This window comes from Streptomyces sp. NPDC026246 (assembly GCF_055567995.1).
Map to the genome: position 1 here is coordinate 114101 of NZ_JBVHPJ010000010.1, position 113357 is coordinate 227457.

The window sequence follows — 113357 nt, forward strand, 5'->3', positions numbered from 1 at the left end:
CGTCGTCACCGACATCGCCAAGGACGGCACGCTCCAGGGCCCCAACCTGGAGCTGCTGAAGAACGTGTGCGCGGCCACCGACCGGCCGGTCGTCGCCTCCGGCGGCGTGTCCTCCCTGGACGACCTGCGCGCGATCGCCGGGCTGGTTCCGGCCGGTGTCGAGGGCGCGATCGTAGGGAAGGCGCTGTACGCGAAGGCGTTCACCCTGGAAGAAGCCTTGGAGGCTGTGTCGTCATGACGTCCGAAGCCGTACGGCGTGTGCAGAGCGGAAGTCCCTGGGAAGATTCCTTCGGTTTTGCACGGGCCGTGGCGGCGGGTGACCGTGTGCTCGTCGCGGGCACGACCGCCTTCAAGGGCGACGTGCTCTACGGCGAGGGCGACCCCTACGAACAGGCCAAGGTGGCCTTCACCAGCGCCCTGGAGGCGATCGCCGAGTTCGGCCTCACCGCCGACTCGGTGATCCGCACCCGGGTGCACCTGGCCCACGCGCGTGACGTGGACGCGGTCGGACGGGCCCACAAGGAGATGTTCGACGCCGTGCGTCCGGCCGCGACCCTGCTGGTCGTGCAGGGGTTCATCGACTCCCGGGTCCTGGTGTCGGTGGAAGTCGAAGCATTCAGAGGCACTCCCTCAGCGGAACACTAGAGGAGCACGATTCATGACCCTGGCGGTCCGAGTCATCCCCTGCCTGGACGTGGACAACGGCCGGGTCGTCAAGGGCGTCAACTTCCAGAACCTGCGCGACGCGGGCGACCCCGTCGAGATGGCGAAGGTGTACGACGCCGAGGGCGCCGACGAGCTGACGTTCCTGGACATCACCGCCTCGTCCGGCGACCGGGAGACCACCTACGACGTGGTGCGCCGCACGGCCGAGCAGGTGTTCATCCCGCTCACGGTCGGCGGCGGCGTGCGCACGGCCGAGGACGTGGACCGGCTGCTGCGGGCCGGTGCGGACAAGGTCGGCGTCAACACGGCGGCCATCGCGCGCCCCGAGCTGATCCGCGAGATCGCCGAGCGCTTCGGCCGCCAGGTCCTCGTCCTGTCGGTCGACGCGCGCCGCACCGAGTCCGGCTCCTTCGAGGTGACCACCCACGGCGGCCGCCGCGGCACCGGCATCGACGCCGTCGAATGGGCCCACCGGGCGGCCGAGTTGGGCGCGGGGGAGATCCTGCTCAACTCGATGGACGCGGACGGCACGAAGGACGGCTACGACCTGGAGATGATCCGGGCCGTCCGCAAGCACGTCACGGTCCCGGTCATCGCCTCGGGCGGCGCGGGCGCGCTGGCCGACTTCCCGCCGGCCGTCGAGGCGGGCGCGGACGCGGTCCTGGCCGCGTCGGTCTTCCACTTCGGCGACCTGCGCATCGGCCAGGTCAAGCAGACCTTGCGGGAAGCGGGCCACCCGGTGCGGTGAGCTCCCGCCGAGTTCCAGGGCCCCGGCCGCGCCCAGCGGCCGGGGTCTTCTCGTGCCGGATGGGAAAAGAATATTGCGCAAAGGGAGTTGTGCAATGTTCCTTTCCCTTCTACGGTCATGGGCATGGCAGGCAAGGAGAGAGACCGCCGCATCACCGACGTGGGCACCCTCAAGGCGCTGGCCCATCCGCTCCGCATCCAGCTGATGCGCCACCTCAGGATCGCCCGGGTCGCCACCGCCTCGCACCTGGCCGAACAGGTCGACGAGGCCGTCTCGCTGGTCAGTTACCACCTGCGCAAGCTCGCCGAACACGGCCTGATCGAGGAGGCCGAACCGCAGAGCGCCGACGGGCGGGAACGCTGGTGGCAGCCGGCGTCGGACGGCGTCAGCATCCATGGCGAGGACTTCCGCGACGGCCCCGAGCGGGCCGCCGCGCACACCGCGGCCAGCCGTCTCTTCTTCGACCAGCAGGCCGACATGTACCGGCGGTACCTCGACGAACGCCCGCACTGGCCCCGGAAGTGGAGCACCGCGGCGGAGTCCTCGGAGTCGGTCCTGCGGCTCACGGCTCGCGAACTCGCCCAACTCGCCGGCGAATTGCGTGAGGTGACGCGGAAGTACCAGGAGCGGGGACGGGCGGCCGACGCGGCCGGGGACACCGAGGGGCGCGAGAACGTCGCGCTGCACACCCATGCCTTCCCCTTCCGCCTCTGAGACGGCCGCCCACCGCGACCCCAACGTGCTGCGCTGGCTCGGCGCGTACACGTCGTCGGCGGTCGGGGACACCGTCTACTACGTCGCCCTGTCCTGGGCGGCCGTACGGGCCGGCACCCCGGCCGAGGCCGGACTGGTGACGGCGGTGAGCGCGGCGCCGCGTGCCCTGCTGATGCCGGGCGGGGGAGTGATCGCCGACCGCTACGGCCCACACCGGGTGGTCCTGTCCAGCAGCGCGCTGCGCTTCGTGCTGGTGGTCGTGGCGGCCGGGATGCTCCTCGTGACCGACCCGGGGCTGTGGGCGCTCGGCGCGGTGGCGCTGCTGTTCGGGGCCGTCGACGCCGTCTTCCTGCCCGCCGCGGGTGCGCTGCCCGCGCGCATCACCGGCCGCGGCCAGCTGGCCCGCGTCCACGGCATGCGCGGCCTGGCCACCCGCCTCGCCATCGTCCTGGGCGGCCCGCTGGGAGGACTCGGCGTCGCGCTGGGCGGCACGGCCGGGGCCTTCGCACTGGCGGCGCTGCTCATCGGCGGGTCGCTGCCGTTCATGCGGGCCGTGCGGGCCGCTCGAGACGCGGAGCCCCCGTCGAACGCGGCACGCACACCCCAGACCCCACGGCCCGGCCCGGCGCCCTCACCGGGTGCGGCCCCCTCCGGCACCGGAGGGTCACCGTGCCGCGTCCCGGCGGATTCGGCGGTCGCGCCGTGTGGCGGTCCGGATGATGCGGAGGCTGCTGTTCCCACGGACCAGGCCCGTTCGCCGGGTGCCGCCGCGCCCGGCCCGGCGCCCTCACCGGGTGCGGCCCCCTCCGGCACCGGTGGGGCGGCCGAGGGCGGCTCGGTGCGGGCCGGTCACGCTGCGGGTGTCGTCCCGGGTGCTGCCGCAGACCCGTCCGAGGGCGCAGGGGGCGATGCCCCGGGTGGTCTGCGGGACGGGCTGCGGCACATCGCCCGGCACCCGGTCCTGCGGCCGCTGGTGATCGCCACGGCCCTGGGCGACCTCGGCTTCGTCGGGCCGATGAACCTCGGGTTGATCCTGCTGGCCGAGGAGAAGGGGTGGGGCTCGGCCGGCATGGGCTGGGTGCTCGCCGGGTTCGGCGCCGGGGCCGGGGCCGCCTCGCTGCTGCTCACCCTGCGCGGCCGCGTCCCCCGTGCCGGGCTCGTCATCGCCGGGGGAGAGATCGCCGGCTCCCTGGCCATCGCCGGGCTCGCGCACACCCCGTCGGCCCTCGCCGCGACCGCCGTGGCCCTCGTCGTCGGCCTGGCGGCGGGACTCGGCGGCGCCCTGCGCGGGGCCCTGCTCCAGGTCACGGCGAGCCCGGCCCACCTCGGCCGGGTCACCTCCGTCGCCGCCCTCACCGGGTTCGGCATCGCCCCGCTGACCTTCCCGGTGGTCGGCGCCGCCGTCGAGCGGTGGTCGACGGGCCCGGTCTTCGCGGTGTGCGCGGCGATCTGCGGCCTGGGTGCCCTCGTCACCCTGTGCTCGGCCCCGCTGCGCCGCGCCGAACTCCCGCACTGACCGGGCCCGGCCGCCGGAAGAGGACCGCTCAGATCCCGAGCTGCTTCGACTGCTGGAGTTTGGTGATGGCGTTCTCGTCGCCGGCCAGGTCGACCTTGGCCGCGCTCTGGCGGCCGTAGGAGAACAGGACGAGTTCGGACGGCTCGCCGGTGACCGTGACGACCGGTGTGCCGCGGTGGGCGACCGCCGTCTGGCCGTCCGGGCGGCGCAGCACCAGGCCCGTCGGGACGCCCCGGCCCATCAGCCGGGCGGTGCGCTCCAGGCGGGACCACAGCGCGTCCTGGAAGACCGGGTCGAGCTCCCGCGGGGACCAGTCCGGCTGGGCGCGTCGCACGTCCTCGGTGTGGACGTAGAACTCGACGATGTTCGACGCCTCGTCGACGGGCTTGAGGGAGAAGGGGGAGAAGCGCGGCGGGCCCGTGCGGATGAGCTGGATCAGCTCCTCGTACGGCTTGTCCGTGTACTCGGCCATCACCCGGTCGAGCCGGGACGCGAGCTGCTTGATCAGCATGCCCCCGGCGGCGTCCGGGCGGCGCTCGCGCACCACCACGTGGGCGGCGAGGTCCCGGGTCAGCCAGCCCTCGCACAGGGTGGGCGCGTCCGGGCCCGCGGTCTCCAACAGGTCGGCGAGGAGAAGTCGTTCACGCTTGGCATGGGTCGACATGCGGCCAGCCTACGACCGGCCCCCCGGTCCGCCCAGCAGACGTGCCGGTCGGGGCCGCCGCGCCGGTCCGCCCAGTGGACACCGGAACGGGTCCGGTGGCCGGGCGCGGCACAATGGTCGGCATGACCAGCACGCCCGACCGGCCCGGCCGCCTCGACCCGGAGATCGCCGCCCGCCTCAAGCACAGCGCCGACGGCCTCCTGCCCGCCATCGCCCAGCAGTACGACACCAAAGAGGTGCTCATGCTCGGCTGGATGGACGACGAGGCCCTGCACCGCACCCTGACCACGGGCCGGTGCACGTACTGGTCGCGCAGCCGCCGGGAGTACTGGGTCAAGGGCGACACCTCCGGCCACGTCCAGTGGGTGAAGTCCGTCGCGCTGGACTGCGACGCCGACACGATCCTGGTCCAGGTCGACCAGGTCGGCGCCGCCTGCCACACCGGCGCGCGCACCTGCTTCGACGAGGACGTGCTGCTGACGGACGGCGGCACCGGCGCGCCCGGCACGGATCAGTAAGGTCACTGGCCATGGACCTCGAGACGTTCCGCAAGCTCGCCACCGACCGGCGGGTCATCCCCGTCACCCGCAAGCTCCTCGCCGACGGCGACACCCCGGTGGCGCTCTACCGCAAGCTCGCCGCGGAGCGCCCCGGCACCTTCCTGCTGGAGTCGGCGGAGAACGGCCGCTCCTGGTCCCGGTACTCCTTCGTCGGCGTCCGCAGCGCCGCCACCCTGACCGAGCGCGACGGCGAGGCCCACTGGGTCGGCGCCCCGCCCGTCGGCGTCCCCACCGGCGGCGACCCGCTCGCCGCGCTGCGCGCGACCATCGAGGCCCTGCACACCCCCCACCAGGAGGGCCTGCCGCCCTTCACCGGCGGCATGGTCGGCTACCTCGGCTACGACATCGTCCGCCGCCTGGAGAAGATCGGCCCCGGCGAGCGCGACGACCTCCGGCTCCCCGAACTGACCATGCTCCTGACCAGCGACCTCGCCGTCATGGACCACTGGGAGGGGTCGGTGCTGCTGATCGCCAACGCGATCAACCACAACGACCTGGAGACGGGCGTCGACGAGGCCCACGCGGACGCGGTGGCCCGCCTCGACGCCATGCAGGCCGACCTGACCCGCCCGGTCGCCCAGCCCCCGGCCGTGCTCCCGCCCTCCGAACTGCCCGAGTACACCGCGCTGTGGGGCGGCCCCGACTACCAGGAGGCCGTCGAGGACATCAAGGAGCGCATCCGGGCCGGCGAGGCCTTCCAGGTCGTGCCCTCCCAGCGCTTCGAGACGCCCTGCACCGCGAGCGCCCTGGACGTCTACCGGGTGCTGCGGGCCACCAACCCCTCGCCGTACATGTACCTCTTCCGCTTCGACGGGTTCGACGTCGTCGGCTCCTCGCCCGAGGCCCTGGTCAAGGTCGAGGACGGCCGGGCCATGGTGCACCCCATCGCGGGCACCCGCCGGCGCGGTGCCACCCCGCAGGAGGACCAGTCCCTCGCCGAGGAACTGCTGGCCGACCCCAAGGAGCGCGCCGAGCACCTCATGCTCGTCGACCTGGGCCGCAACGACCTGGGCCGGGTCTGCGAGCCCGGCTCGGTCGAGGTCGTCGACTTCATGTCCGTCGAGCGCTACTCGCACGTGATGCACATCGTCTCCACGGTCACCGGCCGGGTGGCGCCCGGCCGCAGCGCCTTCGACGTCCTCACCGCCTGCTTCCCGGCCGGCACCCTCTCCGGCGCCCCGAAGCCCCGCGCGATGCAGATCATCGACGAACTCGAACCGTCCCGGCGCGGGCTGTACGGCGGCTGCGTCGGCTACCTCGACTTCGCCGGCGACTCCGACACCGCCATCGCCATCCGCACCGCCCTCCTGCGCGACGGCACCGCGTACGTGCAGGCCGGAGCGGGTGTCGTCGCCGACTCGGACCCCGTCGCCGAGGACACCGAGTGCCGCAACAAGGCGGCCGCGGTGCTGCGCGCCGTGCACACGGCCAACCGGCTGGGCGGGGCCTGAGACGAACCCCGGGTGACGTATCGCCCCGGGTTCAGGCGATAGTGGAGTACGTGACTGCCGTACCTCACCCCCGTTCCGAAGCCGCCGGACCCGCCCGGGCCGGCCGCCTGAGCCTCGCCGTCGCCCTGCTGGGCGGCGCGCTCGGCGCGGCCGTGGCCCTGCTCGCCACCCGGCAGCAGTGGTCGGAGGGCACCGCGACGGTGGCCGGCGGCGCGCTCCCCCTCACCGCCACGGGCAGCGACGTCACGGGCGTCCCCGCGGCGCTCGCCATAGTCGGCCTCGCCGCGCTCGTCGCCGTCTTCGCCGTGCGCCGCGCCGGCCGTCTCGTCGTGGCCGCGCTGCTCGCCCTGTCCGGAGCGGGCATCGTCGTCGCCGCCCTGTTCGGCGCCTCCGACTCCTCCGCGCTCGACGAGCAGGCCGCCCAGGCCACCGGCGACACCTCCGCCTCCGTCGGCGCCCTCAGCCACACCGCATGGCCGTACGTCGCGGCCGTCGGCGGCGTCCTCATCCTGCTCGCCGGGCTGCTCGCCCTGCGCTACGGCCGCCTGTGGCCGGGGATGTCCGGCCGCTACGAGCGCGGCGGCAGCAGGCCCCAGCCGCGCCGCGCGGCCCCGGCCGGCGACCCCGACCGGCCCGAGGACCTGTGGAAGGCACTGGACCGGGGCGAGGACCCGACCGGCGCCTGAGCCGCACGGGTGAGCGCGGGGCACACCCCCGGTGACCCGGCGGGCGCGCGTGCGGGACAATGTCCCCGAGCGTCCTGCTCAGACACGCACACAGCAACGAGGAGCAAGCAATGGCGGGCAGCAGCCACGGTCACACCCCGGCCGCCTGGACCGGTGTCATCATCGCCTTCATCGGTTTCTGCGTCGCGGGCGCCTTCATGGTGATGGACCAGCCGGCGGGCTTCTGGGCGGGCATCGCGGTCACCCTCCTCGGCGGTGTGGTCGGCGGCATCATGCGGATGATGGGCCTGGGCCAGCCGAAGGAGCACAACCAGCCGCACCAGATGACCGGCGACCGCGAGCCGGCGGGCGCCCAGGGCTGAGCCCGGCGCCCTCGGGCGTCCTCGCACGAGGGGCGGCCGGCACGCACGTGCCGCAGCCGCCCCTCGCGCGTGCGCGGGGCACAATGCCTGGTGTGAACACCGACCGCCGCCGGGTGACGACCGGCCTCCCGGGCCGCCTCGCGGTCCCCGCCGGGGTGCTCGCGGCCATCGCGGCCGCCTTCGCCTACGTCGGCGCGGTGGACCCCAACGAGCCCGGCCACTACCCGGCCTGCCCGCTGCTGCGCTACACGGGCCTGTACTGCCCCGGCTGCGGCGGTCTGCGCAGCGCCCACGCCTTCGTCCACGGCGACCTCCCCGCCGCCCTCCAGGACAACGCCCTGGCGGTCGCCGGCTACCTCGCCTGCGCGGTGCTCTGGACCGTCTGGGTGGTCCACGCCGTCCGCGGGCGCCCGCTGCGGATCGACCCTCCCGCCGGGCTGCTGTGGAGCCTCGGGGCATTGCTGCTGGTCTTCACGGTTGTCCGGAACCTGCCCTTCGGTGGCTGGCTCCATCCTTGATCAACTCCGGTATGTCCAGGTAGTGGGACCGGCGTCAACCGGATGTGAGGCCTACGCCCCGCTGCGGATACCATCGCAGTGACCATCGGTTTTCGATCGGTCGCTGGAACTGTCAAGAGTCTGGAAGGGGGCCGCTCGCGTGAGTGTGCTCGACGAGATCATCGACGGAGTCCGAGCCGACCTCGATGAGCGGCAGGCGCGCGTCAGCCTCGACGAGCTCAAGGAGCGCGCGGCGAAGGCTCCCGCCGCCAAGGACGGGGCGGCCGCACTGCGCGGCGACGGCGTCAAGGTCATCTGCGAGGTCAAGCGCTCCAGCCCCTCCAAGGGCGCCCTGGCCGCCATCGCCGACCCGGCGGGCCTCGCCGCGGACTACGAGGCGGGCGGCGCCGCCGTCATCTCCGTCCTCACCGAACAGCGCCGCTTCGGCGGGTCGCTGGCCGACCTGGAGGCCGTGCGCGCCCGGGTGGACATCCCGGTGCTGCGCAAGGACTTCATCGTCACCTCGTACCAGCTGTGGGAGGCCCGCGCCTACGGCGCCGACGTCGCCCTGCTGATCGTCGCCGCCCTCGACCAGCCGGCCCTGGAGTCCCTCATCGAGCGCGCCGAGTCCATCGGGCTCACCCCGCTCGTCGAGGTGCACGACGAGGACGAGGTGGACCGCGCCGTCGACGCGGGCGCCCGGGTGATCGGCGTCAACGCCCGCAACCTGAAGACCCTCGAGGTCGACCGCGGCACCTTCGAGCGCGTGGCCCCCGAGATCCCGGACCACATCGTCAAGATCGCCGAGTCCGGCGTGCGCGGCCCGCACGACCTCATCGCCTACGCCAACGCCGGCGCCGACGCGGTCCTGGTGGGCGAGTCCCTCGTCACCGGCAAGGACCCGAGGACGGCGGTGTCCGACCTGGTGGCCGCCGGTGAACACCCCGCTCTCCGGCACGGCCGGAGCTGACCTGCCGCTAGGCTTGCCCCGATGACGACCACCCTGACGACCGTGGACCGGTACGCCCGCCTCGCGCGCGGCTGCCGCCCCCGCGGCTGCCGTGCGCCCGCCCGCCGGGTCCACGGCCGCCGCGTCCGGTACGTCATCGGTGACGAGCCGGGCCAGGTCAACGGCATGCGATGGCAGCGCGCCCGTTAGGGGCGCGGGGAACCGCGCGATCAGCCACATACGGCCCGCGGTCAACGAAACAGCCCTGCCCCCACGGCGATCAGTGATCCACCCACACTCACCGTGAGGTATCCGCATGCCCAGCCAGTTCTTCATCCCCGACCCCGAGGGTCAATCGCCCGACCCCGAAGGCTACTTCGGGGCCTTCGGCGGCAAGTTCATCCCCGAGGCCCTCGTCGCCGCCGTCGACGAGGTGGCCGTCGAGTACGACAAGGCCAAGCACGACCCGGAGTTCGCCAAGGAGCTCGACGGCCTCCTGGCCGACTACACCGGCCGCCCTTCCGCCCTCACGGAGGTGCCCCGCTTCGCCGAGCACGCCGGCGGCGCCCGCGTCTTCCTCAAGCGCGAGGACCTGAACCACACCGGCTCGCACAAGATCAACAACGTGCTCGGCCAGGCCCTGCTCACCAAGCGCATGGGCAAGACCCGGGTCATCGCCGAGACCGGCGCCGGCCAGCACGGTGTCGCGACCGCCACCGCCTGCGCCCTGTTCGGCCTCGACTGCACGATCTACATGGGCGAGATCGACACGCAGCGCCAGGCCCTCAACGTCGCCCGCATGCGCATGCTCGGCGCCGAGGTCATCGCCGTGAAGTCCGGCAGCCGCACCCTCAAGGACGCCATCAACGAGGCCTTCCGGGACTGGGTCGCCAACGTCGACCGCACCCACTACCTCTTCGGCACGGTCGCCGGACCGCACCCCTTCCCGGCCATGGTCCGCGACTTCCACCGCGTCATCGGCGTCGAGGCCCGCCGCCAGCTCCTGGAGCGCGCCGGGCGCCTGCCCGACGCCGCGATCGCCTGCGTCGGCGGCGGCTCCAACGCCATCGGCCTGTTCCACGCCTTCATCCCCGACGAGAGCGTCCGCCTGATCGGCTGCGAACCGGCCGGGCACGGGGTCGAGACCGGCGAGCACGCGGCGACCCTCACCGCGGGCGAGCCGGGCATCCTGCACGGCTCCCGGTCCTACGTCCTGCAGGACGAGGAGGGCCAGATCACCGAGCCCTACTCGATCTCGGCCGGCCTGGACTACCCGGGCATCGGCCCCGAGCACTCCCACCTGAAGGACTCCGGCCGCGGCGAGTACCGCGCGGTCACCGACGACGCGGCCATGCAGGCCCTGCGCCTGCTGTCCCGCACCGAGGGCATCATCCCCGCCATCGAGAGCGCCCACGCCCTGGCCGGCGCCCTCGACGTCGGCCGGGAACTCGGCGAGGACGGGCTGATCGTGGTCAACCTCTCCGGGCGCGGCGACAAGGACATGGACACCGCCGCGCGCTACTTCGGCCTGTACGACACCGACGCCCAGGTCGCCGAGGACGCCTCCGGCACCGCCGAGATCGAGGGGGACGCCAAGTGAGCGGGAACATCCGGCTGTTGAGCGACACCCTGGCCGCGGCCCGGTCCGAGGGGCGCTCGGCGCTCATCGCCTACCTCCCGGCCGGCTTCCCGACCGTGGACGGCGGCATCGACGCGATCAAGGCCGTCATCGACGGCGGCGCCGACGTCGTCGAGGTGGGCCTGCCGCACAGCGACCCCGTCCTCGACGGCCCCGTCATCCAGACCGCCGACGACATCGCCCTGCGCGGCGGCGTCCGGATCGCCGACGTGATGCGCACCGTCCGCGAGGCCCACGCGGCCACCGGCAAGCCCATCCTCGTCATGACGTACTGGAACCCCATCGACCGCTACGGCGTGGAGCGGTTCACGGCCGAGCTGGCCGAGGCGGGCGGCGCCGGGTGCATCCTGCCCGACCTGCCCGTGCAGGAGTCGGCGCTGTGGAGGGAGCACGCGGAGAAGCACGGCCTCGCCACCGTCTTCGTCGTCGCCCCCAGCAGCAAGGACGAGCGGCTCGCGCAGATCACCGCGGCGGGCAGCGGCTTCGTCTACGCCGCCTCCCTCATGGGCGTCACCGGCACCCGCGCCAGCGTCAGCAACCAGGCCCACGACCTGGTGGAGCGCACCCGGGCCACCGGGACGGACCTGCCGGTCTGCGTCGGCCTGGGCGTGTCCACCCCCGCCCAGGCCGCCGAGGTCGCGGGCTTCGCCGACGGCGTGATCGTCGGCTCGGCCTTCGTCAAGGCCATGCTCGACGCGCCCGACGAGGCAGCCGGGGTCGAGGCCGTGCGCGCGCTCGCCGGTGACCTCGCCCAGGGCGTGCGCGGACAGGCGTAACCACGCCGGAAGTCATACAGGTCCCTCGTACGGGTGGACCTGGGGCCGGGGAGGCGCGGTGCGTCTCCCCGGTTCGTTTCCGGGGTGTGAGCGAGAAGAACCCTGAGGGAAAGCGCACCGCCCGTGAGCGGCTGGCGGTCGAGCGCGAGAAGCAGAAGTCCGCGGACAAGCGCAGGCGCGCGCTGATCGTGGGCGGTGCCGTCGTCGGCGTCCTGGCACTCGCGGCGGTGATCGGCGTCGTCGCCGCCAACGCCGGGAAGGACGAGGGCGACGAGGCCTCGGGCCCGGTCGTTGCGCCCTCGGGAGCGCAGGGCAAGGACAGCCTGGCCATCCCGGTCGGCAAGGACGGCGCCAAGTCCACGCTCACGGTGTGGGAGGACTTCCGCTGCCCCGCCTGCAAGTCCTTCGAGACGGTCTACCGGCCGGTGATCCACGAGCTGACCGAGGCCGGCCAGCTCAAGGTCGAGTACCACCTGGTCACCCTCATCGACGGCAACATGCGCGGCAGCGGCTCGCGCAACGCGGCCAACGCGGCGGCCTGCGCCCAGGACGCCGGGAAGTTCCCGGCGTACCACGACGTGCTCTTCGACAACCAGCCGCAGGAGGTCGACGACGCCTACGCGGACAACGGCAGGCTGATCGAGCTGGCCGGCAAGGTGGACGGCCTCGACACGCCCGCCTTCCGCAAGTGTGTCGAGGACGGCACGCACAACACCTGGGTCGCCAAGTCCCACCAGGCGTTCGACAAGGGCGGCTTCTCCGGCACGCCGACCGTGCTGTTCGACGGCAAGAACATCTACCAGGACCGGACGATGACCCCGGCCAAGCTCAAGCAGATGGTGCAGAAGGCGAACCAGGGATAACGGCAGGTTCACCCGCCCCTGTTATGGACCCGTAGCCGGGCCGCCCGCCCCGGGCCCGGTCCGGCACGGTAGCGTCGACCTTGCCATGGAACTTGCCTTCATTCCCAGCCCGTCGCGCGGGGTGCTGTACCTCGGCCCCGTTCCGCTGCGCGGCTACGCGTTCTGCATCATCATCGGCGTCTTCATCGCCGTCTGGCTCGGCAACAGGCGGTGGATCGCCCGGGGCGGGCGGGCCGGCACGGTGGCCGACATCGCTGTCTGGGCCGTGCCCTTCGGCCTGGTCGGCGGCCGCCTCTACCACGTGATCACGGACTACGAGCTGTACTTCAGCGAGGGCCGTGACTGGGTGGACGCCTTCAAGATCTGGGAGGGCGGCCTCGGCATCTGGGGCGCGATCGCGCTGGGCGCGCTCGGTGCCTGGATCGGCTGCCGCCGTCGTGGCATCCCCATGCCTGCCTACGCCGACGCCGTCGCGCCCGGGATCGCCCTCGCGCAGGCCGTCGGCCGCTGGGGCAACTGGTTCAACCAGGAGCTGTACGGCAAGCCCACCGATCTGCCGTGGGCCCTGGAGATCACCTCCTCCTCCGACGGGCGGGTGCCGGGCACCTACCATCCGACGTTCCTGTACGAGTCGCTGTGGTGCGTCGGCGTGGCCGTGCTGGTCATCTGGGCCGACCGCCGCTTCCGGCTGGGCCACGGCCGGGCGTTCGCCCTGTACGTCGCCGCGTACTGCTCGGGCCGCGCCTGGATCGAGTACATGCGGGTCGACGACGCGCACCACATCCTGGGCCTGCGGCTCAACGTGTGGACCGCGATCCTCGTGTTCCTGCTCGCGGTGACGTACTTCGTGGTGTCGGCGAAGAAGCGGCCCGGCCGGGAGGACGTCGTGGAGCCGGGGGCGACAGCCCCGGCGGACGAGGCCGGCGCCGACGCCGGAGCCGACGGTGAGGGGAAGACCGAGGCCGCGGACGAGGGCGGCGAGCCCGCCCGGAAGACCACCGGCGAGCCGGCCGACGCGGCGGACAAGGACGAGGCCCGGGACGAGGCGGGGTCGGGCAAGAAGACCTGACCGACTTCTCCGTAGACGGCATCGAGGGCGCCCCGGGACGAACCGGGGCGCCCTCGATGCGTCTCACCGGCGACACGCGGCGAGTCGCAGGCGGCGGTGGCGGACGAGGGGCTCATGGGCGGCGGGCCCGGGGCTCTCGCCGGAGCCGGCCGGAGGCGGTGGGCGGCGGTGCGGCGGGGTTCTTGCTCGCGGCGCGGCCGGTGGTCTCTCGGGGTGGCTGGTCGGAGGCCGGGGGCGGGGGAGCGACGGGGTCTCGCGGGTGGTGAGGGCGGTGGGTCTCGCCCGGGTCCTTACCCGTGGCGCGTGCGGGGGTGGGTGCCGTGGCGGTGGGTCAGGGAGAGGGTTCGCCGGGCTGCCGTCACCATCGCCGCGTCGATGAAGCGGCCGTCGGGGAGCGCCTGGGCGCCCGGTTCGGACGCCGCCGCCTTCAGGACCGACTCGGCCCGTTCGATCTCCTCCTCGGTGGGCAGGTAGGCGCGCTCGATCACCGGGAGCTGGCGGGGGTGGATCGCGGCCCGGCCGAGGAAGCCCAGGGCGCGGCCGTGGGCACAGGAGGCGGCCAGTCCCGGCAGGTCGCGGATGTCGGGGTGGACCGACTGGGCCGGTGGCGGCAGCCCCGCGGCACGGGCGGCCACGACCACCCGTGAACGCGACCAGTCCAGGCCCCGGTCGTCGCGCACGCCGAGGTCGGCCCGCAGGTCGGCCTCCCCGAGGGAGATGCCGCGCAGCCCCGGGTGGGCGGTGGCGATGACGTACGCCCGTTCCACGGCGAGGGCCGACTCCACCAGGGCGTGCAGACCGGTCGTGACCCGGTTCGCGACCCGGACGATCTCCGCGGGCGAGGTCACCTTCGGCAGGCGCAGCCCGGACAGGCCGGGCGCCCGCCCGAGGGTGGTGACGTCCTCCTCGCCCCAGACGCTGGCCAGGGCGTTGACGCGGACGTGGACCGGCACCGGCGGCGCCTCGGCGAGGAACTCGGCGGTGGCGGCCCGCGCGTACGCCTTGCGGTCGGGGGCGACCGCGTCCTCCAGGTCGATCACCACCGCGTCGGCGCCGTGGGTGAGGGCCTTCGCCACCACGTGCGGCCGGTCGCCCGGGGCGTAGAGCCAGGTGAGGGGGTGCCCCGTCACAGGGCGCCCTCGGTACGCAGCGCGGTGAGGTCGGCCGGGGTCAGGCCCAGTTCGGTGAGGACCTCGTCCGTGTCGGCGCCGTGCGGCCGGCCGGCCCAGCGGATCGCGCCGGGCGTGGCGGACAGGCGGAAGAGGACGTTCTGCATGCGCAGCGGACCCAGCTCCGGGTCGTCGACGGTGGTGACGGTGTCCAGGGCCTGGTACTGCGGGTCCGCCAGCACGTCCCGGATGTCGTAGATCGGGGCCGCCGCCGCCTCGGCCTTCTCGAAGGCGGCCAGCACGTCGGTGCGGGTGCGCCCGGCGATCCAGGAGCCGACGGCCTCGTCCAGGACGTCGGCGTGCCGGGCCCGCTCGGCGCCGGTCGCGAACCAGGGCTCGTCGATCAGTTCCGGGCGGCCGACCAGGTGCATCACGCGCTCGGCGACCGACTGCGCCGAGGTGGAGACCGCGACCCAGGAGCCGTCCGCCGTGCGGTACACACCGCGTGGCGCGTTGTTGGGGGAGCGGTTGCCGGTGCGCGGCTGGACGTGGCCGAGCTGGTCGAACCAGAGGGGCTGCGGGCCGAGGGCGGCCAGGATCGGCTCGATCAGGGCCATGTCCACGACCTGGCCCTCGCCGGTCCGCTCGCGCGCCGCGAGGGCCGTCATCACGGCGTACGCCGTCGTCAGCCCCGCGATGGCGTCGGCCAGGCCGAACGGGGGCAGGGTCGGGGGCGCGTCCGGTTCGCCGGTGATCGCGGCGAAGCCGCTCATGGCCTCGGCGAGGGTGCCGAAGCCGGGCCGGTGCGCGTAGGGGCCGAACTGGCCGAAGCCGGTGACGCGGGCCAGGACCAGCCGGGGATTGGCGGCCGACAGCTCCGGCCAGCCCAGGTCCCACTTCTCCAGGGTGCCGGGGCGGAAGTTCTCGACGATCACGTCGGCGGTGGCGGCCAGGCGCAGCAGCGTCGCGCGTCCGCCGGGCTTGGACAGGTCCAGGGTGATGGTGCGCTTGTTACGGCCGAGCGTCTTCCACCACAGGCCGACGCCGTCCTTGGACGGGCCGTGGCCGCGTGAGGGGTCCGGCTTCGAGGGGTGCTCGACCTTGACGACGTCCGCGCCGAAGTCGCCGAGCAGGGTGGCGGCCATCGGGCCGGCGAAGAGGGTGGCGAGGTCGAGGACGCGCAGACCGGACAGGGGAGTGGGCTGGGGCACGGTCATGGGCGGTGCATCTCCCGGTGCGTGAGGCGGGCGAGCGTGTCGAAGCCGATGCCGTCGAAGTCGCCCACCGACGTGGCCAGTCGGTTCTTCAGGGGGGCCGTCCAGTGGTCCGGCAGCGCCGCGGGGTGCCCGGCCAGCAGTCCCGCGAGGCTCCCGGCCGTGGCGCCGTTGGAGTCGGTGTCCCAGCCGCCGCCGACCGCGCGGCTGATGGAGCCGCCGAAGTCGCCGTCGGCGTGGGTGAGGGCGGCGGCGATCAGGGCGGTGTTGGGAACGGCGTGCACCCAGTGGTGACGGGCGGCGTGGACGGCGTGGAGTTCGTCGACGACCGTGTCGAAGTCCTCGTGCCGGCCGGCCAGTTGCACGGCGTGCCGGACGGCCGCGGCGAGGCGGGAGCGCGGGGGGACGACGGTGAGGCCGGCGTGCAGGCAGGCGTGCACGTCGTGGTCGCCGGTCGCGGCCGCCGCGATCGCGGCGGCGGTGAACATCGCCGCGTAGACACCGTTGCCGGTGTGGGTCAACGCGGCGTCCCGGTAGGCCTGTTCGGCGGCGGCGGCCGGGTCGCCGGGGTGGGTCCAGCCGTGGACGTCCGCCCGGATCAGGGCGCCGATCCACTCGCGGAACGGGTTGCGGTGGCGGGCGGTGTGCGGGGGTTCCAGGCCGCAGAGGAGATTGCGGTAGGCGACGCGCTCGGCGGTGAAGGTGCGGCCCGCGGGGAGTTCGTCGAGCCAGGTGCGGGCCACGTCGGCGGTGGTGAAGTCCGTGCCGTGGCGCCGGAGGAGGATCAGGTTCAGCAGCGGGTAGTTGAGGTCGTCGTCCTCGGGTGTGCCGTCGATGTTCTCGGCGAGGGAGGTGGCGGCCGAGCGGCGGTTCCAGGGGTGTTCCCGCAGCAGGCCGGCCGGGACGCCGCGGGCGGTGAAGTAGCCGGCGAGGGGCCAGTTTCCGGTGGTGCGGGCGAGCCGGCGGACGGCGTCCAGGGGCAGCTTCTCGACCGGTTTGCCCAGCACGCAGCCGGCGGCCCGGCCGAGCCAGGCGGCCTCCAGACGGTCGGGCGTGGTGGTGAGGAGGCCTGCCGGAGCGGGCCAGTCGGGGCAGGCGGCCCTGATCGCCTCCAGGCCGGCCGGCTCGTCGTCCGCCGACGCGCTGGGCAGGTCGGCCAGTTCGTCCAGGAGGTCCTCCGCCAGGCCGCGCAGGTAGCGGGAGACCGGGGTGGGGGACGCCCCGGCCGTGAGGGGGGCCTCGGGGCCGCCCGCCGCCCGCCAGCGGGCCGCGATCCGCGACGGCTCGCGTCCGTCCTGTGCCGCCTGGCGCAGCTCGTGGCCGATCAGATCCTCCGGCTGGACCCAGGTCAGTCGGAGCATTCCCGGCCTCCGAGCACGGCGAAGTCCCGCTCGTGGGCGCGGCGGCGGGCCACGTCCTTGGCGAAGATCTCGCGGGTCACGGCCGCGAGCGTCGCCGCGGGTTCCCACAGGTCCAGACGGCTGGCCTCCGCCACGGTCTTCGCCCATTCCTCGGGCACCGGCGACCCGAGGGCGCCGGCCAGGGCGCCCGCCATGGTGGCGATCGAGTCGCAGTCGCGCCCGTAGTTCACGGCGCCCAGGACCGCGTGGCGGTAGTCGCCGCGCGCCACGAGCAACATGCCCAGGGCCACCGGGAGTTCCTCGATGGCGTGCAGCCGGGACGGGCGGCGGGCGCCGAGGGAGGGAGCCCGGTAGTCGGGGCCCACGGTGTCGTACGGGGTGACCGCCTCGCGCAGCGGGGTGAGGGCCGACTCGAAGTCGGTGTGGCGCGCGGCCTCCTCGCAGACCCGCTCGATCGCCGCTCGGGTCCCGTCCTTCGCCAGGGCCAGGCACGCCGAGACGACCGAGTCCGCGCTCGCCCCGGGAGCACAGGCCGCCGCCACCGCCGCCGCCAGCACGCCCGCCGCCTCACGGCCGTACGACGACTGGTGCGCGCCCGCGATGTCCAGGGCCTCGGCGTACGCCGCCCGCGGGTCGGCCGCGTTGACCAGGCCCACCGGGGCGGCGTACATGGCCGCGCCGCAGTTGACGATGTTGCCGGTGCCGGCCTCGCGCGGGTCGGCGTGGCCGTAGTGGATGCGGGTGACCAGCCACTTCTCGGCGAGGAAGAGGCGCTGCAGGGGGAGCGCCTCGGTCTCCAGCTCGGGGATCCAGCGGGGTTCGGTCATCAGGTCGGGGACCAGGTGGTCGGCGATCGCGTAGGCGTCGAGGTGGTCGCGGACCCGGGCGTAGACGCGGATCAGGGCGTGCGTCATCAAGGTGTCGTCGGTGACGTGGCCGTCGCCCTTGTGGTACGGCGCCAGGGGGCGGGCGGTGCGCCAGTCGTCGCCGTGCCAGGGGCCGACGACGCCGTGGACGCGGCCGCCGTGGCGTTCCAGGATCTGCTCGGGGCTGTAGCCCTCGACGGGGCCGCCGAGGGCGTCGCCGACGGCCGCGCCGACGAGGGCGCCGGTGATCCGCTCGTCCAGTGAGGCGTTTTGGTGTGATTCGGGCTGCATGGGCGCATCATCCTCCCGGTCGGGCCGGTTGCGCGGCTTCCAGCAGCCCGGCGAGTTCCACGAGGTCGGTGCCGGTGAGGCGGGGCAGGACGCAGCCGGAGAGGGTGCGGCAGGTCTCCCGCCAGGGCGCCGGGATCGACGCGCCGCCGCCCAGGGCCCCGGTGAGGGCTCCGGCCAGGGCCGGGGCGGAGTCCGCGACGCGGGACAGGCACGCCGCGGCCGGGACGGCCTCGGCGATGCGGCCGCGGGCGGCGGTGGCGAGGGCGAGGGCCACGGGTACGGTCTCGGCGGCGGCGATGCCGTAGCTGTAGACGTGGTCGACGATCTGGTGCTCCAGGGACGGGACCAGGGCGAAGGTGCTCTCCGCCGCGGCGACCAGGTGCAGGGCGTGCCGGGCGTTGCGGCCGATCTCCGTGGATCCGGGCAGTTCGTCCAGGGCCGCCGCGACACAGGCGCCGACGTCCGCGCCGGCCAGGGCGAGGGAGAGGGCCGCCGCCATCGCGCGGGCGCCGTGCACCCCGTCGCCGTCCTGGGTGTAGCGGGCGTCGAACTCGGCCAGGGCGGCGGCGCTCGCGGGGTCGCCGGGGTGGGCCGCGGCCAGCACGCAGGCGCGCACGCAGGCGGCGTCGTCGAAGTAGTGCGGGTTGTCGTGGCCGGTGGCGGGCGGGCGCAGGCCGGTGGCGAGGTTGCCGAGGCCGGCGCGGACGGAGATGCGGGCCCGCAGGGGCAGGACGGCGGACTCGATCTCCGGGGCGCGGTCCGCCGCGGCGGCGACCTCCCCGGCGACGGCGTTCCAGGTGAGGTCGATCGCGGCGCGGATACGGCGGTCCCGGCCGAGGTCGTCCAGGACGGTGTCCTCGCCGGCGCTCAGCAGGGCCTCGGCGGCGAAGGCCGCCCACTCGGCGTCGTCGGAGGGGCCGAGGCACAACGGCTCCGGGGGCTGGTTCAGGGCGATGGGGACGGGCAGGGTGGTCGTGGCGTTCTGCTCGGCGAAGGTGTCCAGTTCGCGGGTCAGGCGGCGGGTCCAGTCGGGCATGCGGGCGGCTCGGTGCCGGGCCGCGGGCCAGCCGGCGGCGTCGCCGGCGGCGAGACCCAGCAGGAGCCCTTCGGTCCGGCTCCCGGCCCCGGCTCCGCCGTCGGCCCCTTCCTCTCCCACCCACGCACTGCCCGTGACGGTCACCCGGGGGGTCCTGGTCTCCCGCGGTGCGTGCGCGCCGTCGGCGGGCGGCGGGTCGGGTGGCGTGGCGGCTGCCTGCCGGGCACCACCGCGCTGGGTCAGCTGGTCCGCGGTCATACGGAGCCCTCCGTTTCGGTCCCCGCCGGGACGACGTCCGCCGGAACCGGCTCGGGAACCGGTGGGGAGGGTTCCGGGGACGCGGACGGTGACGTCAGAAGATCCGCCACGTCCAGGACGTGGTAGCCGGCCATCGCCGGGAGGCATCGGCCGCGCACCGGGCCGATGGGCGCCGCCCACGCGGCCGGGATCGCCGACACGCCCTGCGTCGCCCCGGCCAGTGCGCCCGCCACCGCCGCCGTCGTGTCCGCGTCGCGGCCCATGTTGACCGCGGTCAGGACGGACTGCTGGAAGTCGCCGTCGGCCGCCGCGTACGCGCCGAAGGCGAGCGCGACCGCCTCGGGGGCGAGATCGGTCCAGGGATAGCCGCCGATGACGACCGCGGAGCGCACGGCGCGTTCGCCGCGGTGGGCGGCCGTGACGGCCCGGCGCAGGCAGCGCGCGGTCCACGAGTCGTCGGGGACGACCGCGAGGGCCGCGGCCACCACCGCGATCACCTGTGCGCCCGCCATGGCCGCCGCGACGCCCGCCGCCACCGCCCGGCCCCCGTAGATGCCCTCGCCGTCGTGGCTCACCGAGCCGTCGATCGCGACCAGCCGGGCCGCCTCGGCCGGGCGGCCCGCGGCGAAGACGCCGAAGGGGGCCGCACGCATGGCCAGGCCGTCGCTCCAGGCGTGCCGGTGCTGGGCGGAGATGGGTGCGGCCAGGCCCCGGCGCAGGTTCTCCAGCGTGCCGCGTTCGCTGAAGCCGGCGCCCCGGAACGGGCCCTCGTCGCGGTCGGCGATCAGTTCGTGCCAGGCCGTCTCCACATGGGCCGGGGTGAGCGCGGAGCCGTGCCGGGCCAGCAGGAGGCCGGAGAAGATCGCGTACTCGGTGTCGTCCGTGCCCGCCGGGTTCTCGGTCACGTACCCGGTGACGCGGCCCCAGCGCGCCCGGATCTCGGAGGGCTTCATGTTCTCCGCGGGCGCCCCGAGCGCGTCGCCGACGGCCAGGCCCAGCAGGGCGCCCCGGGCCCGGGCGCGCAGCCCGGTGGCGTCCTGGGGGTCCGGGGCGGAGGGTGTGCCGGCGGTCGATGCCATGGGGCATGTGTCCCACCGGCGCGCGTGACGCGAGCACCGGGGGCCCCAGCATCACCCGGTCGATGCCGGGAAGGAGAATGGGCGCAGGGCTCGACGAAGGGTAAAACCGCAGGTTAGCCCAGCCTTTCCTTGCTGGCGGGGGCGGAATTCCAGGCGTACTTTAGGGGTTGTACAAATCTGGAACCAGTCCAGACAGGGGAGCGGATCTTTCATGGCGATCATCGAGACCGAGGCGGCGCTGCACGAGGCGCACCGGGACAACCACACGCACCGGGACGTCAACGGCGGCTGGCTGCGTCCCGCGGTGTTCGGCGCCATGGACGGCCTCGTCTCCAACCTGGCCCTGATGACCGGTGTCGCCGGCGGGGCGGCCGGTCAGCACACCGTCGTCCTCAGCGGACTCGCGGGCCTGGCGGCCGGCGCCTTCTCCATGGCTGCCGGCGAGTACACCTCCGTGGCCTCCCAGCGCGAGCTGGTCGAGGCCGAGCTGGACGTGGAGCGGCGCGAGCTGAAGAAGCACCCGAAGGACGAGGAGGCCGAGCTGGCCGCCCTCTACGAGGCCCGGGGCGTCGAGCCGGAGCTGGCCAGGGAAGTCGCCCGGCAGTTGTCGAAGGACCCCGAGCAGGCACTGGAGATCCACGCCCGGGAGGAGCTGGGCATCGACCCCGGCGACCTGCCCTCGCCCACCGTGGCCGCGGTGTCGAGCTTCGGCTCCTTCGCGCTGGGCGCCCTCGTCCCGGTGCTGCCGTATCTGCTGGGCGCGAGCACGCTCTGGCCGGCCGTGCTGCTCGCGCTGCTCGGGCTCTTCCTGTGCGGCGCGGTCGTGGCCAAGGTGACGACGCGGACCTGGTGGTACAGCGGCCTGCGGCAGTTGCTGCTGGGCGGTGCCGCGGCCGGTGTGACGTACGCCCTGGGCACCCTGTTCGGAACGGCCGTAGGATAGCGCGGCTCGGACTTATGCAAAGGGCCGCATAGATTTTCGTTACTCGCTGGTTTCGGGGGCGTGGCGGCCGGGCATGAGCCGTAAGCGCTGCGGGCAATGACGCCCGTCGCGCACTCGACGGGGTGGGCGACGGCGCCCGCTCCGCCCCCGGGCCGAGGCAGGCCGATCCGACCGATCGTTGCCTTTGGTCTCCCACAGCCTCCACCACCGGTTCGGTGACCCGTCCGCATGACCGTGGTGTCCGCATGATGGAACGGATTATCCCGCTTCCCGAGAACCGATCCATCATGTAACCTGCACGAAATTTTGCGATCACGCGAGGGCCAACGTCGTCCCTCGGCACCTGCACATGCCACCTGACGACGACGGGAGAGCCGATGCGTACGCCGCGCCAGCCGTCCCAGCACTCCACGAACGGCCGGAACTGGTCGTTCATGGATGCTCGCCCTGCTGCGCAGGGTATGTACGACCCCCGCAACGAGCACGACGCCTGCGGCGTCGGCTTCGTCGCCACCCTCACCGGCGAGGCGTCCCACACCCTGGTGGAACAGGCTCTGACCGTCCTGCGCAACCTCGAACACCGAGGCGCCACCGGCTCCGAGCCCGACTCCGGCGACGGCGCGGGCATCCTCTCGCAGGTCCCGGACGCCTTCTTCCGTGACGTGGCCGAATTCGAACTGCCCGCGGCGGGCTCCTACGCCGTCGGCATCGCCTTCCTGCCGGAGGACTCCACCGCGGACGCCGTCTCGCAGATCGAGACGATCGCCGCCGACGAGGGCCTCACCGTCCTCGGCTGGCGCGAGGTGCCGGTCGCGCCCCAGCTGCTGGGCGCCACCGCCCGGTCCACCATGCCGGTCTTCCGCCAGCTGTTCGTCGCCGACGGCTCCGCGGCGCCCGCCGCGGGTATCGCCCTGGACCGCAAGGCGTTCGTGCTGCGCAAGCGCGCCGAGCGCGAGGCCGGCGTGTACTTCCCGTCGCTGTCGGCGCGGACCATCGTCTACAAGGGCATGCTGACCACCGGCCAGCTGGAGCCCTTCTTCCCGGACCTGTCCGACCGCCGCTTCGCCTCCGCGATCGCGCTCGTGCACTCCCGGTTCTCGACGAACACCTTCCCGTCCTGGCCGCTGGCCCACCCCTACCGCTTCGTCGCGCACAACGGTGAGATCAACACCGTCAAGGGCAACCGCAACTGGATGGTGGCCCGCGAGTCGCAGCTCGTCTCCGACCTGTTCGGCTCCGACGAGAAGACCATCGACCGGATCTTCCCGGTCTGCACGCCCGACGCCTCCGACTCCGCCTCCTTCGACGAGGTCCTGGAGCTGCTGCACCTGGGCGGCCGGTCGCTGCCGCACTCCGTGCTGATGATGATCCCGGAGGCGTGGGAGAACCACGACTCCATGGACCCGGCCCGGCGCGCGTTCTACCAGTACCACTCCACGATGATGGAGCCCTGGGACGGCCCGGCCTGCGTCACCTTCACCGACGGCACCCAGGTCGGCGCGGTCCTCGACCGCAACGGCCTGCGTCCCGGCCGCTACTGGGTCACCGACGACGGCCTCGTCGTCCTCGGCTCCGAGGTCGGCGTCCTGGACATCGACCCGGCCAAGGTCGTCCGCAAGGGCCGCCTCCAGCCCGGCCGCATGTTCCTGGTGGACACCGCCGAGCACCGCATCATCGAGGACGACGAGATCAAGGCCCAGCTCGCCGCCGAGAACCCCTACCAGGAGTGGGTGGAGGCCGGCGAGATCGAGCTGTCCGACCTGCCCGAGCGCGAGCACATCGTGCACACCCACGCCTCGGTCACCCGCCGTCAGCAGACCTTCGGCTACACCGAGGAAGAGCTGCGCGTCATCCTCGCGCCGATGGCCAAGGCCGGCGCCGAGCCGATCGGCTCGATGGGCACCGACTCGCCGATCGCCGCCCTCTCGGACCGGCCGCGGCTGCTGTTCGACTACTTCACCCAGCTGTTCGCGCAGGTCACCAACCCGCCGCTGGACGCCATCCGCGAGGAGCTGGTCACCTCCCTGCGCAGCTCCCTCGGCCCGCAGGGCAACCTGCTGGAGCCGAACGCGGCCTCCTGCCGCAGCGTCCTGCTGCCCTTCCCGGTGATCGACAACGACGAGCTCGCCAAGCTCATCCACATCAACGCCGACGGCGACATGCCCGGCTTCAAGGCCGCGACCCTCTCCGGTCTCTACCGGGTGCACGGCGGCGGCGACTCGCTCGCCGCGCGCATAGAGGAGATCTGCGCCGAGGCCGACGCCGCCATCGAGAACGGCGCGCGCCTGATCGTCCTGTCGGACCGCCACTCCGACGCCGAGCACGCGCCCATCCCGTCGCTGCTGCTCACCGCCGCCGTGCACCACCACCTCATCCGCACCAAGCAGCGCACCCAGGTGGGCCTGCTGGTCGAGGCCGGGGACGTCCGCGAGGTGCACCACGTCGCGCTGCTCATCGGCTACGGCGCCGCCGCGGTCAACCCGTACCTGGCGATGGAGTCCGTCGAGGACCTGGTCCGCGCCGGCACCTTCCTGCCCGGCATCGAGCCCGAGCAGGCCATCCGCAACCTCATCTACGCCCTCGGCAAGGGCGTGCTGAAGGTCATGTCCAAGATGGGCATCTCGACCGTCGCCTCCTACCGCGGCGCCCAGGTCTTCGAGGCCGTCGGTCTCGACGAGGCCTTCGTCGCGAAGTACTTCAACGGCACGGCCACCAAGATCGGCGGTGTCGGCATCGACGTCGTCGCCAAGGAGGTCGCCGCCCGGCACGCCAAGGCCTACCCGGCCTCCGGCATCGCCCCGGCGCACCGCGCGCTGGACATAGGCGGCGAGTACCAGTGGCGCCGCGAGGGCGAGCCGCACCTGTTCGACCCCGAGACGGTCTTCCGCCTCCAGCACTCCACGCGCTCCGGCCGCTACGACATCTTCAAGAAGTACACCGAGCGCGTGAACGAGCAGTCCGAGCGGCTGATGACGCTGCGCGGCCTGTTCGGCTTCAAGTCCGGCCGCGAGCCGATCTCCGTCGACGAGGTCGAGCCGGTCTCCGAGATCGTCAAGCGCTTCTCCACCGGCGCCATGTCGTACGGCTCCATCTCGCAGGAGGCGCACGAGACGCTCGCCATCGCCATGAACCAGCTGGGCGGCAAGTCCAACACCGGCGAGGGCGGCGAGGACCCCGAGCGCCTGTACGACCCGGCACGCCGGTCGTCCATCAAGCAGGTCGCCTCCGGCCGCTTCGGTGTGACCTCCGAGTACCTGGTCAACTCCGACGACATCCAGATCAAGATGGCCCAGGGCGCCAAGCCCGGCGAGGGCGGCCAGCTGCCCGGCCACAAGGTCTACCCGTGGGTCGCCAAGACGCGGCACTCCACGCCCGGCGTGGGCCTGATCTCCCCGCCGCCGCACCACGACATCTACTCCATCGAGGACCTCGCCCAGCTGATCCACGACCTGAAGAACGCCAACCCCCAGGCGCGCATTCACGTCAAGCTGGTCTCCGAGGTCGGCGTGGGCACGGTCGCGGCCGGTGTGTCCAAGGCGCACGCGGACGTGGTGCTCATCTCCGGCCACGACGGCGGCACCGGCGCCTCGCCGCTCACCTCGCTGAAGCACGCCGGCGGTCCCTGGGAGCTCGGCCTCGCCGAGACCCAGCAGACCCTGCTGCTCAACGGCCTGCGCGACCGGATCGTCGTGCAGACCGACGGCCAGCTGAAGACCGGCCGCGACGTGGTCATCGCCGCGCTGCTCGGCGCCGAGGAGTTCGGTTTCGCGACCGCGCCGCTCGTCGTCTCCGGCTGCGTCATGATGCGCGTCTGCCACCTGGACACCTGCCCGGTCGGCATCGCCACCCAGAACCCGGTGCTGCGCGAGCGCTACACCGGCAAGGCCGAGCACGTCGTGAACTTCTTCCGGTACATCGCCGAAGAGGTTCGCGAGATCCTGGCCGAGCTGGGCTTCCGCTCCATCGAGGAGGCCGTCGGCCACGCCGAGGCCCTCGACGTCACCCGCGCGGTCGACCACTGGAAGGCGCAGGGCCTGAACCTGGAGCCGCTGTTCCACGTGCCCGAACTGCCCGAGGGCGCCGCCCGCCACCGGGTCGTCCCCCAGGACCACGGGCTGGAGAAGGCGCTCGACAACGAGCTGATCAGGCTCGCCGCCGACGCGCTCGCCGCACCCGGCGCCAACGAGGCCCAGCCGGTGCGCGCCCAGGTCGCGATCCGCAACATCAACCGCACGGTCGGCACCATGCTCGGCCACGAGGTGACGAAGAAGTTCGGTGGCGCGGGCCTGCCCGACGACACCATCGACATCACCTTCACCGGCTCCGCGGGCCAGTCCTTCGGCGCGTTCGTGCCGCGCGGCGTCACGCTGCGCCTGGAGGGCGACGCCAACGACTACGTCGGCAAGGGCCTGTCCGGCGGGCGGATCGTCGTCCGCCCGGACCGCGCGGCCGACCACCTCGCCGAGTACAGCGTCATCGCCGGCAACACCATCGGCTACGGCGCCACCGGCGGCGAGATGTTCCTGCGGGGCAAGACCGGTGAGCGGTTCTGCGTGCGCAACTCCGGCGCGACGGTGGTCTCCGAGGGCGTGGGCGACCACGGCTGCGAGTACATGACCGGCGGGCACGCGGTGGTGCTCGGCGAGACGGGCCGCAACTTCGCGGCCGGCATGTCCGGCGGCGTCGCCTACGTCATCGACCTCGACCGGGACAACGTCAACGCCGGCAACCTGGACGCCGTCCAGCTACTGGACGACGCCGACAAGCAGTGGCTGCACGACGTGGTCCGCCGCCACCAGGAGGAGACGGGCTCCACCGTCGCCGAGAAGCTCCTGGCCGAGTGGGACACCGCAGTGGAGCGCTTCAGCAAGATCATCCCCAGCACGTACCAGGCAGTGCTCGCCGCCAAGGACGCCGCCGAGCGAGCCGGTCTCTCCGAGACCGAGACCCACGAGAAGATGATGGAGGCGGCGATCAATGGCTGACCCGAAGGGCTTTTTGAACCACGGGCGCGAGCTCGCCACGTCCCGCCCCGTCGAGGAGCGCGTCCGGGACTGGAACGAGGTCTACGTCCCCGGCTCCCTGCTGCCGATCATCAGCAAGCAGGCCAGCCGGTGCATGGACTGCGGCATCCCGTTCTGCCACAACGGCTGTCCGCTCGGGAACCTCATCCCCGAGTGGAACGACTACGCCTACCGCGAGGACTGGGCCGCCGCCTCCGAGCGCCTGCACGCGACGAACAACTTCCCGGAGTTCACCGGCCGTCTGTGCCCGGCTCCGTGCGAGTCGGCGTGTGTGCTGGGCATCAACCAGGCGCCGGTCACCATCAAGAACGTCGAGGTCTCGATCATCGACAAGGCGTGGGAGACCGGGGACGTCGCCCCGCAGATCCCCGAGCGGCTGTCCGGCAAGACCGTCGCGGTCGTCGGCTCGGGCCCGGCGGGTCTGGCCGCCGCCCAGCAGCTGACCCGCGCCGGCCACACCGTCGCCGTCTACGAGCGCGCGGACCGCGTCGGGGGCCTCCTGCGGTACGGCATCCCCGAGTTCAAGATGGAGAAGCGGCACATCAACCGGCGTATCGAGCAGATGCGCGCGGAGGGCACCCGCTTCCGCACCGGCGTCGAGATCGGCCGCGACCTGAAGGCCACGGACCTGAAGAAGCGCTACGACGCGGTCGTCCTGGCCGTCGGCGCGACCACGGCCCGCGACCTGCCGGTGCCCGGCCGCGAGCTCAAGGGCATCTACCAGGCCATGGAGTACCTGCCGCTGGCCAACAAGGTGCAGGAGGGCGACTACGTCACCACTCCGATCTCGGCCGAGGGCAAGCACGTCGTGGTCATCGGCGGCGGCGACACCGGCGCGGACTGCGTGGGCACCGCCCACCGTCAGGGCGCGGCCTCCGTCACGCAGCTGGAGATCATGCCCCGCCCGGGCGGGGAGCGGCACCCCACCAACCAGCCCTGGCCGACCTTCCCGATGCTGTACAAGGTCACCTCGGCGCACGAGGAGGGCGGCGAGCGGGTCTACTCCGTCTCGACGACCCACTTCGAGGGCGACGAGGACGGCAACGTGCAGTGGCTGCACCTCACCGAGGTGGAGTTCATCGACGGCAAGCTGACCCCGAAGCCGGGCTCCGAGCGCAAGATCCCGGCCCAGCTGGTGACCCTCGCCATGGGCTTCACCGGCACCGACCGGGAGAACGGCCTGGTCGAGCAGTTCGGCCTGGAGCTCGACGAGCGCGGCAACATCGCCCGCGACGGCGACTACCAGACCAATGTGCCGGGCGTGTTCGTCGCCGGTGACGCCGGCCGCGGCCAGTCGCTCATCGTCTGGGCGATCGCCGAGGGCCGTTCGGCGGCGCGCGGGGTGGACCGCCACCTCACCGGCGCCAGCGACCTGCCGGCCCCGATCCGTCCGACGGACCGTGCGCTGATGGTCTGAGCGCACCCCCCTGACGTCCCGCACAAAGGCGTGCGGAACACCGACGGCGCCTGCCCACTGTCCCCGACCGGACGACCGGGCAGGCGCCGTCGAACCTTCCCGGGCCGTCCCCGCCGCGGGCCCGCGCTTCTCCGCCCGGGGCCTCAGCCGTCGCGGTCCTGGTCCGGCCACACCTGGATGTGGTCCTCCTCCAGCTCCAGCAGCACCCGGTCCCGCATGTCCAGGGCCGCCGTGTACTCGGACGGCAGCTGCAGCCGGCCGGCCCGGTCGAGCATGGCGTACTCACGGGCGACCAGGGACTCCTGGCCCGCCGCGTCCACCTCGGTGCGGCGCAGCACCTCCGTGGAGGTCCGGCCGTCGCGGATCGCCACCGTGCGGCGGACCTCGCCGGCGACCGCCTGGTCGTGCGTGACGACCACGACCGTGGTGCCCAGTTCCTCGTTGGCCCGGCGGAACGCCGCGAAGACCTGCTGCCCCGTCGCCGAGTCCAGCTCGCCCGTCGGCTCGTCGGCGAGCAGCACGGCCGGCTCGTTGGCCAGGGCGACCGCGATCGCCACCCGCTGCTGCTGGCCCCCCGACATCTGCGGCGGCCGCCGGTCCCGGCAGTCGGCGACCCCGAGCAGGGACAGCAACTCCTCGGCGCGTCCCGCCCGTTGCCTGCGCGGACGCCCCGCCAGCTGCATCGGCAGCACGACGTTCTGCGCCGCCGTCATGTACGGCAGCAGGTTGCGGGCCGTCTGCTGCCACACGAAGCCGACCACCTCGCGGCGGTAGCGCAGGCGCGCCTTCGCGTCCATCGCCAGCAGGTCGCGCCCCGCGACCCGCGCCGTCCCGGCCGTGGGCACGTCCAGGCCCGCCAGGATGTTCATCAGCGTCGACTTGCCGCTGCCGGACGCCCCGACCAGGGCCATCAACTCGCCCTCGCGCACCAGCAGATCGAGGCCCTGCAGCGCCTGCACCTCCACGGCGTCCCCGCCGCCGCGCGGGCTGAAGATCCGCACCAGCCGGTCGCAGGCGATCAGGGCGTCGTGGCCGTAGGCCGGCCGGTCGCGGTGGTGTGCCGCCCGCTGCTCCAGCTCTGCGAGCGACCGTGTCGTAGCGCTCAACGCAAGTCTCCTGCCCTGAGGTGGATGATCGGTGTGCGGCGCCCCGCCCACCAGGCCTGTGCCACGGCCACCGCCCCGGCCAGCAGCAGCGCGCCCGCCGCCGGCAGGGCCAGCGACCACACGTCGGCCCGCAGCACCGCACCGCCCGGGACGGTGACCCCGTACGCGTCGGCCAGGGCGAGGCGGTCCAGGTCGATGCCCGGCGCGAGCAGCCGGACCGCCGCCCAGCCCACGGCCACGCCCCCGCCCGCCGCGAGCAGCGCCAGGGGAAGTGCCTCCAGGCCCAGCAGCCGCCTCCCCTGACGGCTCGTCAGGCCCAGGGTGCGCAGCCGGGCCAGCAGGGCCGCACGCTCCGGTGCGGTCCGTGCCATGCCGAGCACCAGGGACAGCAGGGCGTAGCCGGTGCTCGCGGCGACGGCCCACCGGTAGATCCGTTCGGCGCCGGACTGCAGCGGCGAGCCGGACAGCGCGGCGCGCTCCTCGCTGCGCAGGGTGACCGACAGCCCGGCCCCCGTGCCGCGTACCGCCGCCCGCAGCGCGGCCCCGTCCAGCCCGGGACCGGCCGCCAGCAGGGCCGTGGCACCGCCGGAGCGGGGCAGACCGGCCGCGTCGACCAGCAGGAAGTCACCCTCCGGGACCGCCGGTGTGCCCGGCCGCACGGCGGTGATCCGCACCGTGACGGGCCCGCCGTCCGTCCCGATCCGGTGCGGGGCGCGGCCGAGCCGCTCGGCGACCCCGGGGGAGGCGACGGCACCGAGCACCCCGCCTCCCGTCGCCAGCCGGTCGGCGGTGAAGTCCCCGAGGCCCGTGCGCCGGGCCAGTGCCGCGTAGGCGTCCGGATCGACGGCGACCACCGTCAGGGACCGCTTGTCCTCGGACACGCGCTCCGCGGCGTAGGAGACACCCACGGCCGCCACCTCCCGTACGCCCGGCACCTCCCGCACCGCCCGCTCCAGGCCCGCCGGGAGCGCCGAGCCGTCGGACGTGTCCACCCGTGCGTCCGCGCCGGTCCGCAGCAGCGCTGCCCGGTCCCGGGCGTCCGCCACCCCGCTCAGCACCGACCCGCCGAACGCGGCCGTCGTCAGGGCCGTCAGCAGAGCCAGCAGCGGCAGCGTGGCGACCGCCGCCGGTGAGCGGCCAGCCCGGGCCAGCGCCAGGAACCCGACCGCCCCGCGCAGCCGCCCGGCCGGGCCGGAGGCCCACCGCAGGGGCAGCGGGTACAGCCGCACCAGGACCAGCGCCGCGACCAGCCCGACGAGCACCGGGGCGGCGCTCACCAGCACGTCCGCCGAGTCTCCGGCGCCCCGGCGGCGCAGGGCCGCCACCGAGCCCACGGCCAGCACCAGCAGGGTCAGCTCGGCGACCGTCCGCCGCCCCCCGGGCCCGGCGTGCGTGAGGTCGCCGCGCTCCGGGTGCGTACGCGGTCTGCGGTGCGCCACCACCGCCCGCACCGGCAGCGCGGCGCAGGCGAACACGGCCACGGCGCCCGCCCCGAGCACGGACGGCAGCAGCCGGGCCCCGTCCACGGCGAGCACCGCCAGCAGCAGACCGCAGACGGCGGCCGGCAGCGCCGGCACGGCGCTCTCCGCCAGCAGCCGCCCGCCGATCCCGGCCAGGGAACCGCCCCGGGCCCGCAGCAGGGCCAGTTCGGTGTCCCGGCGGGCCGCCGCCAGACCGCCGCTCATCACCAGGACGACCACGGCGACCGCGCCGATCCCGACGGCCCCGACGGCGACCACGGGCGTGATCGCGTCACGGGTCCGGGCGTACCCGCCCACGACCTCCTCCAGGCCCGTGAACACCTGCGCCGTCGGACCGGCGGCACCGCGCATGCGCACCAGTCCCGGGCCGTCCTCCAGGGACGCCACCCGGTCGAGCAGCGCCGGGGCGTCCGCCGCGGTCAGCCGCTGCGTGGCGGGCGCGAACCGCCAGTACCGCTCCGGCTCGCCCAGCCCGTCGAGCAGCGCCGGAGCTGCCTCCGGCGCCAGCAGGACGCCCGCCTCCCAGTAGAACTGCGGCGGACGGCCCCCGTCGCTCGCCAGTGCCGGTGAGCGCAGGAGGGGCTCCGCCGACCAGTAGCTGCGTCCCGGGTGCCGGGGTTCCAGGACGCCGGTGACCCGGACGGTCAGCGGGCGGCCCGGGAAGCCGTCCAGGGTGAGCGTGGAGCCGGCCCGCAGCCGCAGCGTCCGGGCCGTCTCGGCGGTCACGGCGCCCTCCACCGTCCTGGTGTCCACGCCCACCGGGCCGCCGGCGGCGGGCACCCTGCCCTCCCGCACCGTGGCGTGAGCGGCCGCGCCCGACTGCGCGAGCAGGGTGAACCGGGGCGGCAGCCCGTCCGGACGGGGCAGCCCCGCGTCCAGGGCCTGCAGGCTCTTGCCGGTCCGCACGCCGTGCGCCGACTGGGCCGGGTCCACCCGCAGCGGCCGGGGCAGCAGCGACCGCGCCCGGGCGTCCACCTCGGCGAGCGCCTCCGGCCGGACCTCGTCCTCCCGCGCCCGCTCCGGCCGCTCCAGGCCGGGCTGGGCCGTCTTCAGCTCCAGCACGGTCGACTCGGGAGCGGCCGAGGCCACGGCCTCGCGCAGCCCGTGCGTCTCGTAGGCCTCCACGGCCCGGGGCAGCACCGCCGCGAGGAAGGCCGTGACCAGCACCAGCACCCCGAAGGCGACGGCGGCCCAGGGCGCGGTCCGCAGCCGGGTGCGCACCCAGGAGGCGTCCGCTACGTGCCTGTCCGACGGCATGTCAGTCCTCCCCCTGGTGACGCAGCGCGACCGCCGGCTCGGCGCGTGGCAGCGCCGACGCGGCCGTGATCAGCACCAGCGGTGCGGCCACCCCGGCGACGAGCAGGGCCACCTGCCCCACCGGCAGTTCCACGAGGACGGGCGGCACCGGCCGCGCCGCCCCCGACGTCAGCACGATCAGCGGCACCACGGCCCGGGTCAGCACCGTGCCCAGCACGAGCCCGGCCAGCAGACCGACCCCGACGAGCAGGCTCTGCTCCGTGGCGACGAGCCGGGCCAGGTCCCGGCGGGGCGTGCCCAGGGCGCGCAGCACCGCGAACTCCGCCGACCGCTCCCGCCGCGCCCCGGCCGCGCTCACCGCGAAACCCCCGGCGGCCAGGACCACGGCCGCCACCGCCACCGCCGTCAGCGCCGAACGCGGCCCGGCGCCCAGCGGATCACGCAGCAGATCCGCCGCGGCCTCGTCGCGCACCAGCACCTGCTGCGCCTCCAGGTCCGGTCGCGCCCGCAGCGCCGCCGCGACCTCGGCGGCCCTGCCGGGCGCGGCGCTCACCCACCACTCCGTGGGCGTGAGCGCCGTGGTGCCCCGCTGCGCCAGCACGGCGTCGACGGCCCGCAGATCGAGCAGCAGCGCCCCGCCGGCCACACTCTGCCCGGCCGTGTCACTGCCGGCGGTGGGCAGTTCCCGCACCACCCGCACGATCCGCACCCGCAACTGCTCCCCGGCCAGCGGGACGTCGACGCTGTCGCCGGGCGCGGCACCCGAGGCCCGCAGGAAGTCCCGCGTGGCCACGGCGGCCAGGGTGCGCGGGGCCCGGGCCCCGGCGGTGTCGGCCCGCACCGTCCACACCGGCGCCGCGCCGTACCCGTCGTCACCACCGGCGCCGGTCGCGTACGACAGGGACAACGGCGCGGTGTCCGACGCGTCCGGTGCGGCGGAGGCGCGGGAGAGGACCTCGCCGTTGCGGGTCACGGTCCGCCCGCCCTGCCAGCGGGTCCCGGGGGCCACCCGCACGGTGCGCGCGGGACCGTCGGGACCCGTGGCGAGCAGCCGCTCGACGGTGAAGCGGTGCCGCTCGGCACGGTCGGCCGGAACGGTGTCGTCGAGCTGCAGACCGGTCAGTCGCAGCGGTCCGGCCGGAGCGGCACGGCGGCCCGTCGCCGTCCGGTCCAGCTCCAGCGTCACGCGGTGGACCCGGCCGTCCACCGGGACGTTCCCGGCGCCCAGCCGGTAGGCGATGCCGTAGGCGTCCTCGACCACCACCGTCAGCAGGGGCGTACGTCCCGACGGGGAGCGTCCGCCGGGGGCACGCTCGTCGGTGATCCGCACGTCCAGTGCCAGGCGCCGCGTGCCCCCGGGAAGCCGCACGGCCCGGTCCTCGTCGAGCGGGGGCGGGGCCAGGGCCCGCAGCAACTCGTCCGGCGGCTCGTCGGCGAGGTCACCGCGCATCAGCATCCCGTCCCCGGCGCGGGAGGTGTCCAGCGCGAGGACCGTCGCCTCCCGGTCCCCGGACAGACTCAGCGCGGCACGGTGCGCGGGGGCGGCCGCGCGGGCCCCGGGCAGCGCCGCGTAGAGCCCGCTCTGGCCGGGGCTGCCCGGCCGGTGGTCCAGCACCCGGACGGCGGCGCCCGTGCGGAAGTCGGCCTGGTCGTCCTGCGACCGGTCCCAGGACGCGCCGTGCCCGATGGCCAGCATGCCGGTGGCGACGGCGACGATCAGCAGCAGCACCGGACCCGCCCCGCGCAGCGGACGCCGGCTGAACTGCCAGCCCGCCAGCGCCGCCGGCAGTCCGCGTCCGCTCGCCGACCGGCGTTCCGCCAGCCGCGCCGCGAACGGCAGCACACGCAGCGTCAGCACCGTGCCCGCCAGCAGCGCCAGCGCGGGCGCCGCGACCAGCAGCGGATCCATGCCCAGCCGCCCGGCCCGGTCCCGGCCGATCACCCCGCCGCCCGCCGCACCGGACTGCCGCTGCAACTGCCAGTACGCCACGCCCGCGATCAGCAGCAGGGCGAGGTCCGCACCCGCCCGCACCGGGGCGGCCGACGTCGCCGCCCGCACCCGGCGCAGCCGCGCGGGCGCGTCCGCCGCCCCCGTCAGCGCGGGCGCCACCACCGCCACCGCGCACACCAGCGCGACCCCGCCCGCGACCAGCCACACCCCGCCCGACGGGGCGCCGCCGAGCCGGAGCCCGATCCGCTCCAGCGAGGACCACCCGGCGAGCAGCCGGGCCAGCGGCCCCGACAGCAGCGCGGCACATACCGCGGCGGGCACCGCGAGCAGCAGCGCCTCCAGCCCGGCCAGCGACGCGATCCGGCCCCGCGAGGCGCCCCGGGCCCGCAACAGCTCTGTCTCTCCCGCCCGTTCACTGCTCAGCAGCCGCGCCACCAGCAGCAGCGCGTACCCGGCGAGCAGCACCAGCTGCAGGGAGACGATCAGCAGGGTGGAGCGGGACACCAGCAGGGCCCGCTCGACGCGGTCCAGGACCTCGGGCAGCCCGGTGCGCACGTCCGCCGAGCCGCCCAGGGCCGGCTCCTCGCGCAGCAGGGCGGCCGACCGGACGGTCGCCCTGCGCAGGGCGCCGAGGGAGCCGGTGGTCAGCCCGCGGTGGTCGGCCGTCGCCACCCAGCCGGTGCCACCCCGCGTGACGCGACCCGAGGCGAGCACCGACCCGTCGGCCAGCAGCGGCCCGTACGTGGTGAAGGCGACCGTGCGCACCCCCTGGCCGCCGAGCGTGTCGGCCTGCCAGTACGGGTCGGAGCCGTCGGCCGTCCGGTACACGCCGGTCACCCGCACGCGCACCGGCTCACCGCCCAGCCGGTCGGTCAGAGTGAGGCGCGCCCCGGGCCGCAGCTTCAGCCGGTGGGCGGCCGGCTCCGGCACGGCGACGGGCACGGCGCCCGTCCGGGACACCGGAGCCGCAGCGGGCAGCGCGCCCGCGACGAGTTCGACCCGGGACCGGTCCAGGGCGGCGAGCAACGTCAGATCGGGCTGCCCGGCACGCGCGTCCGCGCTCTGCAGCGACCGGGGCAGCGCGTACGGCCCGGAACGCTCCAGCCGCCGTACGGTCACCGGCAGTCCGCCGAACGCCTCGCGCGCCCCGCGCTGAACCGCACGCTGCGCCGCGCCTCGCTTCCCGGGCGGCACGTCCGCCTCGACCACGAGGGAGGCGGCGGCCCGGGACCTGCCGTCCAGCGTGGAGCGCAGCGCGGCGTCCCCGACGGAGCCGGAGAAGGCCGTGAGCGCGGCGAGCACCGAGGTGGTCAGCAGCGCGGCGAGCAGGGCGGCGACGATCAGCAGCCGATGCGCGCGCAGACGCAGCAGCACCAAGCCTGTCACTGTTCCCCCACCCCGTCGGCCGAGCAGCTCCCTCCCCCCAACGCGCCATGCATATCACGGAGTCGACGGCCCGGCACATGTGTGCGAAAGGGGAGTCGTCCCACTCTTGACCATTCGGCGCGTTGCGTATGGGATGCGGTGATGACCGAGAACACCAGCCCCGGAACCGGCGTCGTCCTCGCCGACGGCCCGTCCGGCGAGCCGATGCTCCGGGTCGAGGACGTGCACCATTCCTACGGCACGGGCGCCGCCGCCGTGCACGCCCTGCGCGGGGCCTCGTTCGCCGTCCGGCGCGGCGAACTCGTCGCCCTCAAAGGCCGTTCGGGCTCGGGCAAGACCACGCTGCTGCACCTGATCGGCGGCCTGGACTCCCCGCAGAGCGGCCGCGTCGTCGTGGACGGCACCGACCTGTCGGCCCTGGACGACAGCGGACTGCTCGCCCTGCGCCGCGACCGGATCGGCTTCGTCTTCCAGTCGTTCGGGCTCATCCCGATCCTGACCGCCGCCGAGAACGTGGGCGTGCCGCTGCGGCTGCGCCGGGCCGAGGTGCGCGAACGCGAGGAACGGGTGGCGCTGCTGCTGGCCCTGGTGGGCCTGGCCGGGCACGAGGCACAGCGGCCCGCCGAGCTCTCCGGCGGCCAGCAGCAGCGGGTCGCCATCGCCCGCGCCCTCGCCAACCGCCCGGCCCTGCTCCTCGCCGACGAGCCGACCGGGCAGCTCGACGCCGCCACCGGCCTGGCGGTGATGGAACTGCTGCGGGCCGTGGTGCGCAGCGAGGGCGTCACGGCTCTCGTCGCCACCCACGACCCCCAACTCCTCGGCCTGGCCGACCGGGTGCTGGAACTGAGCGACGGAGTGGTCGTCGAGGAGTGAGAGAGTGAGGCCATGACCGCGATCAGCCCGAGCAAGGTGCAGGAGAGCGCCCCCGCGCTGGTGGACCACTACCGGAGCGCCGGGGTCAGCCTCGTGAAGCACGGGCTGGACGGGCTGCGGGCCGCGGTCTACCTCGTCGTCGACCACTCCGGCTCCATGAAGCCGTACTACAAGGACGGCAGCGTGCAGGCGCTCGCCGACCGGGTGCTCGGACTGTCGGCGCACCTCGACGACGACGGGACCGTGCCGGTGGTGTTCTTCTCCACGGACGTCGACGCCGAGACCGAGATCACCCTGGCCGGACACGAGGGGCGCATCGAGCAGATCGTGGCCGGCCTCGGGCACATGGGCAGGACCAGCTACCACCTGGCGATGGACGCCGTCATCGACCACTACCTCGACAGCGGCACGGCCGAACCCGCCCTGGTCGTCTTCCAGACCGACGGAGGGCCGATCAACAAGCTCGCCGCCGAGCGCTACCTGTGCAAGGCGGCCCGGCTGCCGCTGTTCTGGCAGTTCGTCGGGTTCGGCGACCCGCACAGCAAGCAGTTCGACTTCCTGCGCAAGCTCGACGAACTGGCCGTGCCGGGCAGACGGGCCGTCGACAACGCCGGGTTCTTCCACGCCGGCACCGACCCCCGCACGGTGCCGGACGCCGAACTGTACGACCGGCTGGTGGACGGGTTCCCCGCGTGGCTCACGGCCGCGAGGGCCGCCGGCATCGTCCGGGACCGCGCCACTGGCTGACCCGCGCGCCTCGCCCGCGGGCACATCCGCACGCTTTGCGGGTCCGGTGGGCGTTTCTGCGCGCCTTGCGGTTCTCGGTGGGCACACTCGCACGCCTTGCAGGTCCTGGTGGGCGTACCCGCGCGCCTTGCGGGCCTCGTTGGGCTATCCGCGTGCCCCCGAGGGTTCCGGTGGGCTATCCGCGTGCCCCCGAGGGTTCCGGTGGGCTATCCGCGTGCCCCCGAGGGTTCCGGTGGGCGTACCCGCTGCGCCTCGCGGGGCCGGCCGGCACACCCGCCCGGTGGGTCCCGGCGGGCACACTCGCACGCACGGAGGTCTCGGTCGGCATACCCGCGCCCCTCGCGGGTCTCGGTGAGCATGTCCGCGCGTCTCGCGGGTCCCGGTAGGTGGCCCCGCGCCCCTCGCGGGTCCCGGCCGGCACACCCGCATGCCCCGCGGGCCCCGGCCGGCATACCCGCCCGGCGCTGGCCCCGGCCGGCATGCCCGCCCGGCGCACACCCCGAGGGGGTGACGCGCGGGCTCCGGTCGGCACGCCCGCCCGGCGCGGCGTCACGTGTCGCACTCCAGCACACTCCGGCACAGCGCGCAGCGGACCCGCACCCGGCCCTGGACCGGCACCCTGATGCGCTGCTCGCAGGTCGGGCAGGGGAACGACACCCGCAACCGCCCGTCCGCGTCCGCCGAGAAGGCGTACCGCACCCCCGGCTGCGGCCCTTCCGACGCGAGCCGCCGGTCCCGGGCGTAGCGGCGCCGGCCTGCCCAGCCCGCCGCCGTCAACGGCGGCTGCCGCCCGTCCCGCCGGGCCAGTTCCATGCCCTTGCCGTACGCCGTGTACGCCTGCGCGCTGGTGAACCACACCGCCGGGTCCTCCCCGAACACCAGCGCCCGCTTGGCCAGCACGTACCCGAACTCCTCCGGCGTGAGGTAGCCCAGCTTCTGCGACGACGCCCCGTCCTCCCGGTAGGCGTCCAGCAGCAGCCAGCCCGCGCCCAGGTAGGCCGCCGCCGTGTCGGTGAGGATCTCGTTGTCCCGCACGCCCGGGAACGACAGGTCCAGCCGGTGCAGATACACATGCGCCACCTCGTGCGCGAGCGCCGCCCCGATGTCCCGCCGATGCGTACGGAACCGGTCGTTCAGCTCCACGAAGTACTCCGGCCCCGCCGTCAGTTCCACGTTCGCCGCGTGCCGCATCTCCCGGAAACCCACGATCAGCCGCGCGTCCGGCAGCCGGTAGTGGCGCACCAGCTCGTGCGCCACCCGCTGCGCCCCCAGATGCAGGTCGTCGGTGTCGCAGAACGCCACGTCCGCCGGGACCACACTCGTCGCGAACGTCCGGACCGTGACGTGGGACAGCCGCCGGTACAGCGCCGTGACGGCGGCGCGCACCGTCTCCAGATGCGGGTAGCCGTGCTCGACCGGCCCGTCGTTCGCCACGCCTCACCCCCAGGACGCCCGGGAACCCGCTTCCACTGTACGAGGACGCACCCGTGTACGAGGACGCACCCGCACCGGGCCGCCGAGGCGTGAGACGCCCCGCGGCCGGGCCGCCCCGTCCCCGTAGGCTTCCGCCCCATGACCACCAGCAACACCGGTACCGACGACGCCCGGCCCGGCGTCCGTGAGGAGCTCGCGCGCCTGCGCGACAGCATCGACAACATCGACGCCGCCGTCGTGCACATGCTCGCCGAGCGCTTCAAGGCCACCCAGCAGGTCGGCCTCCTCAAGGCCCGGCACCAGCTGCCGCCCGCCGACCCCGCCCGCGAGGCCCGCCAGATCGCCCGGCTGCGCGCCCTGGCCGAGGACGCCAAGCTGGACCCGGCCTTCGCCGAGAAGTTCCTGAACTTCATCGTCGCCGAGGTCATCCGCCACCACGAGCGCATCGCCGAGGAAGCACTCAACGGCACGGCCGTCCCCGCCGAGACCCCCGCCACCACCGGCGACCGGCCACCGGGGGAGTGACACCGCGGCCCGCGCCGGGCATGCTGCGCTGAGCACAGCATGTCAGCCGACGCGCACTGCGCGTCAGCGTCCCGGACCTACTCTGGTCCTCCACGAGGGAGGGGGCGTCGGGCCATGCCGTCGGATACCAGGATCCTCATCGTCGACGACCACGAGGACACGCTGTACGCGCTGGAGAGCGCCCTGGCCCCCCTGGGCCACCGCATCAGCCGCGCCACCAGCGGTGACGAGGCGCTCAAGCAGGTCCTCCGCGGCGGGGTCGGCCTGCTCCTGCTCGACGTGCGCATGCCCGGCCTGGGCGGCCTGGAGGTGGTGCGCTACATGCGCCGCGTCGAACAGACCCAGCACATTCCGGTCATCCTGCTGACCGGTTTCGGAGTCGACCACGCCCTGGCCACCACCGCGTTCCGCCTCGGCGTCGCCGACCTCCTCCTCAAGCCCGTCGACCCCTGGGCCCTGCGCACCAAGGTCCGCTACCTCTACGACACCCACCGCCGGCACCTCGCCCTGGAACGGGAGGTCCGCCGGCTGCGCACCCTGGCCCGGGAGCACCCCGGCACCCCCGCACACCCCGCCAGCCCCGTCCTGCCCCACCCCGACGCCCACGTACCCACCCAGCGGCCCCAGGGGGCGCACGCCGGGGAGCTCGAGAAGGACCGCGGCTGAGACCGGACATTGCGCACGTACCGATCCGCCTCTGTGCCGCGCCGACGCCATCAGGCAGCATGTCTGCATGTCCGTACTGACGCGCGACGAAGCGCAGGCCCGAGCAGAGCTCCTCGACGTCCACCGCTACACCGTCGAACTCGACCTGACCGGCGGTGACGAGACCTTCGGCTCCCGCACCCTGATCAGCTTCGCCGCCCGCGCGGCCGGGGACACGTTCGTCGAGGTCAAGCCCGCCGAGCTGCACTCCGCCACCCTCGACGGACAGCCCCTGGACCCCGAGGCCCTCGACGGCAACCGGCTCCCGCTGAGGAACCTCGCCCCCGGCGAGCACGAACTGCGCCTGGACGCCCGCATGCGCTACTCCCGCACCGGCGAGGGCATGCACCGCTTCACCGACCCCACCGACGGCGAGACCTACGTCTACACCCAGCTGTTCATGGAAGACGTCCAGCGCGTCTTCGCCGCCTTCGACCAGCCCGACCTGAAAGCCGTCTTCGAACTGTCGGTCACCGCCCCGCAGGGCTGGACCGTCCTCGCCAACGGCATCACCACACACAGCGACGGCGTGTGGCGGGCCGCCCCCACCCCCCTGATCTCCACCTACCTCGTCGCCGTCGCCGCCGGCCCCTGGCACTCCGTGCGCACCGAGCACCGCGGCCTGCCCTTCGGCCTGCACTGCCGCCGCTCCCTCGCCCCCTACCTGGACGCCGACGCCGACGAACTCCTCGACGTCACCCGCGCCTGCTTCGACCGGTACCACGAGAAGTTCGACGAGCCGTACCCCTTCGACTCCTACGACCAGGCCTTCGTCCCCGAATTCAACGCGGGCGCCATGGAGAACCCCGGCCTGGTCACCTTCCGCGACGAGTTCGTCTACCGCTCCGCCGTCACCGACACCGAGCGGCAGACCCGCGCGATGGTCATCGCCCACGAGATGGCCCACATGTGGTTCGGCGACCTCGTCACCCTCAAGTGGTGGGACGACATCTGGCTGAACGAGTCCTTCGCCGAGTACATGGGCTACCAGACCCTCACCGAGGCCACCCGCTTCACCGACACCTGGACCGACTTCGCCGTCACGCGCAAGTCCTGGGGCTACGACGCCGACCAGCGCCCCTCCACCCACCCCGTCGCCCCCGAGGCCGTCGACGACACCGCCTCCGCCCTGCTCAACTTCGACGGCATCTCCTACGCCAAGGGGGCCAGCGCCCTGCGGCAACTCGTCACCTGGCTCGGCGAGAAGGACTTCCTCGCCGGCATCAACGCCCACTTCGCCCGGCACAAGTTCGGCAACGCCACCCTCGCCGACTTCATCGACAACCTCGCCGGCGCCACCGACCGCGACGTCCACGCCTGGGCCGACGCCTGGCTGCGCACCACCGGCGTCGACACCCTCACCCCGCGGATCGTCCCCGGCGAACAGGGCCTGTGCGCCCTCGCCACCGACCGCGCCGGCAGCCGCCCGCACCGCGTCGCCGTCGGCCTGTACGACCGCGACCTCGGTGACGACGGCGGACAGCTCGTCCTGCGCGAACGCCTCCACCTGGACCTCCCGCAGACCGGGGACCACCCCATCGGCAAGCGCCCCGCGCTGCTCCTCCTCAACGACGGCGACCTCACCTACGCCAAGGTCCGCTTCGACCCCGAGTCCTTCGACACCGTCCGCAAGGACCTGTCCGGCCTGCCCGAACCGCTCACCCGCGCCGTCGTCTGGAACGCCCTGCGCGACGCCGTACGCGACGGCGAACTCGCCCCCGCCGCCTACCTGGAGACCGCCCGGGCCCACCTGCCGCTGGAGACCGACCTGGCCGTCGTCCAGGGCGTGCTCGCGTTCGCCTCCACCTACGTCACCGACCGCTACCTCACCCCCGACCAGCGGCCCGCCGCGCTCGCCACCCTGTCCGAGCTGTGCCGCGACCTCATCCGCCGCACCGAGGACGGCGACAACCCCGGCCTGCGCCTGATCGCGGTCCGCCACCGCATCGACGTGGCCGCCCACCCCGACACCATCGCCGCCTGGCTCGCCGACGGCACCGTCCCCGGCGGACCCGAGCTCGACCCGGAGCTGCGCTGGCGCGTGCTCGCCCGGCTCGCCGCCCTCGGCGCGACCGACGAGGCCGCCATCGACGCGGAACTCGCACGCGACCCGAGCGCCACCGGCCAGGAGGGCGCCGCCCTGTGCCGGGCCGCCCTGCCCGACCCGGAGGCCAAGGAACGCGCCTGGCAGGCCATGTTCGGCTCCGACGACCTGTCCAACTACCTCTTCACCGCCACCGCCCGCGGCTTCTGGCAGCCCGAGCAGAGCGACCTCGTCGGCCCCTACGTGCCGCGCTTCTACGCCGACGCCGTCGCCCTCGCCGACCGGCGCGGCCCCGCGATGGCCGACGCGGCGGGCCGTTGGGCCTTCCCCGCACACGCCGTCGACCCGGACAACCTCCGTCTCGGCGAACAGTGCCTGACGGACGCCGCCCCCAGCCCGGCCCTGCGCCGCAAACTGACCGACCAACTGGACGACCTCAGGCGTGCGCTGCGGGTCAGGGGCGCAACGGAGAACTGACCGGGGGACGACCCGGAGGGCGGCTGCGGGGACCGCCCACCGCCGGGCCCGGAGGCGCCCGGGCCCCCTCACCCGGCGGCCACACGAGCAACCGGCTCGGCCGGCACGGATGATCGGGCACCACCGACACACCCGGCAGGACGCGACACGGGTCGCCCCCCCGGCGCCTCCGTCACCCGGCGGGCCATGACGTGGGACCGGCCGCCTGGGCGCCATCGGCACCCGGCGGCCCGTGACGCCGGGCCGCCCGCCCCGGCGCCCTGGTGCCCGGCGGGTCGACAGCGGGTCGCCACCCCGGCGCCCCCGATGCCCGGAGGGCTGCGACGCGGGTCGGCCACCCCGGGCTCCGGGTCAGCCACCCCCGTGCCTCCGTCACCCGGCGGGCCGCGACACGGGTCGGCCACCCCGGGCACCGGGTCAGCCACCCCGTGCCCCCGGCACCCGGCGGGACGCGACACGGGTCGACCACCCCGGGCGCCGGATCAGCCACCCCCGTGCCACCGTCACCCGGCGGGCCATGACGCGGGACCGGCCGCCTGGGCGCCATCGGCACCCGGCGGGCCGCGACGTCGGGTCGCCACCCCGGCGCCCCCGATGCCCGGCGGGCCGCGACACGGGTCGGCCACCCCGGGCACCGGGTCAGCCACCCCCCGGTGCCCTCGGCACCCGGCGGGACGCGACGCGGGGTCGGCCACCCCGGTACCCCCGGCACCCGGTGGGACGCGACACGGGTGGCCACCCCGGGCGCCGGATCAGCCACCCCCGTGCCCCCGGCACCCGGCACCCGGCACGACACGACGTCAGTCGGTCTCCCCGCGGTCCCCTTCCCGCGACTGGCGATGCGCGTAGGAACACCTCCGGCCCGGTTGCGTCGTTGGGCTGTCCGGGCGGTTCGCCCCGTGTCCCGGAGGTCAGCTCATGCGCACGCCGTCCCTCGCCTCGGGCCCCGAAGGGCCCCGCGCCCTGCGACCGCTGCTCGACACCGTCCTCGACGCGCTCGACACCGGTGCCATGGCCCGCGGCGGGCCCCTGCCGCCGGGCGGGCCGCAGGCGGTCGCCGCACGGCTGCGCCGGACGGTGGGGGAGATCCTCCCCGGCCGCGGCGACCCGCAGGCACTGCACACCCTGGTCCGTGCCGTCGCCGAGGGCGCCGCCGACCCGGCCCACCCCCGGTGCGCCGGCCACCTGCACGGCCCGCCCCTGGCCGTCGCCGCCGCGGCCGACCTCGCCGCATCCGCCCTCAACCCCTCCCTGGACTCCTGGGACCAGGCCCCGGCCGCCTCCGAACTCGAGGCGATGGTCACGCAGACTCTCGCCCGCGAGATCCACGGACCCGGCGGCAGCCCGGACGCACTCGTCACCACCGGCGGCACCGAAGCCAACCAACTCGCCCTGCTGCTCGCCCGCGAGGCCGGCGGCGGGACCGTACGGCTCGTCATCGGCGACAACGCACACCACTCGCTGCCGCGCGCCGCCTGGCTGCTGGGCCTGCCCGAACCCGTCGTCGTGACCGCCCCCGGCGGCAGGCTGGACCCCGCCGCCCTCGACGCGGCCCTCACCCGCACGAAAGGGCCCCGGCTCGTCGCCGCCACCGCCGGCACCACCGACGCCGGCCTGATCGACCCGCTGCCCGAGATCGCCGGCCGCTGCGCCGCCCACGGAGCCCGGCTGCACGTCGACGCCGCCTACGGCGGAGCCCTGCTGTTCAGCACCCGGCACCGCGCCCTGCTCGACGGACTCGACGCCGCCGACACCGTCACCCTCGACCTGCACAAACTCGGCTGGCAACCCGTCGCCGCCGGCATCCTCGCCGTCCGCGACCCCCGCGACCTCACCGCCCTGCGGCACCGCGCCGACTACCTCAACGCCGACGACGACACCGACGCCGGACTGCCCGACCTGCTCGGCCGCTCCCTGCGCACCACCCGGCGCCCCGACACCCTCAAACTCGCCGTCACCCTCAAGACCCTCGGCCGCGAGGGCCTCGGCGCACTCGTCGACCGAGTCTGCGCCCAGGCACAGGAGTTCGCCGCCCTCGTCCACGACCACCCCGGCTTCGACCTGCACGCGCCGCCCACCCTCAGCACCGTGCTGTTCCGCCCCGCCGGCACCCCCGACACCACCGTCGCCGCCGTACGCCGCGCCCTGCTCACCGACGGCACGGCCGTCCTCGGCCGGGCCCGCCTCGACGGCCGGCTCTGGCTGAAGGCCACCCTGCTCAACCCCGCCACCGGCCCCGACGACCTGGCCGCCCTGCTGCACCTCGTGGCAGCGCGCCGGGCGGCACTCGAGGAAGGACCCACCCCCCGATGAACCCCGACCACATCCCGGCGCCCCGCCCGCACCACGAACCCGACGCCCCGCGCGACCTCGTCGGCATCGGCATCGGCCCCGCCAACCTCTCCCTCGCCGCGCTCGCCCACCCCCTCGGCGACCTCGACACCGTCTTCTACGACCAGCGCCCCGCCTTCGGCTGGCACCCCGGGCTGCTCATCGACGGCGCCACCATCCAAGTGCCCTACCTCGCCGACCTGGTGACCCTCGTCGACCCCACCAGCCCCTGGACGTTCCTCAACTACCTCAAATCCCGCGAACGGCTCTTCCCGTTCTACTTCGCCGAGCGCTTCCACATCCACCGCGCCGAATACGACGCCTACTGCCGCTGGGTCAGCGAGAACCTGCCCGGCCTGCACTTCGGCCACCAGGTCGACGCCGTCCGCTGGAACCCCGAACGCGACCTGTTCGAAGTCGACTTCACCCAGCTCGACGCCGACGGGGAAGCCGAAGCCCTCGGCCGCACCTACACCCGCAACGTCGTCCTCGGCATCGGCACCGAACCCCACGTCCCCGACCCGCTCAAGCCCCTGGTCCAGGCCCCCGGCGTCCCCGTCGTGCACGCCGCCGACTACCTCGACCACCGCGACACCCTCCTGGCCGCCGGGCACGTCACCGTCGTCGGCACCGGCCAGTCGGGCGCCGAGATCTTCCTCGACCTGCTCCGCAACCGGCCCGCGGGCCGCGAAAGCCTCCACTGGCTCGGCCGCACCGGCGCGTTCGCGCCCATGGAGTACTCCAAGCTCGGCCTGGAGCACTTCACCCCCGACCACACCCGCTACTTCCACGCCCTGCCCGAGGCCACCCGCGACCGGCTCGTCGCCGGGCAGTGGCAGCTGCACAAGGGCATCGACGCCGCCACCGTCGCCGCCATCCACGACGAGCTCTACCGCCGCACCCTGCACGGCGGCTGGCCCGACGCCGTCCTCACCCCCGGCGTGCGCGTCCGCACCGCCGGCCGGGTCGCCACCACCAAGGTGGAACTGCACCTGGAGCACGAACTGCAGGGCAGCCGCTCCCGCCTCACCACCGACGCCGTCGTCCTCGCCACCGGATACCGCGAACGCCCCCTGGACCGCGTCCTGGCCGGACTCGACCCCTACCTGCGCCGCGACAACGCCGAGCGGCCCCGCATCGACGAGGACTACCGGCTCGTCCTCGACCCGTCCGTCACCGGCACCGTCCACGTCCAGAACGCCGAGACCCACACCCACGGCGTCGGCGCCCCGGACCTCGGCCTCACCGCCTGGCGCGGCGCGATCATCCTCAACTCCCTGACCGGCAGGGAAGCCTACGGACTCCCGCGCCGCACCGCCTTCACCACCTTCGGCCTCACCCAGCCCCGCCACGTGCCACCGCCCCGCGAGGCACCGGCACTGACCCCGCTGGTCGACGACCGCAGGTGAGCGGACGCGACTCAGAAGACCGGCACGCCCTCGCGCGTCAGCTTCCAGTCCACCGCCGCGAACACGGCCGGGTCGATCGACCCCTTCGCCTTCACCCAGGCGATCATGGTGTTGCGGATCTCCTCCGAGTTCGACCACAGCACCGGGGCCGCGGCGACATGCGGGAAGTTCCCGCCGCCGTTGGCCCGGTAGTTGTTCACCGCGAACACGAACTTCGCGTCGTCCGCGAGCGGCTGCCCCTCGAACCGCACGTTCGTCACCCGCGACCCGGCCGGCTTCGCGATGTCGATCTCGTACGACAGCCCGCTCACCACGTCGTAGTTGTAGTCCGGGATGCCGCCCGCGTTGGTCAGCTTCGCCGGGTCCACCGGCGCCCCGGCCGGCGTCTGCACGTAGTAGTTCGCCGAGAACTCCAGATACGCCTTCATCTGCGCACCCGTCATCAGACGCGCCTCCAGCGTGTTCTCGAAGACGTACAGCCCCGCCACATCCCGGATCGTCACCTCGCCCGCCGGGATCCGCGCGCTGCGCGAGAAGCACGCCGCCTGCGACAGCACCGGCAGCGCCGCGTGCTCGGTGCCCGCCAGGGCCTGCTTCACCGTGTCGGCCTGGATGTGGTTGATCAGATCGATGATCGGCACGTCCTTGAAGGGCGCCTCGGCCGACGTCATCTCCGCCGCGTTCGTGCCGATGACCTGGTTGACGTACGCGACGACCTTCTCGTGCTCGTCGGCGAGCAGTCTGGTGATCTTCGCGTCCTCCTCCACCGTGTTGGAGTTCAGAACCTTCGCGCCGACCTTCTCGACCTTCCAGCAGCCCTTCTCGAAGACCAGCTCGAAGTCGAACAGCGTCAGCCGCTGACCCCACTTGAGCGGCTCCGACAGCACGACCTTCTTGCCGGTCTTCTTGTTCGTGACGAAGTACTCGGGGATCTCCGTGTGCGCGTGCCCGACGAGGATCGCGTCGATGCCCGGCACCTGCTCGGCCACCAGACCGGCCGCGTTCTCCACGTACGGCAGCTGGTCACCGTAGGACGACGTCCCCGACGAACCGCTGTGCGCCGAGACGATCACCACGTCCGCACCCATCGAGCGCAGCTTCGGCACCCACTTCGCCGCCTGCTCCTCCAGACCCGGGAACGTCATCCGGCCCTGGACGTTCGCCTTGTCCCAGATCGCGATGCCCGGATTCGTCAGCCCCAGCACCGCCACCTTCACGTCCCGCCCGTGCGGCGTGCGCAGCCGGTGCATGCTGTACGGCGCGAACGCCGGCCGCAGCGTCTTCGCGTCCAGCGCGTTCGCACCCAGCAGCGGGAAACGGCACTGCTGCTCGAACTTGCGCAGCACCGGGATGCCGTAGTTGAACTCGTGGTTGCCCAGCGCCGCCGCGTCGTAGTCCATCGCGTTCATCGCCTGCGCCATCGGGTGCACCGGCCCGCCCTCGGCGGTGATCGGGTCCACCTTGGCGTAGTAGTACGACAGCTGCGTGCCCTGGATGGTGTCACCCGCGTCGATCAGCAGCGTGTTGCCGCGGCCCTTCTCCGCACGGACCCGGTTCACCAGCGTCGAGACCTTCGCCAGGCCCACGTCGTTGTGGTCCTTGTCGTCGAACTCCTTGTCCGTGAAGTAGTCCCAGTTGAAGACGTTGCCGTGCAGGTCCGTCGTCCCCATCACGGTGAACGCGTACCGCTTGGCGGGCCGCCCGCCGCGCGCCTCGGCCGCCTGGGCCCCCGGCGCCGAGACCGCACCGGCCAGCGCCACCCCCGCTCCGGTCACAGCGGACTTCCCCAGGAACTTCCGGCGGTTCAACGGCATGTCTGGCTCTCCTCGCGGAATCTGTGAACGCGCGTAGATAACGCGCGTAGATTCTGACCCGGTCATGACCGAACCGACCAGACCCGGCAGGTTGCGATCTGGTGACTGGAACCCCCAACTCCGCCCCGGACGCCCGCCACACCGTGACAGAGTGGGGCGTATGACCACCCCCACGGACACCCCCCAGCCGGCCCTCCCCTACGGCACTCCCGACGCCCCCCGCATAGCCGTCCGCGGCGAAGCACGCCTCGAGGTCGACCCCGAGATCGCCCGCATCGGCATCACCGTCACCGCCCGCGGCCGCGACCGCCGCTCCGCCCTCGACGACCTCACCCGCCGCAACTCCGGCGTCCTCGACCTCGTCAAGTCCTACGGAGACGCCGTCGAACGCCTGGAGACCGGCGCCTTCTCCATCACCCCCGAACTCACCAAACACGGCCGCGGCGAACGCATCCGCACCTACCACGGCAGCGTCCACGTCACCGCCGAACTCACCGACTTCACCGCCCTCGGCGAACTCACCACACGCCTCGCCGACCTCGACCTCACCCACGTCGACGGCCCCTGGTGGGCCCTGCGCCCCGACTCGCCCGCCCACCGCGACGCCCGCAAGAAGGCCGTACACGAAGCCGTCCAGCGCGCCCGCGAGTACGCCGACGCCCTCGGCACCACCCTCGCCGCCCTCGTGGAGATCGCCGACATCGGCGCCGAGAACACCCCGCCGGCCCACCCCCAGGCCCCCGGCCGCATGCGCTCCGCCGCCTTCGCCGGCGCCGCCGAGGACGCGCCCGCCCCCCTCGACCTCGAACCCCAGCGCCAGCGCGTCCACGCCCAGGTGAACGCCCGCTTCACCATGGTCCCGCCGAATCTGTGACCCCCGGGCGGGGCCCTTTCCGAAAACGCGACCGAATTCCCACCGGACGCTCATCGGAGCGCCCCGCCGCACAATTCAACACTTGTCAATAACGCTTCACCCAGAGTCTGTTGAGTGGTCACGCCCGTCCCATTCACTACCAGTCGGTAACTCATAGGCTCGTACCATGCGCCGAGCAAAAATCGTCTGCACCCTGGGACCCGCCACCGACACCTACGACCGGATCAAAGACCTGGTCGACGCCGGAATGGACGTAGCCCGCTTCAACCTCAGCCACGGCGGACACGCCGAACACGAGGAGCGCTACCACCGGGTCCGCAAAGCCGCCGACGAAACCGGCCGCAGCGTCGGCGCCCTCGCCGACCTTCAAGGCCCGAAGATCCGCCTCGGCCGCTTCACCGAAGGCCCCGTACTCCTCGAACGCGGCGACACCTTCACCCTCACCGTCGAGGACGGCGCCGAGGGCGACCGCGACGGCTGCGGAACCACCTACGCCGGCCTCGCCGCCGACGTCACCACCGGCGAACGCATCCTCGTCGACGACGGCAAGGTCTGCCTCCAGGTCACCGGCGTCGACGGCCCCCGCATCCACACCACCGTCCGCGAAGGCGGCGTCGTCTCCGACCACAAGGGACTGAACCTCCCCGGCGTCGCCGTCTCCGTCCCCGCCCTGTCCAAGAAGGACGAGGACGACCTGCGCTGGGCCCTGCGCACCGGCTTCGACGTCATCGCCCTCTCCTTCGTCCGCAGCGGCCGCGACATCCAGGACGTCCACCGCATCATGGACGAGGAAGGCCGCCGCCTCCCCGTCATCGCCAAGATCGAAAAACCCCAGGCCGTCGAGAGCATCGACGACATCGTCGCCGCCTTCGACGGCATCATGGTCGCCCGCGGGGACCTCGGCGTCGAGATGCCCCTCGAACAGGTCCCCCTCGTCCAGAAGCGCGCGATCGCCCTCGCCAAGCGCAACGCCAAGCCGGTCATCGTCGCCACCCAGATGCTCGACTCGATGATCGACAACGCCCGGCCCACCCGCGCCGAGGCCTCCGACGTCGCCAACGCCGTCATCGACGGCACCGACGCGGTGATGCTCTCCGGGGAGACCAGCGTCGGCAAGCACCCCGTCGACACCGTGCGCACGATGGCCCGCATCGTCGAAGCCGCCGAGGAGGACATCCTGGCCCGGGGCCTGCCGCCGCTGACCGAACGCACCAAGCCCCGCACCCAGGGCGGCGCCGTCGCCCGCGCGGCGGCCGAGATGGGCGACTTCCTCGGCGCCCGCTTCCTCGTCGCCTTCACCCAGTCGGGCGACACCGCCCGCCGCCTCTCCCGCTACCGCTCGCCCATCCCGTTGCTGGCCTTCACCCCCGACCAGGCGACCCGCTCCCAGCTCAGCCTCAGCTGGGGCGTCGAGACGTTCCTCGGGCCGAGCGTGGACTCCACGGACGCGATGGTCGACCAGGTCGACGAACTGCTGCTCAAGTACGGCCGCTGCCGCCCGGGCGACATGGTCGTCATCACGGCCGGCTCCCCACCCGGCGTCTCGGGCTCGACGAACCTGGTCAGGGTCCATCACATCGCCGAGGACGACGCCCCGCAGTAGGTGGCGGCGGTCAGTACTTGGGACCGACGTGGGCGTCCATGAGGGCGACGGAGGCTCTGCGGGCGACGGAGACGTTGTGCGCGTTCGCCTTCGTCCAATCGACGCCCACCAGGTCAAGCGCCGCGGTGAAGAGACGGATGATGTCGTCGGAGACGTTGGTGAAGAAGTACCGCGGATACTCGTAGCGCTTGCGTCGCCCGCCGACGATCCGGGTCGTCCAGTTGGTGACACGGCAGCCGTCGGAGTGGATCAGCCCTCGGACGAAGTCCCACGGGTGATGGTCGACGATGGCCTGCTGCCATGGTTCGAGGGCGATCCGCCGTTCGTGCTTCCTGCCGGGACCGTGCTGGGGGAAGAGGGCGGGCCAGCTCCGGGAGTAACTGGTGACCGCGACGCAGCCCTGCTTCCGCACCGCGTAGACGCCGGTGCCGGGGCGTACGCGTTCGATGGCCTCGCGGCACTGTGCGATGAGCCCGGGCCAGGCGTCCGCACAGGCGATCCTGAGGTAATGGCCCCCGCGCGGATGAGCGCTGAGGCAGCCGTCCCCGAGATAGAGGCCCAGCAGATAGGCGTAGGCGGATTCATCGGCAGGCGGACCGGGGTCCGGCGGCGTCGTCCGCGAGCGCGGTTCGAGGCGCTGCTGCCATGCGCGAATCGCGGCCCGGGAAATGCCTGTCTCACGACTCACCGAGTTGAGGCTGCGCCCTTGGCTCAGCAATGCGAGTGTTCGCTTGCGCGTGCTGATGTCGTACATGAGGGCCACTGTGAAAGTGACGCCACGGCGACACGCAGCAAAAAGCGGATGTTCACGAGAACGTGGACATCCGCTTGAGAGTGGTGACCTTGGAATGGAAGGAAAAGTGCCCCGGGTCGGACTCGAACCGACACTGTATGGGTTTTGAATCCATTGCCTGCTGCCAATTGGGCTACCGGGGCCCAGTGAATCCAAGGTTGAGCTCGACCCACTGCCCGACCACCATACCGCAGCTAGGTACGCTCTTGGGAGCAGTACCGGCCTGCCCCTACCAAGGAGCCCACGTGAGTGCCCCCGAGTCGCCCCAGCCTGTCGACGTGCCTGATGACGACAAGTCGCACGTGCCTCCGATGACGACGCGGGTCGTCATCGCCGAGGACGAGGCCCTGATCCGGCTCGATCTCAAAGAGATGCTGGAGGAGGAGGGGTACACCGTCGTCGGTGAGGCCGGTGACGGTGAGCAGGCGGTGGAGCTGGCCCGTGAGCACCGCCCCGACCTGGTGATCCTGGACGTGAAGATGCCGAAGCTCGACGGCATCTCGGCGGCCGAGAAGATCGCCGAGGAGAGCATCGCGCCGGTGCTGATGCTGACCGCGTTCTCCCAGCGGGACCTCGTCGAGCGCGCCCGGGACGCCGGGGCCATGGCGTACCTCGTGAAGCCGTTCAGCAAGAGCGACGTCGTCCCGGCGATCGAGATGGCCGTCTCGCGGTTCACGGAGCTGAAGGAGCTGGAGAAGGAGGTCGCCGACCTCACGCTCCGGCTGGAGACGCGCAAGCTGGTGGACCGGGCGAAGTCGGTCCTGCAGACGGAGTACGGGCTGACGGAGCCGGCCGCGTTCCGGTGGATCCAGAAGACGTCGATGGACCGCCGCATGTCGATGCAGCAGGTCGCGGAGGCGGTCATCCAGGACGCCGAGGAGAAGAAGGCCGGCAAGGGCTGATCCCGCACGCACGGTACGGCGAAGGCCCGCTTCCCCCCTCACCGGGAGAGGAAGCGGGCCTTTCGCGTCGCCTGGGACCTCAGTCCTCGCCGAGGTACGCCTTGCGCACCGATTCGTCGTGCAGCAGGTCCTGCCCCGATCCGGACAGGACGATGTTGCCGACCTCCATGACGTGGCCCTGGTCGGCCAGGGACAGCGCGGCCTGGGCGTTCTGCTCGACCAGGAGGATGGTCGTGCCCTGGGACTTGAGCTCCGAGATCGTCGCCATGATCTTCTGCATCATGATCGGGGAGAGGCCCATGGAGGGCTCGTCGAGCATGAGCAGCTTGGGCTGGGACATGAGGGCGCGGCCCATGGCGAGCATCTGCTGCTCGCCGCCCGAGAGGGTGCCGGCGGCCTGCTTGCGGCGTTCCCCGAGGATGGGGAAGAGGTCGTAGGCGCGCTGGATGTCCTTCTCGATGCCTTCCTTGTCCTTGCGGAGGAACGCTCCGAGCTGGAGGTTCTCCGCGATGGTGAGGCGGGGGAAGATGTGCCGGCCTTCGGGGGAGTGGGCCAGGCCGAGGGAGACGATCTTGTGGGCGGGGACCCCGTTGAGGGGTTTGCCGTCGAAGAGGATCTTTCCGGCGGTGGGCTTGAGCAGTCCCGAGAGGGTGCGCAGGGTGGTCGTCTTGCCGGCGCCGTTGGTGCCGATCAGGGTGACGACCTGGCCGGCGTCGACGCTGAAGGAGATGCCCTTGACGGCTTCGATCTTGCCGTAGGAGACCCGGAGGTCCTCGACTTCGAGGAGTGCGGTCACTTGGCTTCTCCCTTGGTGCTGCTGGTGGCGCTGGTGGTGCTGGTCGCGTCGGCGGCGGCTTCGGCGGCCTCGACCTCGGCGGCTTCGGCCTCGCCGGGGTCGCCCTCGAAGGGCTCGCCCAGGTAGGCGGCGACGACGCGCTCGTCGGCCTGGACGACCTCGGCGGTGCCCTCGACGAGCTTCTCGCCCTGGACGAGGACGGCGACGCGGTCGGAGAGGTTGAAGACGAAGCGCATGTCGTGCTCGATGAGGAGGACGGCGATGCCCTTGTCGCGGATGGCGAAGACGAGTTCCTCGGTGGCCCTGGTCTCCTGGGGGTTCATGCCGGCGGTGGGCTCGTCGAGGAGGAGCAGGCCGGGTTCGGAGGCCATGGCGCGCGCGATCTCGAGCTTGCGCTGTTCGCCGTAGGGGAGGTTGCGGGCGAGGTGGTCGCGCTTGTGGGCGAGGCCGATGAACTCGAGGAGTTCCATGGCGCGTTCCTCGCTGGCGCGTTCGGCCTTCTTGAAGCCGGGGCCGCGCAGGAGGGCCGACCAGAGGCCTTCCTTGGTCCGCGTGTGGCGGCCGACGAGGACGTTCTCGAGGACCGTCATGTTGGCGAACAGGCGGATGTTCTGGAAGGTGCGGGCGATGCCGGCCTGGGTGACCAGGTGGGGCTTGGGCGGGAGGACGGTGCCCTTGTAGGAGACGGTGCCCTCGGTGGGGACGTACAGGCCGGTGAGGCAGTTGAAGAAGGTGGTCTTGCCGGCGCCGTTGGGGCCGATGAGGCCGACGATCTCGCCGGCGTTGACCGTGAAGTCGACGGAGCGGACGGCGGTGAGGCCGCCGAAGCGCATCGTGACGTCGCGGGCTTCGAGTACTGGTGTCGTCATGATGGTTACGCCCCCGCCTTGGTGACGGCCGGTTCGTCGGTCAGCGTGGTCTGTTTCGGTACGTCGAGTTGGCCGGTCTCGTGGAATTCGAGCTGGCGCCGGCGGTTGGCGATGATGCCTTCGGGGCGGAAGCGCATCAGGAGGATGAGCGCGATGCCGAAGGCGAGGAGCGACTTCTCCTGGAGGAAGACGAGCTTCTCGGGGAGCAGGTAGAGCAGGGCCGCGCCGAGGAGCGGGCCGGCGACGGTGCCCATGCCGCCGAGGACGACCGCGGCCAGGAGGAACGCGGAGTTGGGCGGGGTGGAGCCGGCGAACTGGTACGGCGTGGGGACCACGCTGTAGGTGACGTGGGCGCTGACCGTGCCGGCGAGGCCGGCGAGGGCGGCGCCGAGGGCGAAGGCGATGAGCTTGACGCGGAAGCCGTTGATGCCCATGGCGGTGGCGGCGGTCTCGTCCTCGCGGATGGCGATCCAGGAGCGGCCGATGCGGGAGTCCGCGGCGCGGGTGTAGACGAGGACGACGATGGCCATGATGAGGACCATCAGCAGGTAGTAGTTGGCGAACCGGCCGAGGGTGAACCCGCCGATGTCGTGGGCCCGCCCGAAGTCGAAGCCGAACAGCTTCAGGTCGGGGATGGAGGGGATGCCGTTGGGGCCGTTGGTGACGTCGGGTCCGGACTGGCCGTCCATGTTGTTGACGGCGATGCGGAAGATCTCTCCGAAGCCGAGGGTGACGATGGCGAGGTAGTCGCCGCGCAGCCGCAGGGTCGGGGCGCCGATGAGGACGCCGAAGACGAGGGAGGCGGCGGCGCCGGCCAGGGCGGAGGCCCAGAAGGGCAGGTGGACGCCGGAGATGGTGGAGAACTCGGAGCCGGAGACGAGGGCGGCGGTGTAGGCGCCGACGCCGAGGAAGGCGACGTATCCGAGGTCGAGGAGTCCGGCGAGGCCGACGACGATGTTGAGGCCGAGGGCCACGGTCCCGAAGATCAGGATGTTGACGCCGATGTTGGCGTAGTGGTCGTCGGTCTGGGTGAAGGGGAAGGCGATGGCCGCGGCGAAGCCCATGGCGAGGGCGAAGCTGCGGTTGGCGGCGATGAGCGCGGAGAAGCGGTCGAGGAGGCCGGCGGTGTGCAGGGCCCAGACGGCGAAGACGACGACGAAGAGGTAGCCGATGAAGAGTTCGCCGTACTCGGTGTCGATGCCGTAGGTGAAGACGCCGAGGCCGATGATCGTCGCGACGGTGATGACGGCCCGCTGGATCCAGGGCGCGGTGGCCTGGGCGGCGGGGATGCGCTCGGGCTTGGCGACGTAGTCCTTGAGGGCTGCCTTGGTGCCGGTGCCGGTGCGCTCCTGGGGGAGGGCGAGGGCGCCGAGGACGGGCAGCAGGGAGGCCACGGCCGCGATCCAGCCGCCGGGTTCGAGGTTGACGACGCCGCCGAGCTTGGAGCTGATGGCGATGACGGTGAACCACGTGACGGTGAAGCCGCCGAGGGCGGTGAGCACGAGGGGTGCGTTGTTGCGGGCGGGCAGCAGCCAGCCGAGTCCGCGGATGCCGTAGGAGGCGAGGGCGAACAGGGCGGTGAGGAGGCCGGCGGTGAAGGTGAGCCACTGCAGGCCGCCGGGGTAGCCGTTGATCGTGAGGTCGCCGGGGAACTCGGAGGTCCAGGTCCAGGCGAGGAACGCGGAGGCCGCGGTGGCGATGCCGCCGCCGAGGAGGAGACCGCGGGCGGCTGCGAGGGGCAGCGGGACGAGGCCGCGGGGTGCGGGCGTCGGGGTGGGGACGGCGTCCGGCACTTCGGTCTTGGTCGTCTCGGTCATGTGATCACGCCCTGTCCGCGACGCGCTCGCCGAGCAGGCCCTGTGGCCTGAAGAGGAGCACGAGGATGAGGAGGCAGAAGGCCCACACGTTGGCCCAGCTCTGGCCGCCCAGCTGCTGCATGCCGGGGATCTCGTCGATGTAGGCGGAGGCGAGGGTCTCGGCGATGCCGAGGACGATGCCGCCGAGCATGGCGCCGTAGATGTTGCCGATGCCGCCGAGGACGGCCGCGGTGAAGGCCTTGAGGCCCATCAGGAAGCCCATGCGGTAGTCGACGTTGCCGTACTTGAGTCCGTAGGCGACGGCGGCGACGGCGGCGAAGAAGCCGCCGATGGCGAAGGCGATGACGATGATGCGGTTGGTGTCGATGCCCATGAGCTGCGCGGTGTCGGGGTCCTGCGCGGTGGCCTGCATGGCGCGGCCGGTGCGGCTGCGGCGCACGAAGAAGGCGAGGGCGGCCATGCAGAGGACGGCGGCCAGGATGAGGAAGATGTCGGCGTCCTTGATGGTGACGGAGCCGATCTCGTGGGTGGCGTCGAGGCCGGGGAAGGCGCGGGCGCGGTCGGCGCCGGGGTAGAAGTTGCGCACGACCTCCTGGAGGGCCAGGGAGAGGCCGATGGCCGTGATGAGGGGTGCCAGGCGTGGTGCTCCGCGCAGTGGTCGGTAGGCGAACCGTTCCGCCCCGACGGCTATGAGGATGGCCACGAGGGCGCCGCCGAGGAGCATGAGCGGTACGGCGAGGGCCATCGAGGTGCCGTCGGGCAGGATGTAGAAGTAGACCGTGAGGGCGCCGAAGGCCCCGGTCATGAAGATCTCGCCGTGCGCGAAGTTGATGAGCTGGACGATGCCGTACACCATCGTGTAGCCGATGGCGATCAGCCCGTACATCGAGCCGAGAAGCAGCCCGTTGGCCAGCTGCTGCGGCAGGGTGTTCACCGCATGGCCTCCATGTCGCTGGTGGTCGTGTGCACTGGGTGCGTGCGTGGTCGCGTGCTGTGTGGGGGTGTGAAAAACGGGCCGCGCGGTCGGGGTCCTCCTTCCGCGCGGCCCGTGGGGCTTGCTGGGGGGCCGGACTACTGCAGGTCGGCGGTGCCGGTCTCGACGGCCTTCCAGGCGCCCTTCTCGACCTGGTACACCGTCAGCTGCTTGTTGGTGGTGTCGCCGTACTCGTCGAAGGCGATCTTGCCGGTGAGGCCTTCGAAGTCGGCCTTCTGGACACCGTCGACGACCTTGGAGCGCAGGTCGTTGATGTCGGTGGGGACCTTGCCGCCGTTGGCGTCGGCCGCGGCCTTCACGGCCTTGATGATGGCGGTGGTGGCGTCGTAGGCGTAGGCACCGTAGGCGCCGTAGTCACCCTTGTAGCCCTTGTCCTTGTAGGTCTGGATGAACTGCTTGGCCGCGGGCAGGGTGTCGGCGGGGACACCGATGGCGGTGGCGAGGTCACCCTCGGAGGACTTGCCGGCGGCCTCGATGTAGGTGGAGGCGAACATGCCGTCGCCGCCGAACAGCGGGATCTTGACGCCGGCGTCCTTGAGCTGCTTGGTGATCAGCGCGGACTCGTCGTACTGGCCGCCGTAGTAGAGCAGGTCGGCGCCGGAGTTCTTGATCTTCGTGACGAGGGAGCCGAAGTCCTTGTCACCGGTGTTGACGTGGTCGGTGCCGACGAGCTTGCCGCCGAGCTTCTTGTACTGCTCGCCGAAGATCTTGGCGAGGCCGGCGCCGTAGGTCTGCTTGTCGTCGACGACGAAGGCCTTCTTCTTCTTGAGGCCGTTGTACGCGTAGCCGGCGGCGAAGCTGCCCTGCAGTTCGTCGGTGGTGGCGGTGCGGAAGTACGTCTTGTAGGGACGCTTCTTGTCCGTCTGCCAGTTCTTGCCCTGGGTCAGCTCGGGGTTGGTGTTCGCCGGGGAGATCTGGACCATGTTGGCCGAGGCGAAGACCTGCTGCATCGTCTGGGCGACGCCGGAGTTCAGCGGGCCGACGGCGCCGACGGCGGTCTTGTCGCCGACGATGTTGGTCGCGTTGGACTGGCCGGTGGCGGGCTGCGCCTTGTCGTCGAGGGCCTTGAGCTTGAACTTCACGCCCGGGACCCAGTTGTTCTTGTTGGCGTCGTCGACGGCTATCTGGGCGCCGTACTGGATGCCGAGGCCGGTGGTGGAGTTCTCTCCGGACAGGGGCGCGTCCACGCCGATGGTCAGAGTGGTGCTGCTCCCGTTGTCTCCGCCCTTGTCACCGCTGTCGTCTCGGGAACCGCAGGCGGTGAGAGTCAGAGCTCCGGTCGTGAGAACGGAGGTAAGAATCACCAAGGAACGCTGTCGCACAATCAGTCCTTTCACAGGCAGGCCCCGCCCTGGTCGGGGGGTGAGTGCCGCGCTGGTACCGAACTCCCGATGGAGCGGTGACTGGCCGTGACTCTAAGCCCGGGGTTAGGGCAGGGTCAGCGGCGTGGGCTCGCTTGTGACTTTCTTGTTATGACGCGATGGATGACCGGTCTCGACCGCGGATACTCTCGGCGGGTTTGGTGGATTTTCGCCGAAGTCCGCATTCTGAGAACGCGCACTTCCGGTTGGCCGTGGCTGAGATCGTGCTCTTGCCGGGTGTGCGGGCCGTGGACAAGATCGGAAAGGTTCCCGGGGTGGGCCCGGCCGAAGGCGGGAGTTCGGCCTTGTATTGCGTGCGCGTTACGGAGCGTCACGCCGGGAATTGCGTGCCCTGTACACGGGAAACTCCCGGTATTCGGATTCGTCGATTTTCCCGGGGGACCGGTGGGCAGGGCCCGCCGGTCCGGGCCCTGCCCGCGTCTCGCGGAGTGGACGGTCCTGCCGGATCGTCGCGGCCGCGTTGCCGGTGAACATGCCGGTCCGCGTGGCTGGTTGACGGAAGTGCCGACCGAACGGGCCGTACCGGCACGGGTGTTGATCGAGTGCCTACCGGATGCCGGCGGCCCGCCCCGGTGCCCCGCCGGCTCGCGCCGTGCGGGGCGGACGGGGGGCGGACGGCCGTCCGCCGCACTCCGGAACTTCCGTGCCGGGAAAGGGTGTTCAGGGCGCCTACGGCAGCTTCACGAACGGGGACAGGAAGGCCCGGGCGCCGGGCGTGTCCAGGCGGTACGTCACGTTGGTGGCGTAGCAGGGGGTGTCCCCGGTGATGGTGGTCGAGGCCAGGATGCGCTTGCCGCCGATCACGGCGAAGTTGGGGCCGCCCGAGTCGCCGTAGCAGGCGCCTCCGTTGCCCTGCGGTGCCGTCATCTGCAGCCGGATCCAGGAGTCGTTGAGGGCGTTGAAGGAGACCGGGGCCTTCATGCGGACGCCGCCGCCGGGGTGGGTCTGGCCGCCGGGGCCGTTGACGGCCTCCTCGGTGCCGTAGCCGGCGACGGTCCAGCCGGCGGCGTCCAGCCCCCGCGGGCCGAGCCGGCCGAGCTGGTTCGCGCCGGGCAGGGTGGCCGGGGTGAAGCTCCAGCGGGCCTCGACCGCGGCGGCGCCGAGCTGGATCACCGCGATGTCGTGGGTGTCGGAGGCGGGTCCCGGGTAGTCCGGGTGCGTGTGCGCGGTGCCCGGGACGGCGACGGCGGCGGCCTGCGCGGCGGGATCCCCCGGGTGCGAGCGCGCCGCCGCGTCGAGCCCGGCCTGCACGTCCTGGTCCAGGGAGACGTGGAAGCGGACGTTGTCGGGCCAGTCCGAGGTGCAGTGCGCGGCGGTGAGGAAGGTGTCCGCGTCGATCATGGTGCCGGAGCAGACCCAGTCCACGCGGTCGGGGGTGGCGGGGTCGCCGTCGTCGTCCCAGGTGGCCACGAGCGCGCCGACCTCGGTGCGTTCCGGGGCGGGCGTGGCGTTGTAGGAGTTGACGGCGGAGGACGGCAGCGCGGTGGCGAGGACGGTGGCGCAGGCCGCCGCGGTGACGGAGAGGGCGCGTACGGAGCTCAAGAGAAACCCTTCTGCGGGTGGATCGGGTCGTCTCCTGTGGGGGGAGCGTCAGTGAAGCGCGCGGGGGCGGCCGCGACAAGGCCGCGGCCGCCCCTCCAGGGTTTTCCCTACGTCGTCAGCCCGCGCCGCGGACGATCTCCGCGTCGGCCGGCCGCACGTCGCGCAGCAGGCAGGTCAGCCGGGCGGTGCACACCCGCTTGCCGTCCTCGTCGCTGATCACGATCTCGTAGGTGGCGGTGGAGCGGCCCCGGTGCACGGGCGTGGCCACGCCGGTGACCAGACCGGAGCGGACCCCGCGGTGGTGGGTGCAGTTCAGGTCCACACCGACCGCGATCTTGGAGCTGCCGCCGTGCAGCATCGAGCCGACCGAGCCGAGCGTCTCGGCGAGCACCGCGGACGCCCCGCCGTGCAGCAGCCCGTACGGCTGGGTGTTCCCCTCCACCGGCATGGTGCCGACGACCCGCTCCGGCGAGGCCTCGATGATCTGCACGCCCATGCGGGTCCCGAGGTGGCCCGCGGAGAACAGGGCCGGGAGGTCCACGCCGAGCGCTGCGTACTCGTCGACGACCTCTTGCGGGAACTTCACTTGCTGCTGCTCACCCATGGGGCCCGGCTCCGTTCGTCCTCGTCACTCGACCACTGTGCCTGAGCGAACGCTCAGTCGGTCGCCGATTGTTCCAGACGCACCACCACGGACTTGCTGGCCGGGGTGTTGCTGACGTCCGCCGTGGCGTCCAGCGGCACCAGCACGTTGGTCTCCGGGTAGTACGCCGCGGCGCAGCCCCGGGCCGTCGGATAGTGCACGACGCGGAAACCGGGCGCCCGGCGTTCCACGCCGTCGCGCCACTCGCTCACCAGGTCCACGTACGCGCCGTCGGCCAGCCGCAGCGCCCTCGCGTCCTCCGGGTTGACCAGCACCACCCGGCGGCCGCCCCGGATGCCCCGGTAGCGGTCGTCGAGGCCGTAGATCGTGGTGTTGTACTGGTCGTGCGAGCGCAGGGTCTGCAGCAGCAGCCGGCCCTCGGGCAGCTCGGGGTACTCCACGGGCGCGGCCGTGAAGTTGGCCTTGCCGGTGGCCGTGGGGAAGCGGCGCTCGTCGCGCGGGGCGTGGGGGAGCGCGAAGCCGCCGGGGCGGGCCACGCGCGCGTTGAAGTCCTCGAAGCCGGGGACCACGCGTGCGATACGGTCCCGGATCGTCGCGTAGTCCTTCTCGAACTCCTCCCACGGGGTGGCGCTGTTCTCGCCCAGGACGCGGCGGGCCAGGCGGCAGACGATGGCCGGCTCGGACAGCAGGTGCCGGCTCGCCGGTTCCAGCCGGCCCCGGGAGGCGTGCACCATGCCCATCGAGTCCTCGACCGTCACGAACTGCTCACCGCCGCCCTGGAGATCGCGCTCCGTACGGCCGAGCGTCGGCAGGATCAGCGCCCGCGCGCCCGTGACGGCGTGCGAGCGGTTCAGCTTCGTCGACACGTGCACCGTCAGCCGGGCCCGCCTCATGGCCGCCTCGGTGACCTCGGTGTCGGGCGAGGCCGAGACGAAGTTGCCGCCCATCGCGAAGAACACCTTCGCCTCGCCGTCGCGCAGCGCGCCGATGGCCCGGACGACGTCGTAGCCGTGCTCGCGCGGCGGGGCGAAGCCGAACTCCCGCTCCAGGGCGTCCAGGAACGCCGGGGCGGGGCGCTCGAAGATGCCCATCGTGCGGTCGCCCTGCACGTTCGAGTGGCCGCGCACCGGGCACACACCCGCGCCCGGCCTGCCGATGTTGCCGCGCAGCAGGAGGAAGTTGACGACCTCGCGGATCGTGGGGACCGAGTGCTTGTGCTGGGTCAGGCCCATCGCCCAGCACACGATGGTCCGCTTCGAGGCCAGCACCATGGCCAGGGCCTGCTCGATGTCCTGCCGGGTCAGACCGGTCGCGGTCAGCGTCTCGTCCCAGTCGGCGGCGCTGGCGGCCTCGGCGAACTCCGCGAAACCGTGCGTGTGCTCGGCCACGAACGTCTCGTCGACCGCGCCGTCCGTCTCCAGGATCAGCTTGTTGAGCAGGCGGAACAGCGCCTGGTCGCCGCCGATGCGGATCTGCAGGAACAGGTCGGTGAGCGCGGCGCCCCTGAGCATGCCCTGCGCGGTCTGCGGGTTCTTGAAGCGCTCCAGCCCCGCCTCGGGCAGCGGGTTGACGCTGATGATCTTCGCGCCGTTGTCCTTCGCCTTCTCCAGCGCGGACAGCATGCGCGGGTGGTTCGTGCCCGGGTTCTGCCCGGCCACGACGATCAGGTCGGCCTTGTACAGGTCCTCCAGCAGGACGCTGCCCTTGCCGATGCCGATGGTCTCCGACAGGGCCGAGCCGGACGACTCGTGGCACATGTTCGAGCAGTCGGGCAGGTTGTTCGTGCCGAGTTCCCGGGCGAACAGCTGGTAGAGGAACGCGGCCTCGTTGCTGGTGCGGCCCGAGGTGTAGAACACGGCCTCGTCCGGGGAGCCGAGGGCGGCGATCTCCTCCGCGACGATGTCGAAGGCGCGTTCCCAGGTGACCGGCTCGTAGTGCGTGCCGCCCTCGGGCAGGTACACGGGGTGGGTGAGCCGGCCCTGCTGGCCCAGCCAGTAGCCGCTGCGGCCGGCCAGGTCGGCGACCGGGTGCGCGGCGAAGAACTCGGGCGTGACCCGGCGCAGGGTGGCCTCCTCGGCCACGGCCTTCGCGCCGTTCTCGCAGAACTCCGCCTTGTGCCGGTGCTCCGGCTCCGGCCAGGCGCAGCCCGGGCAGTCGAAGCCGTCCTTCTGGTTCACGCTCAGCAGGGTCAGCGCGGTGCGCCTGACGCCCATCTGCCGCTGCGCGACGCGCAGGGTGTGCCCGATCGCGGGGAGCCCGGCCGCCGCGTGCTGCGGCCCGGCGACCTGCGGCGCGTCCTGAACCGGATCACTCTTGGGCGGCTTGGAGGCCATCGCCCGCTCCCCTTCCACTGCGCTGTGAGGTACGTCTCCGATCCTCGCACGCGGGGGTGACAGGGCACGGGGGCGGTCGGGAGGGCGGCCGGGCCGGGCCACCGGCCCCCCGGGTGCCCGACCGGTCGGCGACCGCCCGCGTGTGCGGGGAGCGGGGCGGGGCGGAGTGTCAGTGGGGCGTGGCAGGATCGGGGGCGTGGCAGAGACAGCATCGAAGACGACCGACCAGACCTCCGGCGGCAGCCGGCCGCGACTGATGCTCATGGACGGGCACTCGCTGGCCTACCGCGCGTTCTTCGCGCTGCCCGCGGAGAACTTCACCACCGCGACGGGCCAGCCGACGAACGCGATCTACGGCTTCGCGTCGATGCTGGCCAACACGCTGCGCGACGAGGCGCCCACGCACTTCGCCGTCGCCTTCGACGTCTCCCGCAAGACCTGGCGCTCCCAGGAGTTCACGGAGTACAAGGCGAACCGCTCCAAGACCCCGGACGAGTTCCGCGGCCAGGTCGACCTCATCTGCGAGCTGCTCGACGCCATGGGCGCCGCCCGCTTCGCCGTGGACGGCTTCGAGGCCGACGACGTCATCGCCACGCTCGCCACACAGGCCGAGGCCGAGGGCTTCGAGGTCCTGATCGTCACCGGCGACCGGGACTCCTTCCAGCTGGTCAGCGAGCACACCACCGTCCTGTACCCGACCAAGGGCGTCTCCGAGCTGACCCGCTTCACCCCGGAGAAGGTGTTCGAGAAGTACGGGCTGACGCCCGCGCAGTACCCCGACTTCGCGGCCCTGCGCGGCGACCCCTCGGACAACCTGCCCGGCATCCCCGGGGTCGGTGAGAAGACCGCCGCGAAGTGGATCAACCAGTTCGGCTCCTTCGCCGACCTCGTCGAGCGCGTCGACGAGGTCAAGGGCAAGGCCGGGCAGAACCTGCGCGACCACCTGGAGTCCGTCAAGCTCAACCGCCGCCTCACCGAGCTGGAGCGCCGGGTCGAGCTCCCCAAGGGCGTCACCGAGCTGGAGCGGGCCCCGTACGACCGCAAGGCCGTCGCGATGGTGCTGGACACGCTGGAGATCAGGAACCCCTCGCTGCGCGAGCGGCTGTTCGCCGTCGACCCGGGCGCCGAGCAGGCCGAGGCCACCCCGATCAGCACGGAGGGCGTGCAGCTGGACGGCACGGTGATCGCCACCGGCGAGCTGTCCGCCTGGCTCACCGAGCACGCCGCCCAGCCTCTCGGCGTCGCCACGGTCGACATGTGGGCGCTCGGCACCGGCTCGGTCGCCGAGGTCGCGCTGGCCGCCCCGGGCGGTGCCGCCGCCTGGTTCGACCCCTCCCAGCTGGACGAGGCCGACGAGAGGGCCTTCGCCGCCTGGCTCGCCGACGCCGGCCGGCCCAAGGTCTTCCACAACGCCAAGGGCGCCATGCGCGTCTTCGCCGAGCACGGCTGGAGCGTCGAGGGCGTGCGCATGGACACCGCCCTGGCCGCGTACCTGGTCAAGCCCGGCCGCCGCTCCTTCGACCTGGACGCGCTCTCCCTGGAGTACCTGCACCGCGAGCTGACCCCGGCCGCCTCCGCCGACGGGCAGCTCGCCTTCGGCGCCGACGAGGCCGCCGAGGCCGAGGCCCTGATGATCCAGGCCCGTACCGTCCTCGACCTCGGTGAGGCCTTCGAGGGCCGCCTGGTGGAGGTCGGCGCCGCCGACCTGCTGCGCGACATGGAGCTGCCCACGTCCGCCCTGCTCGCCCGCATGGAGCGGCACGGCATCGCGGCCGACCGGTCCCACCTGGAGGCCATGGAGCAGATGTTCGCGGGCGCCGTCCAGCAGGCGGTCAAGGAGGCCCACGCGGCGGCCGGGCACGAGTTCAACCTGGGCTCGCCCAAGCAGCTCCAGGAGGTCCTCTTCGGCGAGCTGGCCCTGCCCAAGACCAAGCGGACCAAGACCGGCTACACCACGGACGCCGACGCCCTCGCCTGGCTCGCCACCCAGACGGACAACGAGCTTCCGGTGATCATGCTGCGCCACCGCGAGCAGGCCAAGCTCCGCGTCACGGTCGAGGGCCTGATCAAGACGATCGCCGCGGACGGCCGCATCCACACGACGTTCAACCAGACCGTCGCCGCCACCGGCCGTCTCTCCTCGACGGACCCGAACCTGCAGAACATCCCGGTCCGCACCGACGAAGGCCGGGCGATCCGCCGCGGCTTCGTCGTCGGCGAGGGCTTCGAGTCGCTGATGACGGCCGACTACAGCCAGATCGAGCTGCGGGTGATGGCCCACCTCTCCGAGGACGAGGGCCTGATCGAGGCGTTCACCTCCGGCGAGGACCTGCACACCACGGCGGCCTCCCAGGTCTTCGCGGTCGAGCCGACCGCCGTCGACGCCGAGATGCGCCGCAAGATCAAGGCCATGTCGTACGGCCTGGCGTACGGCCTGTCCGCCTTCGGCCTCTCCCAGCAGCTGAACATCGAGGCGGCGGAGGCCCGCGCCCTGATGGACGCGTACTTCGAGCGGTTCGGCGGTGTCCGGGACTACCTGCGCCGGGCGGTCGACGAGGCCCGGGCCACGGGCTACACGGCGACCCTGTTCGGCCGCCGCCGCTACCTGCCCGACCTCAACAGCGACAACCGCCAGCGCCGCGAGGCCGCCGAGCGGATGGCCCTCAACGCGCCCATCCAGGGCACTGCGGCGGACATCGTCAAGATCGCCATGCTGAAGGTGGACGACGCCTTGAGGGAAGCGGGCCTGTCCTCCCGCATGCTCCTCCAGGTCCACGACGAAGTCGTCCTGGAGATCGCCCCGGGGGAGCGGGCGGCTGCGGAGGAACTGGTCCGCCGCGAGATGTCCAACGCCGTGGAGCTGCGCGTCCCGCTGGGCGTCTCGGTCGGAGCGGGCTCCGACTGGGAGTCGGCGGCCCACTAGCACCGGCCGCTTCCCGGGCGGGGGCGGTGGGGTGGCAGCAGGACGTCACGGAGCCATGCCTGGCTCGGCGGGACGAGTTCCCCTGTGACCAGGCGAGCGCCGGACGGTCCGTCGCCCGCCCCGGGCCCTCGCCGCCCGCCGCGACCCCGCCCACCACGTCACTCGCGTGGACCCCGACAAGACGCCCCCGGCTCCGAGCGTGGTCAGGATGCGGGGCATGGGTATACGTACGCTCCTCAGCCGCAGGGCAGCCGGCACGGCGCACGCGTCGGTTCCGGCGTTCGAGGCCGCCGCGAGTACGGTCCGTGTTCCCTTCACCCTCACCGCGGCCCTGCGCGAGGCGACGGCGGGCCTGCGGCAGCGTCTGACCCCGGGCGGACCGGGCGGGCCGTCCGCGGACCCGGCCCGCTCCGGCGCCCCCGCCACCGGCCCGGGCATCACCGGCCCCCGCGACCTGGCCGCCCTGCTCGGTCTCGACGACCCGGCCGACCTGCCCGCAGCCCTCGGTCTCACCGACCAGGGGGACCTGACCGCGGCCCTCGGCCTCACCGGCCCCGCCTGCGATCGGCCGGCCGCCGTCGCGCCACACGGCGCGACCGGCCCGGGCGGCGCCCCTGCCGCAGCGCACCACGCGGCCCGGCCGCCGCGCACCCGGGCGGCCCGGGGCGGCCTCGCCCGGCCCTGGACCCGGCGGGCGCGGGACTACCTCACGTACGTGCTCACGCTGTCTCCGCGGCCCCGCCCGGCGCACACCACCACCATCACCGTCTACATCACGACACCCGGCGGCCCGCCCGGGGAGCGGCCGGACGGCTCGGCTCCGTACCGGCGTCGCGGGCAGGATCCGCAAGGACCGGAGCCGGACGCCACAGCCTGACCCCCGCGGCGTACAGCGGCAGCGCCACGGCGAGTCCCGCACCCGCGCCGAAGCACACCGTCGGGATGAGCTCCCACGGCTTGGCCACGGCCCCCCAGTACGCCCACCAGCGCGACGCGCGCTGCACCGCCGCCGCCAGTGCGACACCGCCGATCACGGCGGCCGCCGTCCACCGGTCCGGCCCGGACAGCACCGGCACCCCGACCGGCTCCCCTCCCGGCACCCGCCGCAGCGCCCGCACGACGAACACGGCGAGCACGACGGCGGCCAGGGCGGAACCGCCGTACTGCAGGTACCAGTACAGCGGTGAGCCCGCCACCTCCCGGCCGAGCACCGGGAACATCCGCATGCCCCACCGGTCGAGATGCGTGAACGCGTCCCACACCACGTGCGTCAGCGCCCCGAGCACGGCGGACACGTACCACCACGCCACCAGCGACGGCCGCACCCGGGCGCGCGGGACCCCGCACCGCAGCAGAGCGGCCACCCGCCCCTGCCGCCTGCGCGGCAGCAGCGCCACCAGCGGTTCCCGCACGAACAGCCACAACCCCACCAGCGCCCAGGCGATGAGCACGTCGACCGTGAACACCCCCGGCAGGCCGTGCGTGACGTCACCGAACTCCATCGCCCCGGGCAGCACACTCGCCGCGTAGTAGGTCATGTCGGGCGCGAAGGACCCCGCGACGAGAGCGGCCGGCACCAGCCGGCCCCGGCCCGTCCCGTCGCTGCGGACGGCGGGCAGTACGGCGGCCGCATGGCTCAACGTGAACGGCAACTCGGCTCCTTGCGCAGGTGATTGGGCAGCCCGCCGGCGGGCCCGGCGGCCGGCCGCCCGGTGGGCGGGACGCCGCCGCGCCGGCACCGTCACGATCGCACATGGCCGATCGGTGAAGACCGGTCACGAACGGGTGCCCGGAGAAACGAAGTTGTCGTAGGGTCGCCTAGGTCGCCGCGCCGGTGCGCTGCACACCGCACGGGGACGGCGCACAGCAGGGCACGCGAGGGACCGCAGAACGCGCACGACAACAGAGAGGTGACCGTCCGAGGGCAACCACTCGGGCGTCCCGATCGTCACAACAGGGCGAACACTGCAGGCGGAGATCGGACGTCACGGCGTCCACGGGAGGGGTTCACTCTATGGCGGCGCAATTCGGCAGGAGGCTGCGCAAGGGAGCGGCAACCACCGCCGTGGCCGCGGCAGCGGTCGCGGCTCTGTCCGCTTCCCAGGCTCCGGGCGTCAGCGACCACGGCAGACAGACCGCCGCGGACGCCGTCCCCTCACCGGAGGCCGGCGCATCCGACGGCAGCGCCACCGGCAACTCCCCGTACTACACGGACCTGCCACCGCTCAAGAGTCCCAACCCGTCGCCCACCACCGGAACCGGGCCCATCGCGCAGGGCGGTACCGAGTCCGGCATCCCCGCGACCGTCCTCGACGCCTACAAGAAGGCCGAGGCGGCACTGCGCGAGAAGAAGCCGGGCTGCAACCTGCCCTGGCAACTGCTCGCCGCCATCGGCCGGGTGGAGTCCGGCCAGGCCCGCGGCGGCCGTGTGGACGCCGAAGGCACCACGCTCGGGCGGATCCTCGGCCCCCAGCTCGACGGCAACGGCTTCGCCCTCATCAAGGACACCGACAACGGTGCCTACGACGGCAACAGCTCCTACGACCAGGCCGTCGGCCCCATGCAGTTCATCCCGTCCACCTGGGCCTGGGCGGGCCGCGACGGCAACGGCGACGGCAAGAAGGACCCCAACAACGTCTACGACGCCGCGCTCGCCGCGGGCCACTACCTGTGCCGCAACGACTGGGACCTGTCCGACCAGGGCGACCTCGACCGGGCGATCCTCAGCTACAACAACTCGCGCGAGTACCTCAACCTCGTGATGAGGTGGCTGGACTACTACCGCAAGGGCGCCCACGAGGTCCCCGACGGCACGGGCACGCTGCCCGGCAACCGCAGCGACGGCGGAGCCGGCACCGGCCGTACGAGCCCGGGCACGCCCACCGGCCCGAGCGCTCCCGGCACCCCGGGTGCCACCAAGCCGCCGGCCACGTCCGAGCCCGATCCCGGACCGGGCCCGAGCAAGCCGGGCGGCGGTACGACCACTCCGAAGCCGCCCAGCACGCCGCCCGGCACCGGCGACCCGAGCACCCCGCCCCCCACGCCCACCGACACGGTGCACCGCCTGGAGGACGCCGGCACGGCGAAGCTCACCGCCATGGCCGGCGACGCGTTCGCGCAGCGGATCAGCACCCGCGCCGAGACCGAGGCCGGCAAGGCCGTCGGCAAGGTCCGCGTCCGGTTCACGATCCTCGGTGACACGGACACGACCTTCACGGGCGGTGAGAGCGTCGCCACGGTCTCCACGAACAGCTCTGGAGTCGCGGTCGCCCCCGTGCTGAAGGCAGGGGAGAAGACCGGCACCGTCACCGTCCGGGCCACCGTCGTGGGCCGTACGGTCGCGGGCCTCGACTACAAGGCCACCGTCACCGAGCGCGCCGCCGACAAGCTCACACGGACCGGCGAGGCCGCCCTGACCTGCGCCCCCGGCGGGGAGTTCGCGCACCAGGTGCAGGTGAAGGCCACGTACGGCGGCGCCGTCGCCGACGGCGTCGCGGCCACGGCCACATTGATCAAGTCGGCGGAGGACGCCGCCGCCAACGACAAGGGCCCCTACTTCAAGGGCGCCGACGGCAAGCCCGTGCGCACCCTGGCGGGCCTGAAGACCGACGCGAAGGGCCTGCTGACCCTGCCGAAGCTGTACGCGGACGACACCAGCGGCACCTTCCTGCTGCGCGTCACCACCGCGGGCGGCGCGACCCTCACCGTCGAGCTGACCGTGGCGGCCGCCGAGACGACCGCGCCGAGCCCCTCGGCCGAACCGGCCGCCTAGCGCACCGGCACGACGCCCCTCCTTCGCCGGGGAGGGGCGTCGTCGTGTGCCGTGCACTGTGCCGGTGGGGGAGGGGGACGTCGTCCCGTCAGCGTCTCTGCCGCGCGTTGGTGTGGCGGGTCGGCTCCGCCCCGGCCGGGTCCTCGGGCCACGGATGCTTCGGATACCGCCCCCGCAGCTCCGCCCGCACCCCCCGGTAGCCGTCCCGCCAGAAGGAGGCGAGGTCCGCGGTCACGGCCGCCGGGCGTCCCGCCGGGGACAGCAGGTGCACCAGCAGCGGCACCCCGGCGACCCGGGGCGACTCCTGCAGCCCGAACATCTCCTGCAGTTTCACCGCCAGCACCGGCTGCTCCGGCCGCCCGTAGTCGATCCGGATCCGCGACCCACTGGGCACGGTCATCCGCTCCGGGGCCAGCTCGTCGAGCCGCCCGGCCTCCCCGGAAGCCCACGGCAGCAGCCGGGCGAGCGCCTCCCCGGTGTCGATCCGCGCCAGGTCCGCCCGCCGCCGTGCCCGGCTCAGCTCGGGCTCCAGCCACTCGTCCACGCGCGCGTGGAGCGACTCGTCCGACACGTCCGGCCAGGGCTCACCGAGGTGCAGCCGCAGGAACGCCAGCCGCTGCCGCAGGACGACGGCCTCCGCCGGCCAGCGCAGCAGTCCGAGCCCGTCCCGCCGCAGCCCGTCGAGCAGCGCGTCGCGCACGAGTCCGGGATCGGCGTCCCTCAGCGCCCGTACCGCCAGCTCCACCGCCCCGAGCCGCTCCACCCGCCGCGCGACGACGTCCCCGCCGTCCCAGCGCACCTCGTCCCGCTCCCCGTGCAGCGCGCCCGCCGCGAGCCGGGCCGTCTCCTCGTCCACGACGGCCCCCAGCTGCACGCGCGCGTGCCCCTTCCCGACGGGCCGGTCCGCGACCGCGACGGCGATCCACGGGGCCCCGCGCAGGGCGCTCGCGTCACCGGCCTCGGCGCGGGTGCCGGAGACCATGAGGTACGACCCGCCGTCGGCCCGCGCCACCCGCTCGGGAAAGGCGAGGGCGGCCACCAGCCCGACCTGCCGGTCCTCGGACAGCCCCTGCCACACCCCGGCCGCGGGGGATCCGGACAGCCCGGAGCCGACGGCCCGCAGCCGCCGTACCTCGGCGCGCCACCGCGAGGCGTAGGCGTCACCGCCGCGCCGGGCACGGCGCAGGGCACCGGCCAGATCGTCGCCGTACTCCCGCGGAGTCTCCTCGCTGAGCAGCGCCACCACGTCCGCGGCCCGCTCGGCCCCCACGAGCGGCACGGAGTCGACCAGCGCCCTCCCCAACCGCGGATGCAGCCCCAGCCGGGCCAGTACGGCCCCGCGCTCGGTGGCACGGCCCTCGTGATCCAGGGCCCCCACGGCCTCCAGCACACCCCGTGCCGCCGCCATGGCCCCGGAAGGCGGTGGATCCAGCAGCGCCAGCCCCGAGGCGTCCGGATCCCCCCAGCACGCCACCTGCAACGCGAACGCCGTCAGGTCGGCCGCCTCGATCTCCGGAGCCGGGAAGCGCGGCAGGCGCGCGTCCTCGGCCTCCGCCCAGCACCGGTACACCGTCCCCGGCGCCTCACGGCCGGCCCGGCCCGCCCGCTGCCGCCCGGCCGCCCGTGACGCCCGCACCGTCGCCAGCGCGCTCAGCCCCCGCGCGTGATCCACCCGCGGCTCCCGCGCCAGACCCGAGTCCACCACGACCCGCACGCCCGGCACCGTCAGCGACGACTCGGCGACGGACGTCGCCAGCACCACGCGCCGGCGCGCCCCGGGCACCAGCACCGCGTCCTGGACCGCGGCGGGAGCCCGGCCGTGCACCTGGAGCACGTCCACCCCGTCGAGCGCCCCGAGCTGCGCGGCGACCCGGCCGATCTCGCCGACGCCGGGCAGGAAGCACAGGACGTCCCCCTCCTGTTCGGCCAGCGCCCGCCGCACCACGGACGCCACGTGCGCGAGCAACGCCGGGTCGACCCGCATCCCGTGCGGCGGCCGGACCGGCCGCGCCGGCGGGGCCCACACCACCTCCACCGGATGCGCGGTGCCCTGCGCCTCCACCACCGGCGCACCGCCCAGCAGCGCGGCCCAGCCCTGCGCGTCGGTCGTCGCCGAGGCAGCCACCAGCCGCAGCTCCGGCCGCAGCGCCTGGCGCACGTCCCACAGGAACGCCGCCGCCGTGTCCGCGTCCAGGTGCCGCTCGTGGCACTCGTCGAGGACCACCACGTCGGTACCGGCCAGCTCCTGGTCGCGCTGCAGCCGCTGCACCAGCACACCGGTCGTGACGACCTCCACGCGCGTGTGCCGCCCGACGACCCGCTCACCGCGCACGGTGTAGCCGACGCTCTCGCCGGTCCTCTCGCCCAGCAGCCACGCCATCCGCCGCGCCGCCGCCCGGGCCGCGATCCGCCGCGGCTCCGCCACGACGACCCGCCGCCGCGGCCCGTCCCCGACCAGCCCGGCCAGGACGAGCGGCACCAGGGTGGTCTTGCCGGTGCCGGGCGGCGCGACGAGCACGGCGGTGCCGTGCCCCTCCAGCGCGTCGTGCAGCGCGGGCAGCGCACCGCGCACGGGCAGGGCGTCCAGGGCGTCGTAACGGATCACGCCCTCAGTGTCGTACGCCCGGCGAGACGCCTCCCACGCGCGGGGCGCCCGTCTGAGCCCACGGGAGGGTCAGCCGCGCTCGCAGACGAAGACGGCCGTTCCGGGGATCAGGTTGCCGCGCAGGGGCGACCAGCCGCCCCACTCGGAGGTGTTCCACGCCGGCCACTCCGGCTCCACCAGGTCGACCAGGCGGAAGCCCGACGCCACGACGTCCCGGACGCGGTCGCCGAGGGTGCGGTGGTGCTCCACGTAGACGGCGCGGCCCTCGTCGTCCTGTTCGACGTAGGGCGTGCGGTCGAAGTACGACGCCGAGACGGTCAGCCCCTCGGGCCCCGGCTCGTCCGGGAACGCCCAGCGGATCGGGTGCGTCACCGAGAAGACGAGACGGCCGCCCGGGCGCAGCACCCGGCGCACCTCCCGCAGCACCTGGCGCGGATCCGCGACGAAGGGCAGCGCCCCGTACGCCGAGCAGACCAGGTCGAACGAGGCGTCCGCGAAGGGCAGTGCGTCGGCGTCGGCGCACACCAGGGGGAAGGAGCCGCCGATGCGCAGCGCGTGCTGCAGCTGCCGGTGCGAGATGTCCAGGGCGACCGGACGCGCCCCCTGGGCGGCCAGCCAGCGCGAGCACTGGGCGGCGCCGGCGCCGATCTCCAGGACGTCGCGGCCCTTCAGCTCCTCGGGCGGGCCGAGCAGCTCGGCCTCGATCTCGTCCAGCCCTTCGGGGCCCCAGACGAAGCGGTCGTCGCCGAGGAAGGTGCCGTGCTCGACCTGGTACTCGTCCGCGTTCCGGTCCCACCAGCCACGATTGGCTCGGGAGCTCTCCGTGGCCCCGGCGGCGCGGCGGGTGGCCTCGGGTTCGGGCGCTTCGGGCTCTTGGATGATCGGCTCCCTCGTCGTACTCTTCCGTCCAGCCGGTCCCGGCGACGTCGCAAAAGGGGGCTTCGTGCCCCCTGCGTGGCCTCGAACGACTCGAATTGTGCCGGGTATGCGCCGTTCCGCCCCGGGTGGGCGGCTTCGCGCATTGACCCTGCCCGGCTGCCCCCGTATGCTACAAGTTGCGCTGCGGGCCTGCGCACCTCAGACGTAGCAGGTCGCGCTCGCATCTGTTGTATGTCCCCTCGGTTGTCGAGGCGCCACCAGTGGGTTTGTGTGGCGCTTCCTTGGCTGTCCGGCTTCTTCAGAGCGAAACGGGCTCCCGGCGTAAGCAGTACCTACGACTCACTGTCCGTACCGGAGCCCTTTCCCACATGACGAGCAGCACCGAGACCACCTCTACCACCCCGCAGGTAGCGGTCAACGACATCGGTAACGAGGAAGCTTTCCTCGCCGCGATCGACGAGACGATCAAGTACTTCAACGACGGCGACATCGTCGACGGCGTCATCGTGAAGGTCGACCGGGACGAGGTCCTGCTCGACATCGGTTACAAGACCGAAGGTGTCATCCCGAGCCGCGAGCTCTCGATCAAGCACGACGTCGACCCCAACGAGGTCGTCGCCGTCGGTGACGAGATCGAAGCCCTTGTTCTCCAGAAGGAGGACAAGGAAGGCCGCCTGATCCTCTCGAAGAAGCGCGCCCAGTACGAGCGCGCCTGGGGCACCATCGAGAAGATCAAGGAAGAGGACGGCATCGTCACCGGTACCGTCATCGAGGTCGTCAAGGGTGGTCTCATCCTCGACATCGGCCTCCGTGGCTTCCTGCCGGCTTCCCTCGTCGAGATGCGCCGTGTCCGCGACCTCCAGCCCTACGTGGGCAAGGAGCTCGAGGCCAAGATCATCGAGCTGGACAAGAACCGCAACAACGTGGTCCTGTCCCGCCGTGCCTGGCTGGAGCAGACCCAGTCCGAGGTCCGCCAGACGTTCCTCACGACCCTCCAGAAGGGTCAGGTCCGTTCCGGCGTCGTCTCCTCGATCGTCAACTTCGGTGCCTTCGTGGACCTGGGTGGCGTCGACGGCCTGGTGCACGTCTCGGAGCTCTCCTGGAAGCACATCGACCACCCCTCCGAGGTTGTCGAGGTCGGCCAGGAAGTCACCGTCGAGGTCCTCGACGTCGACATGGACCGCGAGCGTGTCTCCCTGTCGCTGAAGGCGACCCAGGAAGACCCGTGGCAGCAGTTCGCCCGCACCCACCAGATCGGCCAGGTCGTGCCCGGCAAGGTCACGAAGCTGGTTCCGTTCGGTGCGTTCGTCCGCGTGGACGAGGGCATCGAGGGTCTGGTCCACATCTCCGAGCTGGCCGAGCGCCACGTGGAGATCCCGGAGCAGGTCGTCCAGGTCAACGACGAGATCTTCGTCAAGGTCATCGACATCGACCTCGAGCGCCGTCGCATCAGCCTCTCGCTGAAGCAGGCCAACGAGTCCTTCGGTGCCGACCCGGCCTCGGTCGAGTTCGACCCGACCCTGTACGGCATGGCCGCGTCCTACGACGACCAGGGCAACTACATCTACCCCGAGGGCTTCGACCCCGAGACCAACGACTGGCTCGAGGGCTACGAGACCCAGCGCGAGGCGTGGGAGACCCAGTACGCCGAGGCGCAGCAGCGCTTCGAGCAGCACCAGGCGCAGGTCATCAAGTCCCGCGAGGCGGACGAGAAGGCCGCTGCCGAGGGTGGCGAGGCCGCCGCTCCGGTCGCGTCCGGTGGCGGTTCGTACTCCTCCGAGGGCCCGGACAACTCCGGTGCGCTGGCCTCGGACGAGGCGCTGGCCGCGCTTCGCGAGAAGCTGGCCGGCGGTCAGAGCTGAACGCTCGCCGCTGAGGCATAGCCGATAGCCAAGGGGCCGTACCTTTCGAGGTACGGCCCTTTGGTGTTGCCGCGAGCGGGCCCGTCGGTCGGCCGCAAGCCGGCGGGGGCTGGTCGCGCAGTTGCCCGCGCCCCTCACGCAGGGGGTCGCCCCCACGCCAAGATCATGAATCTCCTCTGCCGGGAATGCCCACGCCCGCACCGGCGTTGTGGACGGTGAAACACGAGGAGGAGCGGTCACTGTGCTTGATCCCCAGGATTTGTACGCATGGGAGCCGAAGGGCCTGGCCGTCGTCGACATGGCGCTCGCCCAGGAGTCGGCCGGACTTGTCATGCTCTACCACTTCGACGGGTACATCGACGCGGGCGAGACCGGCGACCAGATCGTCGACCGGCTGCTCGACTCGCTGCCGAACCAGCTCGTGGCCCGCTTCGACCACGACCGGCTCGTGGACTACCGCGCCCGTCGCCCCCTGCTGACCTTCAAGCGCGACCGCTGGAGCGACTACGAGGACCCCGCCATCGAGGTGCGGCTCGTGCAGGACGCCACCGGCGCGCCCTTCCTGCTGCTGTCCGGACCCGAGCCGGACGTGGAGTGGGAGCGCTTCGCGGCCGCCGTACGGCAGATCGTGGAGCGACTCGGCGTCCGCCTGTCCGTGAACTTCCACGGCATCCCCATGGGCGTTCCGCACACCCGCCCGGTGGGCCTCACCCCGCACGGCAACCGCACGGACCTCGTCCCGGGCCACCGCAGCCCGTTCGAGGAGGCCCAGGTGCCCGGCAGCGCCGAGTCCCTCGTCGAGTACCGGCTCCTCCAGGCCGGCCACGACGTCCTGGGCGTCGCCGCCCACGTCCCGCACTACATCGCGCGTTCCCCCTACCCGGACGCGGCCCTCACCGTGCTCGAGGCCATCACCGCGGCCACCGGACTGGTCCTGCCCGGGATCGCCCACGCCCTGCGCTCGGACGCCCATCGCACCCAGACCGAGATCGACCGGCAGATCCGCGAGGGCGACGAGGACCTCACCGCGCTCGTCGAGGGCCTGGAGCACCAGTACGACGCGGTCGCCGGTGCCGAGACCCGCGGCAACATGCTCGCCGAGCCGGTGGACATCCCCTCCGCGGACGAGATCGGCCGTGAGTTCGAGAAGTTCCTGGCGGAACGAGAAGGCGAGAACTGACGGCACCCGGAACCGCGAGAACCGACGAAGTCCCGGACTGCTGAACGGCACCCTTCTCCCCGGCGGTCCCGGTGGAGCGTCTAGGCTGCGGCTCATGCTGAAGGTGGGCCTGACCGGCGGTATCGGCGCCGGCAAGAGCGAGGTGTCGCGGCTGCTCGTGGAGTGCGGAGCCGTGCTGATCGACGCGGACCGCATCGCCCGGGAGGTCGTCGCACCGGGGACACCCGGCCTCGCGGCGGTCGTCGACGCCTTCGGCGAGGAGATTCTCGCCGAGGACGGCAGCCTGGACCGGCCGCGACTCGGTTCGATCGTCTTCGCGGACGCCGCCAAGCTCGCCACCCTCAACTCCATCGTGCACCCGCTGGTGGGCGAGCGGTCCCGGGCACTGGAGGAGGCGGCCGCCGAGGACGCGGTCGTCCTCCACGACGTCCCGCTCCTCACGGAGAACGGCCTGGCCCCGCTGTACGACCTGGTGATCGTCGTCGACGCCTCCACCGACACCCAGCTCGACCGGCTGGTACGGCTGCGCGGCATGACCGAGGAGGACGCCCGCGCGCGGATGGCCGCCCAGGCCGGCCGGGAGCAGCGGCGCGCGATCGCGGACATCGTGATCGACAACGACGTCCCACTGGCCGAGCTGGAGCAGCGGGTGCGGGAGGTGTGGTCCGAGCTGGTGCGCAGGTCGAAGGCCCCCCGTGCGGAAGAGTCGCAGCCTTCGAAGGGACAGGGGCACATCCATGAGGAACAGCGGCAGCAGCACGCGGACCAGCAGCACGGGCAATAGCGCGGAATAGCAGCCCTCTCACGGGGCGTTGAACTGCTCCAGTGAGGGAAGGACTCTGCCGTGCCCGAGACCAGCGGTTCCGCCGGACGTACCCCGGAGACCCATGTCATCGACTTCCGTGCCGCCGAGCAGCTCCTGGCGGCCCGGGACCCGCGGGGCGCGGTGAAGCTGCTCGACAAAGTCGTCGCCGCGCATCCCGAGAACACCGCCGCGCGGCTGCTGCGCGCCCGTGCCTTCTTCGCGGCGGCGCAGCTGAGGCCCGCGGAGCTGGAGTTCTCGATCGTTCTGGAGCGGGAGCCCGACAACGCGTACGCGCACTTCGCCCTCGCGCGCACCTATGAGCGGCAGAACCGCCCCGAGCAGGCCAAACGCCATTTCCGTCTGGCGGCCGCACTGGACCCCAACCCGGAGTTCCTGAAGGCGGCACACTTCGACTCGTAGGCGGCGGCCCCCCACAGGGCCGGATTCACGCCTCAGCGGCGGGTGTCCGGCGGCTCGTACGGCGGGATGCCCGGGCCCGGCTGGTAATGCGGGCCCTTGCGGATGTGCCTGAGGACGACCGTCAGGTCGATCAGCACGATCAGCAGCAGCACTCCGCACGCGACGGCCCAGCCGGTCCGTCCCACCAGGGCGAACGCCACCGTGCCGAACAGCGCCCAGACCAGCCCCCACAGGCTCAGCCAGAAGCGCGCCCGCAGGGCACTGCGCGCGGTCCTCGGTTCACTGCCTGTACGCATCGCGATCACCACTCCTGTCTGCAACGTACTCCGCGCCGCGGGTGCTGACCAACAGGGCAGTCCGGGCCCGGTGAGGACCCTCGGTCACTCGGTCGGGTGAACGGAGTGGAGGGGGGAACGGGCGTGCGGGGACCGCCCGTTGGACGGACATGGAACAGAAAATGCGTGAGGGGTACGAGGGGACGGGCCCCGGGGTGATCACCCCGGACGGCTGCGCCGTGGAGTTCTACGCTCGCCTGCCCGTAGGGGAGGAGCCGGAGATCATCGCCGCGGCGGTGCCCGAGGGGGTGCGCATCCTGGAGCTGGGCAGCGGGGTCGGCCGGATGACCCACGCCTTGCGGGAGCGGGGGTTCACGCTGACGGCGGTGGACGAGTCCGCCGAGATGCTGGCGCGCGTGCGCGGGGCCCGCACGATACGCAGCCCGATCGAGGAGCTGGACCTCGGTGAGACGTTCGACGTCGTGCTGCTCGCGTCGTTCCTGGTGCACGCGGGCGACGCCGGGGTGCGCCGGGGCCTGCTGCGCACCTGCGCCCGCCATGTCGCCGAGGGCGGCTGCGTTCTGATCCAGCGGGAAGGCGAGGACTACCACGCGAACGTGCCGCGCGAGCGCGTGGATCCCGGCGGCTTCACCGTACGGGTCGTGTCGTCCGAGCCGATCGGTGACGGTGTGCGTTCCGTCCGGGCGGAGTACGAGTTTCCCGATGCCGTCTGGACGCAGACGTTCCGCTCGCGCCCCCTGAGCAGGGAGCAGTTCGAGGCGGCACTGACCGAGGCGGGGCTGCGTGTGGACCGCTGTCTTACGGAGGACCGGACATGGGTGCGAGCGGTACCGGTTACGCCGGCACCGTCCTCGTCCGCCGGGCGGCGATGAGTTTCCGAGGAGGGGGCGGTCCATCCCCGCGACACCAGCGGATCGCTTCCCCAGGAGACCTTCATGTCCGAGACCGCCGTTCCCGCACCCGCTCCCGTCTCCGCCACCGCCCCGTCCGCCCGGGCCGGTGCCGTCGTCGCCGAGTCCGCGACCGCGCGTGGGCGGCGTGCGCGGATCGCCCTGCGCGCCCTGCAGATCCTGCTGGCCCTGTTCTACGCGGTCGCCAGTGCCCTGCCCAAGCTGATCGGGCATGCCTCGGCCGCCGAGTCCTTCGACCGGCTCGGCTGGGGCAGTGCCGGGATGTACACGATCGGCGCGCTCGAACTGGCCGGTGCCATCGCCCTGTTGCTACCGGTGCTCCAGTCCGTGGCGGCGATGGCGCTGGGCGCCTTGATGGTGGGCGCGTTCGTGGTCCAGGTGACCGTGTTCGACGGGGAGAACGCGGCGACGCCGCTGATCCTCCTCGTGCCGCTCGCCCTCATCGCCTGGGCGCGGCGGCGGCACAACGCGGACCTGCTGCGGCTGCTTCGACCGCGTGCGTGACGGCCCGCTCAGGGCTTGGGCCTGCCTCGGCCCCTGCTCGGACCCGGAGCAGGGCCAGGGCCCTGGCCGGGGCCGCTGCCGGAACCGCTCCCGGGAACACCACCTCCGGGAGCAGCGCCCCGGGGCACAGCGCCTGTGAAACCGGGCAGTCCTCGCAGGCGTTCCAGTTCGCGGCGGTCGCGCTTGGTCGGGCGGCCCGCGCCGCGGTCGCGGATGCCGGCGGGGGCGACGGCCTCGCGGGGAGGCGGCGGCGGGGAGTTGTCGACGTAGCACTGGACGGCCACGGGAGCGCCGACGCGCTTGCGGATCAGCCGGGTCACGATGACGACCCTCTCGCGGCCCTCCTGGCGCAGGCGCACCTCGTCACCGATGCGCACGGCGTGGGCGGGCTTCACGCGCTCGCCGTTGACGCGGACGTGGCCGCCCCGGCACGCGGTGGCGCCCATGGAGCGGGTCTTGACCAGACGTACGGACCAGATCCAGCTGTCGACGCGGACGGTCTGGCCGCTCTGCGGACCGGCGGCCTCGGCGGCGGCGATGGCCGCGGCGACCTTGGGGTCGAGGGGCCGGTCCCCGGCCTGAACGGGCCCGGGGCCGGTGGCGGGTGTGCCGGACGACGTGTCGGCGGACGCGTCGGTGGAGGGGGCCGCGGGGGAGTGCGGGGACGGCACGTCGCCGGGCGACCCGCGCTCGGGTGCCTTCTCCGGGGGCACCGCGTTCCCTGCCGCGTCCGTACCGCCGTACTCCGTACCTCGAGAAGCCATGCCTTCGACCTTAGCCCTCCCGAGGGGCCGACCGGACGGGTATGACCGCGCCCGGCCGACATTCCCAAAGAGACTTTTGCAAAAAGTCTTTTGCTGACTGGTTCCGGCCGCCTACGCTCCCGGCATGGAGAGCGACGAGCACAAGCGCGTACTCGACCCGGAGCACGACACCGCCGCCCTGAAGGCCCTCACGCACCCCCTGCGGATCCGGCTGCTGGGGCTGCTCCGCCAGGACGGGCCGGCGACGGCCAGTGAACTGGCGGCGCGGACGGGGGAGTCGTCGGCGTCGGCCAGCTACCACCTGCGGGTGCTGGCGAAGTACCGGTTCATCGCCGAGGCCGAGCACCGGGACGGCCGGGAGCGGCGCTGGCGGGCGCTGCACACGGTGACGTCGTGGAGCAACGAGTCGATGGAGTCGACCTCGGCGGGGCGCGCGTTCGTCAGCCTGGCGCGGCGGAGGCAGATCGAGCACCTGGAGGTGTCCCTCGCCCAGCACGAGTCGGACATGGCCGCCGGGCGGCTGGGTCCGGAGTGGGTGGAGCCCTCCGGGATCAGTGACCTCATGCCCCGGCTGACGCCCGGCTCGGTCGAGGAGCTCTGGGCGACCGTCGCGGCGAAGCTGGAGGAACTGACCGCGCGTGACGCGGACGACCCGGACGCGCGGCGGGTCGTGCTCCTCACCGCCGCGCTGCCGGTCGCACCTTACGAACAGGAGGACCCCGGCGATACCGAGGGCATGGAGGGCACCGGGGCCGCTGGGGACGAGGGCGACTCATGACGGGCCCCGGCGCCCGAGCCGCCGGACCGTCCGGCTCCCCGGGGATACGGAGCGCCCGGCGGCGCTACGTCACGCTCTGTGCGCTCCTCTGGCTGCCGCCCGGTCTGGGCATGGCCTCGATGGTGCTGCTGTTCAGCGAGCGCGGCATGTCCGTGGCCGCGATCGCGGGACTGTTCGCGGTCCACTCACTGACGGTGGCAGCGCTGGAACTGCCCACCGGGGGACTGTCCGACGTCCTCGGGCGCAGGCCGGTGCTCGCCGCGGCCGGTGTGCTGAACGTGGCGGCCAGCCTCCTGCTCGGCCTCGGCGGCACGGTCTGGGCGCTCACCGCCGGCATGGTGCTCATGGGCGCCGCCCGGGCGCTGTCCAGCGGCACGGCCGAAGCCTGGTACGTCGACACCGTCCACGAGTGTTCCGGGCCGGACGCGGAGTTGCGCACCGGGCTGGCCCGAGGCGGCTCGGCGACCTCCGCCGCCCTCGCGGCCGGCATCCTGCTCGGTGGCGCGGTGCCCTGGCTGCTCGGCCTGGGGCCCGATCCCTGAGCCCGGCTGAGCGCGGCGACCGGCGGGATGGTGCTGCCCCTGGCCGTCCCCCTGCTGCTCGGCGCCGTGGTCCGGGTCGTCTTCGTCTGCTACGTCCTGGCCGTACTGCGGGAGCCCCCGCGGCCGCCGGCCACCTTGGCTGCCGTGGTGAGAGGGGTGCCGGCCACCGTCATGGACGGGCTGAGGCTCGGCGGGCGGGACGCAGTGGTCCGTCGCGTGCTGCTCAGCGCCGCGGCCGCCGGCAGTGCCCTGGCCGCCGTCGAACTGCTCGTGCCCGGGCGCACGGCCCAGGTGACCGGGGCACCGGACTCCGGTGCGATGGTCTACGCCGCACTGTCCTGTGCCGGATTCCTGTGCAGCGGGGCCGGCAGCCACCTCGCGCCCCTCACCGCCCGGGTCGCCGGCAGTGGTGAACGGGCCGTGCTGGCCGGTCTCGGGACCGGGGCGGCCGGACTGCTGCTGCTCGGGATCACCGCGGCCTCCGGACACCCGACGGCCACGGCCTTCGCGATCGCCGGGTTCTGCCTGGTCTACCTCGGCCTCGGTGCCGCGTCCCCGAACGAGAACGAGTTGCTGCACCGTCGCGTCTCCAGCGCGGGCCGTGCCACCGCCCTGTCCGTCCAGTCCCTCGCCCAGCAACTGGTCGGCGCACTCACGGGGTTGGTCGTGGGGGTGCTGCGCCCGGGGCCGCTGCCCTGGCTGCTGACCGGTGCCGTGCTGCTCGCCGGTGCGCTGCTGTGGTCGGGGCGCGCCGGTGATCGGACCGGGCGGGCGACCGCCGCCGGGGGTGAGACCGGCGCCCTCTCCGCAGCCGCCCCTGCCGATGATCGAGCCCCCCGAAAGACCCGCCCCGCGCCTCGTCCTACGGTGGAGTGATGGACACCAGCGGCCTTCCCGTTCTCGACCGGCGCATCGCGGAGTGCCGGGCCTGCCCGCGGCTGGTCGCCTGGCGCGAGGAGACGGCCCGTGTGAAGCGAGCGGCCTTCGCGGACTGGACGTACTGGGGGCGGCCGGTGCCCGGGTTCGGGCCGGCCGACGCGCGGCTGCTGATCGTGGGCCTCGCCCCGGCCGCGCACGGCGGGAACCGCACCGGACGGATGTTCACGGGCGACCGCTCGGGAGACGTCCTGTACGAGGCGCTGCACGACGTCGGTCTCGCCTCCCAGCCGACCGCCGTGCACGCCCACGACGGGCTGGAGCTGTACGGCGTGCGCGTGACCTCGCCGGTGCACTGCGCCCCGCCCGCCAACAAGCCCACCCCCGAGGAGCGGGACACCTGCCGCCCCTGGCTCGTGCAGGAGTTGCGACTGCTGCGCCCGACCCTGCGGGCCGTGGTCGTGCTGGGCGCCTTCGGCTGGCAGGCCGCGCTGCCCGCGTTCGCCGAGGCGGGCTGGCCGGTGCCGAAACCGCGTCCCGCCTTCGGCCACGGGAGCCGGGTCCGGCTGGACGGGCTGGAGCTGTTCGGCTGCTACCACGTCAGCCAGCGCAACACCTTCACCGGGCGTCTCACGCCGGTGATGCTGCGGGACGTCCTGCGCACGGCCGCGCAGGCGGCGGACCTGCCGGTGAACGGCTAGCCGGACGGGCGGTCGGCGGTCTCGGTGGGCAGCACGGACTCACGCAGAACCTGGATCGGGGACGACCGCCGTCGCCGTGATCTCCACCAGCTGGCCCGTGTACCCCAGGCACGCCACGCCGATCAGCGTCGACGAGTGCGGGCCCGCGCTGAGTCCCGACGCCTCGACCACGGCCCAGACGGCGGACAGCACCGCAGGATCGGCGCTCACCACGTACACGTCCGTCGACACGACGTGGGCCGGATCGCTGCCGACGGCGTCCAGTTGCTCCCGCAGGTTGGCGATGACCTGCTCCGCCTGCCGCACCGGATCCTGCGGGCCGACGAGCTCGCCCTCCGCGTCGAGGGGCACGGCCCCGGCGAGGAACGCCAGCCGCGTGCCGGCCTCGACGACGGACGCGTGGGAGTAGGTGGGCGGCGGGAACAGGCTCGGGACGGTGACACGGCGGATCACGGCAGTTCTCCGATCTGGGACGGCGCATCGGGCAACCCGCCGATCATGCGGGCCACGGCACGCGGACGCACCCGTATTTCGGTTCACAGGGCCGGGCGTTCCTCTTGCCCTGCCCGGGACACCGACCGACCAGGAGCGAGCCTGCCGTGTCCACCGTTGCGGACCAGATCTGCTGGGCCGACGCGCTCGTCGGGCGGCTGACGATCCGACCGGACCGGCTTGCCCGGACCCTCCGTGAGGTGGAGGAACTGCTCACCCGGGCCGTGGACGCAGCTCGCACCTGAGGTTGCGTTCATAAAGAACCCCCACCGCGCCCCCCTCCGACACGTTCCCGAAACCTCGTGGTGGGTGACCCGGCCTACCCTGGATGTCCCCACCCCGCCCCGGTCGCCGTCGCCCGAAGGCCCGCCCCCGCCTGAGCCGAGACGACAGGAGCCCCGTGTCCCGCCGCACCACCCCCCGTCTTCCCCCGTGGCTCGCGCACGCGCTGCGTGCCCAGCGGGGGCCCGTGCCCTGGAGCGCGGTGACCCGCGGGGCCCTGTCGGCCGGTCCGCTGCTGCTGGTCGCGGTGCAGGCCGGGCGCACGTCGCTGGGTGTCGTCGCCGCCATCGCCGCGATGCTGGCCGGGATCAACGACCGGCCCGGCAGCCGGCGGGCCTCCGTCGAGCGCCTCGGGGTGCCCGCCCTGGGCGGTGCCGTGGGGCTGGTCGTCGGGACGTACGCCGGGCAGGGCACCGGCGCGGTCGTGCTGACCGTGATCCTCACACTCGTGGGTCTGGTCGCCGGTGCGATCAGCGCCGTCGGGCCGGTCGCCTCCGCCACCGGCACGCAGCTGCTCGTCGGCGCCGCCGTCGGGGCCGGGATGCCCCTGCCCGAACCCGGCTGGGAGCGCGCCCTCGCCTTCCTCGCCGGGGCCGGCTGGCTGCTCCTGCTGCGGCTCGCCCTGCCCACCCCCGGCTCCCTCGGCGGTGACTTCCGCTTCGACGGGGAACGCGAAGCCGTGGCCGGGGTCTACGACGCCGTCGCCGCACTGCTCGACGCCGTCGGCGGACCGGACGCCATCCCCCGGCGCGCAGCGCTCACCGCCGCCCTCGACCACGCGCAGGACGCCCTCGCCGGACCCCGGCTGCGGCGGCACGCGTCCTCCTCCGCCGAGCGCCGGCTGCACGCCCGGTACGCCGCCGCCCTGCCCCTCGCCGAAGCCGCGACCGCCCTCGCCTGGGCCGGTGAACCCGTCACCGAACGTGCCTCGGAGGGCCCCCGGCGACTGGCCGCCGCGGTGCGCGGCGACGTCCACACCGGGCCACTGCCCGCGCCCGTCCGGTCGGCGCCCGCCCTGCGCGCCCTCGACGACGCCCTGCTGCACGCCGCCGAGGTCTTCGACCGGGGCCGCGGGGGCGACCTGCACACCCGCCCCCATATCGCCCGGCTCCGGCTGCGTGCTGCCCTCGGCAGCGCCGGGCGGGAGTACGGGCTGCGCGTGGCCCTGAGCTTCGGGGCCGCCGCGGCGGTCGCCCAGGCCCTGCACCGGACGCAGTGGTACGGGCAGCACGACCACTGGTACTGGCTGCCCGCCACGGCCGTCTTCCTCGTCAAGCCCGACCTCGGGCCGCTGGCCTCGCGCGTGCTCAACCGGGCCGCCGGGACCGTCCTCGGAGCTCTCCTCTTCGCCGGGCTCGCGGCCGTCCTGCCCCGCCCCGAGGGGCTCGTCGCGCTGGTCGCCCTCAGCGGGGCGCTCATCCCCGTCGCCACCCGGCACTTCGCGGCCCAGACCGCCGTCGTCACCGTCCTCGTCCTCGCCCTGGTCATGGTCGGCGGTGAGCCCCAGGCCTCCGCCGGCCGCATCGGCGAGACCCTGCTGGCCTGCGTGATCGTGCTGCTCGTCGGGCACCTGACGATGCCGGGGCAGAAGGGCGGGGGCGTACGCGGCCGGCTCACGGCGGCCGCCGACGCCGCGTACGCCTACCTCGCCCACGTCCTGGCCGAAGCCGGCACCCCGCGCACCGGCGCGGCCGCCGTGCCCGTGGAGAGCACCGGCCCGCGCGCGTCCGCCGGTGCCCGGGCCGGTGCGACGCGCACCGGCCGGCGCCCGGCACCGCCGGGGCCCCACACCACCGCCGACCACCGCGCCGCCCGCTGGACGCTGCGCCGCGAGGCCTACCGGACCCTGGCCGAGGCCCGGTCCGCCCTCACACTGGCCGCGCACGAACTGCCCGCCCTGGCCCGGCACACCGAGGGCGCGGACGAGGTGGCCGACCTGCTCGAACGCCTCGTCGACACCACCACCGCCTGCGCCGTCCATCTCGACGACACGGGCCGTATCGGGCCGGGAGACACCGAGCGGCTCACCGCTCTGCTCGGTGACCTCGCCGGACCCGGTGCGCGGCTGGGACTGCGGCTGCCCCGGACACCCCTCGCCGGACAGCGCGGTCAACGCGGACAGCGCGGACAGCGCGGACAGCGGGGATAGCGGGGACAGTGCGGACAGCGCCCGGACCCCGCCCCGAGCGGGCGCCGTACGGCGGCCCTCAGCCGATCCGCACCCACACCGGCGCGTGGTCCGAGCCCGGCACACCCCGGCGGGCCGCCGGGTCCGGGCCGATCGACGGCAGGCCCGGCGGGCCCTCCTCCGGCAGTCCCGTGCCCGCCGCCGTCGCCCGGTGGACCAGACGGTGGCTGAGCAGCACATGGTCGATCAGCTCCCGGCGCCCGGAGTTCACGCGCGAGTAGCGCTGCCCGGGCGGGATGAGCGGGGCCACGTCCCACAGCCGGGTCGCGTCGCCGCGGTCGGGGCGGTCGTACCCCGGGGTGCCGATCTCCGAGCCGGGCGGGCCCAGCAGGATCTGGGTCGTGGCCGCCTGCACCTCGTCGTTCAGGTCGCCGACCAGCGCCACGTCCCGCCCCTGCCCGTCCCCGGCCAGCAAGGCGTCGGCCAGGGCGCGCAGCGCCGTCGCCTCGGCCGCCCGCCGGTACAGGGCGTACGCGCCGTAGCGGGCCCGTTCCCCCTCGTCGCGCGGCTGGAAGCGGCCGTCCGGGTACGACAGCAGCTTGGACTTCAGGTGGCAGACCGCCACCCGCAGCGACCCGCTCCCGGCGGGGCCGCCCTCCCCGGCCTCCACGGCCAGGAAGCCCCGCCCCGCCCCGGACACCGTCGTCCCCGCGTCGTCCACCTGCACGGGACGCAGCTCCGCCGGGAAGGAAGCCGTGTCCGCCACCACCGTCAGCGGCACGCGGCTGAGAAAGCCGACCCGTATGCCGCGGCTGTCGGCGTGGTCGGACAGGGCGAGGTGCCAGTCGTCGTCCAGCATCCCCGTCAGGTCCTTCAGGGCCTCCGGATCGCCGACCTCCTGCACGCCCAGCAGGGTGGGGTCGAGTTCCGTGATCACGGCGGCGAGCGCGGCGAGCTTCGCCCCGTAGGCGGCCTCGTCCTCGGGGCCGTACGGACCGCCGGGGCGGTAGAGGTTCTCCAGGTTCCAGGTGCCGAGGAGCATGCCGGGCTCCTTTCCGAAGCCGACAGACGGGGTGGTGAGGCCAGGGTGCGCGCCTGGCCCGCCCCGCGACAGAGCCGTGACGGGATGCGCGGTTCGGCTCATGTCGCCCCACGACACAGTCGTACGTTGACGTGATGACGCCTTCTGCCGCGGACGGTCCCGCCGAGCTCATCATCAGCGCATGTACGGTCCTCGTGCACGACGATCAAGAGCGGGTGGGGTTCGCCGAGGACGCCGCGATCGTCGTGCGCGACGGGCTCGTCGACGCCGTCACCACCGCCGCCGCCGTCGCGGACCTGCCCGCCGCGGAGCGCGTCGACGCCCGCGGCCAGGTCGCCCTGCCCGGGCTGATCAACTGTCACACGCACGCGCCGATGGTCGCCCTGCGCGGTCTCGCCGAGGACCTGCCGACCGAGGAGTGGTTCAACGACGTCGTGTGGCCGGTGGAGTCCAACCTCACCGCCCGGGACGTGGAACTGGGGGCGCTGCTGGCCTGCGCCGAGATGATCCGCGCCGGCGTCACCTGCTTCGCCGACCACTACTTCGCCATGGACGCCGTCGCCCGGGTCGTCACGGAGTGCGGGATGCGCGCCCTGCTCGGGGAGGCCTTCTTCTCCTCGCAGGGGCCCCAAGGGCGGGAGCGTTCCCTGGAGTTCGCGCTGCGCCACCGCGGTACGGCCGACGGGCGCATCACCACCGCCCTCGCGCCCCACGCCCCCTACACCGTCGACGACACCGACCTCGCCGCCACCGCCCGGCTCGCCCACGAACACGGCCTGCCCGTGCACCTGCACGCCGCCGAGAACCGCGACCAGACCGACACCAGCCTCGCCCGCCACGGCGTCACCCCGATCGAAGTGCTGGAACGCACCGGCGTCCTCGACACCGACGTCCTCATCGCCCACGGCACCGGCATCACCGACCGGGACCTGCCCCTGCTGCGCCGGGCGAACGGGCGTACGGCCGTCGCCAGCGCGCCCCGCGGGTACCTCAAGTTCGCCTGGCCAGGCACCACGCCCGTGCGCGCGCTGCGCGACGTCGGCGCCGACGTCGGCCTCGCCACCGACGGGGCCGCCTCCAACAACTCCCTCGACGTGTGGGAGTCCATGGCCCTCACCTCGCTGCTCCAGAAGTCCGCCGAGGGCGACCCCCGCTGGCTGACCTCCCGTCAGGCCCTGCACCACGCGACGCTGCAGAGCGCCCGGGCCGTGGGCCTCGGGGACAGTGTGGGCGCCCTCGCACCGGGGCGCCGGGCGGACATCGTCCTGGTGGACCTCACCGGCCCGCACACCCAGCCCGTCCACGACCTCGCGGCGACCCTCGTGCACAGCGCTCGCTCCGCCGACGTCCGCACCACGATCGTCGACGGCCGCGTCCTGATGCGCGACCGGGAACTGCTGACGGTCGACGTGCCCGAGGTCGTGCGGGAACTGGGCGAGCGGCTGCCCGCACTCGTCGACCGCAGCCACGGCCGGCGCATCCAGCGCTACGACACCTGACCTCCCGCGGGTCCCGCGCAAAACGTCCCCCCGGCGGCGATGAGTTCCGCCCGCGCGCCCGGTCTGCACGAGGGACGGACCGTTGTCACAGGAGGGCCCATGTCGCTTCCGGAGATCGTCTCGCGTGAACAGTGGCGCGCTGCGCGCGCTGACCTGCTGGTCCAGGAGAAGGCCGCGACCCCCGCGCGGGACGCGCTCAACGCCGAGCGGCGCAGACTGCCCATGGTGGAGGTCGCCCAGGAGTACGTATTCGAGGGCGGCGACGGCAAGGCCACCCTGCTCGACCTCTTCGAGGGCCGGCCCCAGCTCGTGGTGTACCACTTCATGTTCGCGCCCGAGTGGGACGCGGGCTGCCGCAGCTGCTCCGCCTTCCTGGACCAGATCGGGCACCTCGCCCATCTGAAGGCGCGCGGCACGTCCTTCGCCGTGGTGTCCCGGGCGCCGTACCCGAGGATCCTGCCCTTCAAGGCGCGGATGGGCTGGACGCTGCCCTGGTACTCCTCGCACGGCAACGACTTCAACCGGGACCACGAGGTGACCCTGGAGCACGAGGGCGAGCCGGTCGAGCGACCGGGCCTGAGCTGCTTCCTGCGTGACCGCGACCGCGTCTTCCACACCTACTCGACGTACGAGCGCGGCCTCGACGGGCTCGGCTCGACGACGAGCCTGCTGGACCTGACCGCGCTCGGCCGGCAGGAGGAGTGGGAGGAGCCCGAGGGACGCGCCTCGGCCTGCGGGGCGCCGGCGGGAAGCGAGCGCATCAGATATCACGACGAGTACGACGACTGACACCCGCAGTGAGCAAATCAGCCAAGCGGCTGAGAACTTCCTCACACTTCACGGTGAACGCGTGTCGATAACGTCTCAGAACCGTCACTTCGCGAGCCGTTCACCCCATGGTTGGCGTTTAACTCTACGAGTACAGCGCTACATGGAGGTGCAGGGTGAACGGGCGAACAGTGCTCGAGCGCTTCCCCGCCGGCGGACCGAGAGGCTCCTGGCCTGCGGAGGAGTTCGCGCAGGCGCGGCGTCTGGAGGGCATGCCCGCCGAGGTCGTGATGGACCTGGCCACGGACATGTTCCTGGTGATCGTCCGCAGGGGGGACGCCGCCGACGCCACCGCCTGAGGCGCGCCTCAGCCCGCCTTGGGTGCCGGCACCTTCCTCACGGGTGGCACCGCCGTGGCCGACGGGGAGAACTGCTCCGCCTGGAGCGCGTACAGCTCGGCGTAGAGCCCGCCCGTCGCCAGCAGCTCGTCCGGGGTGCCGGACTCCACCAGCCGGCCCTGGTCCAGGACGTGCACCAGGTCGGCGTGGCGCACCGACGCGAGCCGGTGCGTGATCAGTACGACCGTCTGGCCGCTGTCGGCCAGGGCGCGGATCCGCTCGAAGACCTCCAGCTCGGCCCGGGCGTCCAGGGCCGCCGTCGGCTCGTCCACGATCAGGATGCGGCCCCGGCGGTAGGCCGCCCGGGCGATGCCCAGCCGCTGCCACTGGCCGCCCGACAGCTCGTGCCCGCCGCTGAAGTTGCGGGCCAGCAGCGTGTCCAGCCCGCGGGGCAGGTCCGCCACCACGGGTTCGGCCCCGGCCTCGGCGACCGACGCCGCCAGCCGCTCCTCGCTCACCGGCGTGGAGGTGCGGCCGAGGGCGATGTTCACCCGGGCCGTGAACGGCCACCGCTTGAAGTCCTGCGCCACCATCGCGATCCGCTCGGCCAGCCGGTGCCGGTCCGCGGTGGCCGCGTCCACGTCGTCCCACAGGATCCGGCCCCGGTCCGGTGTGTACAGCCCCGCCAGCAGCTTCACCAGCGTCGTCTTGCCCGAGCCGTTCTCCCCGACCAGCGCGACGATCCGGCCGAGCGGCAGGGTGAGCGACACGTCGTCCAGCGCGGGGCGGGCCGAGTCCCCCGGGTAGCGGAACGTGACGTTCTCGAAGCGGATCTCGCGGGGTTCCTCCGGCAGGGCCCGGCCGCCCTGCGGGATGGCCCGTTGGGCCGCCTCCGCGTACAGCCGGTGCAGGTCGCCGACGAACAGGGCCTCCTCGTGCAGCGCGTTCACCTCGATCACGAGCGTGTCGAGGCTCTGCGAGCCAGTGCGGATCGCGATCACGGCCGTCCCCGCCACGGACAGGGCCATCGCCCCGGCCAGCAGCAACCCGCCGAGCGTCGCGTACGTCGCCACGGTCGCGATCCCCGTCCACGCCGCCGCGAACAGTCCGGTCCGCGCGGCGAGCCGGGCCAGCCGGGCCTGCTCGGCCTCGGCCGTCTCCGACATCGCGCGGAAGTGCCGCAGCAGGAAGCCGCCCACCCCGTGCACCCGGATCTCGGGGGCCGCCTCCGGCTCGATGAGCAGGCTGCCCAGCAGCCGGCCCGCCCGGGCGTGCTGCACCCAGGCGTGGAAGGACTCGTAGCGCCGCCGGGCCAGGGTCAGGGCGCTCCAGGCGCTCGGCAGGGTCATCGTGACCAGCAGCGGCAACAGGGCCGGGTGCAGCACGGTCAGCACACCCGCCGCCGCGATCAGGGAGATCATCGCGTTGATCACGCGCGTCCCGTAGGAGATCATCCGGCGGGCGGAGGCAGCGCCGTACTGGGCGGTGTCCAGCAGTTTGTGGAAGGCGTGGTCCTCGATCGCGGACAGCTCCACGGCGGCGGCCCGTTCCAGGTACCGCTCGGTCGCCACCCGCTCCACCTTCGGCTCCAGACGGCCGGTGGCGTAGGTGCTGGCCGCCCGCAGCAGGGCCGCGACCAGCATCACGGCGGCCACGGTGACCAGGGCCGGGGCGGCCCCGCGCAGCCGGTCGTCGACCGGGCCGCCGCCCATCAGCCGGGCCAGCACGCTGTTCACCGCGAGCAGGCTCACCGCCTGCGCCACGCCCCGGCCCGCCTCGGCGGCCAGGACGGTCCGCGCGGCACCGGGATCGGCCTGCCGGGCGAGCTGCAGGCTGGAGGCCAGCAGGGACGGCAACCGCCGGACCATGGCGCGGAAGTTCAGCTCCAGGAACGCGTCGGCATGCTGACTCCAGCCCATGTCGTAGCGCAGCGGTCCGCCGAAGAGCAGCCGCTCCGACTCGGACACCTCCGGCGCGGTCCGCTTCTTCGCCACCGTCGACCGACCTCCCGTTCGTGGTCCGCTCGGGTCCGCGCAGGCAGGTCCGTGCGCGGGTGAACGGTCACTATCGCGGGGGCCGAGCGGGCCCGTGCAGGGCGCAGTCCGGGGCGCCGGAGGCGCGCGGGCGCACGGCCCCACCGGAGGAGGCACGGGGCGGCGCGGGAAGCGGGGGCGGGGGTGACGGGCGCGGGGACGGTGCGGGGTCCCGCGACTCCGGACGGCGAGCGGTGCCACGCGGTCCGGCGGCGCCGGGCGGCGGGCGGTCCTACGCGCTGACCGGCCGTGACCAGGACGGGGCGGTGCCCGTCACGCGGCACAGCGCCAGGTATAGCGGGATCGGCGGGGTGTAGGGCAGGGTGCCCTCCGGGCGGTGGACCAGGGCGGGCAGCCGCTCGGCGTCCGGGACGGCCGCACCCGTGGCGTACTGCGCCGGGGCGGGCCACTCCAGTGCGTGGTCGGAGTCGGCCGGCACCAGCCACCACCAGTGCGTCCCGTCGGCGTAGACACAGCCCACGCGCGGCAGGCGGGGCATGACCCGGTGGCCGAGAGGCGCGGGCATCGCGACCGCGTCGCAGCCGAGCGGGGCCGTCATGCCCTCCGGCACGGGCAGCCGCAGGACCGGACCCGGCGCGCGCAGTCCGCGGCCGAGGCGGACCAGTGTGTCCAGGCTCAGCACGGGGCCGCCGTGCGGGGCGCTCATGCCGGCCCCCGCTCCGTGCGGCGCTCCTGCGCGGGGACCTCCGGGGCGCCGGACGTGCGGCGCGACGCCTGGGGGGTGGGGCCCTCCCCGTCCTCCGGGTCGCCGGAGGCGCCCCGCTTGGGGCGGGTGCCCCAGCCGAGGTCGTTACGCGGTTCGTCGCGGGGCGGGGCCGTGCGGTGGCGGTCGGGTTCGTCCCGGCCCGGGGCGTGCGTGGGGCCGTCCTGGCCGGGCTCGCCCCAGCCGAGGTCGTTCCACGGCCCGAGGGGGTCGGTGGACGGGTCCGCCGTGCGCGGCAGCTCGGCCCAGACCAGCAGTCCCGGACCGTGCTCGTGCGCCCCCCAGGCATGACAGAGGGCGTCGACGAGAAGCAGCCCCCTCCCGTGCTCCTCCTCGGGCCGGGTGCGGCTGGCGGCGTGGGGCTGGCCCGGGGCGCAGCCCTCGTCACGCACGGCTATGCGCACCAGGTCGTCGCCGTCGTGCAGCTCGCACACTATGTGGGTGCTCGCCGTGTGCACGATGGCGTTGGTGACCAGCTCGGAGACCACCAGGGCCGCGCTGTCGCACGTGTCCTCGCACACCGACCAGCCGGTCAGCCGGGCCCGCGTCAGGCGTCTGGCCTGGGCGGGGGAACCCGGATGTGCGGCCAGCTCGAAGCGGAACCGGCGCTGGGCAGCGGCCCCGAGGGGGTCTGCTCCGGAGCCGAGGCCGGGAAGGCCTGCGGCGGCGTCTGTTCCTAAGGGCGCGGACGGAATCACGCTTGCCACTATCTCCCCGGCGTGAACACTTGGCAAGTGTCACTCTGAAAATTGCAGAGTGCTGTGTGACGGTCTGGACCGGCGTGGCACACTGCTCGCAACAGCACCCCGCGCGGCGCCAGTTGAGATCGTCGAAGATCCGTTCGAAAAGCCTGTTCGAACAAACCCTCCGACGGGTTCTCGAAGGGCGCCGCCGGGCTGTCAGCGTGCTCGAACGGCCGATTCGTCAACAGCGTGGAGGTGGGGCGTGAGCGAACCGCGGTCCGCGCCGACGGTCGGCCAGGTCGTCCTCGGCCGGCGCCTGCTCGACCTGCGCGAACGCGCCGGGATGAAACGCGAGGAGGCCGCCCGCATCCTGCGCGTCGCCCCCGCCACGGTCCGCCGTATGGAGATGGCCGAGGTCGCGCTCAAGATCCCGTACCTGCAGCTGCTGCTGAAGGCCTACGGAATCTCCGACGAGGAGGCCGAGGCCTTCGTCCTGCTGGCCGAGGAGGCCAACAAGCCCGGCTGGTGGCAGCGCTTCCACGACATCCTGCCCGGCTGGTTCTCGATGTACGTGAGCCTGGAGGGCGCGGCCAGTGTCATCCGCAGCTACGAGCCGCATTTCGTGCCCGGGCTGCTGCAGACCGAGGACTACGCGCGTGGCGTCCTGCGCTCCGGAGCCATCGGCCAGACCCGGCCCGAGGACATCGAGCGTCACGTCGCCCTGCGCATGCAGCGCCAGGACCTGCTCACCCGTGAGGACGCGCCCCGGCTGTGGGTCGTGATGGACGAGACCGCCCTGCGGCGTCCGGTCGGCGGCCCCGAGGTGATGCGGGCCCAGATCGACCGGTTGCTCGAGGCCACGCACCTGCCGAACGTGACGCTGCAGGTGGCGCCGTTCGCCAGTGGTCCGCACCCCGGGACCTACGGGCCGTTCGTGCTGTTCCGGTTCGCCATGCCCGAACTGCCGGACATGGTCTACAGCGAGTACCTGACCGGCGCGGTCTACCTCGACGCGCGCCCCGAGGTGGCGACCCACCTCGAGGTCATGGACCGCATGGCGGCGCAGGCCGCTACGGCACATCGCACGAAGGAGATCCTCCGGGATCTCCGCAAGGAGCTGTGAATGGATCGCATCAAGCCGCGCACACACGTCTACAACGGCATGCCCGCGCGCGACTTGGGCAGCGAAGGCTGGCACAAGCCGTGGAGCGGGGGGAACGGGGGGAACTGCCTGGAGGCGATGAAGCTCGCCGACGGCCGCATCGCCGTCCGCCAGTCCACCGACCCGGACGGGCCGGCGCTGATCTACACCACCGCCGAGATGACGGCTTTCATCGAGGGGGCGAAGGCGGGGGAGGCGGACTTCCTGCTGTCCTGACCCGACCGGCCCCGCTCCGGCTCGGCTTATCCCTCGTCCGAATTCTCTTCTGCGTTCCCTCGCGTGTCGCTGCTCGTGTTCCCGCTCGAGTTCCCTCTCGTGCTGAATCGCCGGAGCTGAATTGACCACCATCCTCTGTGCCTTATGGAGTGCCTCATGACCGGGCAGGACCCCACGTCGGCCGCGCGGATCGACACCACCAAGCCGCATCCCGCGCGGATGTACGACTGGTACCTCGGCGGCAAGGACAACTACCCGGTCGACGAGGAGATGGGACGCCAGATGCTCACCCTCGACCCGAGGGTGCCGGTGATGGCGCGCGTCAACCGCGCCTTCATGCACCGGGCCACGCGCTGGCTCGCCGGCAAGGGCGTCACCCAGTTCCTGGACATCGGCACGGGCATACCGACCGAGCCGAACCTCCACCAGGTCGCCCAGCGGATCGCGCCCGACGCCCGGGTCGTCTACTGCGACAACGACCCCATCGTCCTGGCGCACGCGGCGGCGCTGCTGCGCGGCACGGAGGAGGGGACGACCGAGTACCTCCAGGCCGACGTCCGCGACCCGGACGCCATCCTGGAGGGCGCCCGGAAGGTACTGGACCTGACCCGGCCCGTCGCCCTGTCGCTGATCGCGCTGCTGCACTTCGTCCCCGACGAGGACGGCGCACACGAGCTGGTCGGCCGGCTGCTTGCCGCACTGCCCTCCGGCAGCCACCTGGTGATGACCCACGCCACCTCCGACTTCACGCCGGAGGAGTCGGCGGCCGCCACGGAGAAACTGCGCGCCGCCGGTGTCACCCTCGCCCTGCGCAGCCGTGCGGAGTTCACCCGCTTCTTCGACGGTCTCGAACTCGTCGAGCCCGGCATCGAGGTGCCGCACCTGTGGCACCCCGAGCTGGGCGAGCCCGTGCCCGGGCAGGACGACGGGGTGATCCCGGGCTACGGGGCGGTGGCGCGCAAGCCGTAGCCGTCGCGCCGGCGGCCGAGCCGCGACTGCGAGCGCGCGCCGCGCGGGCCGTTACGGGGGGTGGCGGCGCAGGTGTGCGGGCGGGTCGTGGGCGGCGGCAGTGCAGGCGCACGGGCCGGTCAAGGGGCGACGGCGCAGGCGTGCGGGCGGGTCACGGCAGCGGCAGCGCGGGCCGTATGGGCCGGTCACTGGGGGTGGCAGGCGCAGGCGTAGGGGCGGGTTGTGACGGCGGCAGTGCAGGCCGCACGGGCGGGTCAGGGGGCGGCGTAGACGCACCCGGGGCATGGCGGCGGCGCTGCACGCCGTACGGGCCGGTCACGGAGGCAGCCGCGCCGGCCGCACGGGCCCGGTCACGGCGGCGGAAGCGCACCGCACAGCGCCTCCAGGGCCGGCCCATAGGCGTGTTCGGAGGGCGTCGCGTAGCCGACGACCAGGCCGTCGGCCGTCGGCATGTCCGTCTCCGGGTGCCGGAACGCGGCCAGACCGTCGAGGGCGACGCCCTGCCAGGCGGCCGCCTTGACGGCGGACGCCTCGCTCCCGGGCGGCAGGCGCAGCACCGCGTGCAGCCCCGCAGCGACGCCGGTGACCTCGATGTGCGGCGCGTGCCCGGCGAGTGCCGCCACGAGCCGGTCCCGACGGCGACGGTAGCGCTGCCGCATCCGCCGGACATGCCGGTCGTAGGCGCCCGACGCGACGAAGTCCGCCAGGCACAGCTGGTCCAGGACACTCGCCCAGGCCTCGCGCTCGCCCTTCGCCGCCAGTACGGCGTCGACCAGCCGCTCCGGGAGCACCATCCAGCCCAGCCGGACCGCAGGAGACAGGCTCTTGCTGACCGAACCGAGGTGGATCACGTGCTCCGGGTCGAGACCCTGCACCGCGCCGACCGGCTTGCGGTCGTACCGGAACTCGCCGTCGTAGTCGTCCTCCAGGACCAGACCGCCACGCGTGCGTGCCCAGTCGATCACGGCGGCCCGGCGCGCGGCATGCAGCGGTCCGCCGGTCGGGAACTGGTGCGCCGGTGTGAGCAGCACGGCCCGCTCGCGCCCCAGCCGGTCGACCCGGGCGCCGTCCTCGTCGAGCGGGAGCGGCACCGTGCGCACCCCGGCCGCGGCCAGCGCCTCCCGGTGGAACCCCAGCCCGTACGCCTCCACGGCCAGGGGCCCGCGCAGGACGCCCCCGCCGAACAGCAGCCGCAACGCGTGCGCGAAACCGGAGCAGATCACGATCCTGCCGGGCTCCGTGCGCACCCCGCGCGCGCGTGCCAGGTACTCGGCGAGCGCCTCCCGCAGCTCGGCACGCCCCGCGGGGTCACCCGGGCCGAACACCTCGCTCGGCGCCCGCTGCAGGGCCCGCCGGTAGGACGCGAGCCAGGCGGTGCGAGGGAACGCCGAGCTGTCCGGGCTGCCCTGGCGCAGGTCGTGCCGGGGGCCCTGTGCGCGGTGCGGTGCCTTCTTCGGTGTGCGCGCGGCGGGCCGCAGCGGTTCGGCACGCTCCGCGACCCGCGTGCCCGATCCCTGCCGGGCGGTCAGCCAGCCCTCGGCGACCAGCTCCGCGTAGGCGTCCGCCACCGTGTTCCGGGCGACACCGAGGTCCGCCGCGAGCGAGCGGTACGGCGGCAGCCGCGTGCCCGGAGCCAGCCGGCCGTCGCGCACCGCGTCCCGCAGCGCACGGATCAGCGCCGCGCGTCGGCCGCCCGGCCCGGTCAGCTCCAGATGCAGGTCCGACCCGATCGATTCCGCCCGATTGACCCATGAATCCACCACGGGAATGCACCCTACAGCCGGTCTTTGCGGTCCATACGCTGAACACATGACGACGAACACCGGCACGACCACCACCGAACTCGGCACTTCCCGGCCCGAGTTCGCGAAGACCGCGCCCAAGGCCTTCCGGGCGCTCATCGCGTTCGACGCCGCCGCCCGGGAAGGGCTCGACCCCGCCCTCGTCGAACTGATCCAGATCCGCGCCTCGCACCTCAACCACTGTGCGTACTGCCTGCACATGCACACCAATGACGCCCGCAAGGCAGGGGAGAGCGAGGACCGGCTGCACATGGTGGCCGTGTGGCGCGAGGCCCGTCACTTCTTCACCGAGCGCGAGCAGGCGGCCCTCGCCCTGACGGACGCGGTGACGCTCGTGGCCGACGCGGGCGTCCCCGACGACGTCCACAGCGAGGCCGCGGCGCGCTTCGACGAGCGGGAACTGTCCCAGATCCTCGCCCTGATCTGCGCGATCAACACCTGGAACCGGGTGGCCCTGGCCACCAGGAAGGCGGCAGGCACGGACGAGCGGTGAGCGGGACCCGGTGGGGGGGGCAGGACCCGGTTGGGGGGGCAGGACCCGGTTGGGGGGAGCGGGGCCCCGTGGGGGAGCGGGGTCCGGTGGGGGAGCGAGGTCCGGTGGGGAGCGAGGGCTCAGACCGACATGGGCCGGTCGTACGGCCCGATAGGAGCCGGCAGGACCGAAGCGCCCGTCAGATGACGGTCCACGGCGGCCGCCACCGCCCTCCCTTCGGCGATCGCCCAGACGATGAGCGACTGCCCCCGGGCCGCGTCACCCGCGGCGAACACACCGGGCACGTTGGTGGCGAACTCCGCGTCCCGCGCGATCGTCCCGCGCGGCTCCAGCTCCAGCCCCAGCTGGTCGACGAGGCCGTCGTGCCGGTCGGGGCCGGTGAAGCCGAGGGCCAGCAGCACGAGGTCGGCGGGGAGCGAGCGCTCCGAGCCGTCCACCGGGCGGCGCCGCGCGTCCACCTCGACCAGGTGCAGCGCGCGCACTCGTCCGCCGCCGTCGCCCTCGAAGCGCAGGGTGGACGCCGCGAACAGCCGGGCGTCCGCGTCCGCGAGCGGAGCGGTGCGCAGGTCGCGGGCCTCCTCGTGCGCCGCGGACAGCCGGTAGAGCCGCACCGGGTACGTCGGCCACGGCTCGCCGTCCTCGTCGCGCTCCCGCTCCGGCAGGGCGTAGATGTCCAGCTGCGTCACCGACGCGGCACCCTCCCGCACGGCGGTGCCCAGGCAGTCCGCGCCCGTGTCACCGCCGCCCACGATGACGACGTGCCGGCCGGCCGCCGACAGCGGGGACGCCGCCAGGTCCCCCTCGCGCACCCGGTTGGACAGAGGCAGGTACTCCATGGCCTGGCAGACGCCCGTCAGCTCCCTGCCGGGCACGGGCAGTTCGCGCCACGCCGTCGCGCCCGTGGCGACGACCACGGCGTCGTAACGGGTCCGGAGCTCGTCCGCGCCGATGTCCCGTCCCACCGAGGTCGACGTACGGAACTTGGTCCCCTCGGCCCGCATCTGCTCCAGCCGCCGGTCCAGATGGCGCTTCTCCATCTTGAACTCGGGGATGCCGTACCGCATCAGCCCGCCCAGCCGGTCGTCGCGCTCGTACACCGCCACCGTGTGCCCGGCCCGGGTCAGCTGCTGGGCCGCGGCCAGGCCGGTCGGGCCCGAGCCGATCACCGCCACCGTCCTGCCGGACAGCCGCTCCGGCGGCCTCGGCGGCGCGAAGCCCTCCTCCCAGGCCCGGTCGGCGATCGCGCACTCGACGTTCTTGATCGTGACGGCCGGCTGGTTGATCGCCAGCACGCAGCCCGCCTCGCACGGCGCGGGACACAATCGGCCGGTGAACTCGGGGAAGTTGTTCGTCGCGTGCAGCCGGTCGGCGGCCGCCCGCCAGTCCCCCCGTGCCACCAGGTCGTTCCAGTCCGGGATCAGGTTGCCCAGCGGGCAGGCGTCGTGGCAGAAGGGGATGCCGCAGTCCATGCACCGGCCGGCCTGCCCGCCGACGATCGGCAGCAGCGCCCCGGGGACGCACACCTCGTCCCAGTCCCGCACCCGTTCCTCCACCGGCCTGCGCGGCCAGTCCTGCCGGGGGGTGGTCAGGAAACCCTTGGGATCGGCCATGGCCGTCTTCCTTGCGTGCGCGGGGTGACAGGCCGTGCGTCGTCGGGCGGCGCTCCTTTCGCCACGATACGTCCGCGTCCGCCCCGGTGCCCGCCGCCGTGCGCGCTCAGGTGAGGGCCAGCACGTACGACAGGGCCGCTCCCGCCGAGGCGAGGGTGCGGAGGTGGTTCCACCGCGTCCACTCGCGCACGTACACCGGCCAGTACGCCGCCGCCCGGGGCGACCCGGGGTCGAGCCGGGCCAGCGCGTCATTGCGCGGCACGTTCGCCGCCGCGGTGAGTCCGAACGAACCGAGCAGATACAGCGCACTGCCCACCAGCAGCTCCACCGCTCCCCGCTCCGGCCGCAGCACGAAGGTCACGACGGCGATCACCGCGCACAGCACGGCCGTGCCCAGGAACACGATCATGAAGGGCGGTCGCACCGCCGCCCCGTTGATCGCCTGCATCGCCGCGGCTCCCCGCTCCGGCGGAAGGGCCGCGAGACCCCGCATGACGAAGGTCGAGAAGCCGCAGAACACCCCGGCCACCAGACCCGTCCCCAGCACTCCCAGCACCGTCAGCACCGTCAGCGCGACGTACGGTCCGTCGATCATGTCCTCTCCCACCCGTCGGGGCGGATGCCGTCCGCTCCGATCCGCCCGCACACCAGTGAATGGCCTGACGGCTCCCCGGGGCCATGGCCGAGCGGCGCAGGGCCATGCGCGAGCGTCCACCACCCGACGACGCGTGAGCGTGCGCGAGCCTGCGGCGGGCGAAGGCGGGCGAAGGCGGGTGAGGGCGGGTGAGGGCGGCGTGAGGGGGCTGGGGGTGGCCGAGGGCGGGCGAGGGCGGGCCGTCGGGTGCGGCCCGACCTCACCCAGCCGAACCCAGCCCCGCCCCGGACCAGCCCCGCAACACCGTCTGCACCACCGGGGCGATCCGCCGCCGGGCCTCCTGCCGCGGCACCCCGCTCATCAGCAGCCGGTCGTACGGCGTGTCGAGATGCCGCACGGAGGCCACGACCGCCGCCGTCACCGCCTCCTCAGACAACGCCCGCCCCGCCGCACTGCGGCCGACCCGGCCGCTGCCCCGCTCCGAGGCGTGCGCGGCGACGGCCAGCGCCCGCTCGGCCGGGCACCCGGGGAACAGCCGCACGATCTCCGCCGCGAACGCCCGTGCGAACAACGCGTCCTGGGCCGCCCGCCGCCGCGCGTCCCGTATACGGCGCCGACGCCGGGCCTCGGCGTCCGCGAGGCACCGCCGCTCGGCACGGGCGAGCGCCGCCTCCTCGACCAGGACACCCTGCCGCTCGTAGCGGTTCTTGCGGCGGTTGAACCGCACCACCACCGCCGACAGCGAACTCTCCTCCCGGGCCCGGCGCGTCAGCGCCGTGTCGCCGCTCGGCAGGAACACCAGATGCCCGAGGTCGGCGCAGTCGAGACAGCGCGGGGCACCCTCCTCGAGGGCGAGCAGCGGCAGCGGGCCGCGCCGGCACTCGGCGCAGTACCGCCGCTTGAGCGGCTGGAAGGCGACCAGTCCGCCGAGGGGCGGGAGCGTCACGCGGGGGACCATGAGGAGTTCATTCCCTCTGACGCGGCGCCCACCACGTCCACGGCACGAGAGCCGGCCGATCACGGGGGGCGACGTGGCCGCCGCCCTCCCGGCCGCCCAAGGAGCGCGCTCCCTCGCGCGGGGGCCGGTGATGTCCGCGCCACCTCCCTTGCCGCTCCCTGACGCATCATGGGCCGTGTGCGACTGGAAGCGATCACCTGGGACCGGCTCGGCGACCTGCTCGCCGAGCGCCTGCTCGAACTGAAGCCCGCCGACGGCAGTCCCTGGCCGCGTATCGCCTTCGACGGCGCCCCCGCGGCCCGCCCCGGCGACCTCGCCCGGCGCGTCGGCGAGGCGCTGCGCGTACGCGGCCGTCCCTCGCTCGTCGTCGGCACGGAGGGCTTCCTGCGCCCCGCTTCCGTGCGTCTGGAGTACGGCCACCGGGACGTGGAGGCCTACTACGGCGGCTGGTACGACACCGGCGCCCTGTGGCGCGAGGTCTTCGGCCCTCTCGAAGCCGCGGGCGACGGGCGGGTCCTGCCCGACCTGTGGGACCCGGCGACCGACCGCGCCACACGCACCCCCTACGTCCAACTCCCGCCCGGCGGCGTCCTGCTGCTGCACGGCCCCTTCCTCCTTCGGCACTGGTTCCCCTTCGATCTGAGCGTCCACGTCCTCCTCTCCCCGGGCGCCCTGCGCCGCCGTACTCCCGAGGACGAGCACTGGACCCTCCCGGCCTTCGAGCGCTACGAGCAGGAGACCGACCCGGTCCACACGGCGGACGTCCTGGTGAGGGCGGACGACCCACGGCACCCCGCGTGGGGCGGCTGAGCGGATCCGCCCCACCGTTGCCGTGTCGCGGTCACCGGCCGAGCGAGACGTCCCCGGCCTCCGGAGCGCGAGCGAGCGGGCGGGCGCGCCGACGGGCTCCGTGTGCGGGCACGTCGGGGCGCGGCGAGAATGGAGGGCCGGGACTCGCGGCGTGTCCCGCGCCGCACCGGCCGTCCGGCACCGGGAGGCAGCTCATGACCACCGCCGGAGACATCATGCACCGCGGCGCCCAGTGGATCCCCGCGCACGAAACCCTCGACCGCGCGGCCCAGCTCATGCGCGAGCTGAACGTCGGTGCCCTGCCCATCAGCGACGAGAACGAGCGACTGTGCGGCATCCTCACCGACCGCGACATCGTCGTCGGCTGCGTGGCCGCGGGGCACGACCCCGCCCGCGTCACCGCCGGCGACCTGGCCAAGGGCACGCCCCGCTGGATCGACGCGGACGCCGATGTCAGCGAGGTGCTCCACGAGATGCAGGAACACCGCATCCGCCGGCTCCCCGTGATCCAGGACAAGCGGCTGGTCGGCATGATCAGCGAGGCCGACCTGGCCCGGCACCTGACGGACGGCCAGATGGCCGCCTGGGCGGAGAGCGTCTACGCCAGGACCACCACGGCCTGACCCGCCCCGCGCCCGGACGCTCCCTGCGAAGCATCAACCGGGCGGGCACGCCCTGGGCGGGGCGCCACCCGGGAACCCTCGTCGTCGCGGCTGACGGAGCACCCCGCAGCGTGCTCCGGTCAGAGCCAGCCGGTGCGCCGGAACGTCCGGTACAGCGCCAGGCACGCGACGGATATGACGGCGAGGACCATGCCGTAGCCGTACCGCCAGTGCAGCTCCGGCATGTGGTCGAAGTTCATGCCGTACACCCCGCACACCATCGTCGGCACGGCGATGATCGCGGCCCAGGCGGTGATCTTCCGCATGTCCTCGTTCTGCGCGACCGTGACCTGCGCGAGGTGCGCCTGCAGGATGGAGTTGAGCAGTTCGTCGAAGGCGGCGATCTGCTCCTTCGCGCGCAGCAGGTGGTCGGCCACATCGCGGAAGTACGCCTGTATCTCGGGGTCCACCACCCGCTGCGGCCGGGTGGCGAGATCCTCCAGCGGCCGGCTGAGCGGCACCACCGCCCGCTTCAGTTCGAGCAGTTCCCGCTTGAGCTGGTAGATGCGCCCGGGGTCCGCCCGCGCCCCGGTCTCCGCGAAGACGTCCGTCTCGACCTGCTCGATGTCCTGTTGCACCGCGTCGGTGACGCTCAGGTAGTCGTCCACCACGTGGTCCGCGATGGCGTGCAGCACCGCGGACGGACCCTTGGCCAGCTGCTCCGGTCGCGACTCCAGCTCCTCGCGCAACGGCCCGAGTGAGCCGTGCCGGCCGTGCCGCACGGTGACGACGAAGTCGTGCCCGACGAACACCATGATCTCGCCCGTGTTCACCACCTCGCTGGTGGCGGTGAGTTGCTCGTGCTCCACGTAGCAGACCGTCTTGAACACCGCGAAGAGTGTCTCGCCGTACCGCTCCACCTTCGGACGCTGGTGGGCCTCGACCGCGTCCTCCACCGCCAGCGGGTGAAGGTCGAAGAGCTCGGCGATGCCCGCGAACTCGGCGTCCGTGGGCTCGTGCAGACCGAGCCAGACGAATCCCTCCCGGTGCTTGCGCACCCGCTCCACGGTCTCCACCAGATCGCCGCTCGCGGTGACGCGCACGCCGTCCCGGTACGTCACGCAGTTGACCACCGACGAGCCCAGGGGGGACCGCGCGGGGTGACTCAGGTCGACACGCGGACGCCGCCGGGCCAGACGGGCCACCTTGCGCAGGCCGCCGACCCTGCCGAGGCTCGTGACCTTCCGCAGATTCCCTGCCATGGACATCCGGATCTCCTTGCGTGGACTTCTCGCGCCGTCCTGCGCCTTGGCGCGCCAGTCTGCCAGCCTCGGGCGAACGGTGTGCGAGCCTGTGGATACGGCTCGTTCCGCTTGGTTCCCGGCTGTGGAAAGCCAGGTCGCAGCGGCCGTGGCCCCGGCGTGACGGCTCTCGCGCACCGGTGTGACGGCTCTGGCGCACCGGCGTGACGACCTTGGCGCACTGACCGCTTCGACGTCCGGCGGGTGCCACGCGGTTCTCCGTCCCGGAGCGTCGACCGGTACGACAAGTCGCCTCAAATGGGATGATCCCGGCATGACGCAAACCGACGGACACGTCCTCGACGACCGGAAGCACGAGGCGGTGAAGCACTTCAGCGCCTTCGCCGCCCTCTTCGATCCCACGACGTTCCGGCAGCTCGACGCCCTCGGCGTGGGGTCGGGCTGGCGGTGCTGGGAGGTCGGTGCCGGCACCACCGTCGTCTCCTGGCTGGCCAAGAAGGTCGGCCCGACCGGACGCGTCGTGGCGACGGACACCGACCCCGCACGGCTCGCCTCCGCCGCCCGGCCGCCGGTCGAGGTGCGGGTGCACGAACTCGGCGCACAGGAGCCGCCCGGGGAGGGTTTCGACCTGGTGCACGCCCGGCTGGCCCTGGTCCACGTCACCGACCGGGAGCGGGCGTTGCGGTCCATGGTCAGGGCGCTGCGCCCCGGCGGACGCCTCCTCGTCGAGGACGCCGACCCCGCTCTGCAGCCCCTGCCCTGCCCCGACGAGCACGGGCCCGAACAGCAGCTCGCCAACCGGCTGCGCCAGGGCTTCCGCACGCTCCTCGCCGAGCGCGGCACCGACCTCCCCTGCGGCCGGACCCTCCCGCGCCTCCTGCGTGAGGCAGGACTGAGCCGCGTCCAGGCCGACGCCTACTTCCCGCTCGCCTCGCCGGCCTGCGCCGCGTTGGAGGCCGTCACCATGCGCCAGATCCGCGACCAGCTCGTCGGCGCCGGCCTCGCCACGGAGCAGGACATCGACCGGCACCTGTCGAACGTCACCTCCGGCACGCTCGACCTGACGACGGCTCCGATGATCTCGGCGTGGGGGCGCAAGCCGTAGCCGGGTGGGCGGCGGGGAGATGCGCCGGGGCGCGCGTCGCCTCGGCACGCGACCGTGCGGAGCCGCACCTCACCCGCTCGCCGGCGGTCTGCCACCCACCCGCGCCACCGCAAGCGCACCGGCCCGGCACCCCTGCGCCGCGGCGTCCTGCGGACCGGCTCCCGCCAGCAGGGCGGCGAGGAACCCACCGGTGAACGCGTCACCGGCACCCGTGGTGTCCACGGGCGCCGCCGGTACGGCCGGGACGCGGGCGGTCACCTTTCCCGCACGCGCCACGAGCGCCCCCTCGCAGCCCTGCTTGATCACCACCAGCGGAACGCGCAGGCTCAACTCGGCCGCCGCGTCCGACGCGTCACCCAGCCCCGTCAGCAGGCACGCCTCGTCCCGGCTCGGCAGCAACACGTCCACGCCGTCGACCAGCGACAGGAACCGCGCCGGGCCCAGACCGGCGAGAAAGCCGGCCGACGCGGGATCCACGCTCACCGGCACTCCCCGCGCGCGTGCGGCCCGCAGCGCCACCGCCACCAGCGCCCGGCTCGGTTCGGAGAACAGGAGGTAGCCCGACAGGTGCATCCGGGCCACCCCGTCGAGCAGCCCGTCCGACCAGTCGGCGGCGTCCAGCCGCAGTGACGCGCCGCTGTCCGTCAGGAACGTCCGCTCCGCCGCGGCGCTTGCGTCCACCATGCAGATCACGGTGCCGGTGGGCAGATCGGCGTCGACGACGAGCTGCGGACGCACCCCGCGGGCGACCAGTTCCCGTTCGTGCCACGCGGCCGCGTCCGCGCCCACGCGACCCACCAGGCGCACGTCGGCCGCTCCTTGGTGAGCCGCCCAGCACGCGACGTTGGCCCCGGCCCCGCCCGGCACCGTGCGGATCGACGCGGCCGTGTCCGTACCGGCCGCCAGCGGACCGCGGTGCCGCGCGACGACATCGGTGATGACGTCCCCGACGACCAGCAGAGCCCGCCCCTCAGCGCGATTCCCTGCGCCGGCACCGACCGCCTCGGCCTTCGTGGGGCCGGTGCCGGGGCCCAGGCCACCGACGCCACACGCCGCCGAGCGGCTGGCTGCGCTCATCCCCGCGCCCAGGCCGCCGCGATCCGGGCCGCCAGGCGCACGTTGCCGCGCACCGCCGCCAGGTTGGCGCTCAGGGACGCCCCGTCGGTGTGCCGGACCAGGTAGTCCAGCAGGAACGGGGTCACCGCCTGCCCGGTGACGCCCTCGGTCTCGCAGGCGTGCAGCGCGTCCGCGAGCACGCGCGCGTGCAGCTCCGGGTCGAGCTGCTCCTCCTCGGGGACGGGGTTGGCGACGATCAGCGCGGAATCCGGCCCGGCGAGCCCGTCCTGGGCCCGCATCACGCCCGCGACCTCCTCGGGCGTCCGCAGCGTCCAGTCGACGGGATGTCCCGAGTCGGAGAGGTAGAAGCCGGGGAAGCGGTCCGTGCCGTACCCGGCGACCGTGACGCCCAGCGTCTCCAGCCGCTGCAGGGTCGCCGGCACGTCCAGGATCGACTTCACACCGGCGCACACCACGGTGACCCGCGTGCGCGCCAGCAACCCCAGGTCGGCCGACTCGTCCTGCGTCACCGTCCACTCCCGGTGCACCCCACCGAGCCCGCCCGTCGCGAACACCCGCACGCCCGCCAGAGCGGCGAGCAGGGCCGTGGCCGACACCGTGGTCGCCCCGCTCGCACCCGACGACACCGCCGGCGGCAGGTCACGGTGGCCGAGCTTGCGGATGCCGTCCTCGTTGGCGACCCGCTCCAGCTGCTCCTTGTCGAGTCCGACACGGGGCCGTCCGTCCAGTACGGCGATCGTCGCGGGTACCGCGCCCTCCTGCCGCACGACCGACTCCAGCTCCAGCGCGACCTGGAGGTTGCGCGGCCGCGGCAGGCCATGGGCGATGATCGTGGACTCCAGGGCCACCACGGGACGCCGCTCCTCGATCGCCGCCCGTACCTCTTCCGACACCACCAGCACCACGCGCCCGCCTCCTGTCAGTCGGCCAGTCGGTTCACCCTCATCTCTGGCGAGCGGCGCCCCGGGCCAAACCCCCGCGTCCGGGCGGGTCCGCCACGCACGCCGGGCCCCCGCGCGCGACTGCCGGCCCCCGCCCGGCGTCCGAGCCCTCGGATCCAAGGCCGCGCCCTTGCGAGCCGCCCTCGCGATCAGGAGTCTGGGACGCATGACGGATCACACGCCGCGTCTCGACCACGTCGTCCTCTGGGTGCGCGACCCCGTCGCCGCCGCGCGCTTCTACGAGGAGGCGGTCGGCCTGGAACCGGTGCGGCTGGCCGAGTTCACCGCCGGCGAGGTGCCCTTCCCGTCGGTACGCGTCAACGCCGAGACCCTCCTCGACCTCATGCCGCTGACCTTCACCCCCCGCATGACGATGCTGCCGGGCTCCGTCGAGAGCGCCGGGCACCCCGTGAACCACGTGTGCCTGTCCCTGCCGCGCGGCGACTTCGACGCCCTCCTCGGCCGGCTCCGGGAACGCTCGGTCCCCGTCTCGGACCCGTCGTACGACTCCTTCGGCGCCCGCGGCAGTGCCACGCGCAGCTTCTACTTCCGCGACCCGGACGGCAGCGTCCTGGAGGCCCGCCACTACGACTGACCACGCCCGCGCTCGCTCAGAACAGCGGCTCGGGAAGCACCCCTTCCAGGGCGAGCAGCTGCCGCTTGGTCTCCAGGCCGCCCCCGAAGCCTCCGATGCCGCCGCCGCTCTCGACGACCCGGTGGCAGGGGACGACCACGGGCAGCGGATTGGCGCCCATCGCCATCCCGACGGCCTGCGCGGCGCCGGGCTGCCCGACCCGTCCGGCCAGATCGCCGTACCCCACGACCGTGCCGTACGGGACGCCGCAGGCCAGCTCGCGCAGCACCTCGCGAGGGAAGCCGGAGATCAGCGACCAGTCCAGCGGCAGGTCGAAGACGCGCCGCTCACCGGCGAAGTAGGCGTCGAACTGGCGTATCGCCTCGGCCAGCAGGGGGGAATCCGGTGCCTCGACGGGCTCGGTGCCCAGCCGCGACGCCAGTCGCTCGACCGCGCGGTCCCGGACCGGGGCCGTGGCGTGGAAGACGACGTTGACCAGGCCGTCCCGGCCGGCGGCCAGCAGCAACGGCCCGATACGGCTCTCGACGACCGTCCACTCCACCCGTGGCCCGGCCTGCCCCTGACTGTCCATGCGCCCACCGTACGTCGCGCCACCGACAACGCCGGACCGCGCAGGACGGAGGGCCGACGCCAGGTCATCCGCCCACGGCGTCCCGCACCACGTCCGGCCGGTTCGTGAGGATCCCGTCGACGCCGTACCCGGCGAACCGGCGGGCCGTCGTCGCGTCGTCGACGGTCCACACGAAGACCTTCAAGGGCCGGCCGTGCGGTCCGGTGAACGACTGCACCGCGGCCACATAGGCCGGCGAGAGCGAGCTCACCGAAGGGTTGACCTGGTCGGTGAAGCGGGCGTAGTCGAGCAGGCCGGACACCGGCGGTGTCCCGAGGACCGCGGTCCGCACCGAGGGCCTGAGCTCGTGCACCGTCCGCACGCTGTCCGGGCTGAAGCTCTGCACGATCAGCCGCGCCGACACGTGCGACCGGTCCAGCCAGCCCTCGTTGCTGAGGACCTTCAGCGTCTGCTGCTCGATGCCCGGATACAGCTCCGGGTTCTTGATCTCCAGCACCAGCTTCTGGTGCCGGCGCTCCAGACGGTCCACGAACTGCTCCAGCGTCGGCACGCGCGCGCCCGCGTAAGCGGGATCGAACCAGCTGCCAGCGTCGAGGCGGGCGATCTCCGCGGCGGTGAAGTCCTTCACCTTCCACGGCGCGCGGTCGGGGAACACTTCCTCGGCGTCGGTGGTGCGCCGCAGATTGTCGTCGTGCACGACGACCAGCTCACCGTCCCTGGTGCGCTGGACGTCGTTCTCCACCCAGCGGATGCCCAGCTCCGCCGCCTTGTCCACGGCGGCCAGCGTGTTCTCCGGGGCGTACGCGGAAGCCCCCCGGTGCGCGATCACCAGGGGCACCGGACTGTCGTCGGCGGCCCGCGCGGGGGAGGGGGGAAAGAGGAGGGCGGCGGTCCCCAGGAGTGCTGTGGTCGAAGCGGCGACAACGCGCGCGTGCATGCGTACTCCTCGTGTCGAGCGGTCGGCGACATCACGGACAGCACAACTGTGACAGCAGAGAGTCGCCGACAGAGGGGCGCGAGATGGCCACGCGTTGAACAGAGGGGGCCCAACTCCGCTCACTGGTACCGCACAACTGCGGCGGGGCCGTGTTTCTTTGCCGGAAAGTCGTTCGACCATTCCGGTGGGAGTCATACTCTTCGCGTCGACCCTGACCGCCCGTGCGGTCCTGGGAGGGGGCGCACATCAGGTATTGCGGGAAGCAAACGGCGGGAAGGGCAGCCGCGCATGCAGGGCACGGTCGACGGATTCAGCTACGGTCTGGTCACACCCCTGGTGGCCTACCTCATGGCCTGCCTCGGCGGGGCACTGGGCCTGCGGTGCACCGCCAGATCCATGCTCGTCACCCAGTCCTGGCGCCCCGGCTGGCTCGCCCTCGGCTCGGCCGCCATCGGCTCCGGCATCTGGACCATGCACTTCGTCGCGATGATGGGCTTCACCGTCCACGGCAGCCCGATCCACTACGACATGGCGATGACCTTCGCGAGCCTGGCCGTCGCGATCGTGATGGTGGGCGTCGGGATCTTCATCGTCGGCTACAAGGGCGCCCGCGGAACGGCCCTGTTCACCGGCGGCACGCTCACCGGCCTGGGCATCGCCTCCATGCACTACCTCGGCATGGCCGGTATGCGACTGCGCGGGCGGCTGGAGTACGACACCCTCACCGTCGGCCTGTCCGTGGCGATCGCCATGGCCGCCGCCACCGCGGCCCTGTGGGCGGCGGGCCAGGTCAGGGGATGGCTGTGGAGCGTCGGCGCGAGCCTCGTCATGGGCCTCGCGGTGACCGGCATGCACTACACCGGGATGGCCGCCCTCGACGTCCACCTGCACGGCACCACCGGGGCCGTCGCGGGGGAGTCGCCCGCCGCCCTGCTCGCCCCCATGATGATCGGCCCGCTCGCCTTCCTCCTGCTCGCCGGGGTCGTGGTGATGTTCGACCCGATGATGGTCATGGGCCGACCCGCCGTCGTCGCCCCCGAGCGCAAGCCCGGCGTCCCCGCCCACCCCCGCGCCACCGTCCGGCACTCCGCCCGCCGCCTGCGTCTGCGCCCCCACCGCCCCGTGGAGCACCGGAGCGCCCGCGCACCGCAGAAACGCTGATCAGAGCCGGTTGTCAGTGGGGGGTCGTACCGTTGATGCCATGCGGCCCGTTTCACAGATCGAACGCTCGGTGGCGCCCTTCGAGGTCGTCAGTCCCTACCAGCCCAGTGGCGACCAGCCCGCGGCCATCGCCGACCTCGCCCGGCGCGTCCAGGCGGGCGAGAAGGACGTCGTCCTGCTCGGTGCGACCGGCACCGGCAAGTCCGCCACCACGGCCTGGATGATCGAGAAGCTGCAGCGCCCCACGCTCGTCATGGCGCCGAACAAGACGCTGGCCGCCCAGCTGGCCAACGAGTTCCGCGAGCTGCTGCCGAACAACGCCGTCGAGTACTTCGTCTCGTACTACGACTACTACCAGCCCGAGGCCTACGTCCCGCAGTCGGACACCTACATCGAGAAGGACTCCTCGATCAACGAGGAGGTCGAGCGACTGCGCCACTCTGCGACGAACTCGCTGCTCACCCGGCGGGACGTGGTCGTGGTCGCCTCCGTGTCCTGCATCTATGGCCTGGGCACCCCGCAGGAGTACGTCGACCGCATGGTCCCGCTCCGCGTCGGTGAGGAGATCGACCGGGACGAGCTGCTGCGCCGCTTCGTGGACATCCAGTACACGCGCAACGACATGGCCTTCAGCCGCGGCACCTTCCGCGTCCGCGGCGACACCATCGAGATCTTCCCGGTCTACGAGGAGCTCGCCGTCCGCATCGAGATGTTCGGCGACGAGATCGAGGCGCTGTCCACCCTGCATCCGCTCACCGGCGAGATCATCAGCGACGACCAGCAGCTCTACGTCTTCCCGGCCTCCCACTACGTCGCGGGCCCCGAGCGCCTGGAGCGGGCCGTCAACGACATCGAGAAGGAGCTGGGCGAGCGCCTGGCCGAGCTGGAGAAGCAGGGCAAGCTCCTGGAGGCCCAGCGTCTGCGCATGCGCACCACCTACGACATCGAGATGCTCCGCCAGATCGGCACCTGCTCCGGCGTGGAGAACTACTCGATGCACTTCGACGGCCGCCTGCCCGGCTCCCCGCCCAACACCCTGCTGGACTACTTCCCGGACGACTTCCTCCTCGTCATCGACGAGTCGCACGTCACGGTGCCCCAGATCGGCGCCATGTACGAGGGCGACGCCTCCCGCAAGCGCACCCTCGTCGACCACGGCTTCCGGCTGCCCTCCGCCCTGGACAACCGCCCCCTGAAGTGGGAGGAGTTCCAGGAGCGCATCGGCCAGACCGTCTACCTCTCGGCCACCCCCGGCACCTACGAGATGTCCCGCGCGGACGGCTACGTCGAGCAGATCATCCGCCCCACCGGCCTCATCGACCCGGAGGTCGTCGTCAAGCCGACCGAGGGCCAGATCGACGACCTGGTGCACGAGATCCGGCAGCGCACCGAGAGGGACGAGCGCGTCCTGGTCACGACCCTCACCAAGAAGATGGCCGAGGACCTCACGGACTACTTCCTGGAGCTCGGCATCCAGGTGCGCTACCTGCACAGCGACGTCGACACCCTGCGTCGCGTCGAGCTGCTGCGCGAGCTGCGCGCCGGCGAGTACGACGTGCTGGTCGGCATCAACCTCCTGCGGGAGGGACTCGACCTGCCCGAGGTGTCCCTGGTGGCGATCCTGGACGCCGACAAGGAGGGCTTCCTGCGGTCGGGCACCTCCCTGATCCAGACCATCGGCCGCGCCGCGCGCAATGTCTCCGGACAGGTCCACATGTACGCCGACAAGATCACCCCGGCGATGGAGAAGGCCATCGACGAGACCAACCGCCGCCGCGAGAAGCAGATCGCGTACAACACGGAGAAGGGCATCGACCCCCAGCCCCTCCGCAAGAAGATCAACGACATCGTCGCGCAGATCGCCCGCGAGGACATCGACACCGAGCAGCTCCTCGGGTCGGGTTACCGCAAGTCCCGCAAGGACGGCGGCGGCACGAAGGCGCCCGTGCCTGCCCTCGGCAAGGCCACCGCGTCGGCGAAGTCCGCCAAGGGCAAGGGGAAGGCGGCCGAGCCGGCGGTGACCGACCGCCCCGCGGCCGAACTCGCCGAGCAGATCGAGGAACTCACCACGCGCATGCGGGCCGCCGCGGCGGACCTCCAGTTCGAGATCGCGGCCCGGCTGCGCGACGAGGTATCCGAGATGAAGAAGGAACTGCGTCAGATGAAGGAGGCCGGCCTGGCCTGACGGCGTGCCCTGTACGTGCTGTGTTGCAAGACCGACACAAAGTACGTCCGGGGCTACGTCACTGTCAGTGCCCCTGCGTAGGGTTCTGGTCAACCGCGACCGCGCGGCAACAGGGGACGTTCGAGAGGGGAATCAGCGCGTGACCGTCAACATGACCAAGGGTCAGGCCATCAGTCTGCAGAAGAACGACGGGGGCAGCCTGACCGCGGTACGCATGGGTCTCGGCTGGCAGGCGGCTCCCCGGCGCGGCCTGTTCGGCTCGCGCACGCGTGAGATCGACCTCGACGCCTCCGCCGTGCTGTTCGCCGACAAGCAGCCGGTCGACGTGGTCTTCTTCCGCCACCTCGTGAGCGACGACGGCTCGGTGCGCCACACCGGTGACAACCTCGTCGGCGGTGTCGGGCAGGGCGGCGACGACGAGGCGATCCTCGTCGACCTCGCGCGGATCCCCGTCCACATCGACCAGATCGTCTTCACCGTGAACTCCTTCACGGGACAGACCTTCCAGGAGGTGCAGAACGCGTTCTGCCGCCTGGTCGACGAGACCAACGGCCAGGAGCTCGCCCGCTACACGCTCGCCGGCGGCGGCCAGTACACCGCGCAGATCATGGCCAAGGTGCACCGCTCCGGCAGCGGCTGGACGATGACGGCCCTGGGCAACCCGGCCAACGGCCGCACCTTCCAGGACCTGATGCCGGCGATCCTGCCGCTCCTCTGAGGGCACGCCGGCCCCGGCCGGCGGGCAGCACCCGACACCACACAACGACACAGGGGGACGAAGGCGATGACGGCCGAGCTGGTGCGGGGGCAGAACCACCCGCTCTCCCAGGCCCGTCTCGAGATCCGGATCTCGGCCGGCACGCCGATCGTGGCCGCGGCCGCGCTCAGCGACGAGAACGGCCGGATCCACGGCGTGGAGTGGGTCGCCCACCCGGGCGCACCCACCCAGCCGGGTCTCGAGGTCTCCCGGCAGGCCGCCGCGGCGCATCGCCTCGCGGTGGACCTGGACGCCGTACCGGAGGCCGTGCACCGGGTCGGCGTACTGCTCGCCCTGCCCACGGGCGGGGCCGGCCCGACCCGTTTCGGGGCCGTCGCCGCCCCCTTCACCGCCGTCACCGGCCTCGACGGCACCGAGATCGCCAGCTTCACCCTCACCGGCCTGGACACCGAGTCGGCCGTCGTCGCCCTGGAGCTCTACCGCAGGCAGGGCGCCTGGAAGGTGCGCGCGGTCGGCCAGGGCTACGCCGGCGGCCTCGCCGAACTCCTCACCGACCAGGGCCTGCCCCAGGCCCGGCAGCTCGCGGCCGACATCAACGAGGCGGTCGCCCAGGGACTGGCCCGTTCGGTGCAGGCACCGCCCCCGCGCACCGCGGACGGCGACCGCTCGCGCCAGACCGCGGCCCCCGCCCTCGGCCCCGACCACGGAGGCACCGCACCCCAGCCCGGCCCGGTCCCCCCGAGGTCCCCGTACGACGGTCAGCTGCCCGGCGCGCCGGGGGAGCCCGCACCGCAGCACCCGTACGCGGGGAGCACACCCGACCCGAGTTCGGTGACCCAGCCGTCCGCGCCCCCGGCCGGTGGCCCCATCGACTACAGCCACCCGGGCCGGCAGAACGCCGCACCGCCGCCGCCCCCGCCGGCCGCGCCCCCGGCCCCACCCGGGCAGCCCGCCCGTCCCGTCGCGGGCGACGCCACCGGCTGGTCCCTGGACGAGCGGCTCTACAACCAGGTCTGGGGCATGTTCGAGGACCTGGCCCGCACCACCGCCGCCTACCGCAGCGCCGTCGACTTCGCCGAGTCCCGCATGGACAAGGAGCTCGAGCAGGTCCTGTCGGACCCGCGCAACCGGATCGGCGGGCAGGGCGACGCTGCCCGCGAGACGGCCAGGGCCCGCCACGCCCAGCTCGTCGACCAGGCCAGGGAGGCCCTCGACCGGGACCTCGCCCAGCTCAAGGCCGAGGCCGACGTCGTCGAGCCGGCCCTGCCCGCCGCGTACGCCCGCTGGGACAACCCTGTCTGGCACGCCTACCGGGTGCCGATGGAGATCCCGATGGCCCTGCGCCTGGGCGACCTGCACCTCCCCGAGGCGGAGGAGATCCGCATCCCCATGCTGGTCCGGCTGCCGCTGGAGCGTGGGCTGTGGATCGACAGCGGACGGGTGCCGTCCGCCGACGGGTCCCTCACGGACACGCACGCGATGGGGCGTCTGGCCATGGAGACGGCCGTCGCGCACGCCGCCCGGCTGCTCGCCGTCTACCCGGCCGGCGAGTTCACCGTCCATGTCGTCGATCCGGCCGGCGCCGGCGCGCAGGCCCTGGCCCCGCTGGTGCAGACCGGTGTGCTGGCGGGCCCGCCGGCGGTGGGTGCCGCCGGGGTGGCGGACGTGCTGGGCCGGCTCACCCAGCGGGTCGACCTGGTGCAGATGGCCGTGCGCGGCGGTGCCGCCGACGCCCTTCCGCCCGGGTTCGACACCGCGCAGCAGCTGCTGATCGTCAACGACTTCCCGCACGGCTTCGACGACCGTGCCGTGAACCAGCTGCGCTACCTCGCCGACGAGGGGCCCGCCTTCGGCGTCCACCTGATGATGGTGGCCGACCGCGAGGAGTCCTCGGCCTACGGACCTCTGCTCGATCCGCTGTGGCGTTCGCTGCTGCGACTGACGCCCGTGGCGGACGATCACCTCGCCGACCCC

The 113357-nt window shown here is 73.3% G+C and carries 97 protein-coding genes, 1 tRNA gene and 1 pseudogene (2 of these 99 running past the window's edge); 58 read left to right on the top strand and 41 right to left on the bottom strand.

From position 1 onward, the window contains the following. The 5 genes from priA to ACZ4M5_RS24540 form a co-directional block, all read left to right on the top strand. Window positions 1-238: the 3' portion of a bifunctional 1-(5-phosphoribosyl)-5-((5-phosphoribosylamino)methylideneamino)imidazole-4-carboxamide isomerase/phosphoribosylanthranilate isomerase PriA gene (gene priA, locus ACZ4M5_RS24520; RefSeq protein ID WP_467739969.1), read on the top strand. The gene continues 491 nt to the left of window position 1, outside the view; the window shows 238 of its 729 coding nt (coding positions 492-729); its start codon lies beyond the left edge, outside the window; the stop codon is at window positions 236-238. Then, window positions 235-645: a RidA family protein gene (locus ACZ4M5_RS24525; RefSeq protein ID WP_467739970.1), complete on the top strand. Its 411-nt coding sequence runs from the start codon at window positions 235-237 to the stop codon at window positions 643-645. The genes priA and ACZ4M5_RS24525 overlap by 4 nt, the downstream gene beginning before the upstream one ends. 13 nt (window positions 646-658) lie before the next feature. After that, a complete protein-coding gene (gene hisF, locus ACZ4M5_RS24530; RefSeq protein ID WP_467739971.1) occupies window positions 659-1414 on the top strand; it encodes an imidazole glycerol phosphate synthase subunit HisF in 756 nt (251 codons plus the stop codon). A 123-nt stretch (window positions 1415-1537) separates the two neighbouring features. Then, the gene (locus ACZ4M5_RS24535) at window positions 1538-2128 is read left to right on the top strand and encodes an ArsR/SmtB family transcription factor (RefSeq protein WP_467739972.1); all 591 of its coding nucleotides are present in this window, start codon (window positions 1538-1540) and stop codon (window positions 2126-2128) included. After that, window positions 2106-3644: an MFS transporter gene (locus ACZ4M5_RS24540; protein ID WP_467739973.1), complete on the top strand. Its 1539-nt coding sequence runs from the start codon at window positions 2106-2108 to the stop codon at window positions 3642-3644. Before ACZ4M5_RS24535 ends, ACZ4M5_RS24540 begins: the two co-directional genes overlap by 23 nt. 28 nt (window positions 3645-3672) lie before the next feature. Here the strand turns inward: ACZ4M5_RS24540 and ACZ4M5_RS24545 are convergent, their stop codons facing one another. Then, window positions 3673-4308, bottom strand: a complete 636-nt coding sequence (locus tag ACZ4M5_RS24545; RefSeq protein WP_467739974.1) for a TIGR03085 family metal-binding protein — start codon at window positions 4306-4308, stop codon at window positions 3673-3675. Between the two features lie 122 nt (window positions 4309-4430). Between ACZ4M5_RS24545 and hisI the strand changes: the two genes are divergently transcribed. The 11 genes from hisI to lgt all read left to right on the top strand — a co-directional run bounded on the left by hisI (window position 4431) and on the right by lgt (window position 13160). After that, complete coding sequence (gene hisI, locus ACZ4M5_RS24550; protein ID WP_467739975.1) at window positions 4431-4826, top strand: phosphoribosyl-AMP cyclohydrolase; 396 nt, start codon at window positions 4431-4433, stop codon at window positions 4824-4826. A gap of 11 nt (window positions 4827-4837) precedes the next feature. Continuing rightward, on the top strand, window positions 4838-6319 hold the full coding sequence (locus tag ACZ4M5_RS24555) for an anthranilate synthase component I (protein ID WP_467739976.1): 1482 nt from the start codon (window positions 4838-4840) through the stop codon (window positions 6317-6319). 41 nt (window positions 6320-6360) lie between these two features. Beyond that, complete coding sequence (locus tag ACZ4M5_RS24560) at window positions 6361-7005, top strand: TIGR02234 family membrane protein (RefSeq protein ID WP_467739977.1); 645 nt, start codon at window positions 6361-6363, stop codon at window positions 7003-7005. 110 nt (window positions 7006-7115) lie between these two features. Then, window positions 7116-7367 (top strand): HGxxPAAW family protein, encoded by a 252-nt coding sequence (locus tag ACZ4M5_RS24565; RefSeq protein ID WP_467739978.1) that lies wholly within the window; start codon window positions 7116-7118, stop codon window positions 7365-7367. Window positions 7368-7450: 83 nt separating this feature from the next. Next, complete coding sequence (locus tag ACZ4M5_RS24570; protein WP_467739979.1) at window positions 7451-7885, top strand: DUF2752 domain-containing protein; 435 nt, start codon at window positions 7451-7453, stop codon at window positions 7883-7885. A 139-nt stretch (window positions 7886-8024) separates the two neighbouring features. Further along, the gene (trpC, locus tag ACZ4M5_RS24575; RefSeq protein WP_398111998.1) at window positions 8025-8834 is read left to right on the top strand and encodes an indole-3-glycerol phosphate synthase TrpC; all 810 of its coding nucleotides are present in this window, start codon (window positions 8025-8027) and stop codon (window positions 8832-8834) included. Between the two features lie 21 nt (window positions 8835-8855). Next, window positions 8856-9023: a tryptophan biosynthesis modulator TrpM gene (gene trpM / locus ACZ4M5_RS24580; RefSeq protein WP_333931235.1), complete on the top strand. Its 168-nt coding sequence runs from the start codon at window positions 8856-8858 to the stop codon at window positions 9021-9023. Window positions 9024-9129: 106 nt separating this feature from the next. After that, on the top strand, window positions 9130-10413 hold the full coding sequence (gene trpB / locus ACZ4M5_RS24585) for a tryptophan synthase subunit beta (protein WP_467739980.1): 1284 nt from the start codon (window positions 9130-9132) through the stop codon (window positions 10411-10413). Further along, the gene (gene trpA / locus ACZ4M5_RS24590) at window positions 10410-11228 is read left to right on the top strand and encodes a tryptophan synthase subunit alpha (protein WP_467739981.1); all 819 of its coding nucleotides are present in this window, start codon (window positions 10410-10412) and stop codon (window positions 11226-11228) included. The genes trpB and trpA overlap by 4 nt, the downstream gene beginning before the upstream one ends. An 86-nt stretch (window positions 11229-11314) precedes the next feature. Next, window positions 11315-12091: a DsbA family protein gene (locus ACZ4M5_RS24595; protein WP_467739982.1), complete on the top strand. Its 777-nt coding sequence runs from the start codon at window positions 11315-11317 to the stop codon at window positions 12089-12091. Between the two features lie 85 nt (window positions 12092-12176). Continuing rightward, entirely contained in the window at window positions 12177-13160 is a 984-nt protein-coding gene (gene lgt, locus ACZ4M5_RS24600) for a prolipoprotein diacylglyceryl transferase (protein WP_467739983.1), read from the top strand. A gap of 290 nt (window positions 13161-13450) precedes the next feature. Here lgt and ACZ4M5_RS24605 read toward each other — a convergent pair whose 3' ends face one another. Genes ACZ4M5_RS24605 through ACZ4M5_RS24630 form a run of 6 tightly spaced genes read right to left on the bottom strand, consistent with a single transcriptional unit; the run spans window position 13451 to window position 20374 of the window. Continuing rightward, complete coding sequence (locus ACZ4M5_RS24605; protein ID WP_467739984.1) at window positions 13451-14290, bottom strand: HpcH/HpaI aldolase/citrate lyase family protein; 840 nt, start codon at window positions 14288-14290, stop codon at window positions 13451-13453. Beyond that, window positions 14287-15486: a CaiB/BaiF CoA transferase family protein gene (locus ACZ4M5_RS24610; protein WP_467739985.1), complete on the bottom strand. Its 1200-nt coding sequence runs from the start codon at window positions 15484-15486 to the stop codon at window positions 14287-14289. Before ACZ4M5_RS24610 ends, ACZ4M5_RS24605 begins: the two co-directional genes overlap by 4 nt. After that, window positions 15483-16844, bottom strand: a complete 1362-nt coding sequence (locus tag ACZ4M5_RS24615; protein ID WP_467739986.1) for an ADP-ribosylglycohydrolase family protein — start codon at window positions 16842-16844, stop codon at window positions 15483-15485. Before ACZ4M5_RS24615 ends, ACZ4M5_RS24610 begins: the two co-directional genes overlap by 4 nt. Beyond that, complete coding sequence (locus ACZ4M5_RS24620) at window positions 16832-18001, bottom strand: ADP-ribosylglycohydrolase family protein (protein WP_467739987.1); 1170 nt, start codon at window positions 17999-18001, stop codon at window positions 16832-16834. Before ACZ4M5_RS24620 ends, ACZ4M5_RS24615 begins: the two co-directional genes overlap by 13 nt. Window positions 18002-18008: 7 nt before the next feature. Next, window positions 18009-19295: an ADP-ribosylglycohydrolase family protein gene (locus tag ACZ4M5_RS24625; protein ID WP_467739988.1), complete on the bottom strand. Its 1287-nt coding sequence runs from the start codon at window positions 19293-19295 to the stop codon at window positions 18009-18011. Beyond that, window positions 19292-20374, bottom strand: coding sequence for an ADP-ribosylglycohydrolase family protein (locus ACZ4M5_RS24630; RefSeq protein WP_467739989.1), 1083 nt, complete (start codon window positions 20372-20374; stop codon window positions 19292-19294). Before ACZ4M5_RS24630 ends, ACZ4M5_RS24625 begins: the two co-directional genes overlap by 4 nt. A 211-nt stretch (window positions 20375-20585) precedes the next feature. Here ACZ4M5_RS24630 and ACZ4M5_RS24635 point away from each other — a divergent pair, with 211 nt between their 5' ends. The 3 genes from ACZ4M5_RS24635 (at window position 20586) to ACZ4M5_RS24645 (ending at window position 27758) form a co-directional block, all read left to right on the top strand. Then, on the top strand, window positions 20586-21317 hold the full coding sequence (locus ACZ4M5_RS24635; protein ID WP_467739990.1) for a VIT1/CCC1 transporter family protein: 732 nt from the start codon (window positions 20586-20588) through the stop codon (window positions 21315-21317). Window positions 21318-21694: 377 nt separating this feature from the next. Next, window positions 21695-26302, top strand: coding sequence for a glutamate synthase large subunit (gene gltB, locus ACZ4M5_RS24640; protein WP_467739991.1), 4608 nt, complete (start codon window positions 21695-21697; stop codon window positions 26300-26302). Continuing rightward, entirely contained in the window at window positions 26295-27758 is a 1464-nt protein-coding gene (locus ACZ4M5_RS24645) for a glutamate synthase subunit beta (protein WP_467739992.1), read from the top strand. Before gltB ends, ACZ4M5_RS24645 begins: the two co-directional genes overlap by 8 nt. Window positions 27759-27901: 143 nt before the next feature. On the opposite strand, the gene ACZ4M5_RS24650 is transcribed toward ACZ4M5_RS24645, so the two are convergent. The 3 genes from ACZ4M5_RS24650 to ACZ4M5_RS24660 are packed head-to-tail and all read right to left on the bottom strand — an operon-like array spanning window position 27902 to window position 34939. After that, window positions 27902-28864, bottom strand: a complete 963-nt coding sequence (locus ACZ4M5_RS24650) for an ABC transporter ATP-binding protein (protein ID WP_467739993.1) — start codon at window positions 28862-28864, stop codon at window positions 27902-27904. Then, window positions 28861-31602 (bottom strand): ABC transporter permease, encoded by a 2742-nt coding sequence (locus ACZ4M5_RS24655; protein ID WP_467739994.1) that lies wholly within the window; start codon window positions 31600-31602, stop codon window positions 28861-28863. The genes ACZ4M5_RS24650 and ACZ4M5_RS24655 overlap by 4 nt, the downstream gene beginning before the upstream one ends. Window position 31603: 1 nt before the next feature. After that, window positions 31604-34939 (bottom strand): ABC transporter permease, encoded by a 3336-nt coding sequence (locus ACZ4M5_RS24660; protein ID WP_467739995.1) that lies wholly within the window; start codon window positions 34937-34939, stop codon window positions 31604-31606. A 141-nt stretch (window positions 34940-35080) separates the two neighbouring features. On the opposite strand from ACZ4M5_RS24660, the gene ACZ4M5_RS24665 reads away from it, so the two are divergent. Together ACZ4M5_RS24665 and ACZ4M5_RS24670 are read left to right on the top strand one after the other, a co-directional pair. Continuing rightward, window positions 35081-35812 carry an ABC transporter ATP-binding protein gene (locus tag ACZ4M5_RS24665; RefSeq protein ID WP_467739996.1) on the top strand — a complete coding sequence of 244 codons (732 nt, stop codon included), beginning with the start codon at window positions 35081-35083 and terminating at the stop codon, window positions 35810-35812. A 12-nt stretch (window positions 35813-35824) separates the two neighbouring features. Beyond that, window positions 35825-36559, top strand: a complete 735-nt coding sequence (locus tag ACZ4M5_RS24670) for a vWA domain-containing protein (RefSeq protein ID WP_467739997.1) — start codon at window positions 35825-35827, stop codon at window positions 36557-36559. 549 nt (window positions 36560-37108) lie between these two features. On the opposite strand, the gene ACZ4M5_RS24675 is transcribed toward ACZ4M5_RS24670, so the two are convergent. Then, on the bottom strand, window positions 37109-37993 hold the full coding sequence (locus ACZ4M5_RS24675) for a hypothetical protein (protein ID WP_467739998.1): 885 nt from the start codon (window positions 37991-37993) through the stop codon (window positions 37109-37111). Window positions 37994-38131: 138 nt separating this feature from the next. Between ACZ4M5_RS24675 and ACZ4M5_RS24680 the strand changes: the two genes are divergently transcribed. The 5 genes from ACZ4M5_RS24680 to ACZ4M5_RS24700 all read left to right on the top strand — a co-directional run bounded on the left by ACZ4M5_RS24680 (window position 38132) and on the right by ACZ4M5_RS24700 (window position 45484). After that, window positions 38132-38518, top strand: a complete 387-nt coding sequence (locus tag ACZ4M5_RS24680; RefSeq protein ID WP_467739999.1) for a chorismate mutase — start codon at window positions 38132-38134, stop codon at window positions 38516-38518. Between the two features lie 114 nt (window positions 38519-38632). Next, window positions 38633-39184, top strand: a complete 552-nt coding sequence (locus tag ACZ4M5_RS24685; protein WP_467740000.1) for a response regulator — start codon at window positions 38633-38635, stop codon at window positions 39182-39184. A 67-nt stretch (window positions 39185-39251) separates the two neighbouring features. Further along, entirely contained in the window at window positions 39252-41744 is a 2493-nt protein-coding gene (gene pepN, locus ACZ4M5_RS24690; RefSeq protein ID WP_467740001.1) for an aminopeptidase N, read from the top strand. Between the two features lie 918 nt (window positions 41745-42662). Next, window positions 42663-44057: a pyridoxal phosphate-dependent decarboxylase family protein gene (locus tag ACZ4M5_RS24695; protein WP_467740002.1), complete on the top strand. Its 1395-nt coding sequence runs from the start codon at window positions 42663-42665 to the stop codon at window positions 44055-44057. Then, the gene (locus tag ACZ4M5_RS24700) at window positions 44054-45484 is read left to right on the top strand and encodes a lysine N(6)-hydroxylase/L-ornithine N(5)-oxygenase family protein (protein WP_467740003.1); all 1431 of its coding nucleotides are present in this window, start codon (window positions 44054-44056) and stop codon (window positions 45482-45484) included. Before ACZ4M5_RS24695 ends, ACZ4M5_RS24700 begins: the two co-directional genes overlap by 4 nt. 11 nt (window positions 45485-45495) lie before the next feature. On the opposite strand, the gene ACZ4M5_RS24705 is transcribed toward ACZ4M5_RS24700, so the two are convergent. Further along, window positions 45496-47298 carry a bifunctional metallophosphatase/5'-nucleotidase gene (locus tag ACZ4M5_RS24705; protein ID WP_467740004.1) on the bottom strand — a complete coding sequence of 601 codons (1803 nt, stop codon included), beginning with the start codon at window positions 47296-47298 and terminating at the stop codon, window positions 45496-45498. A gap of 160 nt (window positions 47299-47458) precedes the next feature. On the opposite strand from ACZ4M5_RS24705, the gene ACZ4M5_RS24710 reads away from it, so the two are divergent. After that, window positions 47459-48172: an SIMPL domain-containing protein gene (locus ACZ4M5_RS24710; protein ID WP_467740005.1), complete on the top strand. Its 714-nt coding sequence runs from the start codon at window positions 47459-47461 to the stop codon at window positions 48170-48172. Window positions 48173-48338: 166 nt separating this feature from the next. Next, window positions 48339-49775 carry a pyruvate kinase gene (pyk, locus tag ACZ4M5_RS24715; protein ID WP_467740006.1) on the top strand — a complete coding sequence of 479 codons (1437 nt, stop codon included), beginning with the start codon at window positions 48339-48341 and terminating at the stop codon, window positions 49773-49775. Window positions 49776-49785: 10 nt separating this feature from the next. On the opposite strand, the gene ACZ4M5_RS24720 is transcribed toward pyk, so the two are convergent. Next, the gene (locus ACZ4M5_RS24720; RefSeq protein WP_467740007.1) at window positions 49786-50529 is read right to left on the bottom strand and encodes a helix-turn-helix domain-containing protein; all 744 of its coding nucleotides are present in this window, start codon (window positions 50527-50529) and stop codon (window positions 49786-49788) included. A gap of 107 nt (window positions 50530-50636) precedes the next feature. Further along, a tRNA-Leu gene (locus ACZ4M5_RS24725) sits at window positions 50637-50711 on the bottom strand. A gap of 102 nt (window positions 50712-50813) precedes the next feature. Here ACZ4M5_RS24725 and ACZ4M5_RS24730 point away from each other — a divergent pair. Further along, window positions 50814-51470 carry an ANTAR domain-containing response regulator gene (locus ACZ4M5_RS24730; protein ID WP_369196289.1) on the top strand — a complete coding sequence of 219 codons (657 nt, stop codon included), beginning with the start codon at window positions 50814-50816 and terminating at the stop codon, window positions 51468-51470. Window positions 51471-51549: 79 nt separating this feature from the next. Here ACZ4M5_RS24730 and ACZ4M5_RS24735 read toward each other — a convergent pair whose 3' ends face one another. The 8 genes from ACZ4M5_RS24735 to ACZ4M5_RS24770 all read right to left on the bottom strand — a co-directional run bounded on the left by ACZ4M5_RS24735 (window position 51550) and on the right by ACZ4M5_RS24770 (window position 61807). Continuing rightward, window positions 51550-52266: an ABC transporter ATP-binding protein gene (locus ACZ4M5_RS24735; protein ID WP_467740008.1), complete on the bottom strand. Its 717-nt coding sequence runs from the start codon at window positions 52264-52266 to the stop codon at window positions 51550-51552. Continuing rightward, window positions 52263-53135: an ABC transporter ATP-binding protein gene (locus ACZ4M5_RS24740; RefSeq protein ID WP_467740009.1), complete on the bottom strand. Its 873-nt coding sequence runs from the start codon at window positions 53133-53135 to the stop codon at window positions 52263-52265. The genes ACZ4M5_RS24735 and ACZ4M5_RS24740 overlap by 4 nt, the downstream gene beginning before the upstream one ends. Window positions 53136-53140: 5 nt before the next feature. Further along, complete coding sequence (locus tag ACZ4M5_RS24745) at window positions 53141-54952, bottom strand: branched-chain amino acid ABC transporter permease (protein ID WP_467740010.1); 1812 nt, start codon at window positions 54950-54952, stop codon at window positions 53141-53143. 4 nt (window positions 54953-54956) lie between these two features. Then, entirely contained in the window at window positions 54957-55886 is a 930-nt protein-coding gene (locus ACZ4M5_RS24750; protein ID WP_398111966.1) for a branched-chain amino acid ABC transporter permease, read from the bottom strand. Between the two features lie 137 nt (window positions 55887-56023). After that, complete coding sequence (locus ACZ4M5_RS24755) at window positions 56024-57253, bottom strand: branched-chain amino acid ABC transporter substrate-binding protein (protein ID WP_467740011.1); 1230 nt, start codon at window positions 57251-57253, stop codon at window positions 56024-56026. Window positions 57254-57997: 744 nt separating this feature from the next. Further along, window positions 57998-58870 (bottom strand): trypsin-like serine protease, encoded by an 873-nt coding sequence (locus ACZ4M5_RS24760; protein ID WP_467740012.1) that lies wholly within the window; start codon window positions 58868-58870, stop codon window positions 57998-58000. A gap of 115 nt (window positions 58871-58985) precedes the next feature. Further along, window positions 58986-59474, bottom strand: coding sequence for a PaaI family thioesterase (locus tag ACZ4M5_RS24765; RefSeq protein ID WP_467740013.1), 489 nt, complete (start codon window positions 59472-59474; stop codon window positions 58986-58988). A 53-nt stretch (window positions 59475-59527) separates the two neighbouring features. Then, window positions 59528-61807, bottom strand: coding sequence for an FdhF/YdeP family oxidoreductase (locus ACZ4M5_RS24770; RefSeq protein ID WP_467740014.1), 2280 nt, complete (start codon window positions 61805-61807; stop codon window positions 59528-59530). A 196-nt stretch (window positions 61808-62003) separates the two neighbouring features. Between ACZ4M5_RS24770 and polA the strand changes: the two genes are divergently transcribed. Both polA and ACZ4M5_RS24780 read left to right on the top strand, forming a co-directional pair. Continuing rightward, complete coding sequence (gene polA, locus ACZ4M5_RS24775) at window positions 62004-64730, top strand: DNA polymerase I (RefSeq protein ID WP_467740015.1); 2727 nt, start codon at window positions 62004-62006, stop codon at window positions 64728-64730. Between the two features lie 217 nt (window positions 64731-64947). After that, window positions 64948-65607, top strand: coding sequence for a hypothetical protein (locus ACZ4M5_RS24780; protein WP_467740016.1), 660 nt, complete (start codon window positions 64948-64950; stop codon window positions 65605-65607). Here the strand turns inward: ACZ4M5_RS24780 and ACZ4M5_RS24785 are convergent. After that, the gene (locus ACZ4M5_RS24785; RefSeq protein WP_467740017.1) at window positions 65504-66382 is read right to left on the bottom strand and encodes a DUF4184 family protein; all 879 of its coding nucleotides are present in this window, start codon (window positions 66380-66382) and stop codon (window positions 65504-65506) included. The two genes, ACZ4M5_RS24780 and ACZ4M5_RS24785, sit on opposite strands and share 104 nt — an antisense overlap. Before the next feature lie 362 nt (window positions 66383-66744). On the opposite strand from ACZ4M5_RS24785, the gene ACZ4M5_RS24790 reads away from it, so the two are divergent. Continuing rightward, window positions 66745-68502, top strand: coding sequence for a lytic transglycosylase domain-containing protein (locus tag ACZ4M5_RS24790; RefSeq protein ID WP_467740018.1), 1758 nt, complete (start codon window positions 66745-66747; stop codon window positions 68500-68502). Window positions 68503-68590: 88 nt separating this feature from the next. Here ACZ4M5_RS24790 and hrpB read toward each other — a convergent pair whose 3' ends face one another. Together hrpB and ACZ4M5_RS24800 are read right to left on the bottom strand one after the other, a co-directional pair. Next, the gene (hrpB, locus tag ACZ4M5_RS24795) at window positions 68591-71107 is read right to left on the bottom strand and encodes an ATP-dependent helicase HrpB (RefSeq protein WP_467740019.1); all 2517 of its coding nucleotides are present in this window, start codon (window positions 71105-71107) and stop codon (window positions 68591-68593) included. Between the two features lie 69 nt (window positions 71108-71176). After that, on the bottom strand, window positions 71177-71989 hold the full coding sequence (locus ACZ4M5_RS24800; RefSeq protein ID WP_467740134.1) for a class I SAM-dependent methyltransferase: 813 nt from the start codon (window positions 71987-71989) through the stop codon (window positions 71177-71179). 365 nt (window positions 71990-72354) lie between these two features. Here ACZ4M5_RS24800 and rpsA point away from each other — a divergent pair, with 365 nt between their 5' ends. From rpsA to ACZ4M5_RS24820, 4 genes are all read left to right on the top strand, one after another. After that, the gene (gene rpsA, locus ACZ4M5_RS24805; RefSeq protein WP_467740020.1) at window positions 72355-73848 is read left to right on the top strand and encodes a 30S ribosomal protein S1; all 1494 of its coding nucleotides are present in this window, start codon (window positions 72355-72357) and stop codon (window positions 73846-73848) included. 241 nt (window positions 73849-74089) lie between these two features. After that, the gene (locus ACZ4M5_RS24810) at window positions 74090-75028 is read left to right on the top strand and encodes a PAC2 family protein (RefSeq protein WP_398111955.1); all 939 of its coding nucleotides are present in this window, start codon (window positions 74090-74092) and stop codon (window positions 75026-75028) included. A gap of 94 nt (window positions 75029-75122) precedes the next feature. Beyond that, window positions 75123-75812, top strand: coding sequence for a dephospho-CoA kinase (coaE, locus tag ACZ4M5_RS24815; RefSeq protein WP_467740021.1), 690 nt, complete (start codon window positions 75123-75125; stop codon window positions 75810-75812). A gap of 60 nt (window positions 75813-75872) precedes the next feature. Continuing rightward, a complete protein-coding gene (locus ACZ4M5_RS24820; RefSeq protein WP_467740022.1) occupies window positions 75873-76253 on the top strand; it encodes a tetratricopeptide repeat protein in 381 nt (126 codons plus the stop codon). Between the two features lie 32 nt (window positions 76254-76285). On the opposite strand, the gene ACZ4M5_RS24825 is transcribed toward ACZ4M5_RS24820, so the two are convergent. Continuing rightward, on the bottom strand, window positions 76286-76549 hold the full coding sequence (locus ACZ4M5_RS24825) for a DUF6343 family protein (RefSeq protein ID WP_467740023.1): 264 nt from the start codon (window positions 76547-76549) through the stop codon (window positions 76286-76288). Window positions 76550-76710: 161 nt separating this feature from the next. Here ACZ4M5_RS24825 and ACZ4M5_RS24830 point away from each other — a divergent pair, with 161 nt between their 5' ends. Continuing rightward, window positions 76711-77421: a class I SAM-dependent methyltransferase gene (locus ACZ4M5_RS24830; protein WP_467740024.1), complete on the top strand. Its 711-nt coding sequence runs from the start codon at window positions 76711-76713 to the stop codon at window positions 77419-77421. 63 nt (window positions 77422-77484) lie between these two features. Next, complete coding sequence (locus ACZ4M5_RS24835) at window positions 77485-77964, top strand: DoxX family protein (RefSeq protein WP_467740025.1); 480 nt, start codon at window positions 77485-77487, stop codon at window positions 77962-77964. A gap of 8 nt (window positions 77965-77972) precedes the next feature. Here ACZ4M5_RS24835 and ACZ4M5_RS24840 read toward each other — a convergent pair whose 3' ends face one another. Next, window positions 77973-78728 carry an RNA-binding S4 domain-containing protein gene (locus ACZ4M5_RS24840; protein WP_467740026.1) on the bottom strand — a complete coding sequence of 252 codons (756 nt, stop codon included), beginning with the start codon at window positions 78726-78728 and terminating at the stop codon, window positions 77973-77975. 124 nt (window positions 78729-78852) lie between these two features. Between ACZ4M5_RS24840 and ACZ4M5_RS24845 the strand changes: the two genes are divergently transcribed. The 3 genes and pseudogenes from ACZ4M5_RS24845 (at window position 78853) to ACZ4M5_RS24855 (ending at window position 81625) form a co-directional block, all read left to right on the top strand. Further along, window positions 78853-79506 carry an ArsR/SmtB family transcription factor gene (locus tag ACZ4M5_RS24845; protein WP_467740027.1) on the top strand — a complete coding sequence of 218 codons (654 nt, stop codon included), beginning with the start codon at window positions 78853-78855 and terminating at the stop codon, window positions 79504-79506. Next, a pseudogene (locus ACZ4M5_RS24850) lies at window positions 79503-80924 on the top strand (MFS transporter). Before ACZ4M5_RS24845 ends, ACZ4M5_RS24850 begins: the two are co-directional and overlap by 4 nt. Further along, window positions 80924-81625, top strand: a complete 702-nt coding sequence (locus ACZ4M5_RS24855; protein WP_467740028.1) for a uracil-DNA glycosylase — start codon at window positions 80924-80926, stop codon at window positions 81623-81625. Before ACZ4M5_RS24850 ends, ACZ4M5_RS24855 begins: the two are co-directional and overlap by 1 nt. A 39-nt stretch (window positions 81626-81664) precedes the next feature. Here the strand turns inward: ACZ4M5_RS24855 and ACZ4M5_RS24860 are convergent, their stop codons facing one another. Then, window positions 81665-82078 carry a RidA family protein gene (locus tag ACZ4M5_RS24860; RefSeq protein WP_467740029.1) on the bottom strand — a complete coding sequence of 138 codons (414 nt, stop codon included), beginning with the start codon at window positions 82076-82078 and terminating at the stop codon, window positions 81665-81667. Window positions 82079-82224: 146 nt separating this feature from the next. Between ACZ4M5_RS24860 and ACZ4M5_RS24865 the strand changes: the two genes are divergently transcribed. Further along, window positions 82225-82362, top strand: coding sequence for a hypothetical protein (locus ACZ4M5_RS24865; protein ID WP_467740030.1), 138 nt, complete (start codon window positions 82225-82227; stop codon window positions 82360-82362). Between the two features lie 155 nt (window positions 82363-82517). Further along, window positions 82518-84548: an FUSC family protein gene (locus ACZ4M5_RS24870; RefSeq protein WP_467740031.1), complete on the top strand. Its 2031-nt coding sequence runs from the start codon at window positions 82518-82520 to the stop codon at window positions 84546-84548. 58 nt (window positions 84549-84606) lie between these two features. Here the strand turns inward: ACZ4M5_RS24870 and ACZ4M5_RS24875 are convergent, their stop codons facing one another. Then, a complete protein-coding gene (locus tag ACZ4M5_RS24875; RefSeq protein WP_467740032.1) occupies window positions 84607-85569 on the bottom strand; it encodes an endonuclease/exonuclease/phosphatase family protein in 963 nt (320 codons plus the stop codon). Between the two features lie 134 nt (window positions 85570-85703). Between ACZ4M5_RS24875 and ACZ4M5_RS24880 the strand changes: the two genes are divergently transcribed. The 3 genes from ACZ4M5_RS24880 (at window position 85704) to ACZ4M5_RS24890 (ending at window position 88195) form a co-directional block, all read left to right on the top strand. Next, window positions 85704-87068 carry an amidohydrolase gene (locus tag ACZ4M5_RS24880; protein WP_467740033.1) on the top strand — a complete coding sequence of 455 codons (1365 nt, stop codon included), beginning with the start codon at window positions 85704-85706 and terminating at the stop codon, window positions 87066-87068. A 99-nt stretch (window positions 87069-87167) separates the two neighbouring features. Further along, the gene (locus tag ACZ4M5_RS24885; protein WP_467740034.1) at window positions 87168-87857 is read left to right on the top strand and encodes a DUF899 domain-containing protein; all 690 of its coding nucleotides are present in this window, start codon (window positions 87168-87170) and stop codon (window positions 87855-87857) included. A 155-nt stretch (window positions 87858-88012) separates the two neighbouring features. Next, entirely contained in the window at window positions 88013-88195 is a 183-nt protein-coding gene (locus tag ACZ4M5_RS24890; protein WP_369196318.1) for a hypothetical protein, read from the top strand. Window positions 88196-88203: 8 nt separating this feature from the next. On the opposite strand, the gene ACZ4M5_RS24895 is transcribed toward ACZ4M5_RS24890, so the two are convergent. From ACZ4M5_RS24895 to ACZ4M5_RS24905, 3 genes are all read right to left on the bottom strand, one after another. Continuing rightward, the gene (locus ACZ4M5_RS24895) at window positions 88204-90168 is read right to left on the bottom strand and encodes an ABC transporter ATP-binding protein (RefSeq protein WP_467740035.1); all 1965 of its coding nucleotides are present in this window, start codon (window positions 90166-90168) and stop codon (window positions 88204-88206) included. Between the two features lie 271 nt (window positions 90169-90439). After that, on the bottom strand, window positions 90440-90874 hold the full coding sequence (locus ACZ4M5_RS24900) for a hypothetical protein (protein WP_467740036.1): 435 nt from the start codon (window positions 90872-90874) through the stop codon (window positions 90440-90442). Next, window positions 90871-91629 carry an ATP-binding protein gene (locus tag ACZ4M5_RS24905; protein ID WP_467740037.1) on the bottom strand — a complete coding sequence of 253 codons (759 nt, stop codon included), beginning with the start codon at window positions 91627-91629 and terminating at the stop codon, window positions 90871-90873. The genes ACZ4M5_RS24900 and ACZ4M5_RS24905 overlap by 4 nt, the downstream gene beginning before the upstream one ends. Window positions 91630-91876: 247 nt before the next feature. Here ACZ4M5_RS24905 and ACZ4M5_RS24910 point away from each other — a divergent pair, with 247 nt between their 5' ends. The 3 genes from ACZ4M5_RS24910 to ACZ4M5_RS24920 all read left to right on the top strand — a co-directional run bounded on the left by ACZ4M5_RS24910 (window position 91877) and on the right by ACZ4M5_RS24920 (window position 93961). Then, window positions 91877-92737, top strand: a complete 861-nt coding sequence (locus ACZ4M5_RS24910; protein WP_467740038.1) for a helix-turn-helix domain-containing protein — start codon at window positions 91877-91879, stop codon at window positions 92735-92737. Next, a complete protein-coding gene (locus tag ACZ4M5_RS24915; protein ID WP_309096970.1) occupies window positions 92738-92992 on the top strand; it encodes a DUF397 domain-containing protein in 255 nt (84 codons plus the stop codon). Window positions 92993-93148: 156 nt separating this feature from the next. Then, window positions 93149-93961, top strand: coding sequence for an SAM-dependent methyltransferase (locus tag ACZ4M5_RS24920; RefSeq protein WP_467740039.1), 813 nt, complete (start codon window positions 93149-93151; stop codon window positions 93959-93961). Between the two features lie 350 nt (window positions 93962-94311). On the opposite strand, the gene pdxR is transcribed toward ACZ4M5_RS24920, so the two are convergent. Next, the gene (gene pdxR, locus ACZ4M5_RS24925; protein WP_467740040.1) at window positions 94312-95724 is read right to left on the bottom strand and encodes a MocR-like pyridoxine biosynthesis transcription factor PdxR; all 1413 of its coding nucleotides are present in this window, start codon (window positions 95722-95724) and stop codon (window positions 94312-94314) included. A gap of 46 nt (window positions 95725-95770) precedes the next feature. Between pdxR and ACZ4M5_RS24930 the strand changes: the two genes are divergently transcribed. Further along, window positions 95771-96256, top strand: a complete 486-nt coding sequence (locus tag ACZ4M5_RS24930; RefSeq protein ID WP_467740041.1) for a carboxymuconolactone decarboxylase family protein — start codon at window positions 95771-95773, stop codon at window positions 96254-96256. A gap of 119 nt (window positions 96257-96375) precedes the next feature. Here ACZ4M5_RS24930 and ACZ4M5_RS24935 read toward each other — a convergent pair whose 3' ends face one another. From ACZ4M5_RS24935 to ACZ4M5_RS24945, 3 genes are all read right to left on the bottom strand, one after another. Then, window positions 96376-97866, bottom strand: a complete 1491-nt coding sequence (locus ACZ4M5_RS24935) for a glutamate synthase subunit beta (protein ID WP_467740042.1) — start codon at window positions 97864-97866, stop codon at window positions 96376-96378. Window positions 97867-97972: 106 nt separating this feature from the next. Further along, complete coding sequence (locus ACZ4M5_RS24940) at window positions 97973-98461, bottom strand: anthrone oxygenase family protein (RefSeq protein WP_467740043.1); 489 nt, start codon at window positions 98459-98461, stop codon at window positions 97973-97975. Window positions 98462-98720: 259 nt separating this feature from the next. Then, window positions 98721-99419: a DUF2293 domain-containing protein gene (locus tag ACZ4M5_RS24945; protein WP_467740044.1), complete on the bottom strand. Its 699-nt coding sequence runs from the start codon at window positions 99417-99419 to the stop codon at window positions 98721-98723. Window positions 99420-99587: 168 nt separating this feature from the next. On the opposite strand from ACZ4M5_RS24945, the gene ACZ4M5_RS24950 reads away from it, so the two are divergent. Continuing rightward, complete coding sequence (locus tag ACZ4M5_RS24950; protein ID WP_467740045.1) at window positions 99588-100229, top strand: nucleoside/nucleotide kinase family protein; 642 nt, start codon at window positions 99588-99590, stop codon at window positions 100227-100229. 194 nt (window positions 100230-100423) lie between these two features. Beyond that, a complete protein-coding gene (locus tag ACZ4M5_RS24955; protein ID WP_467740046.1) occupies window positions 100424-100852 on the top strand; it encodes a CBS domain-containing protein in 429 nt (142 codons plus the stop codon). Window positions 100853-100971: 119 nt separating this feature from the next. Here the strand turns inward: ACZ4M5_RS24955 and corA are convergent, their stop codons facing one another. Further along, the gene (gene corA / locus ACZ4M5_RS24960) at window positions 100972-102099 is read right to left on the bottom strand and encodes a magnesium/cobalt transporter CorA (RefSeq protein WP_467740047.1); all 1128 of its coding nucleotides are present in this window, start codon (window positions 102097-102099) and stop codon (window positions 100972-100974) included. Window positions 102100-102406: 307 nt separating this feature from the next. Here corA and ACZ4M5_RS24965 point away from each other — a divergent pair, with 307 nt between their 5' ends. Continuing rightward, window positions 102407-103198, top strand: a complete 792-nt coding sequence (locus ACZ4M5_RS24965) for a methyltransferase domain-containing protein (protein WP_467740048.1) — start codon at window positions 102407-102409, stop codon at window positions 103196-103198. A gap of 69 nt (window positions 103199-103267) precedes the next feature. Here ACZ4M5_RS24965 and ACZ4M5_RS24970 read toward each other — a convergent pair whose 3' ends face one another. Beyond that, window positions 103268-104275 carry a carbohydrate kinase family protein gene (locus ACZ4M5_RS24970; protein WP_467740049.1) on the bottom strand — a complete coding sequence of 336 codons (1008 nt, stop codon included), beginning with the start codon at window positions 104273-104275 and terminating at the stop codon, window positions 103268-103270. Next, window positions 104272-105180 (bottom strand): pseudouridine-5'-phosphate glycosidase, encoded by a 909-nt coding sequence (locus ACZ4M5_RS24975; protein WP_467740050.1) that lies wholly within the window; start codon window positions 105178-105180, stop codon window positions 104272-104274. Before ACZ4M5_RS24975 ends, ACZ4M5_RS24970 begins: the two co-directional genes overlap by 4 nt. 202 nt (window positions 105181-105382) lie before the next feature. Between ACZ4M5_RS24975 and ACZ4M5_RS24980 the strand changes: the two genes are divergently transcribed. Continuing rightward, the gene (locus ACZ4M5_RS24980) at window positions 105383-105811 is read left to right on the top strand and encodes a VOC family protein (protein ID WP_467740051.1); all 429 of its coding nucleotides are present in this window, start codon (window positions 105383-105385) and stop codon (window positions 105809-105811) included. A 16-nt stretch (window positions 105812-105827) separates the two neighbouring features. Here the strand turns inward: ACZ4M5_RS24980 and ACZ4M5_RS24985 are convergent, their stop codons facing one another. Both ACZ4M5_RS24985 and ACZ4M5_RS24990 read right to left on the bottom strand, forming a co-directional pair. Further along, complete coding sequence (locus tag ACZ4M5_RS24985) at window positions 105828-106382, bottom strand: methylated-DNA--[protein]-cysteine S-methyltransferase (RefSeq protein WP_467740052.1); 555 nt, start codon at window positions 106380-106382, stop codon at window positions 105828-105830. Window positions 106383-106446: 64 nt separating this feature from the next. Next, complete coding sequence (locus ACZ4M5_RS24990) at window positions 106447-107319, bottom strand: glycerophosphodiester phosphodiesterase (RefSeq protein ID WP_467740053.1); 873 nt, start codon at window positions 107317-107319, stop codon at window positions 106447-106449. Between the two features lie 288 nt (window positions 107320-107607). Here ACZ4M5_RS24990 and ACZ4M5_RS24995 point away from each other — a divergent pair, with 288 nt between their 5' ends. The 4 genes from ACZ4M5_RS24995 to ACZ4M5_RS25010 form a co-directional block, all read left to right on the top strand. Further along, a complete protein-coding gene (locus ACZ4M5_RS24995) occupies window positions 107608-108480 on the top strand; it encodes an MHYT domain-containing protein (protein WP_467740054.1) in 873 nt (290 codons plus the stop codon). Between the two features lie 40 nt (window positions 108481-108520). Next, a complete protein-coding gene (uvrB, locus tag ACZ4M5_RS25000) occupies window positions 108521-110665 on the top strand; it encodes an excinuclease ABC subunit UvrB (protein WP_467740055.1) in 2145 nt (714 codons plus the stop codon). 139 nt (window positions 110666-110804) lie between these two features. Next, window positions 110805-111383 carry a TerD family protein gene (locus tag ACZ4M5_RS25005; RefSeq protein WP_369196340.1) on the top strand — a complete coding sequence of 193 codons (579 nt, stop codon included), beginning with the start codon at window positions 110805-110807 and terminating at the stop codon, window positions 111381-111383. A 66-nt stretch (window positions 111384-111449) separates the two neighbouring features. Further along, window positions 111450-113357, top strand: partial view of a TerD family protein gene (locus tag ACZ4M5_RS25010; RefSeq protein ID WP_467740056.1) — the 5' portion only. The gene runs 108 nt beyond the window's last position; the window shows 1908 of its 2016 coding nt (coding positions 1-1908); its start codon is at window positions 111450-111452; its stop codon lies off the right edge, out of view.

What these genes read in the sequence shown, in the direction of transcription:
- ACZ4M5_RS24695 (WP_467740002.1), top strand. Translation starts at nt 42,663, where the DNA reads ATGCGCACGCCGTCCCTCGCCTCGGGCCCCGAAGGGCCCCGCGCCCTG.
- ACZ4M5_RS24845 (WP_467740027.1), top strand. Translation starts at nt 78,853, where the DNA reads ATGGAGAGCGACGAGCACAAGCGCGTACTCGACCCGGAGCACGACACC.
- pepN (WP_467740001.1), top strand. Translation starts at nt 39,252, where the DNA reads ATGTCCGTACTGACGCGCGACGAAGCGCAGGCCCGAGCAGAGCTCCTC.
- ACZ4M5_RS24615 (WP_467739986.1), bottom strand. Translation starts at nt 16,844, where the DNA reads ATGCTCCGACTGACCTGGGTCCAGCCGGAGGATCTGATCGGCCACGAG.
- hisF (WP_467739971.1), top strand. Translation starts at nt 659, where the DNA reads ATGACCCTGGCGGTCCGAGTCATCCCCTGCCTGGACGTGGACAACGGC.
- ACZ4M5_RS24940 (WP_467740043.1), bottom strand. Translation starts at nt 98,461, where the DNA reads ATGATCGACGGACCGTACGTCGCGCTGACGGTGCTGACGGTGCTGGGA.
- ACZ4M5_RS24970 (WP_467740049.1), bottom strand. Translation starts at nt 104,275, where the DNA reads ATGAGCGCAGCCAGCCGCTCGGCGGCGTGTGGCGTCGGTGGCCTGGGC.
- ACZ4M5_RS24920 (WP_467740039.1), top strand. Translation starts at nt 93,149, where the DNA reads ATGACCGGGCAGGACCCCACGTCGGCCGCGCGGATCGACACCACCAAG.
- ACZ4M5_RS24855 (WP_467740028.1), top strand. Translation starts at nt 80,924, where the DNA reads ATGGACACCAGCGGCCTTCCCGTTCTCGACCGGCGCATCGCGGAGTGC.
- ACZ4M5_RS24705 (WP_467740004.1), bottom strand. Translation starts at nt 47,298, where the DNA reads ATGCCGTTGAACCGCCGGAAGTTCCTGGGGAAGTCCGCTGTGACCGGA.
- gltB (WP_467739991.1), top strand. Translation starts at nt 21,695, where the DNA reads ATGCGTACGCCGCGCCAGCCGTCCCAGCACTCCACGAACGGCCGGAAC.
- ACZ4M5_RS24995 (WP_467740054.1), top strand. Translation starts at nt 107,608, where the DNA reads ATGCAGGGCACGGTCGACGGATTCAGCTACGGTCTGGTCACACCCCTG.
- ACZ4M5_RS24685 (WP_467740000.1), top strand. Translation starts at nt 38,633, where the DNA reads ATGCCGTCGGATACCAGGATCCTCATCGTCGACGACCACGAGGACACG.
- ACZ4M5_RS24625 (WP_467739988.1), bottom strand. Translation starts at nt 19,295, where the DNA reads ATGACCGCGGACCAGCTGACCCAGCGCGGTGGTGCCCGGCAGGCAGCC.
- ACZ4M5_RS24880 (WP_467740033.1), top strand. Translation starts at nt 85,704, where the DNA reads ATGACGCCTTCTGCCGCGGACGGTCCCGCCGAGCTCATCATCAGCGCA.
- ACZ4M5_RS24720 (WP_467740007.1), bottom strand. Translation starts at nt 50,529, where the DNA reads ATGTACGACATCAGCACGCGCAAGCGAACACTCGCATTGCTGAGCCAA.
- ACZ4M5_RS24535 (WP_467739972.1), top strand. Translation starts at nt 1,538, where the DNA reads ATGGCAGGCAAGGAGAGAGACCGCCGCATCACCGACGTGGGCACCCTC.
- ACZ4M5_RS24770 (WP_467740014.1), bottom strand. Translation starts at nt 61,807, where the DNA reads ATGGCCTCCAAGCCGCCCAAGAGTGATCCGGTTCAGGACGCGCCGCAG.
- ACZ4M5_RS24740 (WP_467740009.1), bottom strand. Translation starts at nt 53,135, where the DNA reads ATGACGACACCAGTACTCGAAGCCCGCGACGTCACGATGCGCTTCGGC.
- ACZ4M5_RS24930 (WP_467740041.1), top strand. Translation starts at nt 95,771, where the DNA reads ATGACGACGAACACCGGCACGACCACCACCGAACTCGGCACTTCCCGG.
- ACZ4M5_RS24620 (WP_467739987.1), bottom strand. Translation starts at nt 18,001, where the DNA reads ATGCAGCCCGAATCACACCAAAACGCCTCACTGGACGAGCGGATCACC.
- ACZ4M5_RS24540 (WP_467739973.1), top strand. Translation starts at nt 2,106, where the DNA reads ATGCCTTCCCCTTCCGCCTCTGAGACGGCCGCCCACCGCGACCCCAAC.
- ACZ4M5_RS24525 (WP_467739970.1), top strand. Translation starts at nt 235, where the DNA reads ATGACGTCCGAAGCCGTACGGCGTGTGCAGAGCGGAAGTCCCTGGGAA.
- ACZ4M5_RS24990 (WP_467740053.1), bottom strand. Translation starts at nt 107,319, where the DNA reads ATGCACGCGCGCGTTGTCGCCGCTTCGACCACAGCACTCCTGGGGACC.
- ACZ4M5_RS24935 (WP_467740042.1), bottom strand. Translation starts at nt 97,866, where the DNA reads ATGGCCGATCCCAAGGGTTTCCTGACCACCCCCCGGCAGGACTGGCCG.
- ACZ4M5_RS24645 (WP_467739992.1), top strand. Translation starts at nt 26,295, where the DNA reads ATGGCTGACCCGAAGGGCTTTTTGAACCACGGGCGCGAGCTCGCCACG.
- ACZ4M5_RS24945 (WP_467740044.1), bottom strand. Translation starts at nt 99,419, where the DNA reads ATGGTCCCCCGCGTGACGCTCCCGCCCCTCGGCGGACTGGTCGCCTTC.
- ACZ4M5_RS24635 (WP_467739990.1), top strand. Translation starts at nt 20,586, where the DNA reads ATGGCGATCATCGAGACCGAGGCGGCGCTGCACGAGGCGCACCGGGAC.
- ACZ4M5_RS24680 (WP_467739999.1), top strand. Translation starts at nt 38,132, where the DNA reads ATGACCACCAGCAACACCGGTACCGACGACGCCCGGCCCGGCGTCCGT.
- ACZ4M5_RS24915 (WP_309096970.1), top strand. Translation starts at nt 92,738, where the DNA reads ATGGATCGCATCAAGCCGCGCACACACGTCTACAACGGCATGCCCGCG.
- ACZ4M5_RS24570 (WP_467739979.1), top strand. Translation starts at nt 7,451, where the DNA reads ATGCCTGGTGTGAACACCGACCGCCGCCGGGTGACGACCGGCCTCCCG.
- ACZ4M5_RS24835 (WP_467740025.1), top strand. Translation starts at nt 77,485, where the DNA reads ATGTCCGAGACCGCCGTTCCCGCACCCGCTCCCGTCTCCGCCACCGCC.
- coaE (WP_467740021.1), top strand. Translation starts at nt 75,123, where the DNA reads ATGCTGAAGGTGGGCCTGACCGGCGGTATCGGCGCCGGCAAGAGCGAG.
- ACZ4M5_RS24780 (WP_467740016.1), top strand. Translation starts at nt 64,948, where the DNA reads ATGGGTATACGTACGCTCCTCAGCCGCAGGGCAGCCGGCACGGCGCAC.
- ACZ4M5_RS24825 (WP_467740023.1), bottom strand. Translation starts at nt 76,549, where the DNA reads ATGCGTACAGGCAGTGAACCGAGGACCGCGCGCAGTGCCCTGCGGGCG.
- ACZ4M5_RS24875 (WP_467740032.1), bottom strand. Translation starts at nt 85,569, where the DNA reads ATGCTCCTCGGCACCTGGAACCTGGAGAACCTCTACCGCCCCGGCGGT.
- ACZ4M5_RS24700 (WP_467740003.1), top strand. Translation starts at nt 44,054, where the DNA reads ATGAACCCCGACCACATCCCGGCGCCCCGCCCGCACCACGAACCCGAC.
- ACZ4M5_RS24710 (WP_467740005.1), top strand. Translation starts at nt 47,459, where the DNA reads ATGACCACCCCCACGGACACCCCCCAGCCGGCCCTCCCCTACGGCACT.
- ACZ4M5_RS24955 (WP_467740046.1), top strand. Translation starts at nt 100,424, where the DNA reads ATGACCACCGCCGGAGACATCATGCACCGCGGCGCCCAGTGGATCCCC.
- ACZ4M5_RS24900 (WP_467740036.1), bottom strand. Translation starts at nt 90,874, where the DNA reads ATGAGCGCCCCGCACGGCGGCCCCGTGCTGAGCCTGGACACACTGGTC.
- uvrB (WP_467740055.1), top strand. Translation starts at nt 108,521, where the DNA reads ATGCGGCCCGTTTCACAGATCGAACGCTCGGTGGCGCCCTTCGAGGTC.
- ACZ4M5_RS24745 (WP_467740010.1), bottom strand. Translation starts at nt 54,952, where the DNA reads ATGACCGAGACGACCAAGACCGAAGTGCCGGACGCCGTCCCCACCCCG.
- pyk (WP_467740006.1), top strand. Translation starts at nt 48,339, where the DNA reads ATGCGCCGAGCAAAAATCGTCTGCACCCTGGGACCCGCCACCGACACC.
- rpsA (WP_467740020.1), top strand. Translation starts at nt 72,355, where the DNA reads ATGACGAGCAGCACCGAGACCACCTCTACCACCCCGCAGGTAGCGGTC.
- trpB (WP_467739980.1), top strand. Translation starts at nt 9,130, where the DNA reads ATGCCCAGCCAGTTCTTCATCCCCGACCCCGAGGGTCAATCGCCCGAC.
- ACZ4M5_RS24670 (WP_467739997.1), top strand. Translation starts at nt 35,825, where the DNA reads ATGACCGCGATCAGCCCGAGCAAGGTGCAGGAGAGCGCCCCCGCGCTG.
- ACZ4M5_RS24885 (WP_467740034.1), top strand. Translation starts at nt 87,168, where the DNA reads ATGTCGCTTCCGGAGATCGTCTCGCGTGAACAGTGGCGCGCTGCGCGC.
- ACZ4M5_RS24965 (WP_467740048.1), top strand. Translation starts at nt 102,407, where the DNA reads ATGACGCAAACCGACGGACACGTCCTCGACGACCGGAAGCACGAGGCG.
- ACZ4M5_RS24765 (WP_467740013.1), bottom strand. Translation starts at nt 59,474, where the DNA reads ATGGGTGAGCAGCAGCAAGTGAAGTTCCCGCAAGAGGTCGTCGACGAG.
- ACZ4M5_RS24950 (WP_467740045.1), top strand. Translation starts at nt 99,588, where the DNA reads ATGGGCCGTGTGCGACTGGAAGCGATCACCTGGGACCGGCTCGGCGAC.
- trpM (WP_333931235.1), top strand. Translation starts at nt 8,856, where the DNA reads ATGACGACCACCCTGACGACCGTGGACCGGTACGCCCGCCTCGCGCGC.
- ACZ4M5_RS24665 (WP_467739996.1), top strand. Translation starts at nt 35,081, where the DNA reads ATGACCGAGAACACCAGCCCCGGAACCGGCGTCGTCCTCGCCGACGGC.
- ACZ4M5_RS24655 (WP_467739994.1), bottom strand. Translation starts at nt 31,602, where the DNA reads ATGCCGTCGGACAGGCACGTAGCGGACGCCTCCTGGGTGCGCACCCGG.
- corA (WP_467740047.1), bottom strand. Translation starts at nt 102,099, where the DNA reads ATGTCCATGGCAGGGAATCTGCGGAAGGTCACGAGCCTCGGCAGGGTC.
- lgt (WP_467739983.1), top strand. Translation starts at nt 12,177, where the DNA reads ATGGAACTTGCCTTCATTCCCAGCCCGTCGCGCGGGGTGCTGTACCTC.
- ACZ4M5_RS24840 (WP_467740026.1), bottom strand. Translation starts at nt 78,728, where the DNA reads ATGGCTTCTCGAGGTACGGAGTACGGCGGTACGGACGCGGCAGGGAAC.
- ACZ4M5_RS24545 (WP_467739974.1), bottom strand. Translation starts at nt 4,308, where the DNA reads ATGTCGACCCATGCCAAGCGTGAACGACTTCTCCTCGCCGACCTGTTG.
- hisI (WP_467739975.1), top strand. Translation starts at nt 4,431, where the DNA reads ATGACCAGCACGCCCGACCGGCCCGGCCGCCTCGACCCGGAGATCGCC.
- ACZ4M5_RS24610 (WP_467739985.1), bottom strand. Translation starts at nt 15,486, where the DNA reads ATGACCGTGCCCCAGCCCACTCCCCTGTCCGGTCTGCGCGTCCTCGAC.
- ACZ4M5_RS24980 (WP_467740051.1), top strand. Translation starts at nt 105,383, where the DNA reads ATGACGGATCACACGCCGCGTCTCGACCACGTCGTCCTCTGGGTGCGC.
- ACZ4M5_RS24790 (WP_467740018.1), top strand. Translation starts at nt 66,745, where the DNA reads ATGGCGGCGCAATTCGGCAGGAGGCTGCGCAAGGGAGCGGCAACCACC.
- ACZ4M5_RS24555 (WP_467739976.1), top strand. Translation starts at nt 4,838, where the DNA reads ATGGACCTCGAGACGTTCCGCAAGCTCGCCACCGACCGGCGGGTCATC.
- ACZ4M5_RS24565 (WP_467739978.1), top strand. Translation starts at nt 7,116, where the DNA reads ATGGCGGGCAGCAGCCACGGTCACACCCCGGCCGCCTGGACCGGTGTC.
- ACZ4M5_RS24985 (WP_467740052.1), bottom strand. Translation starts at nt 106,382, where the DNA reads ATGGACAGTCAGGGGCAGGCCGGGCCACGGGTGGAGTGGACGGTCGTC.
- ACZ4M5_RS24630 (WP_467739989.1), bottom strand. Translation starts at nt 20,374, where the DNA reads ATGGCATCGACCGCCGGCACACCCTCCGCCCCGGACCCCCAGGACGCC.
- ACZ4M5_RS24830 (WP_467740024.1), top strand. Translation starts at nt 76,711, where the DNA reads ATGCGTGAGGGGTACGAGGGGACGGGCCCCGGGGTGATCACCCCGGAC.